98 protein-coding genes, 1 pseudogene and 1 riboswitch (1 of these 100 cut by a window edge) are annotated in these 112,783 nt (G+C 74.7%); of the genes and pseudogenes, 55 read left to right on the top strand and 44 right to left on the bottom strand.

Annotated elements, in window-relative coordinates; translation table 11 throughout:
- The 4 genes from K353_RS36815 to K353_RS08050 all read left to right on the top strand — a co-directional run.
- A protein-coding gene (locus tag K353_RS36815) for a M48 family metallopeptidase (RefSeq protein WP_111552890.1) crosses the window boundary here: on the top strand, positions 1 to 641 show its 3' portion. 520 nt of this gene lie to the left of the window's left edge; 641 of the gene's 1,161 nt are visible here — the last part of the coding sequence; its start codon lies beyond the left edge, outside the window; the stop codon is at positions 639 to 641.
- Positions 638 to 1,174 carry a hypothetical protein gene (locus K353_RS08060; RefSeq protein ID WP_111552889.1) on the top strand — a complete coding sequence of 179 codons (537 nt, stop codon included), beginning with the start codon at positions 638 to 640 and terminating at the stop codon, positions 1,172 to 1,174. Before K353_RS36815 ends, K353_RS08060 begins: the two co-directional genes overlap by 4 nt.
- The gene (locus K353_RS08055) at positions 1,171 to 1,947 is read left to right on the top strand and encodes an MOSC domain-containing protein (RefSeq protein ID WP_111552888.1); all 777 of its coding nucleotides are present in this window, start codon (positions 1,171 to 1,173) and stop codon (positions 1,945 to 1,947) included. Before K353_RS08060 ends, K353_RS08055 begins: the two co-directional genes overlap by 4 nt.
- Before the next feature lie 176 nt (positions 1,948 to 2,123).
- Positions 2,124 to 2,357: a hypothetical protein gene (locus K353_RS08050; RefSeq protein ID WP_100840202.1), complete on the top strand. Its 234-nt coding sequence runs from the start codon at positions 2,124 to 2,126 to the stop codon at positions 2,355 to 2,357.
- Here K353_RS08050 and cobC read toward each other — a convergent pair.
- Both cobC and K353_RS08040 read right to left on the bottom strand, forming a co-directional pair.
- A complete protein-coding gene (cobC, locus tag K353_RS08045) occupies positions 2,323 to 3,366 on the bottom strand; it encodes an Rv2231c family pyridoxal phosphate-dependent protein CobC (protein WP_111552887.1) in 1,044 nt (347 codons plus the stop codon). The genes K353_RS08050 and cobC overlap by 35 nt on opposite strands.
- A complete protein-coding gene (locus K353_RS08040) occupies positions 3,363 to 3,797 on the bottom strand; it encodes a cobalamin biosynthesis protein (RefSeq protein WP_111552886.1) in 435 nt (144 codons plus the stop codon). The genes cobC and K353_RS08040 overlap by 4 nt, the downstream gene beginning before the upstream one ends.
- 265 nt (positions 3,798 to 4,062) lie before the next feature.
- Between K353_RS08040 and K353_RS08035 the strand changes: the two genes are divergently transcribed.
- The 3 genes from K353_RS08035 (at position 4,063) to K353_RS08025 (ending at position 7,441) form a co-directional block, all read left to right on the top strand.
- On the top strand, positions 4,063 to 4,950 hold the full coding sequence (locus tag K353_RS08035) for an alkaline phosphatase family protein (RefSeq protein ID WP_111552885.1): 888 nt from the start codon (positions 4,063 to 4,065) through the stop codon (positions 4,948 to 4,950).
- Between the two features lie 6 nt (positions 4,951 to 4,956).
- A complete protein-coding gene (locus K353_RS08030) occupies positions 4,957 to 6,258 on the top strand; it encodes an MFS transporter (RefSeq protein WP_111552884.1) in 1,302 nt (433 codons plus the stop codon).
- Between the two features lie 79 nt (positions 6,259 to 6,337).
- Complete coding sequence (locus K353_RS08025; protein ID WP_233533442.1) at positions 6,338 to 7,441, top strand: TolB-like translocation protein; 1,104 nt, start codon at positions 6,338 to 6,340, stop codon at positions 7,439 to 7,441.
- A 21-nt stretch (positions 7,442 to 7,462) separates the two neighbouring features.
- Here K353_RS08025 and K353_RS08020 read toward each other — a convergent pair whose 3' ends face one another.
- The 5 genes from K353_RS08020 to K353_RS08000 all read right to left on the bottom strand — a co-directional run bounded on the left by K353_RS08020 (position 7,463) and on the right by K353_RS08000 (position 13,771).
- Positions 7,463 to 7,954 carry an SUKH-3 domain-containing protein gene (locus tag K353_RS08020; protein ID WP_111552883.1) on the bottom strand — a complete coding sequence of 164 codons (492 nt, stop codon included), beginning with the start codon at positions 7,952 to 7,954 and terminating at the stop codon, positions 7,463 to 7,465.
- Entirely contained in the window at positions 7,951 to 11,751 is a 3,801-nt protein-coding gene (locus K353_RS08015; protein WP_111552882.1) for an RHS repeat-associated core domain-containing protein, read from the bottom strand. Before K353_RS08015 ends, K353_RS08020 begins: the two co-directional genes overlap by 4 nt.
- Complete coding sequence (locus K353_RS08010; protein WP_111552881.1) at positions 11,748 to 12,473, bottom strand: WXG100 family type VII secretion target; 726 nt, start codon at positions 12,471 to 12,473, stop codon at positions 11,748 to 11,750. The genes K353_RS08015 and K353_RS08010 overlap by 4 nt, the downstream gene beginning before the upstream one ends.
- Positions 12,474 to 12,632: 159 nt before the next feature.
- The gene (locus tag K353_RS08005; protein WP_111552880.1) at positions 12,633 to 13,115 is read right to left on the bottom strand and encodes an OsmC family protein; all 483 of its coding nucleotides are present in this window, start codon (positions 13,113 to 13,115) and stop codon (positions 12,633 to 12,635) included.
- Positions 13,116 to 13,120: 5 nt separating this feature from the next.
- Complete coding sequence (locus K353_RS08000) at positions 13,121 to 13,771, bottom strand: GntR family transcriptional regulator (protein WP_111552879.1); 651 nt, start codon at positions 13,769 to 13,771, stop codon at positions 13,121 to 13,123.
- A gap of 147 nt (positions 13,772 to 13,918) precedes the next feature.
- Here K353_RS08000 and K353_RS07995 point away from each other — a divergent pair, with 147 nt between their 5' ends.
- Positions 13,919 to 15,589, top strand: coding sequence for a DUF4190 domain-containing protein (locus K353_RS07995; RefSeq protein WP_111552878.1), 1,671 nt, complete (start codon positions 13,919 to 13,921; stop codon positions 15,587 to 15,589).
- A 92-nt stretch (positions 15,590 to 15,681) separates the two neighbouring features.
- Here K353_RS07995 and K353_RS07990 read toward each other — a convergent pair whose 3' ends face one another.
- The 5 genes from K353_RS07990 to K353_RS07970 all read right to left on the bottom strand — a co-directional run bounded on the left by K353_RS07990 (position 15,682) and on the right by K353_RS07970 (position 22,386).
- Entirely contained in the window at positions 15,682 to 17,052 is a 1,371-nt protein-coding gene (locus K353_RS07990) for a cobyrinate a,c-diamide synthase (protein WP_370447572.1), read from the bottom strand.
- A gap of 13 nt (positions 17,053 to 17,065) precedes the next feature.
- Positions 17,066 to 17,662 (bottom strand): cob(I)yrinic acid a,c-diamide adenosyltransferase, encoded by a 597-nt coding sequence (cobO, locus tag K353_RS07985; protein ID WP_111552876.1) that lies wholly within the window; start codon positions 17,660 to 17,662, stop codon positions 17,066 to 17,068.
- 5 nt (positions 17,663 to 17,667) lie between these two features.
- The gene (locus K353_RS07980) at positions 17,668 to 19,704 is read right to left on the bottom strand and encodes a putative cobaltochelatase (protein ID WP_233533447.1); all 2,037 of its coding nucleotides are present in this window, start codon (positions 19,702 to 19,704) and stop codon (positions 17,668 to 17,670) included.
- A 35-nt stretch (positions 19,705 to 19,739) separates the two neighbouring features.
- Positions 19,740 to 21,287, bottom strand: coding sequence for a cobyric acid synthase (locus K353_RS07975; protein WP_111552874.1), 1,548 nt, complete (start codon positions 21,285 to 21,287; stop codon positions 19,740 to 19,742).
- A 160-nt stretch (positions 21,288 to 21,447) separates the two neighbouring features.
- Positions 21,448 to 22,386, bottom strand: coding sequence for a cobalamin biosynthesis protein (locus K353_RS07970; RefSeq protein WP_100840189.1), 939 nt, complete (start codon positions 22,384 to 22,386; stop codon positions 21,448 to 21,450).
- A 53-nt stretch (positions 22,387 to 22,439) separates the two neighbouring features.
- Positions 22,440 to 22,522: riboswitch (cobalamin riboswitch) on the bottom strand.
- Positions 22,523 to 22,821: 299 nt separating this feature from the next.
- On the opposite strand from K353_RS07970, the gene K353_RS07965 reads away from it, so the two are divergent.
- The 3 genes from K353_RS07965 to K353_RS07955 all read left to right on the top strand — a co-directional run bounded on the left by K353_RS07965 (position 22,822) and on the right by K353_RS07955 (position 26,428).
- Positions 22,822 to 23,130: an NIPSNAP family protein gene (locus tag K353_RS07965; protein ID WP_111552873.1), complete on the top strand. Its 309-nt coding sequence runs from the start codon at positions 22,822 to 22,824 to the stop codon at positions 23,128 to 23,130.
- 367 nt (positions 23,131 to 23,497) lie between these two features.
- Positions 23,498 to 24,625, top strand: a complete 1,128-nt coding sequence (locus K353_RS07960; RefSeq protein WP_111552872.1) for a S9 family peptidase — start codon at positions 23,498 to 23,500, stop codon at positions 24,623 to 24,625.
- Positions 24,626 to 24,988: 363 nt separating this feature from the next.
- Positions 24,989 to 26,428, top strand: coding sequence for a hypothetical protein (locus K353_RS07955; protein ID WP_233533441.1), 1,440 nt, complete (start codon positions 24,989 to 24,991; stop codon positions 26,426 to 26,428).
- Between the two features lie 90 nt (positions 26,429 to 26,518).
- On the opposite strand, the gene K353_RS07950 is transcribed toward K353_RS07955, so the two are convergent.
- The 11 genes from K353_RS07950 to K353_RS07900 all read right to left on the bottom strand — a co-directional run bounded on the left by K353_RS07950 (position 26,519) and on the right by K353_RS07900 (position 40,753).
- Positions 26,519 to 27,370 (bottom strand): phosphatidylcholine/phosphatidylserine synthase, encoded by an 852-nt coding sequence (locus K353_RS07950; RefSeq protein WP_100840185.1) that lies wholly within the window; start codon positions 27,368 to 27,370, stop codon positions 26,519 to 26,521.
- Positions 27,371 to 27,383: 13 nt separating this feature from the next.
- Complete coding sequence (locus K353_RS07945) at positions 27,384 to 28,061, bottom strand: phosphatidylserine decarboxylase (RefSeq protein WP_111552870.1); 678 nt, start codon at positions 28,059 to 28,061, stop codon at positions 27,384 to 27,386.
- Between the two features lie 430 nt (positions 28,062 to 28,491).
- Positions 28,492 to 29,694 (bottom strand): acyl-CoA dehydrogenase family protein, encoded by a 1,203-nt coding sequence (locus tag K353_RS07940; protein ID WP_111552869.1) that lies wholly within the window; start codon positions 29,692 to 29,694, stop codon positions 28,492 to 28,494.
- Positions 29,695 to 29,834: 140 nt separating this feature from the next.
- Entirely contained in the window at positions 29,835 to 30,332 is a 498-nt protein-coding gene (locus K353_RS07935; RefSeq protein WP_100840182.1) for a MaoC family dehydratase, read from the bottom strand.
- Positions 30,333 to 30,335: 3 nt separating this feature from the next.
- Positions 30,336 to 31,298 (bottom strand): CoA ester lyase, encoded by a 963-nt coding sequence (locus tag K353_RS07930; protein ID WP_111552868.1) that lies wholly within the window; start codon positions 31,296 to 31,298, stop codon positions 30,336 to 30,338.
- Between the two features lie 23 nt (positions 31,299 to 31,321).
- Positions 31,322 to 33,346, bottom strand: a complete 2,025-nt coding sequence (locus K353_RS07925; protein WP_111552867.1) for a protein meaA — start codon at positions 33,344 to 33,346, stop codon at positions 31,322 to 31,324.
- Positions 33,346 to 34,683, bottom strand: a complete 1,338-nt coding sequence (gene ccrA / locus K353_RS07920) for a crotonyl-CoA carboxylase/reductase (protein WP_111552866.1) — start codon at positions 34,681 to 34,683, stop codon at positions 33,346 to 33,348. Before ccrA ends, K353_RS07925 begins: the two co-directional genes overlap by 1 nt.
- Positions 34,684 to 35,061: 378 nt before the next feature.
- Positions 35,062 to 35,973: a TetR family transcriptional regulator gene (locus tag K353_RS07915; RefSeq protein WP_111552865.1), complete on the bottom strand. Its 912-nt coding sequence runs from the start codon at positions 35,971 to 35,973 to the stop codon at positions 35,062 to 35,064.
- 194 nt (positions 35,974 to 36,167) lie between these two features.
- Complete coding sequence (locus tag K353_RS07910; RefSeq protein ID WP_111552864.1) at positions 36,168 to 37,943, bottom strand: 3-hydroxyacyl-CoA dehydrogenase family protein; 1,776 nt, start codon at positions 37,941 to 37,943, stop codon at positions 36,168 to 36,170.
- Positions 37,944 to 38,500: 557 nt separating this feature from the next.
- Positions 38,501 to 39,988, bottom strand: coding sequence for an MFS transporter (locus tag K353_RS07905; RefSeq protein ID WP_111552863.1), 1,488 nt, complete (start codon positions 39,986 to 39,988; stop codon positions 38,501 to 38,503).
- Between the two features lie 129 nt (positions 39,989 to 40,117).
- The gene (locus tag K353_RS07900; protein WP_111552862.1) at positions 40,118 to 40,753 is read right to left on the bottom strand and encodes a TetR/AcrR family transcriptional regulator; all 636 of its coding nucleotides are present in this window, start codon (positions 40,751 to 40,753) and stop codon (positions 40,118 to 40,120) included.
- 237 nt (positions 40,754 to 40,990) lie between these two features.
- Here K353_RS07900 and K353_RS07895 point away from each other — a divergent pair, with 237 nt between their 5' ends.
- Complete coding sequence (locus K353_RS07895) at positions 40,991 to 42,301, top strand: glutamine synthetase (RefSeq protein WP_199528036.1); 1,311 nt, start codon at positions 40,991 to 40,993, stop codon at positions 42,299 to 42,301.
- A gap of 246 nt (positions 42,302 to 42,547) precedes the next feature.
- Here K353_RS07895 and K353_RS07890 read toward each other — a convergent pair whose 3' ends face one another.
- On the bottom strand, positions 42,548 to 44,110 hold the full coding sequence (locus K353_RS07890; protein ID WP_111552861.1) for a cellulase family glycosylhydrolase: 1,563 nt from the start codon (positions 44,108 to 44,110) through the stop codon (positions 42,548 to 42,550).
- 226 nt (positions 44,111 to 44,336) lie between these two features.
- Between K353_RS07890 and K353_RS07885 the strand changes: the two genes are divergently transcribed.
- The gene (locus tag K353_RS07885) at positions 44,337 to 47,255 is read left to right on the top strand and encodes a glycoside hydrolase family 48 protein (RefSeq protein ID WP_111552860.1); all 2,919 of its coding nucleotides are present in this window, start codon (positions 44,337 to 44,339) and stop codon (positions 47,253 to 47,255) included.
- Between the two features lie 213 nt (positions 47,256 to 47,468).
- Positions 47,469 to 48,950 (top strand): S8 family serine peptidase, encoded by a 1,482-nt coding sequence (locus tag K353_RS07880; protein WP_111552859.1) that lies wholly within the window; start codon positions 47,469 to 47,471, stop codon positions 48,948 to 48,950.
- Positions 48,951 to 48,984: 34 nt separating this feature from the next.
- Here K353_RS07880 and K353_RS07875 read toward each other — a convergent pair whose 3' ends face one another.
- Entirely contained in the window at positions 48,985 to 49,887 is a 903-nt protein-coding gene (locus K353_RS07875; RefSeq protein WP_111552858.1) for a HipA family kinase, read from the bottom strand.
- A 141-nt stretch (positions 49,888 to 50,028) separates the two neighbouring features.
- Here K353_RS07875 and K353_RS07870 point away from each other — a divergent pair, with 141 nt between their 5' ends.
- Both K353_RS07870 and K353_RS07865 read left to right on the top strand, forming a co-directional pair.
- A complete protein-coding gene (locus K353_RS07870; protein ID WP_233533440.1) occupies positions 50,029 to 51,243 on the top strand; it encodes a sensor histidine kinase in 1,215 nt (404 codons plus the stop codon).
- 52 nt (positions 51,244 to 51,295) lie between these two features.
- Positions 51,296 to 51,982: a response regulator transcription factor gene (locus K353_RS07865; protein ID WP_111552857.1), complete on the top strand. Its 687-nt coding sequence runs from the start codon at positions 51,296 to 51,298 to the stop codon at positions 51,980 to 51,982.
- A gap of 73 nt (positions 51,983 to 52,055) precedes the next feature.
- Here K353_RS07865 and K353_RS07860 read toward each other — a convergent pair whose 3' ends face one another.
- Both K353_RS07860 and K353_RS07855 read right to left on the bottom strand, forming a co-directional pair.
- Entirely contained in the window at positions 52,056 to 53,750 is a 1,695-nt protein-coding gene (locus K353_RS07860) for a serine/threonine-protein kinase (protein WP_233533439.1), read from the bottom strand.
- A 239-nt stretch (positions 53,751 to 53,989) separates the two neighbouring features.
- Positions 53,990 to 54,742: a 3-keto-5-aminohexanoate cleavage protein gene (locus K353_RS07855; protein WP_111552856.1), complete on the bottom strand. Its 753-nt coding sequence runs from the start codon at positions 54,740 to 54,742 to the stop codon at positions 53,990 to 53,992.
- Between the two features lie 132 nt (positions 54,743 to 54,874).
- Here K353_RS07855 and K353_RS07850 point away from each other — a divergent pair, with 132 nt between their 5' ends.
- The 9 genes from K353_RS07850 (at position 54,875) to K353_RS07810 (ending at position 65,499) form a co-directional block, all read left to right on the top strand.
- On the top strand, positions 54,875 to 55,315 hold the full coding sequence (locus K353_RS07850; protein WP_111552855.1) for an SRPBCC family protein: 441 nt from the start codon (positions 54,875 to 54,877) through the stop codon (positions 55,313 to 55,315).
- A 135-nt stretch (positions 55,316 to 55,450) separates the two neighbouring features.
- Positions 55,451 to 56,614: a glycosyltransferase gene (locus tag K353_RS07845; RefSeq protein ID WP_111552854.1), complete on the top strand. Its 1,164-nt coding sequence runs from the start codon at positions 55,451 to 55,453 to the stop codon at positions 56,612 to 56,614.
- A gap of 295 nt (positions 56,615 to 56,909) precedes the next feature.
- Positions 56,910 to 58,481, top strand: a complete 1,572-nt coding sequence (locus K353_RS07840; RefSeq protein ID WP_111552853.1) for a sugar transferase — start codon at positions 56,910 to 56,912, stop codon at positions 58,479 to 58,481.
- 4 nt (positions 58,482 to 58,485) lie between these two features.
- Positions 58,486 to 59,808: an O-antigen ligase gene (locus tag K353_RS07835; RefSeq protein WP_111552852.1), complete on the top strand. Its 1,323-nt coding sequence runs from the start codon at positions 58,486 to 58,488 to the stop codon at positions 59,806 to 59,808.
- On the top strand, positions 59,805 to 61,535 hold the full coding sequence (locus K353_RS07830; protein WP_111552851.1) for a lipid II flippase MurJ: 1,731 nt from the start codon (positions 59,805 to 59,807) through the stop codon (positions 61,533 to 61,535). Before K353_RS07835 ends, K353_RS07830 begins: the two co-directional genes overlap by 4 nt.
- Entirely contained in the window at positions 61,525 to 62,325 is an 801-nt protein-coding gene (locus K353_RS07825) for a polysaccharide deacetylase family protein (protein WP_111552850.1), read from the top strand. Before K353_RS07830 ends, K353_RS07825 begins: the two co-directional genes overlap by 11 nt.
- Positions 62,322 to 63,557, top strand: coding sequence for a glycosyltransferase (locus K353_RS07820; protein ID WP_111552849.1), 1,236 nt, complete (start codon positions 62,322 to 62,324; stop codon positions 63,555 to 63,557). The genes K353_RS07825 and K353_RS07820 overlap by 4 nt, the downstream gene beginning before the upstream one ends.
- Before the next feature lie 95 nt (positions 63,558 to 63,652).
- The gene (locus K353_RS07815; RefSeq protein ID WP_111552848.1) at positions 63,653 to 64,327 is read left to right on the top strand and encodes a Wzz/FepE/Etk N-terminal domain-containing protein; all 675 of its coding nucleotides are present in this window, start codon (positions 63,653 to 63,655) and stop codon (positions 64,325 to 64,327) included.
- The gene (locus K353_RS07810) at positions 64,324 to 65,499 is read left to right on the top strand and encodes a GNAT family N-acetyltransferase (RefSeq protein ID WP_111552847.1); all 1,176 of its coding nucleotides are present in this window, start codon (positions 64,324 to 64,326) and stop codon (positions 65,497 to 65,499) included. The genes K353_RS07815 and K353_RS07810 overlap by 4 nt, the downstream gene beginning before the upstream one ends.
- On the opposite strand, the gene K353_RS07805 is transcribed toward K353_RS07810, so the two are convergent.
- Complete coding sequence (locus tag K353_RS07805) at positions 65,476 to 66,558, bottom strand: glycoside hydrolase family 26 protein (protein ID WP_111552846.1); 1,083 nt, start codon at positions 66,556 to 66,558, stop codon at positions 65,476 to 65,478. The two genes, K353_RS07810 and K353_RS07805, sit on opposite strands and share 24 nt — an antisense overlap.
- Before the next feature lie 102 nt (positions 66,559 to 66,660).
- Positions 66,661 to 67,548: a neutral zinc metallopeptidase gene (locus tag K353_RS07800; RefSeq protein ID WP_111552845.1), complete on the bottom strand. Its 888-nt coding sequence runs from the start codon at positions 67,546 to 67,548 to the stop codon at positions 66,661 to 66,663.
- Positions 67,549 to 67,746: 198 nt separating this feature from the next.
- Between K353_RS07800 and K353_RS07795 the strand changes: the two genes are divergently transcribed.
- From K353_RS07795 to K353_RS07755, 9 genes are all read left to right on the top strand, one after another.
- The gene (locus tag K353_RS07795; protein ID WP_111552844.1) at positions 67,747 to 68,661 is read left to right on the top strand and encodes a PQQ-binding-like beta-propeller repeat protein; all 915 of its coding nucleotides are present in this window, start codon (positions 67,747 to 67,749) and stop codon (positions 68,659 to 68,661) included.
- Between the two features lie 132 nt (positions 68,662 to 68,793).
- Positions 68,794 to 70,392: an ABC-F family ATP-binding cassette domain-containing protein gene (locus tag K353_RS07790; protein WP_111552843.1), complete on the top strand. Its 1,599-nt coding sequence runs from the start codon at positions 68,794 to 68,796 to the stop codon at positions 70,390 to 70,392.
- A 397-nt stretch (positions 70,393 to 70,789) separates the two neighbouring features.
- A complete protein-coding gene (locus K353_RS07785) occupies positions 70,790 to 71,023 on the top strand; it encodes a helix-turn-helix domain-containing protein (RefSeq protein ID WP_030461122.1) in 234 nt (77 codons plus the stop codon).
- A gap of 240 nt (positions 71,024 to 71,263) precedes the next feature.
- Entirely contained in the window at positions 71,264 to 72,064 is an 801-nt protein-coding gene (locus K353_RS07780; protein WP_111552841.1) for an enoyl-CoA hydratase/isomerase family protein, read from the top strand.
- Positions 72,065 to 72,215: 151 nt separating this feature from the next.
- A complete protein-coding gene (locus K353_RS07775; protein WP_111552840.1) occupies positions 72,216 to 72,704 on the top strand; it encodes an Asp23/Gls24 family envelope stress response protein in 489 nt (162 codons plus the stop codon).
- Between the two features lie 46 nt (positions 72,705 to 72,750).
- Entirely contained in the window at positions 72,751 to 72,942 is a 192-nt protein-coding gene (locus tag K353_RS07770) for a hypothetical protein (RefSeq protein WP_199528035.1), read from the top strand.
- A complete protein-coding gene (locus K353_RS07765) occupies positions 72,942 to 73,274 on the top strand; it encodes a hypothetical protein (RefSeq protein WP_111552839.1) in 333 nt (110 codons plus the stop codon). Before K353_RS07770 ends, K353_RS07765 begins: the two co-directional genes overlap by 1 nt.
- Positions 73,271 to 73,912, top strand: coding sequence for a hypothetical protein (locus tag K353_RS07760; protein ID WP_111552838.1), 642 nt, complete (start codon positions 73,271 to 73,273; stop codon positions 73,910 to 73,912). Before K353_RS07765 ends, K353_RS07760 begins: the two co-directional genes overlap by 4 nt.
- Positions 73,909 to 74,544, top strand: a complete 636-nt coding sequence (locus tag K353_RS07755) for an alkaline shock response membrane anchor protein AmaP (protein WP_111552837.1) — start codon at positions 73,909 to 73,911, stop codon at positions 74,542 to 74,544. The genes K353_RS07760 and K353_RS07755 overlap by 4 nt, the downstream gene beginning before the upstream one ends.
- Before the next feature lie 171 nt (positions 74,545 to 74,715).
- Here K353_RS07755 and K353_RS07750 read toward each other — a convergent pair whose 3' ends face one another.
- The 3 genes and pseudogenes from K353_RS07750 to K353_RS35380 all read right to left on the bottom strand — a co-directional run.
- Positions 74,716 to 75,471 carry an SDR family oxidoreductase gene (locus K353_RS07750; RefSeq protein ID WP_111553019.1) on the bottom strand — a complete coding sequence of 252 codons (756 nt, stop codon included), beginning with the start codon at positions 75,469 to 75,471 and terminating at the stop codon, positions 74,716 to 74,718.
- A 42-nt stretch (positions 75,472 to 75,513) separates the two neighbouring features.
- Positions 75,514 to 76,551 carry a right-handed parallel beta-helix repeat-containing protein gene (locus K353_RS35385; RefSeq protein ID WP_370447571.1) on the bottom strand — a complete coding sequence of 346 codons (1,038 nt, stop codon included), beginning with the start codon at positions 76,549 to 76,551 and terminating at the stop codon, positions 75,514 to 75,516.
- Positions 76,552 to 76,599: 48 nt separating this feature from the next.
- Positions 76,600 to 77,025 (bottom strand): annotated as a pseudogene (locus tag K353_RS35380) (carbohydrate binding domain-containing protein); the annotation flags it as partial.
- A 169-nt stretch (positions 77,026 to 77,194) separates the two neighbouring features.
- Between K353_RS35380 and K353_RS07740 the strand changes: the two are divergent.
- Positions 77,195 to 79,501, top strand: coding sequence for a SpoIIE family protein phosphatase (locus K353_RS07740; protein ID WP_233533438.1), 2,307 nt, complete (start codon positions 77,195 to 77,197; stop codon positions 79,499 to 79,501).
- Positions 79,502 to 79,524: 23 nt separating this feature from the next.
- Here the strand turns inward: K353_RS07740 and K353_RS07735 are convergent, their stop codons facing one another.
- Positions 79,525 to 80,322 carry an SURF1 family protein gene (locus K353_RS07735; RefSeq protein WP_111552834.1) on the bottom strand — a complete coding sequence of 266 codons (798 nt, stop codon included), beginning with the start codon at positions 80,320 to 80,322 and terminating at the stop codon, positions 79,525 to 79,527.
- 31 nt (positions 80,323 to 80,353) lie between these two features.
- A complete protein-coding gene (locus tag K353_RS07730; RefSeq protein ID WP_111552833.1) occupies positions 80,354 to 81,349 on the bottom strand; it encodes a DEDDh family exonuclease in 996 nt (331 codons plus the stop codon).
- 122 nt (positions 81,350 to 81,471) lie between these two features.
- On the opposite strand from K353_RS07730, the gene K353_RS07725 reads away from it, so the two are divergent.
- The 4 genes from K353_RS07725 to moaA all read left to right on the top strand — a co-directional run bounded on the left by K353_RS07725 (position 81,472) and on the right by moaA (position 85,963).
- Positions 81,472 to 82,515, top strand: a complete 1,044-nt coding sequence (locus K353_RS07725; RefSeq protein WP_111552832.1) for a zinc-dependent alcohol dehydrogenase family protein — start codon at positions 81,472 to 81,474, stop codon at positions 82,513 to 82,515.
- Between the two features lie 213 nt (positions 82,516 to 82,728).
- Positions 82,729 to 83,106 (top strand): DUF485 domain-containing protein, encoded by a 378-nt coding sequence (locus K353_RS07720; protein WP_111552831.1) that lies wholly within the window; start codon positions 82,729 to 82,731, stop codon positions 83,104 to 83,106.
- Positions 83,103 to 84,713 (top strand): cation acetate symporter, encoded by a 1,611-nt coding sequence (locus tag K353_RS07715; RefSeq protein ID WP_111552830.1) that lies wholly within the window; start codon positions 83,103 to 83,105, stop codon positions 84,711 to 84,713. The genes K353_RS07720 and K353_RS07715 overlap by 4 nt, the downstream gene beginning before the upstream one ends.
- Positions 84,714 to 84,976: 263 nt before the next feature.
- Positions 84,977 to 85,963, top strand: coding sequence for a GTP 3',8-cyclase MoaA (gene moaA, locus K353_RS07710; protein WP_111552829.1), 987 nt, complete (start codon positions 84,977 to 84,979; stop codon positions 85,961 to 85,963).
- A gap of 16 nt (positions 85,964 to 85,979) precedes the next feature.
- On the opposite strand, the gene K353_RS07705 is transcribed toward moaA, so the two are convergent.
- The 6 genes from K353_RS07705 to K353_RS36810 form a co-directional block, all read right to left on the bottom strand.
- Positions 85,980 to 86,228 (bottom strand): hypothetical protein, encoded by a 249-nt coding sequence (locus tag K353_RS07705; RefSeq protein WP_111552828.1) that lies wholly within the window; start codon positions 86,226 to 86,228, stop codon positions 85,980 to 85,982.
- A 225-nt stretch (positions 86,229 to 86,453) separates the two neighbouring features.
- Positions 86,454 to 86,804, bottom strand: a complete 351-nt coding sequence (locus tag K353_RS07700) for a DUF3099 domain-containing protein (RefSeq protein WP_111552827.1) — start codon at positions 86,802 to 86,804, stop codon at positions 86,454 to 86,456.
- Between the two features lie 107 nt (positions 86,805 to 86,911).
- On the bottom strand, positions 86,912 to 87,460 hold the full coding sequence (locus K353_RS07695) for an RNA 2'-phosphotransferase (RefSeq protein WP_111552826.1): 549 nt from the start codon (positions 87,458 to 87,460) through the stop codon (positions 86,912 to 86,914).
- A 31-nt stretch (positions 87,461 to 87,491) separates the two neighbouring features.
- On the bottom strand, positions 87,492 to 88,886 hold the full coding sequence (locus K353_RS07690; RefSeq protein ID WP_111552825.1) for a metallopeptidase TldD-related protein: 1,395 nt from the start codon (positions 88,884 to 88,886) through the stop codon (positions 87,492 to 87,494).
- A complete protein-coding gene (locus tag K353_RS07685) occupies positions 88,886 to 90,412 on the bottom strand; it encodes a TldD/PmbA family protein (protein WP_111552824.1) in 1,527 nt (508 codons plus the stop codon). Before K353_RS07685 ends, K353_RS07690 begins: the two co-directional genes overlap by 1 nt.
- Positions 90,413 to 90,548: 136 nt before the next feature.
- Entirely contained in the window at positions 90,549 to 91,679 is a 1,131-nt protein-coding gene (locus K353_RS36810) for an MBL fold metallo-hydrolase (protein ID WP_111552823.1), read from the bottom strand.
- A gap of 253 nt (positions 91,680 to 91,932) precedes the next feature.
- Here K353_RS36810 and fabG point away from each other — a divergent pair, with 253 nt between their 5' ends.
- Complete coding sequence (fabG, locus tag K353_RS07675; protein WP_111552822.1) at positions 91,933 to 92,652, top strand: 3-oxoacyl-[acyl-carrier-protein] reductase; 720 nt, start codon at positions 91,933 to 91,935, stop codon at positions 92,650 to 92,652.
- Between the two features lie 2 nt (positions 92,653 to 92,654).
- Positions 92,655 to 93,422: an enoyl-ACP reductase FabI gene (fabI, locus tag K353_RS07670; RefSeq protein ID WP_111552821.1), complete on the top strand. Its 768-nt coding sequence runs from the start codon at positions 92,655 to 92,657 to the stop codon at positions 93,420 to 93,422.
- Positions 93,423 to 93,511: 89 nt separating this feature from the next.
- Here fabI and K353_RS07665 read toward each other — a convergent pair whose 3' ends face one another.
- The gene (locus tag K353_RS07665; RefSeq protein WP_100840133.1) at positions 93,512 to 94,183 is read right to left on the bottom strand and encodes a FadR/GntR family transcriptional regulator; all 672 of its coding nucleotides are present in this window, start codon (positions 94,181 to 94,183) and stop codon (positions 93,512 to 93,514) included.
- Between the two features lie 94 nt (positions 94,184 to 94,277).
- Between K353_RS07665 and K353_RS07660 the strand changes: the two genes are divergently transcribed.
- The 3 genes from K353_RS07660 (at position 94,278) to K353_RS07655 (ending at position 96,411) form a co-directional block, all read left to right on the top strand.
- Positions 94,278 to 95,630 carry an MFS transporter gene (locus K353_RS07660; protein WP_111552820.1) on the top strand — a complete coding sequence of 451 codons (1,353 nt, stop codon included), beginning with the start codon at positions 94,278 to 94,280 and terminating at the stop codon, positions 95,628 to 95,630.
- Positions 95,631 to 95,640: 10 nt separating this feature from the next.
- Positions 95,641 to 95,763, top strand: coding sequence for an SGM_5486 family transporter-associated protein (locus K353_RS36475; protein ID WP_255410667.1), 123 nt, complete (start codon positions 95,641 to 95,643; stop codon positions 95,761 to 95,763).
- Between the two features lie 120 nt (positions 95,764 to 95,883).
- On the top strand, positions 95,884 to 96,411 hold the full coding sequence (locus K353_RS07655) for a histidine phosphatase family protein (RefSeq protein WP_111552819.1): 528 nt from the start codon (positions 95,884 to 95,886) through the stop codon (positions 96,409 to 96,411).
- Between the two features lie 73 nt (positions 96,412 to 96,484).
- Here the strand turns inward: K353_RS07655 and serB are convergent, their stop codons facing one another.
- Complete coding sequence (serB, locus tag K353_RS07650) at positions 96,485 to 97,747, bottom strand: phosphoserine phosphatase SerB (RefSeq protein ID WP_199528034.1); 1,263 nt, start codon at positions 97,745 to 97,747, stop codon at positions 96,485 to 96,487.
- A 290-nt stretch (positions 97,748 to 98,037) separates the two neighbouring features.
- Between serB and K353_RS07645 the strand changes: the two genes are divergently transcribed.
- From K353_RS07645 to K353_RS07630, 4 genes are all read left to right on the top strand, one after another.
- Entirely contained in the window at positions 98,038 to 100,746 is a 2,709-nt protein-coding gene (locus tag K353_RS07645; RefSeq protein WP_233533437.1) for an FHA domain-containing protein, read from the top strand.
- A 331-nt stretch (positions 100,747 to 101,077) separates the two neighbouring features.
- On the top strand, positions 101,078 to 101,467 hold the full coding sequence (locus K353_RS07640; RefSeq protein ID WP_111552816.1) for a nuclear transport factor 2 family protein: 390 nt from the start codon (positions 101,078 to 101,080) through the stop codon (positions 101,465 to 101,467).
- 120 nt (positions 101,468 to 101,587) lie between these two features.
- Positions 101,588 to 102,727 (top strand): GAF domain-containing sensor histidine kinase, encoded by a 1,140-nt coding sequence (locus K353_RS07635; protein ID WP_111552815.1) that lies wholly within the window; start codon positions 101,588 to 101,590, stop codon positions 102,725 to 102,727.
- Positions 102,720 to 103,364: a response regulator transcription factor gene (locus K353_RS07630; RefSeq protein WP_111552814.1), complete on the top strand. Its 645-nt coding sequence runs from the start codon at positions 102,720 to 102,722 to the stop codon at positions 103,362 to 103,364. The genes K353_RS07635 and K353_RS07630 overlap by 8 nt, the downstream gene beginning before the upstream one ends.
- A 46-nt stretch (positions 103,365 to 103,410) precedes the next feature.
- Here the strand turns inward: K353_RS07630 and K353_RS07625 are convergent, their stop codons facing one another.
- The gene (locus K353_RS07625) at positions 103,411 to 104,208 is read right to left on the bottom strand and encodes a hypothetical protein (RefSeq protein WP_111552813.1); all 798 of its coding nucleotides are present in this window, start codon (positions 104,206 to 104,208) and stop codon (positions 103,411 to 103,413) included.
- 132 nt (positions 104,209 to 104,340) lie between these two features.
- Between K353_RS07625 and K353_RS07620 the strand changes: the two genes are divergently transcribed.
- The 6 genes from K353_RS07620 to K353_RS07595 all read left to right on the top strand — a co-directional run bounded on the left by K353_RS07620 (position 104,341) and on the right by K353_RS07595 (position 110,167).
- Positions 104,341 to 105,132, top strand: coding sequence for an ABC transporter ATP-binding protein (locus K353_RS07620; RefSeq protein ID WP_111552812.1), 792 nt, complete (start codon positions 104,341 to 104,343; stop codon positions 105,130 to 105,132).
- 156 nt (positions 105,133 to 105,288) lie between these two features.
- Entirely contained in the window at positions 105,289 to 105,723 is a 435-nt protein-coding gene (locus K353_RS07615; protein WP_111552811.1) for an NfeD family protein, read from the top strand.
- Between the two features lie 11 nt (positions 105,724 to 105,734).
- The gene (locus K353_RS07610) at positions 105,735 to 106,757 is read left to right on the top strand and encodes an SPFH domain-containing protein (protein ID WP_111552810.1); all 1,023 of its coding nucleotides are present in this window, start codon (positions 105,735 to 105,737) and stop codon (positions 106,755 to 106,757) included.
- 168 nt (positions 106,758 to 106,925) lie between these two features.
- Positions 106,926 to 107,693: a sulfite exporter TauE/SafE family protein gene (locus tag K353_RS07605; RefSeq protein WP_111552809.1), complete on the top strand. Its 768-nt coding sequence runs from the start codon at positions 106,926 to 106,928 to the stop codon at positions 107,691 to 107,693.
- 88 nt (positions 107,694 to 107,781) lie between these two features.
- Positions 107,782 to 108,078 carry a 4a-hydroxytetrahydrobiopterin dehydratase gene (locus tag K353_RS07600; RefSeq protein WP_111552808.1) on the top strand — a complete coding sequence of 99 codons (297 nt, stop codon included), beginning with the start codon at positions 107,782 to 107,784 and terminating at the stop codon, positions 108,076 to 108,078.
- Between the two features lie 145 nt (positions 108,079 to 108,223).
- On the top strand, positions 108,224 to 110,167 hold the full coding sequence (locus K353_RS07595) for a PQQ-binding-like beta-propeller repeat protein (protein ID WP_111552807.1): 1,944 nt from the start codon (positions 108,224 to 108,226) through the stop codon (positions 110,165 to 110,167).
- A gap of 80 nt (positions 110,168 to 110,247) precedes the next feature.
- Here the strand turns inward: K353_RS07595 and K353_RS07590 are convergent, their stop codons facing one another.
- The gene (locus K353_RS07590; protein WP_233533436.1) at positions 110,248 to 110,844 is read right to left on the bottom strand and encodes an HNH endonuclease; all 597 of its coding nucleotides are present in this window, start codon (positions 110,842 to 110,844) and stop codon (positions 110,248 to 110,250) included.
- Positions 110,845 to 111,061: 217 nt separating this feature from the next.
- On the opposite strand from K353_RS07590, the gene tyrS reads away from it, so the two are divergent.
- The gene (gene tyrS / locus K353_RS07585; RefSeq protein ID WP_111552806.1) at positions 111,062 to 112,327 is read left to right on the top strand and encodes a tyrosine--tRNA ligase; all 1,266 of its coding nucleotides are present in this window, start codon (positions 111,062 to 111,064) and stop codon (positions 112,325 to 112,327) included.
- Positions 112,328 to 112,783 lie beyond the last annotated feature (456 nt).

The following is a 112,783-nucleotide window of genomic DNA, read 5'->3' as shown; positions in this document are numbered from 1 at the left end:
TGCCCGAGGGTGAACTGCGCACCGCGCTGCTGGAGTTGGCCCGCCGGGACGGCGTCGCGGTGCGCGAGGTGCTGGTCGCCGACGCCTCCCGCCGCACCACCGCGCTGAACGCGTACGTCTCCGGGTTCGGCCCGACCCGGCGGATCGTGGTGTACGACACCCTGCTGTCCACCGCCGAACCGCGCGAGATCGAACTGGTCGCCGCCCACGAACTCGGCCACGTCAAGCACCGGGACGTCGCCACCGGCACCGCCCTGGGCGCGCTCGGCGCGGCCGTCGCGGTGCCCGTGCTGGCCGCCCTGCTGGCCTGGCGTCCGCTGCTGGACGCCGCCGGGGCCGACCGCGTCCAGGACCCGCGCTCCCTCCCGCTGCTGGCCGCCCTGGCGGCCCTGCTCGGTGCGCTCAGCATCCCCGCGCAGTGCGCCGCCAGCCGCCGGATCGAGGCCCGCGCCGACCGGCACGCCCTCGAACTCACGCGCGACGCCGAGCAGTTCATCGCCATGCAGCGCCGTCTCGCGGTCGCCAACATCGCCGACCCGTACCCGCCCCGGGCGGTCGAGCTGCTGCTCGCCACCCACCCCGCCACCGGCCGCCGGATCGCCGCCGCCCGGGCCTGGCTCGTCCGCGAGGAGGCCCGGTGACCCGTCCGCTGCTGCTGCTCGACGTCGACGGCCCGCTCGCCCCGTACGTCGGCTCCCCCTACCGCCGTCCCGAGGGCTACCTCACCCACCGCCTCCCGGTGCGCAGTTGGCGGGAACGGCAGCGCGCCGCGGGCATCCGCGCGCCCAAGCCGCTGCGGGTCTGGCTGCACCCCGGACACGGCCCGGCGCTGCGCGCCCTGCCCTACGAACTCGTCTGGGCCACCACCTGGAAGGAGGAGGCCAACGAGCACCTCGCCCCGCTCCTCGGCCTGCCCGAACTGCCGTACGTCGACTGGCCGTCCATGCACCACGGCGACCCCGACGGCCTGCACTGGAAGACCCGCCACCTGGTCGCCTGGGCGGCCGGCCGGCCCTTCGCCTGGGTGGACGACGAGATCGGGCCGCAGGACACCGCCTGGATCGCCGCCCACCACCCGGCTCCCGCGCTCACCCTGACCGTCGACCACCGCTGCGGGCTGCGCCCCGCCGACTTCGCCGCGCTCACCGACTGGGCGGAGGGGAACGGGGGTTGAGGGTCGCCGCACTGCACCGCCACCCGGTCAAGTCGCTGCTCGGCGAGGAGGTCGCCCGGGCCCGGATCGACGCGGGCGGCCTGGACGGCGACCGCCGCTACGCGCTGCTCGACCTCACCGACGGCCGGATCGCCAGCGCCAAGGAGCCCCGCACCTGGCGCCGCCTGCTCACGCTGCGGGCCGGGACGGCGGACGGCGGGGTGCGGATCACCGGCCCCGACGGCGCCGCGCTCGACGACGCGGCGATCTCCGCCCTGCTCGGCCGCCCCGTCCGGCTGATCGAGGAGCGCCCGCCCGGGGCGACGCTGCGCCGCTCCGTCCCCGAGCAGGTGCTCGCCGCCGGGATCGACGCCGAAGTCGATTACACCGTCCAGGAGTTCGGCGGAGCGGCGGCGCCCGGCAGCTTCGTCGACTTCGCCCCGCTGCACCTGGTCACCACCGCGAGCCTGGCCGGTGCCCCCGCCGCCCGCTACCGCCCCAACCTGGTGATCGACCACGACGGCGCACCGTACGCCGAGAACGCCTGGATCGGCCGCGAACTCGCCGTCGGCCCCCGCCTGCGCCTGCGGGTCATCGCCGCCACCCCGCGCTGCGCGATCCCCGCCCTGGCCCACGGCGGCCTCCCCGCCGACCCGGAGGGGCTGCGCCGCCCCGCCCGGGAGAACCGGATCCGGCCGCTGCCCGAACTGCCGCCGCTGCCCTGCCTGGGCGCCTACGCCCAGGTCGTCGTCCCGGGGACGGTGGAACCGGGGGACGCGGTCACGCTGCACTGAGGGGGCGGCGGGCGCCCGGGAGCCGACGGCCGCTCGGACGGACGGCATGAACCGCCCGGCCCCGGGCACCCGAACCGGTACCAGCCGCCCGGCACCCCCGCCGACGCCGATCGGAGCGCAGGGCGGGCGCGCCGGGTGCGGCGGCCGGGACGTTCCGCTTCGAAAGGACAGATCGGATGAGCAACCAGGTGATCTCCCCGCGCCGGGCGCTGCTGTGGCCCGTCTTCGTCTTCCTGGTGGTGTACGCCGTCTGGTTCGCCGTCTCGCTGGCCACCGGGCACTCGCTGGCCGCCGCGTTCTCGGCCCCGGTGCTGCTGCTCGGGCCGCTGATCGGCATCCTGGTGGCCCGCTACTACGGGGTGCGCCGGCGGGTGGCTAGCGCGCGCCGAGCGCGGCTCGCAGCGCGCTGAGGAAGGCGTCGGTGGTGGCCGGGTCGCGGACGGCCAGGCGCAGCCAGTCCGGGCCGAGGCCCGGGAAGGTGTCGCCGCGCCGCACGGCGTAGCCCGCTTCGCGCAGGCGGGCCCGGACGGCGTCGGCGCCCGCCAGCCGGACCAGCACGAAGGACGCGGCCGGGGTGCCGTGGACGCGGACGCCGGGGAGCGCGGCCAGCCCGGCCAGCAGGTGCGCGCGGTGGGCGGCGGTGGTGCGCGCGGCGCGGTCCGCCTCGGCCAGCGCGGCCGGGCCGGAGCAGAGTTCGGCGGCGGCCAGGGCGGGCGTGGAGACCGGCCAGAGCGGCTGCGCGGCGGCCAGCGCGGCCACCAGCGGGGCGGGGGCGAGCAGGTAGCCGATCCGCAGGCCGGCCAGGCCCCAGGTCTTGGTGAGGCTGCGCAGCACGACCACGTCGCCGGGCAGGTCGCGGACGGCGGCGAGGCTCTGCGGCTCGCCGGGGTCGGTGTCCATGAAGGCCTCGTCGACCACCAGGGTGCGGCCGGGCCGGGCCAGCGCGGCGAGGGCGGCGGCCGGGTGCAGGACGGAGGTGGGGTTGGTGGGGTTGCCGACCACCACCAGGTCGGCGTCCTCGGGCACCGCGCCGGGCGGCAGCCGGAAGCCCCGCTCGGGCGTCAGCAGGACCCGGTGGACGGGGTGCCCGGCGTCCCGCAGCGCCGCCTCCGGCTCGGTGAACTGGGGGTGCACGACCACCGCGCGGCGCGGCCGCAGGACCCGGGCGAGCAGCACGAAGCCCTCGGCGGCGCCCGCGGTGAGCAGCACCTCCGCGGCGGGGCGGCCGTGCCGGGCGGCGACGGCGGCGCGGGCGGCGGTGCCGTCGGGGTAGGCGGCCAGGTCGTCGAGGGTCGCGGCGAGGCGGGCGCGCAGCCAGGCCGGCGGGGTTCCGGTGCGGACGTTGACGGCGAGGTCGACCAGCCCGGCGGCGCGCACTTCGGCGTCGCCGTGATGGCGCAGATCGGGCTGCTGGTTCACCTGTTGTCCTCCTGGGGCGGTACGGCGAGTGCGGCGAGCGCGGCGGTGGCCGAGGCGGTGGCGGTGCGCGGGGCGAGCAGGCGGGCGCCGGGCCCGGCCGAGGCGAGCGCGGCGGCTTCGGCGACGCTGGGGGTGCCGACCGCGGCCGCGACCCGGGCGGAGCCGCCGGGCACCGGGACGGCGGCCAGCACGGCGGCCGGGTGGCCGGTCAGCGGGACGCCCAACTCCCGTACGGCAGCGCGCAGTCCGGGTTCGTCGAGCTTGCCGTCCAGGGTGGCGGCCCGGGCGAGGGCGGTGCGGTCCAGGCCGAGGGCGGCCAGCGCCGCGTCGACGGTGCGCAGCAGCTCGGCGGCGGGGGTGCCGCGCCGCAGTCCGAGGCCGAGCACCAGCCGGGGGGCGCGCGCCGGGGGGTCGGGTGCGCCGTCCGCCACGCCCGGCCTCCCGTCCGTTCCGCTCCGGGCCGGCCGTCCGCCGGGCCGCCTGGAATCCCACCATGTCGGTCCGAGCAGGGTCAATCGGGACAGGTGTGAGAAGCGTCGCCCGGTCGGCCGAAAAGCGTCGGCGGGGCGAAGCCGCTCAGCCAACCGTTCGCTTGTTCTTCATGTGTCAAAAGTCCCGGCGGCCATGGACTCCGCCCTAGCCTTTCGGGCGCTCCACACCCCTGTCCGGCACCTTCCCGCCCCGGAGGACCCCGAGATGTCCGCTCAGCTCAGCCGCCGCGCCAAGCGCCGCCTGACCGCGATCGGCAGCGCCGCCGCCCTCACCGCCGCCTCGTTCGGCCTGTGGGCCGCCACCGGCACCGCCGCCCAGGCCGCCGCGCTGCCCAGCCCCGACCACGTGATCGTCGTGGTGATGGAGAACCACGCCTACAGCCAGGTCGTCGGCAGCTCCAGCGCCCCGTACCTGAACAACACGATCAAGGCCGGCGGCGCCAGCCTGACCCAGTCCTACGGCCTGACCCACCCGTCGGAGCCCAACTACTACATGCTGTTCTCCGGCTCCAACCAGGGCCGCACGGACGACGGCTGCGTCGGCGTCGGCTCGAAGAGCGCGGCCAACCTGGCCTCCGAGCTGATCGCCGCGGGCAAGACCTGGGGCTCGTACAACGAGACCCTGCCCAGCCAGGGCTCCACGGTCTGCTCCAGCGGCAAGTACGCGCAGAAGCACAACCCGTGGTTCGGCTTCTCCAACGTGCCGACCAGCACCGCGTACACCTTCGCCCAGTTCCCCACCGACTACTCGACGCTGCCGAAGGTCTCCTTCGTGGTGCCGAACCTGTGCAGCGACATGCACGACTGCTCGGTCTCCACCGGCGACACCTGGATCAAGAACAACCTCGGCGGGTACGCCAGCTGGGCCAAGACCCACAACAGCCTGCTGATCGTCACCTTCGACGAGGACAACAGCCTCTCCGGCAACCGCATCCCGACCCTGGTCTACGGCCAGCACGTCATCGCCGGCTCCAGCACCTCCACCACCTACAACCACTACAACGTGCTGCGCACCCTGGAGGACCTGGCGGGCCTGAGCGCCCACGCCGGCAACGCCGCCTCCGCCACCGACATCACCGGCATCTGGAACTGACGCCCGATGTACCTCGCGGACGCCCGCTCCACCAAGAGTGACCGCGCCGCGGCCGTCGTCCCGGGCACCCGCCCGGGGCGGCGCGCCGCCGTCCCCGGCACCGTGCTCGCGCTCGGCGCGGTCAGCCTGGTCACCGACGTCTCCTCGGAGATGGTCAGCGCGGTCCTGCCGCTGTACGTGGTCACCGCGCTGGGCCTGTCCCCGCTCGGCTTCGGCCTGCTCGACGGCATCAACAACGGCGTCGGCGCGCTGGTCCGGCTGCTCGGCGGCCACTTCGCCGACCGCGGCGGACGCGGCCACAAGCTGGTCGCCGGGCTCGGCTACGGCCTGTCCGCGCTCTGCAAACCGCTGCTGCTGCTGGTCCACACCCTGCCGCTGATCGGCGCCGTGCTGGCGGTCGACCGCACCGGCAAGGGCCTGCGCACCGCCCCGCGCGACGCGATGATCTCGCTGGCCACCGCGCCCGAGCACCGCGGCCGGGCGTTCGGCGTGCACCGCGCGATGGACACCACCGGCGCGCTGATCGGCCCGCTGCTGGCCTTCGCGGTCCTGCGGATCGCCGACGACCGGACCGAACGGTCCTCCTACGGCGCGGTGTTCACGGTCTCCGGCTGCGTCGCGGTGCTCGGCGTGCTGCTGCTGGTGCTGTTCGTCCCGGCCCGGATCACCCGGGACGGCCGGCCCGCCTCCGCCCCCGCCGGGCCCCGGCCCACCCTGCGCGACGCGCTCGCCCTGCTGTCCCGGCCCGCGCTGCGCCGGCTCACCCTGGCCGCCGTCCTGCTCGGCCTCACCACCGTCAGCGACTCCTTCCTCTACCTGCTGCTCCAGCGCCAACTCGACCTGCCCGCGCACCTGTTCCCGCTGCTGCCGCTCGGCACCGCCGCGGTCTTCCTGCTGCTCGCCGTCCCGCTCGGCCTGGCCGCCGACCGGATCGGCCGCCGCACCCTGTTCCTGCTCGGCCACGCCGTCCTGCTCGGCGGCTACGCGGTGGTCCTCTCCCCGCTGCGCGGGCTGCCCGCCGCGGCGCTGGTCCTGCTGCTGCACGGCACCTTCTACGCCGCCACCGACGGCGTGCTGGCCGCCGCCACCGCCGCCACCGTCCCCGACGACCGGCAGGGTGCCGGCCAGGCCCTGGTCGGCACCGGCCAGGCGCTGGCCCGCTTCACCTGCTCACTGGCCTTCGGCGCCGCCTGGTCGGTCTGGGGCCCCCGCCCCGCCCTCGCCGTCACCGCGGCGGCCCTCGCCGCGACCGCCCTCGCCGCCACCCGGCTGCTGCGCCCCACCACCGGCCCGGCCGACACCGCCTGACCGGCCGCCACCCGTACCGATCCCCGTACCGCACCGACCCGCCCCGTACGCCCCGCACCCCCGCCCGGAGGGCACTGGCATGACCGCTCCTGCCGCCGTCGACCCCGACCCCGGTTCCGCCCCCGGCCCCGGCCCCGACGCGTCCGCCCCCGACGGCCCCGCGTCCGTCCGGCGCAAGCTGCTGGTGCTGCTGCTCGCCGTGCTGCTGCTGGCCACCGTCGGCACCGTCGCGGTGCGGTACGCCGCGCAGCGCTCCGACCGCCGCGACCAGGAGCAGGCGGGCGGGCCGCCGGTGCACGAGGGGAAGGTCGCGCTGGACGCGTCCGGCGAGCGGCAGCTGCTGATCCGCAACCTGGCCTGGGGCCCGCACCGCGACGAGGTCGCCGCGGTGCCCGCCGACGACCCGGACGGGCCGCGCACCGCGTCCGGGGTCACGTGCCTGCGCTTCCACGCCGCCGGCGGCACCGGCATCTGCCTGCAGGCCGAGCGCGGCGCGCTGGACGACACCTACCACGCCTCGGTGCTGGACTCCGCGCTGCACGAGGTCCGGCGCTTCCCCGCCCCGGGCATCCCGACCCGGGCCCGGGTCTCCCCGTCCGGGCACCTGGTCGGCTGGACGGTGTTCGTCAGCGGCGACTCGTACGCGGGCACCGACTTCTCCACCCGCACCGCGATCGTCGACACCCGCGACTGGACGTTCTACGACAACCTGGAGAACTTCCGGGTGATCCGGGACGGGCACCAGGTGCAGGCCGCCGACGTCAACGTCTGGGGCGTGACCTTCGCCGACGACAGCGGCTTCTACGCGACGGTCGCCACCGGCGGCCGGACCTACCTGGTCAGGGGCGACCTGGCGGCCCGCACGCTCACCACCCTGCACCAGAACGTCGAGTGCCCCTCGCTGTCGCCCGACGGCACCCGGATCGCCTACAAGAAGCGGGTCGCCGACGCGGACCCGGCCGCCCCCTGGCGGCTGTACGTGCTGGACCTGGCCACCATGACCGAGACCGCGACCGCCGAGCAGCGCAACATCGACGACCAGGCGCTCTGGTCCGACGACCGTACCCTGCTCTACTCGATGCCCGGCGACTACGGCTCCGACCTGTGGAGCGTCCCGGCCGACGGCACCGGCGCGCCCGCGCTGCTGGTCCGCTCCGCGGTCGCCCCGGCCTACCTGGGCTGACGGCGCCCACCCGGACCGGGCCTAACCGGCGGCGGGCGTCGGCGGGTCGGGCCAGAAGAACGTCCGGTCGTAGTCGGCGGCGACCAGGCGCCGGACCGCCTCCGCGAAGCCGCGGCCGACCCGCTGGAAGCCGGCGTCGCCGACCAGCAGCACGTCGCCGTCCTCGGCCAGCAGCAGCGCCTCCTCGGTCCCGAAGGCGGTGCCGACCAGGGCCACCTGCTGCCCCAGCCGCCGGGACCAGATCCCCACGCTGCGCGGGAAGGCGTGGGTGGACTCCAGGGTCGGCCCGGTCGCGGTGGTCAGGGCCGTCTCGGCGCCGCGGAACCGCCAGGTCACCGTCAGCCCGCCCCAGGCGGCCAGGAACTCCCGCAGCCGGTCGGTGACCTGGTAGCCCTCCTCGGCGTAGTCCGCGCACGCCCGCTCCGGGTCGAAGGGGTGGACCTCGACCTCCGCCGCGCCGCCCAGCGCCTCCCGCAGGGCCGGGACGCCCGTGCGCCCGTCGGTGCCGCTCATCCGGTCAGTACCTCTCCTCCGAAGTGGGGGACCCAACTTCCGCAGTTCTCGCACATCTTGAACTTCTTGCCCTTGGTGTTGACGGTGACCAGGTCGATGTTCTTCGGGTCCGCGCCGTCCTTGGCCGCGTTGGTGAACATCCGCGGCTCGCCGCACACCCCCGGCGGCCGGCCGTCGGCGCGCTGCGACTCGTCGGGCATCGCCTCGTTGACCTTCTGGTGGTGCCCGGTCTCCGGGCCGCTCTCACCGTAGTAGGTCCTGCCGGTGGTGCGGTCGCGGCCCACCGTGTAGGCGCCCGGCGGCGTCTCGTCCTCGCCGAGCCCGGCGGCGACCTGCTGGGCGCGCTTCTTGCCCAGCTCCATCAGTTCCTTCTTGAGGTCGCCGGACGCCTCCGGCATCAGGCCGAGCGGGTCGGCCCAGGTGTGCGGGTTGTGGACGTAGGCGTGCGGGTTGGGCGCGGGCGAGAGGCCGAGCGGGTCGGGGCTGGTGTAGCGGGCGGTCTCGGGGTCGTAGTAGCGGTTGAGGTTGTAGTGGAGCCGGGTCTCCGGGTCGAAGTACTGGCCGGGGAAGCGCAGCGGGGTGTACGTGGTGCTGTCGCCGGGCCAGGTGGTGTGGCCCCACACGGTGGGGGTGGCCCGCCAGGCGATGGTGTCGGTGGCCGGGTCGACGAGTTCGGTGGGGGTGCCGACCAGGTCGGTGACGATGGCGAAGAAGCGCCGGTCGACCTGCTCCCGGTCGGTGATGGTCTCGGTCTGGGCGAGCGGCTGGAGGCCCCTGTGGTCCCAGCTGAGGGTGTGCGGGCCGGGCAGGTAGGGCGCCGAGGTGGTCTGCTCGACCAGGACGGAGCCGTCCCAGGTGAATTCGGTGCGCTCCTCGACGGTCCCGTCGGCGGCCAGCCGGTGCTTGGCGGTCCGCCGCCCGAACGGGTCGTACAGGTAGCGCCAGCGGGTGCCGTCGGGGGTGGTGACGCCGGTGAGGCGGTCCTCGCCGTCCCAGCTGTAGTGCCAGGTGTCGGGCTTCCGCGACAGCCGGGTGACCTGCCGCAGGACGGTGCGCCCGGCGGCGTCGTGCTCGTAGCGGACCCGGCCGGCGGCGGTGAGCCGGGTGCCGGTGTGGACGCGGGTGCCGCGGGCGGCCTCGGTGGCGCCGGTGGCGGGCCAGTCGGCCTCGGTGAGGTTGCCGACCGGGTCGTAGGCGTAGCTCTCGGTCCAGCCCTCGGCCCGGACGGCGGTGACCCGGTCGGCGGCGTCGTGCTCGAAGGTGCGCAGGCCGTTCAGCCGGTCGTCGACGCCGGTCAGCAGGCCGTCGGCGCGGTAGGCGTAGTCGCGGCGCTGCAGGACGTCCCGCTCGGAGCGCAGGATCTGGCCGGTCAGCCGGTGCTCGGAGTCCCAGCTGCTGGCCAGGGTCAGCCGTTCGCCGAGGGAGCGTTCGAGTTCCCGGCCGACCTCGTCGTAGCGGAACTCCAGGGTGCCGGCGGCGGTGGTCAGCGCGGTCCGGCGGCCCTCCGGGTCGTAGGCCCAGTCGCTGGCGTGGCCGGTCGGGGTGGTGCGGCGCACGCTGCGGCCCAGCGGGTCGCGGGTGTGGGCGAGGGTGCGGCCGTCGACCGTCTCGGTGAGGACGCGGCCCAGCGCGTCGACGGTGCGCAGCACCTCGGCGTCCGGTCCGGTGGCGCGCAGCAGGTGCCCGGCCGGGTCGTAGGCGTAGCTGGTGGCGGCTCCGTCGACGTCCTTGGCGACCACCTGCCCCAGCAGGTCGTAGGCGTAGCGGACCAGGCTGCCGGTCGGGGTGGTGCGGGCGACCACCTGCCCGGCCGCGTCCAGCTGGTAGCCGACCGTCCGGCCGTCGAAGTCGCGCTCGCCGACCAGCCGCCCGGCGGCGTCGTACGCGTAGCTCCACCGGCGGCCCAGCGAGTCGGTGACGGCCACCAGGTTCATGTCGGCGTCGTAGTCGAAGACCAGCCGGGTGCCGTCGGGGCCGGTCCGGGCGGCGACCGTCTCGAACGGGGTGTACTCGTACCGGGTGGCCCGGCCCAGCCCGTCGGTGCGGACCAGCAGGTTGCCCTCGTCGTCGTACGTCCAGGTCTCGGTGGTGCCGTCGGGCGCGGTGCAGGCGCGCAGCCGGCCCTCGGGGGTCCACTCCAGCCGGGTGACGGCGCCCAGCGGGTCGGTGACGGCGGTGATCCGGCCGAAGGCGTCCCGCCGGTAGCGGGTGGTGGCGCCGTCCCGGTCGGTGATCTCGACCGGGAGGCCGGCCGGGTTGCAGCGCACCAGGGTGGAGTGGCCCAGCGGGTCGGTGACGGCGGCCAGGTGGCCGTCCTCGTCGTACCGGTAGCGGGTGGTGGCGCCGGTCGGCTCGGTGACCGAGGTGCGCCGGCCGGCCGCGTCGTAGGTCTGGCGCCAGGTCAGGCCGCCCGGCCGGGTGATCTCGGTGGGCAGGCTGGTGTCGCCGAAGTACGCCGCGGTGGACCGCTCGCCGTCCGGGCGGGTGACGGCGGTCAGGTCGCCGACGCCGTCGTGGGCGAAGTGCGTGGTGCGGCCGAGCGGGTCGGTGCGCGACAGCAGCCGGTCGTGCGCGTCGCGCTCGAAGCGGGTGGTGTTCCCGAGCGGGTCGGTGATCGCGGTGATCTGGTGGAGCTCGTTGACGGTGTAGGCGGTGGTGTGCCCGAGGGCGTTGGTCTCCGTGGTGGTCCGCAGGCCGGTGGCCGGGTCCGGCTCGCCGTACCCGAAGTGGAAGCGCAGGGTGCCGTCGGCGGCGCCCTCGTCGGTGACCCGGTCCCGGGCGTCGTAGCTGTAGCGGTACTCGGTGCCGTTGCGGTCGGTCCAGGCGGTGATCCGGCCGGCGGCGTCGTTGGTGAACCGCAGCGGCTTGCCGGAGGAGTCGTAGACCGAGCTGAGGTGCCCGTCGGTGTAGCCGTACCGGGCCAGCAGCAGGTCGCGGCCCTCCTCGCCCGCGCCGGCCAGCCGCAGCGCGGTGATCCGGCCGCCGTCGACGGTCACCAGCACCCGGTAGCCGCCGGAGTGGGTGAGCGAGAGCGGCACGCCGTCGGCGTCGTGGACCAGGTCCACCCGGTGGCCGGAGCGGTCCCGGACGGCGGTCAGCAGGGCGACGTCCCCGGCCGGGCGGCGGGTGAACTCCTTGACCAGGCCCCCGGCGCGGTCGGTCAGCGTGTAGCCGCCGCCGTCCGGGGCGAGCGCGAGGTCCAGCCGGGCGCCGGCCCCGGCCTGGGCGGGCTCGCCGGGCGCGGGGTGCGGGTACGCCTGGGCGGTGCGGTCGGGGGTGAGGTGGACGACCCCCTCGGCGTCGATCTCCAGCCGCTCGTCGAAGGTGCAGGCCCACGCCGGGCCCATCCACCAGCCGGCCCGGTGGTCGGACTCGTAGGAGCGCTTGAACAGCAGCGGCAGCGCGCCGGGCAGGGCGACGTCCTGCTGCTCGATGAACATCACGCCGGTCGCCACGTCGACCGGCTCGCCGCCCTGGCAGCGTGACTCGGGCGGCCGGCCCGGCCGGTGCGGGTCCGCCACCCGCTCGCGGCCCCGGCCCTCGTTGCGCGGGGCGGACCCGCGCCCGCCGCCGCCCGAACGGGGGTGCGGGACGCCGTCCCCGCCCTCGCCCTTGAGGATCTTCTCCAGGTCCTTGACGTGCTTCTGCTCGATCTCGCGGGTGTTCTTGGCGACGGTCTTCAGGTTGTCGCCGGCCTTGCGGTAGAAGGACTTCAACGCCTTGCCGGCGTCCTCGGCGAGGGTCTTGCCGAGCTTCTGCGCGCCGTGTTCGAGTGCTTTGACGATCTGGTTGCTCATTCGAAGCTCACCCCCGCGATCTTCGACTGGAAGACCTGGGCGTGGCCGGCGACGGTCTCGGCGTGGTCGTGCATGGTGCGGGCGTGTTCGTCCAGGGCGTCGGGGTCGATGCGGAAGCCGGTGCCGCCCGCGCCGCCGGCGGAGACGCCGAGCGCGCCTTCGGCGGCCTGGAAGACCATGCCCTGGACGGCGTGGGCGACGGTGTCCACCAGCGGGTTGATGGCGGCTTCCACCACCTGGCCGATGACGTACTGCTCCAACTGCTGTTCCAGGTAGTTGATCAGGCGTTTGGCGGCCTCCTCGATGAGGATCACCGCGGCTTCGGCCGCGCCGAGGGTGGCGATCGCGGCGGCCTGGTCGGCGACGAACGCGGCGGCCAGCGCGACCAGTTCGGCGATGGTCTCCACCTTCATCGCCACGATCACGTCCGCCGCCACGTCCAGCGCCTGCGCCACCACGTGGCAGGCCTGGACGAGTTCGTTCAGGTGCTGGTCGGAGACGGCCGCCCACTTGGCGAGCAGCGCCTCGTAGGAGGCGCCCTCGTAGGCCTGTCCCAGCTGCTGGATCGTCGCCGTGGACTGCTGGTGCGAGGCGTCCACGTTCTCCGCGAACTCCCGCACGTGGCCCGCGAACTCGCGGACCTTGTCCTCGTTCACCGTCGGCCAGTTGATGCCGATGATCGAGAGGAAGTCCACCACCTCGCCGGGCAGTTCGATCGCCATGGTGCCCCCGTTTTCCTGACCTGCACGTGTGCGTGGGTGTCAAAATACCCGGACGTACCGACCGGCGGAACGGTTGCCCGGCGGCGCGGGCACCGGTGCGGGCGGGCGGACGGTCCGGCCGACCGGTTGCTCGCCCGGTCCGGACAGCCGGTCAGTCGGTCAGTCGGCCGGGCGGACGGTCACCACCGGCTCGTGGCGGACCGGGAAGTTCACCGAGGAGGCGATGAAGCAGTCCCGGGACGCCGGGCCGTGCAGGGCCAGCGCCCGGGCGCGCATCGACTCCTCGGCGACCTCGATCCGCGGGCGGAGCACCACCTCGGTGAACCGGCCGCCGTTGCCCTCGGTGCGCATGGTGCCGGTGGAGTCGTCCGCGTAGGAGCGGACCACGACGCCGTCGACCGCGCAGTGGTGCAGGTAGGAGAGCAGGTGGCACTGGGCGAGCGCGGCCAGCAGCAGCTGCTCCGGGTTCCACCGGGAGCGGTCGCCGCGGAAGGTCGGGTCGGCGCTGCCCAGGACGTCCGGCAGGCCCTCGGCCGAGACCGTGTGGTCCCGGGCGTAGGAGCGGTAGTGGTCGGTGCCGGTGCCGAGGTCGCCGGTCCACTCGACCCGGACCGCGTAGTGGTGGTCGTGGGAGAAGGCCATGCGGGTCACTCCGTGTCGTCGGGCGCGGCCGGCCGGTCGGCCGCGCAGGTGTCCAGGACGTGCCGGCGGGCCGCCGCCGCGGCGGCGGCCCCGTCCCCGGCGGTGATCGCGGTGAGCAGGTCGCGGTGCTGGGCGTCGACCAGGGCGGTGCGTCCGGGCGGGCCGAGGGTGCGCCGGGTGGAGACCTGGATCTGGTCCCACAGCCGGTCCAGGCTGTGCAGCGCCACCGGGTTGGCCGCCAGCTCGGCGACCCGCCGGTGGAAGGCCCGGTTCAGCCGCACCGCCGCGGTCAACTCCCCGTCCACGGTGGCCCGGTGGGTGCGGTCGGCGAGCGCGGCCAGGTCGGCCAGCTCGGCCGGGGCCAGCCGCCCCGCCCGCTGCCGCTCGGCCGCCAGCTCGGCCGTCAGCGCCTCCAGCGCGGCCCGCACCCGGTAGACGTGCACCAGCTCCGCGCCGTCCAGCCGCACCACCCGCAGGCCCCGCCCGGCCGGGGCCAGCAGCCCGTCCGAGGCCAGCGCCCGGAACGCCTCCCGCACCGGCGTGCGGCTCACCCCCAGCGCCCCGGCGACCTCCACCTCGCCCAGCCGGGAGCCCGGCGGGTAGTGGCCGTCCAGGATCAGTTCCCGCAGTCGCACGCGGGTGCTCTCGGTCTGCACCGGTCCAGCGTAGAGCGCTGCATGCATTGCATGCAATGACCGGGTGCCTGGGCACAGCCGCAGGTGGGGAACTCGGTGGGGCGCCGACGGCCCGGTCCGCTATATTCGCGCAGCCTCGACCCGTTTCACTCGCAGGGGGGACCACTCATGCCGCTCGACCAGGAGGGCACCGGGAAGGACGGCCCGGCCGACGCCCGGGCCGACGCCCGGGACGGCACTCCGGCCGCCCCGCCCGCCCGCTCGCTGGAGAAGCCCGCCGCCGAGACCGCCGAGGCCGCCGAGGCCCGACGGACCGTCCCCGCCGTCTCCTTCGCGAAGCGCGACCCCGCCGAGTCCGTCGCCGACGCCGTACCCGCCGACGCCGAGCCCGCTGCGGATGCCGCCGCCGCGCCCGCCGCCCCGCAGCCGGTCAACCCGTGGGCGGCCCCCGCGCCCGGTGCCGCTCCCCAGGCAGCCGCCGCGGCTCCCGCTCCCGCGCCGCCCGCGCCCGTCGCCCCGCAGCCGGTCAACCCGTGGGCGGCCCCCGCGCCCGGCGCCACGCCCCCCGCGCCCCCCGCGGCCGGTACGGCGGAGACCGGGGCGGCCGGGTCCGCCGCCAACCCGTGGGCCCCAACCCCGGACGGCCGGCAGCCGTGGGGGAGCGGCGCCTTCCCGCCCCCGCAGGGCCCGTACCCCGGCCCGGGCCCGTACCCCGGCCCGGGCCCGTACCCCGGCCAGGTGCCCGGCCAGGTGCCGGGTCAGTTCGGGGCGCCCGGCTACCCGGCGTTCCCGCAGCAGCGGTCGCTGTACACCAACGGGCTGGCCATCGCCTCGCTGGTGGTGAGCTTCCTGTGCTTCTTCGGCACCGCCGCCGTCGTCATGGGCCCGATCGCGCTGCGCCAGATCAGGCGAACCGGCGAGCGCGGCCGGGGCCTGGCGGTCTCGGCCATCGTGATCGGCTCGATCTGGGCGGCGCTCCTCGTGGTCGGGCTGGTCGCCAACGTCCTCGACCCGGCCTCCGGGCAGGACGACGGCGACGGCCGCCCGACCTCCGCCCGCAACGGCTCCGCGGCGGTGCCGGCCGCCTCCGCGCTGCGGCTGGAGGTCGGCGAGTGCTTCGACCTGGTGGGGACGCTGGTGACCAGGCGGGTCGACTGCGCGCAGCCGCACAAGGGCGAGGTCTTCTGGACCGGCATCCCGGCCGAGACGGGCGACTACCCGGCCACGAGCGTGCTGGAGGACGAGGCGGAGCAGGGCTGCTCCGACCACGTCGACCAGTACGTGATGGACACCTGGACGCTCGGCGACTCGCTGGACTACCGCTACGTCTACCCGGACCGGAACAGCTGGGACGCGGTCGGCGGACGGCGGCTGGTCTGCTTCTTCACCGACAGCAAGCCGCTCACCGCCCCGCTGCGCAGGGACCAGACCACCCTGACATCCGACCAGCTGCACCTGCTGCTGGCCACCAACCAGTTCGACCGGGCCTGGGCCGAGGCCCCGAACGAGGACCTCGACGTCGCGGACGACCCGGCGGCGTTCCGCACCTGGGCCGACGGGCTGGCCGCCGCCGCCGACAAGCAGGCCGCGCTGCTCGCCGGGACGCAGTGGACCACCGCCGACCGGAAGACCGTCGACCGGCTGGTGGGCGAGTCCCGGGAGGCCGCCCGGCACTTCCGGGCCGCCGGGAAGCTGACCGGCGCCGAGGACGTCGAACGCGAGCTGACGGCCGGCTACCAGCACCTGGGCGACGACCTGATCCTCGACCTGCGTCGCGGGCTGGGCCTGGCCACCCACGACCAGGAGCCCGCCAAGCACCCCTCGAACCAGGCGGTCTGACCCCGCCGCGTCCCGCGCCGACCCACCGCACCGGGCCGGGTGACACCCCGTCACCCGGCCCCGGCCGCGTTCAGCCCCGCCCGTGTCCGGGTTCAGCCCCGCCCGGCCGCCCACGCGGCGGCGTGCCGGACCAGCCGGGCGGGCAGCGCGGGCGCGCCGGTCCAGTGCAGGTGCAGGTAGGAGGCGTGCACCGAGCCGTGCAGGTGGCCCTCGGTGTGCGGGCCGGCGGGGGTGCGCCAGCCCCAGGCGGGGGACGGGCCGGCCGCCGGGTCGGTGGCGGTGCGGTGGAACTCGTGGCCGCGCACCCGGGTGCCGGCCGCCGCCAGCGGCGAGTCGGCGAGCGCCACCGCCTCCCGGTAGCCGAGGGTCAGCCGGGGCGTCATCCGGGCCGTGGAGTCCAGCACCCCGCACATCGGCAGGCCGTCCAACTCCCGCCCCAGGTACAGCAGTCCGGCGCACTCGCCGACCACCGGCGCGCCGCTCGCGGCCAGGTCGGCGACCGCCCCGCGCAGCGCCGCGTTGGCGCTCAGCTCGGAGACGTACACCTCGGGGAAGCCGCCGCCGATCACCAGCGCGGCCGTCCGCTCGGGCAGCCGCTCGTCGTGCAGCGGGTCGAACGGCACCACCTCGGCCCCGGCGGCGGCCAGCAGTTCGGCGTTCTCCGCGTACGAGAAGGAGAACGCCGCGCCGCCCGCCAGCGCGACCCGGGGCCGGGGCCCGGTGAGCGGCTCGACCTCGGCCGCCGGGTCCCAGGGCGCGGCGGACAGCGGCGGGGCGGTGCGGGCCAGCGCCAGCACCGCGTCCAGGTCGACCGACCGGCCGACCAGTTCGCCCATCTCGCGCACCGCCCGCAGCGCCTCCGCCGAGCGCTCCACGGCCGGCACCAGGCCCAGGTGCCGGGACGGCGTGTCGACCGCCCCGGCCCGGCGCACCGCGCCCAGCACCGGCACGCCCGAGCCCTCCTCCAGGGCCTCGCGCAGCAGCGACTCGTGCCGGTCGGAGGCGACCTTGTTGAGGATCACCCCGGCCAGCCGGACCTCCGGGTCCCAGGACGCGAAGCCGTGCACCAGCGCCGCCACCGAGCGGGACTGCGAGGAGGCGTCCACCACCAGCACCACCGGCGCCCGCAGCAGCTTCGCCACCTGCGCGGTGGACGCCAGCTCGCCCCGCCCGGCGGCCCCGTCGTACAGGCCCATCACGCCCTCGACCACGGCGACGTCCGCCCCGGCCGCGCCGTGCGCGAACAGCGGGGCGATCCGCTCCGGGCCGCTCATCCAGGCGTCCAGGTTGCGGCCGGGGCGCCCGGCGGCCAGCGCGTGGTAGCCGGGGTCGATGTAGTCCGGGCCGACCTTGTGCGGGGAGACCGCCAGCCCGCGCGCGGCCAGCGCCGCGATCAGTCCGGTGGCCACCGTGGTCTTGCCCGCCCCCGAGGAGGGCGCGGCGACCACCAGGCGGGGTGTCACGTCGTTCAACTCGCTACCACTCGATACCGCGCTGGCCCTTGCGGCCCGCGTCCATCGGATGCTTCACCTTGGTCATCTCGGTGACCAGGTCGGCCAGTTCGAGCAGCGGCTCGGGCGCGTACCGGCCGGTCACCACCACGTGCTGGCTGCCCGGGCGGTCCCGCAGCACCCCGACCACCTCGGCCACGTCGATCCACCCCCAGTGCAGCGGGTAGGTGAACTCGTCCAGCACGTAGAACCGGTACGTCTCGGTCGCGAGGTCCCGCTTGACCTGCTCCCAGCCCTCCCGGGCCGCCTCCTCGGAGGACTCGATGTCGCGCTGCACCCAGGACCAGCCCGAGCCCATCTTGTGCCAGGCCACCGTGCCGCCCTGCCCGGACTCGCCGAGCACCCGCAGCGCGTTCTCCTCGCCGACCTTCCACTTCGCCGACTTCACGAACTGGAACACCCCGACCGGCCAGCCCTGGTTCCAGGCCCGCAGCGCCATCCCGAACGCCGCCGTGGACTTCCCCTTGCCCGGCCCGGTGTGCACCGCCGTGATCGGCTGGGTCCGGCGCTGACGCGTCGTCAGGCCGTCGTCCGGGACGTTCTCCGCCACTCCCTTGGGCATACCGCTCACGCCGCCTTTCGCGTCGTCGTCATGGTCGTCCGGGCCTCCCGCACCAGCGAGGCCACCCCTTCGGCCCGCAGCTCGTCCAGGCTCACCGCGTCACCGTTCAGGTGCGCCGCCAACTCCCTCGCCAGGCCCAGCCGGACGGGGCCGGACTCGCAGTCCAGCACCACCGCGGCCACGCCCTGCGCGGCCAGCAGCCCGGCCGCCCGGCGGGCCCGGGGCAGCGCGTCCTTCCCGCCGGTGGCCCGGCCGTCGGTGACCACCACCAGCAGCGGACGGCGGTCCGGGTCGCGCAGCCGCTCCACCCGCAGCACCTCGTGCGCCCGCAGCAGGCCCGCCTCCAGCGGTGTCCGGCCGCCGGTCGGCAGCTGCTCCAGCCGGGCCGCGCCCACCTCCACCGAGGAGGTCGGCGGCAGCGCCACCTCCGCGTCCGCGCCCCGGAACGTCACCAGCCCGATCTTGTCGCGCCGCTGGTAGGCGTCCATCAGCAGCGACAGCACCGCGCCCTTGACCGCCGTCATCCGCTGCCGGGCCGCCATCGACCCCGAGGCGTCCACCACGAACAGCACCAGGTTCGACTCCCGCCCCCGGCGCACCTGCTCGCGCAGGTCGTCCCGGCGCAGCACCAGCGCCCGGCCGCTGCGTCCGCGCGCCGCCTGGTGCGGCGCCGCCGCGCGCAGCGTCGCGCTCAGGTGCAGCCGGGACAGCCGACCCCGCGGGCGGCGGGCCCGGACGGTGTGCCCGGCCTCCGTCTCGGCGGGGGAGCGGCGTCCCTGGGCGCCCCGGCCGGTGCCGTCCACCTTGAACAGCCGGGTGCGGTACGGCTGGTCGGCCGCCACCGGCGCCGACTCCCGCCCGCCGCCCGGGCGCTGCCGCGGCGGGGCGGGCGCCTCGGCCGGGCCCTCCTGCGCGGGCCGGTCGTCGGGACCGGACGGCTCCGGCGCGCCGCCGCCGTCCGGACCGCCGTCGCCGCCGTCGCCGCCGTCAGGTCGGCCACCGCCGTCCGGGCCGCCGCCGTCCGGGCCGTCGTCCTCCGGCGGGCCCTGGGGCTCCTCCGGTTCCTCCGGCCGGTGCTCGGCCAGCGTCCGGTCCAACTGCTCCTCGTCCAGCCCGGGCGCGTCGAACGGGTTGCGCCGCCGCCGGTGCGGCAGCGCCAGCCGGGCGGCGGTGCGGACGTCCTCCTCCCGCACCTCGGTGCGGCCCGCCCAGGCGGCCAGCGCCACCGCCGTGCGCGCCATCACGATGTCCGCCCGCAGGCCGTCCACCTCGAACGCCGCGCAGACGGCGGTGATCTGGCGCAGCGCCAGGTCCGAGAGCTCCACCTGCGGCAGCAACTCCCGGGCGGCGGTGATCCGTTCGGCCAGCTCCCGCTCCCGGTCGGCCCAGCGGGCCGCGAAGCCGGTCGGGTCGGCGTCGTAGCCGAGCCGCCGGCGCACCACCTCGGCGCGCTCGTCCGCGTCCCGGGTCGCCGCGATCTCCACCGTCAGGCCGAACCGGTCCAGCAGCTGCGGGCGCAGCTCGCCCTCCTCCGGGTTCATCGTCCCGACCAGCAGGAACCGCGCCGCGTGCCGCACCGACACGCCCTCGCGCTCCACGTACGAGCGGCCCATCGCCGCCGCGTCCAGCAGCAGGTCCACCAGGTGGTCCTGGAGCAGGTTCACCTCGTCGATGTACAGCACCCCGCGGTGCGCCTTCGCCAGCAGCCCGGGCTCGTACGCCTTCACGCCCTCGGCCAGCGCCCGCTCCAGGTCCAGCGAGCCGACCACCCGGTCCTCGGAGACGCCCACCGGCAACTCCACCAGGAACGCCGGCCGTTCGTCCTCGCCCGCCCCCGCGTGCGGCCCGTCCGGGCACTGCGGGTCCACCGCCGCCGGGTCGCAGGCGAACCGGCAGCCCGCCACCACGCCGATCGACGGCAGCAGCCCCGCCAGGGCCCGCACCATCGTCGACTTCGCGGTCCCCTTCTCGCCGCGCACCAGCACCCCGCCCACGGCCGGCGAGACCGCGTTCAGCAGCAGCCCCAGCCGCAGGTCGTCCATGCCCACGATCGCCGTGAACGGATAACGGGCCTCGGTCACTTGGCACTCCCCATCTCCAGTGGGGCCGGAGCCCCGGGCGGCACGAACGGCAGACCCGCCGGTGCCCCGTCCTCGATCAGCTTCCACAGCGCGTCCGTGTCGGCGTGCTCCGCGACCAGGTCGCCCAGCGCGTCCAGCCGTCGCTCGCGGGCGGTGGCGAAGGAGGTGTCCGGCGCCGGGACGAAGGACCGCCCGGCGGCGCGGGCCGCCTCGGCCAGGAACGCCCGCCGGAACGCGTCGTTCTCCAGCACCCCGTGCCAGGTCGTCCCCCACACCGCGCCGGTGCGGCAGCCGTCCAGCGGCCGGCCGGCGGCGTCCGCGACGAACGGCTCGCCGCCCTCCACCGCCACCACGCCGTGGTGGATCTCGTACCCCTCCACCCGCTCGCCCAGCGCCACCCCCGACGGCCGGGCCAGCACCTTCTCGGCGCCGAACACCACCCGGGTCGGCAGTAGCCCCAGGCCGTCCACCGCCCCGGCCCCCGACTCCACCTCGTCGACGATCTCCCGCCCCAGCATCTGGTACCCGCCGCACACCCCCAGCACCGGCAGCCCCGCCGCGACCCGGTCCGCCAGCGGCTCCGCCAGCCCCTGCGCCCGCAGCCAGGCCAGGTCCGCGACGGTGGCCCGGGTGCCCGGCAGCACCACCAGGTCGGCGTCGGCCAGCTCCTCCGGGCGGGTCGCCCAGCGCACCAGCACGCCCGGCTCCTGCGCCAGCGCGTCCACGTCCGTGAAGTTCGACAGCCGCGGGAAGCGCACCACCGCGACCCGCAGCACCTGCGCCCCCACCGGGGCGCCCGCCGCCGGGCGCGCCGCGACCGAGGCCAGGTCCAGCGAGTCCTCCGCGTCCAGCCACAGCCCCTGGAGCATCGGGAACGTCCCCAGCACCGGGCGGCCGGTCAGCTGCCGCAGCATCTCCAGGCCCGGCGCCAGCAGCCGGGCGTCCCCGCGGAACTTGTTGACCAGCCACCCCGCGACCAGCGACTGGTCGTCCGGCGACAGCAGCGCCAGCGTCCCGAACATCGACGCGAACACCCCGCCGCGGTCGATGTCCCCGACCACCACCACCGGCAGCCGGGCCGCCGAGGCCAGCCCCATGTTGGCGATGTCCCGGTCCCGCAGGTTGATCTCCGCCGGGGAGCCCGCGCCCTCGCACACCACCACGTCGAACCGCGACCGCAGGTCCGCCAGGCACTCCAGCGCCCGCTCCAGCAGGACGGGCTTGCGCTCCCGGTAGTCCAGCGCCCCGACCTCCGCGACCGCCCGGCCCAGCAGCACCACCTGGCTGCGCCCGTCGGCCCCCGGCTTCAGCAGCACCGGGTTCATCGCCGCCTCCGGCGCCACCCCCGCCGCCTGCGCCTGCATCGCCTGCGCCCGCCCGATCTCCGCCCCGTCGACCGTCACGAACGAGTTCAGCGACATGTTCTGCGCCTTGAACGGCGCCACCCGCACCCCCTGCCGGGCCAGCCACCGGCAGATCCCCGCCGTCACCACGCTCTTTCCCGCATCCGAGGTCGTACCGGCCACCAGCAGCGCGCCGTTCACGGCAGGACTCCTTCACAACGGAGGGGACGGAGGGGGAGAGGGGCGGGCGCGGCGGCCCGGACGGGACGCGGGAGACCGCGGCCGGAGGCGGGCGGTCGGCCGCCGGAACGGGCCGGGGCCGGGGCCGGTCGGACCGCCCGCGCGCGCCGCGCGCCCGGGTTCACCCGCGCCGCCCGGCCAGGACGGCCCGCGCGGCGAGCGTCGTGGCGAGGGCGAGCGCGCCGACCCGGCGCGAGAGGCGGCAGGCCCGTTCGATGTCGGGGGCGCCGACCGGCGGCAGCTCCGCGCCCAGGACCGGCCGGTGCTCGACCCGCTCGCCGTAGCGCAGCGTCCCGCCCAGCCGGACGCCCAGCGCGCCCGCGAACGCGGCCTCCGCCTGGCCCGCGTTGGGGCTCGGGTGCGCGGAGCCGTCCCGTCGCCAGACCCGCCAGGTCCGCCCGGGCGCGCCGGACGCGGCGACGGTGAGCAGCGCGGTCAGCCGGGCGCCCGGCCAGCCCGCGACGTCGTCCAGCCGGGCCGCGGCCCAGCCGAAGCGCCGGTAGCGCGCCGACCGGTGCCCGACCATCGCGTCCAGCGTGTTGACGGCCCGGAAGGCCAGCAGCCCCGGCACGCCCGCGACGCCGCCCCACACCAGGGCGTTGACCACCGCGTCGGCGGTGTTCTCGGCGACCGACTCGACCACCGCCCGGGCCACCTGCCGCTCGTCCAGGCCGGACGGGTCGCGCCCGCACAGGTGCGGCAGCCGCTCCCGGGCCCCGGCCAGGTCGCCGTCCGCCAGCGAGCGCCCGATCGTCCGGGCCTCCCGGGTCAGCGACGTCCCGCCCAGCACCGTGAAGGCCGCCGCGGCGGCCAGCGCCCCCGCCGCGAGCGGCGAGCGCCGCACCGCCCGGACGGCCAGCCCCGCGCCGCCCGCGACCGCGCCGACCGCGAGCGCGGTGTGCAGCGCCCCGGCCCCGCGGTGGTCGCGCCACAGGCGGCGCTCCAGCCGGGCCGCGGCGGTGCCGAACAGGGCGACGGGGTGGCCGCGCCGGGGATCTCCGAACCGGGCGTCCGCGAGGTATCCCGCGGCCGCGCCCACCAGGTACGGGGCTGCCCCCATGGCGTTGTGTCCTCACTCAGGGTCCGCGCCCCGGATCGACGGAACGGGGGCCAGAGTCTCCTGACTTCCGGCCACCCCGGGCGGGGTGTTCCGGTCACAGTGGCGGGACCGCGCCGGACTCGCACCGGCTTCCTCTGCTTGCCTCCGTTTGGCCCGAAGATCCCACCACGCCCGCTTCGGGGCAGTCAACCGAGCCGGCGGAGGGTTTGGTCACACCCCGGACCGGGCCCCGCCGGACGGGTCCGCGGGGGCAAGCTGCCAGCTCAGGCGGGGTGCGCGGGAGGCGTCCCGCCCGGGCCGTCGCGCGGCGGGCGGACCGTGCTCCGCAGGCTCCGCAGCGCGTCCGACCGGCCGGCGGCCCGGCCTCCGCGTGCGAGCGGCCGGTCCCGGAGGAGCGGGGACGGCCCGCACGCGCCAACTCGCTAGCCTCGACGCATGATTACCTGCGTAGTGGAGTACGTGATCGATCCGGCGCGGATCGAGGCGTTCGAGAGGTTCGGACGCCGCTGGATGGAGCTGGTCGACCGTCACGGCGGCACGCACCACGGCTACTTCCTGCCGGCGGAGGGCGCCAGCGACAAGGCGCTCGCCCTCTTCAGCTTCCCCAGCCTCGCGGCCTACGAGCAGTACCGGACCCTGTTCGGCCAGGACCCCGATTTCATCGAGGCGGACCGCATCAGGGACGACAGCGGCTGCGTCCTGCGCTACGAACGCACCTTCATGCGCCCGCTCCTGCCCGACTGACCTGCCGGCCTGCCGGCCTGCCGACCTGCCGACCTGCCGGTCAGGCCGGCTCGAAGCCCGGCCGCACCGGGCCGATCTCCCCGGCTGCCGCCCCCAACTCGTCAACCGCTCCGGACACCCCGCGGATCGACGGCCGCTGTCCGTGCGACCGCGTCCGTGCGACCGCGTCCGTGCGACCGCCGGGTTCCCCGGCCGCTCGGACCGTCTACGGCGGCGGAGCGCCGGGCCTGAACGCCGTCCGCGCCCGGCCGGCCCCCGGGTGCGACGACCGCGCCGTCCCGTCACCCGCCGCGCCGCCCCGATTCGCCGTCCGTCCTGCGGGCAGGTGGACTGGGAGGACAGGACCGCCAGGACCCGGGAGACCGCCATGCGTTGGGGAACCGCCGCCGTCGTCGCAGCCGCCGCCGCAGGAACCGGAGCGGCGGCCTTCCTGCTGCTCGGCCGGAGAGTGTCGGACCGGGTGGTGCGCCCCGACCCGGCGCACGGGGCGTTCGGTCCCGCGCCGGTGAAGGTGAAGGTGCACGCGCTGGGGCCCGGGCGGGTGGTGCTGACCGCGACCCCGGACACCCTGCGCCCCGGCCGCTACGCGCTGGAGTGGGGCGAGGGCGGCCACGCCGTGGTCGGCGAGGTGCTGGACGCCGCCGGCGACCGGGTCGTCCGGCGGCTGGAGCGCGCCGACGGCGGCACCCTGGCGGTCGGCACCGAGGTCCGGGTCACCCCGCGGGTGCTGCTCGGCGACCCGCGCACCGCCCTCGGCCTGGACTACGCGGAGGTCGCGGTGGCCGGCGAACTCGGCGACCTCCCGGCCTGGCGCACCGCCGGCATCCGCGGCACCTGGGTGGTCCTGGTGCACGGCCCGGGCGCCGACCGGGAGCAGGCGCTGCCGGTGCTGCCGCTGCTGCACGCGCTGCGGCTGCCCACGCTGTCCGTCAGCTACCGCGGCGACGCGGGCACGCCCGCCCCGCCCGACGGCCTGGGCCACTTCGGCGAGACCGAGTGGCAGGACGTCGACGTCGCCGTCCGGTACGCGCTCGCCCAGGGCGCCACCAGGGTGGTGCTGTACGGCTGGTCGGTCGGCGCGACCATCGCCCTGCACACCGCGGCCCGCTCCACCTGGCGCGACCGGATCGCCGGACTGGTGCTGGACTCCCCGGTGCTGGACTGGTCCGAGACCGTCCGCCGGGGCACCGCCCGGAGCTGGTCGTCCCCCGCGCTCGGCGAACTCGGCACCCTCGCCGCCCGGGGCCGCACCGGCGTCGACCTCGCCGGATTCGCCCGGATCGCCTCCGGCGCCGACCTGGCCTCGCCCGCGCTGCTGCTGCACAGCCCCGACGACCCGGTCGCCCCGTGGAGCGCCGCCCGGCGCCTGGCCGAGGGCCGCGACGACCTGGTCAGCCTGCACCCGGTGCCGCACGCCGAGCACGCCGCGCTGTGGAACGCCGACCCGGACGGGTACGCCGAGGCGCTGCGCCGCTTCCTCACTCCGTTGCTGTGAGCCTCACTGCCGCGAGCCCCGCCGCCGCGAGCCCCGCCGCCGCAAGCCCCGGCGCCGTGCCCCGCCCCCGTCGCCCCCGCCCCCGCGCACCCCTCGCGCGGGCGGGAACCGGGGCGCCGCCCGCCGCGTCTCCGTCTCGGAGCGGTCACGATATCCGCCATGTCCACGTCGAAAAGTGGAGTGATTCCTCCCGTTTCGCGGCGACTCGTCCCCCCACCGTTCGAGCCGTTCGGACATCGGGCCGAGACAGCACGGCAGTCGATGTGACAGAAGGCCCGTACAAGGGGAAGACTGCACGGCGTGACGTCTCGGAACCCGCGCGACCGTGATGCCCCGCACCCGCCCCACCGCACCGGTGCGACGGTGACCCGTCTGCCCGGAACGGCGGCCGTCGGTCGTGCGGAGGGCACCCCACCCGCCGCCGCCACCCGCCGCCGGGTCCCCGCGAAGCCGGGGCGCGGCCGGGCTCCCGTGCCGGACGGCTTCCCCGCCCCCTCCGAACTCGCCCCGCTGGCCCGCCGGATGCTGGCCGACGCCGTCCGCGTCGCCCGCTGGGCCGGCGAGCTCTCCGAGGTCGACAAGCGCGGCGAACTGCTCCCCGACGACGCCCGCGCCGCCGGGCGCGCCCTGGCGATGACCGTGGGCGCCGCCGCCAACGCCTGGGGCCAGGCCCTGCTGGTCGGCCTGGTCGAACTCCGCGACGGCGGTGCCGGCCCCGGCTGGCGGCTGCACGCCTGGGAGCACGACGACGAGGCGGTGGTCCGCGGCTGGTCCGCGCTGTTCGACGCCTGGACGCTGCTCGCCCCCGTCCCGCCCGCCGCGCTGCGCGGCGTCTTCGCCCAGCTGGCCGGGCAGGCCGTCGACCAGGCCCCCCAGCTGCTGTCCTTCCTGCACCTGGTGGACGGCCCGGTCGCCGACAGCGAACTGCTCGAACTGCTCCGCCGCGGCCTCGACGAGCGCCGCCTCGGCCCCAGCTCCGGCACCTTCCCGCTGTCGCCCGTCCCGCACGCCGCGTTCGCGGTCTCCGCCGTCCGCGGCACCTGCCGCGAGCCGCAGATCGACACCCCGCACTCGCCCGCCGACGTCGCCGCCGTGCTCGACTGGATGCTCGACGGCCTGGCCGCCGTCGGCGCGCTCGGCCGCCGCGACGAGGCCGCCGAGCTCTCCCCGCTCGGCCACTGGGCGGTCCGGGCCAAGCTGGAGGAGATCTGCACCGTCGCGCAGACCGCCGCCGGCCACATCGAGCAGAGCGCCGCCGAGCTGCTCAGCGCCTGCGCCGACTACAGCCCCGGCCCGGCCCGCGCCGAGTTCCGGGCCTGGGTCGCCGCCCGTCCCGCCGACCGCGCCGTCGCCGAGCTGCTGGAAGCGGCCCGCGGCGAGGACGCGCTGGTCCGCGGCCTCGCCTTCGAGGCGCTGCGGGTGGTGGCCGGCTCCACCGCCGAGCAGGGCGTGCGGGGCGCGGTCGAGGAGGCCGTCCTGCGCCCCTACGCGCTGCTCTGGCTGGCCGAACAGCTGGACGAGGAGGGCGTGTCCCCGGCCGACGTGCTGGGCGCGGAGGACGCCGCCTGGCTGTGGGTGGACACCGCCGCCGCCGTGCTCGACCACGGCGAGACCGCGCTGCTGGTCGGCCACGTCGAGGGCGCGTCGGCCGGCGAGCCGGTCCGGCTGTTCCACCGGGCCCGCCAGTCCGGCCACCCGCGCGCCGCGAGCGTCCTGACGGCCGTCGCCTCGGTCCACCCCGACCCGGCGGTGGCCCGGGCCGCCCGCCGCAGCGCCTTCTCGGTCCACCACGGCGGCGCGTAGCACTCCCGGCCCCGCGGCGCGGGGACGACGAAAGAGCCGCCCTCCCGGAAGTCCTCCGGGAGGGCGGCTCTCTTCGCGCACCGCGGGGTGTCAGCCCCGGTTCTCGGCCCGGCGCGCCCGCACCACGCCGACCTTCTCGCCGACCTTGCGGCGGATGACCAGCAGCGGCGCCATCGCGGCCAGCGCGATCTGGGCGACCGCGCCGATGTGCATCAGGGTGTCGCCGCCGGGCAGGCCCGCCGCCCAGGAGGCGAGGCAGCCGATGGAGACCACGATCCAGGCCAGCGTCGCGGTGGCGAGCAGGCCCTGCGGCTTGGGGTACTCGATCCGGCTGACCATCAGGTAGGCCACGCCGAAGATCATCAGCAGGCCGGGGACGAACGGCGGGTCGAGCAGCACGATGGCCAGCACGGTCATCGCGCCCATCGGGCAGGGCATGCCCTGGAAGATCCCGGGCCGCATCTTGACCGCCGAGAAGCGGGCCAGCCGCAGCACCACGGCCAGCAGCACGGTCAGCGCGATGAACGCGGACAGCTGCTGGTTGGAGCCGGGGGAGACCAGGCCCCACACCGCGACGAAGTAGGCCGGCGCGATGCCGAAGCTGATCAGGTCGGCCAGGTTGTCGAGCTCGGCGCCGAGCGCGGAGGAGCGCAGCTTGCGCGCCACCAGGCCGTCGAAGAGGTCGCACATGGAGCCGATCAGCAGCAGGGTGACCGCGGTGGCGGCGCTGTGCTTGACCGGGGCGGTCGACTCGTCGGTGAGGTGCGGCATCAGGATGCCCGTGGTGATCGAGTAGATCGCCAGGAAGCCGCAGACGGCGTTGCCGAGGGTCAGGAAGTCGGCGGTGGACAGGTGCTGGGGGGAGCGGGGGGCGCGCAGTTCGCGGTCCCGGGCCCAGCGTCGACGGCGGAGTTCGGTCGACTCCTCGTCGTCGAGCTCCATGAGGATTTCCGGATCAGTCACGGTCAAGGCGAGTCACCCCGGCGGTGGTCTTCTGGCCGACCGTGACGCCGACCTCGACGCCCGCCGGCAGGTAGGTGTCGACGCGGGAGCCGAAGCGGATCAGACCGACCCGCTCGCCCTGCTCGACCTTGGTGCCGGCGTCCATGTAGGGGACGATGCGGCGGGCCACGGCACCCGCGATCTGCACCATCTCGATGTCGCCGAGCTCGGTGTCGAAGTGCCACACGACGCGCTCGTTGCGGTCGCTGTCCTTGTTGAACGCCGGGACGAACCCACCGGCGATGTGCTCGACGGACGTCACGGTGCCGGCCAGCGGCGCCCGGTTGACGTGGACGTTGAGCGGGCTCATGAAGATGGCGACGCGGGTGCGCCCGTCCGGCCACTCGTCGACGGACTGGACCACGCCGTCGGCCGGGGAGATGACCCGGCCGGCGCCGGTCTCGCGCTCCGGGTCGCGGAAGAACCACAGCATGCCAGCGCTCAGGGCGCAGGCGGGCACGGCCGCCAGGGCCCACTTGCCGGAACGCCGGGTGAGGGCGGTCGTCACGGCGGCGGTGGCCAGCGTGGGGACGAACCAGGGGGTGGCGCCGCGCGCGATGGTCACGCGGGGACGCCGACCCTCGGGTCCGGGACCCTGGGTGGAGGTGTGAGGGGACGGGCTGATGGGCATCGAGGACCTTTAGTCGCGGCCCGCGCGGGGACAGTGAATCGCCCCTGGACTGGGGGCCACCGCGGGGATCGAGTGGTGTGGACGGCTGCTGTCCGGGTGGATGCTATCGGGACCTGCCCGTATCTGGGCAAGCCGCCTGCTAGTCGAACTGCGCCTGCCTGCTCGGCCGAGCGCCTGCTATGCATACGACCGTAACCGGAGCGGAGCCGGTTCCCCAAGAGGTGGCGGGTCACGGGTGATTCACGTCTCAGTGACGGTGGTGTGACACGCGGTGTACGGGGGCGGTCGACCGGCGCGTACCTGCGCGGACGCGCCGGTCGACCGCCTCCAGCGCCGGTCCCGCCCCCGGGACGGCTGACCAGGCCGGGGCGGGCGCGGCGCGGCACGGACGGCGGGCCGCACGCCCACCGTCCGTACCGGGAGAGGGTCTTCAGTCGGCGAGCCGGTACTCCTCCAGCAGCCGGCGTCCCACGATCATCTTCTGGATCTCCGCCGTACCTTCACCGATCAGCAGCATCGGGGCCTCCCGGTACAGCCGCTCGATCTCGTACTCCTTGGAGAAGCCGTAGCCGCCGTGGATCCGGAAGGAGTCCTCGACGACCTCCTTGCAGTACTCGGAAGCCAGGTACTTCGCCATGCCGGCCTCCAGGTCGTTGCGCTGCCCGCTGTCCTTCTTGCGGGCGGCCATCACCATCATCTGGTGCGCGGCCTCGACCTTGGTGGCCATCTCGGCCAGCTTGAACTGGATCGCCTGGTGCTCGGCGATCCTCTTGCCGAAGGTGACCCGCTGCTGGGCGTAGGAGATGCCCAGCTCGAAGGCGCGGCGGGCCACCCCGCAGCCGCGCGCGGCCACGTTGACCCGGCCGACCTCGACGCCGTCCATCATCTGGTAGAAGCCCTTGCCGGGGACGCCGCCGAGGACCCGGTCGGCCGGGACCCGGACGTCCTGGAGCACCAACTCGGTGGTGTCGACGCCCTTGTAGCCCATCTTCTCGATCTTGCCGGGCACGGTCAGGCCGGGCACGGTCGGGTTGGCCCCGAAGCCGGGGGTCTTCTCGATCAGGAAGGTGGTCATGTTCTTGTAGGGGGTGCTGCCGCCCTCGTCGGTCCTGCAGAGCACCGCGACCAGCGAGGAGGTGCCGCCGTTGGTCAGCCACATCTTCTGGCCGTTCAGGACGTACGCGTCGCCGTCCCGGACGCCCTTGGTGGAGATCGCCGAGACGTCGGAGCCCAGGCCGGGCTCGGACATCGAGAAGGCGCCGCGCAGTTCGCCGGCCGCCATCCTCGGCAGGAAGTGCTCCTTCTGCTCCGGGGTGCCGTGCGCGTTGATCATGTGCGCCACGATGAAGTGGGTGTTGACGATGCCGGAGACCGACATCCAGCCGCGGGCGATCTCCTCCACCACCAGGGCGTAGGTGAGCAGCGACTCGCCCAGGCCGCCGTACTCCTCTGGGATGGTCAGCCCGAACAGGCCGAGCTGCTTCATGCCCTCGACGATGGCGGTCGGGTACTCGTCCCGGTGCTCCAGTTCGGTGGCGACCGGGATGATCTCCTTGTCGACGAACTCCCGCACGGTGGCGAGGATGTCCCGCTGGATCTCGGTGAGGCCGTCGGTCTGTGCGAGGCGTCCCATCGTGCGGCTCCGGAAGGGTGTGAGGGCGGAGGGGTGGGGTTGGGGGGCCCCGCGGCGCGTGGCTGCCGCGGAGCCCCCGGGAACCGGGTGGGGCGAAGGCCGATGACGGCGGCCCGCCCGTCCGGGGCTCTGGAGGGCGCTCAGGCGAGCGGCTCGGGGCGGCCGGGCTGTTCGCCGCCGCGCTCCGCCACGTACGTCGCGGTCGGCACCATCACCTTGCGGCGGAAGGTGCAGACGACGGTGCCGTCCTGGTTGTAGCCCTTGGTCTCGACGTACACGATGCCGCGATCCGGCTTCGATGTCATGCGCTTGTCGAGAACGGTGGTCTCGCCGTACAGCGTGTCGCCGTGGAAGGTCGGCGCGACGTGCCGCAGCGACTCGATCTCCAGGTTGGCGATCGCCTTGCCGGAGACGTCCGGCACCGACATGCCGAGCAGCAGCGAGTAGACGTAGTTGCCGACCACGACGTTCTTCCCCTGCACGGTGGTGGTCGCGTAGTTGGCGTCCAGGTGCAGCGGGTGGTGGTTCATGGTGAGCAGGCAGAACAGGTGGTCGTCGTACTCGGTGACGGTCTTGCCGGGCCAGTGCTTGTAGACCGCGCCGACCTCGAACTCCTCGTAGGTGCGTCCGAACTGCATGGCTCAGGCTCCGGGGATCTCGAACTTGGTGGTGCGCTCCAGGCCCGCGGCCCGGCCCTTGCCCGCGATGACCAGGGCCATCTTGCGGCTGGCCTCGTCGATCATCTCGTCGCCGAGCATCGCCGAGCCCTTGGCGCCGCCGGCCTCGGAGGTGCACCAGTCGTAGGCGTCCAGGATCAGCTCGGCGTGGTCGTAGTCCTCCTGGGAGGGCGAGTAGATCTCGTTCGCGGCGCCGACCTGGTCCGGGTGCAGCACCCACTTGCCGTCGAAGCCCAGCGCGGCCGAGCGGCGGGCCACCTCGCGGTAGCCCTCCTGGTTGCGGATCTGCAGGTAGGGGCCGTCGATCGCCTGGAGGTCGTTGGCGCGGGCGGCCATCAGGATCCGCATCAGGATGTAGTGGTAGGCGTCGGCGCCGTAGCCGGGCGGCTGCTCGCCGACCACCAGGGACTTCATGTTGATGGACGCCATGAAGTCGGCCGGGCCGAAGATGATCGTCTCCAGCCGGGGCGAGGCGGCGGCGATCGCGTCGACGTTGATCAGGCCCTTGGCGTTCTCGATCTGCGCCTCGATGCCGATCCTGCCGGCCTCCAGGCCGACGGTCTTCTCGATCTGGGTCAGCAGCAGGTCGAGCGCGACCACCTGCTGGGCGTCCTGCACCTTGGGCAGCATGATGCAGTCCAGGTTCTGGCCGGCGCCCTCGACCACCGTGATCACGTCGCGGTAGGTCCAGTGCGTGGTCCAGTCGTTGACCCGGACGACCCGGGTCTTGCCGCCCCAGTCGCCGTTGTTGAGGGCGTCCACGATGTGGTGCCGGGCGCTCTCCTTGACCAGCGGGGCGCAGGCGTCCTCCAGGTCCAGGAAGACCTGGTCGGCCGGCAGGCCCTGGGCCTTCTCCAGGAAGCGCGGGTTGCTGCCCGGTACGGCCAGGCAGGAACGGCGCGGACGGAGGCGGTTCACGGTCGTCATGAGGAGGGGTGTTCCTTCCGGGGTCAGCTGGTCGCGGCGGTGGTCGCGGCCCAGGGCTGGAGCCTGTTGGCCAGCCGGATCTCGTCCACGATCCGGCCGATGATGGTGGTGATGCCGAAGTCCTTGGGTGTGAACACGGCGGCCACGCCGGCGGTCCGCAGGACCTCCGCGTCGGCTGCCGGGATGATGCCACCCACGATCACCGGCACATCCTCCACCCCCGCGCGGCGCAGCCGGTGCAGGACGTCCGGCACCAGCTCGGGGTGCGCGCCGGACAGGATGGACAGGCCCACGCAGTGCACGTCCTCGGCGACGGCCGCCGAGACGATCTGCTCGGGCGTCAGCCGGATGCCCTGGTAGACCACCTCGAAGCCGGCGTCGCGGGCCCGGACGGCGATCTGCTCGGCGCCGTTGGAGTGCCCGTCCAGGCCGGGCTTGCCGACCAGCAGGCGCAGCTTGCCGGCGCCCAGCTCGGCGGCGGTGGCGGCCACCGCCTCGCGCACGGCGGCGAGTTCGCCGCCCGGCTCGGCCGCGACCGCGACCGGGGCGCCGCCCACGCCGGTGGGGGCGCGGTACTCGCCGAACACCTCGCGCAGCGCGAACGACCACTCGCCGGTGGTGGCACCGGCCCGGGCGCAGGCCAGGGTGGCCCCCATCAGGTTCTCCGCGGTGGCGGCCACCTCCTTGAGCCGGGCCAGCGCCTCCCGCACGGCGGCCTCGTCGCGCCCGGCCCGCCAGGTGTCCAGGTGGGCCAGCACCGAGCGCTCGGAAGCCGGGTCGACCACCATGATGGCGGTGTCCAGGTCCGCGGTGAGCGGGTTCTCCTCGGTGGTGTCGAAGCAGTTGACGCCGATGATCTTGTCCTGGCCGGCCTCGATCCGGGCCCGCCGCTCGGCGTGCGAGGCGACCAGCGCGGACTTCAGGTAGCCGGACTCGACGGCCGGGATCACCCCGCCCATCTCCAGCACCTTGGCGATCTCCGCCTCGGCGCCGGCCAGCAGTTCGGCGGTCTTCGCCTCCACCACGTGCGAGCCGTCGAACAGGTCGCCGTACTCCAGCAGGTCCGACTCGTACGCCAGCACCTGCTGGATGCGCAGCGACCACTGCTGGTCCCAGGGCCGGGGCAGGCCCAGCGCCTCGTTCCAGGCCGGGAGCTGGACGGCGCGGGCGCGGGCGTCCTTGGAGAGCGTGACGGCCAGCATCTCCAGCACGATCCGCTGGACGTTGTTCTCCGGCTGGGCCTCGGTCAGGCCCAGGGAGTTGACCTGCACGCCGTAGCGGAACCGGCGCTGCTTGGCGTCCTCGATGCCGTAGCGCTCCCGGGTGACCTTCTCCCAGAGCCGGTTGAAGGCCCGCATCTTGCACATCTCCTCGACGAAGCGGACGCCCGCGTTCACGAAGAAGGAGATCCGGCCGACCACCTCGCCCATCCGCTCGGCCGGGACCTGCCCGGAGTCGCGGACGGCGTCGAGGACGGCGATCGCGGTGCACATCGAGTAGGCGATCTCCTGGACGGGCGTCGCCCCGGCCTCCTGCAGGTGGTAGCTGCAGATGTTGATCGGGTTCCACTTGGGGATGTGCGCCACCGTGTAGGCGATCATGTCGGTGATCAGCCGCACCGAGGGGCCGGGCGGGAAGACGTGCGTCCCGCGCGACAGGTACTCCTTGACGATGTCGTTCTGGGTGGTGCCGGTGAGCTTCGCGATGTCCGCGCCCTGCTCCTCGGCGACCACCTGGTAGAGCGCCAGCAGCCACATGGCGGTGGCGTTGATGGTCATCGAGGTGTTGGTGCGCTCCAGCGGGATGCCGTCGAACAGGGTCCGCATGTCGCCCAGGTGCCCGACCGGCACGCCGACCCGGCCGACCTCGCCGCGGGCGAGGACGTGGTCGGAGTCGTAGCCGGTCTGGGTCGGCAGGTCGAACGCCACCGACAGACCGGTCTGCCCCTTCGCGAGGTTGCGCCGGTACAGCGCGTTGGAGTCGCTCGCGGTGGAGTGCCCGGCGTAGGTCCGCATCAGCCAGGGACGGTCGCGCTCCTGGGCGCCCATCAGACGTTCCGGAAGGCGTTGATCTTGCCGAGGTGCTGCTCGCGCAGCTCGGTGTTGCGCACGCCCAGGCCCTCCTGCGGGGCCAGGCAGAGCACGCCGACCTTGCCCTGGTGCTTGTTGTGGTGCACGTCCAGGGCGGCCTGGCCGGTCTCCTCCAGCGCGTAGACCTTGGACAGGGTCGGGTGGATCCTGCCCTTGGCGACCAGCCGGTTGGCCTCGAACGCCTCGCGGTAGTTGGCGAAGTGCGAGCCGACGATGCGCTTGAGCGACATCCACAGGTAGCGGTTGTCGTACTGGTGCATGTAGCCGGAGGTGGAGGCGCAGGTGACGATGGTGCCGCCCTTGCGGGTGACGTAGACCGAGGCGCCGAAGGTCTCCCGGCCCGGGTGCTCGAAGACGATGTCCACGTCCTCGCCGCCGGTGAACTCGCGGATCTTCGCGCCCAGGCGCTTCCACTCGCGCGGGTCCTGGTTGTGCTCGTCCTTCCAGAACTTGTAGCCCTCGGCGGAGCGGTCGATGATCGCCTCGGCGCCCATCGCCCGGCAGATGTCCGCCTTCTGCGGGCTGGAGACCACGCAGATCGGGGTGGCGCCGCCGGCCAGCGCGTACTGGGTGGCGTACGAGCCGAGGCCGCCGCTGGCGCCCCAGATCAGCACGTTGTCGCCCTGCTTCATGCCGGCGCCGTTGCGGGAGACCAGCTGCCGGTAGGCGGTGGAGTTGACCAGGCCCGGGGAGGCGGCCTCCTCCCAGGTCAGGTGCTTGGGCTTGGGCAGCAGCTGGTTGGTCTTGACCAGGGCGATCTCGGCCAGGCCGCCGAAGTTGGTCTCGAAGCCCCAGATCCGCTGCTCCGGGTCCATCATGGTGTCGTTGTGGCCGTCGGGGGACTCCAGCTCGACCGACAGGCAGTGCGCGACGACCTCGTCGCCCGGCTTCCAGGCGTTGACGCCGGCGCCGGTGCGCAGCACCACGCCCGCCAGGTCGGAGCCGAGCACGTGGTACGGCAGGTCGTGGCGCGCGGTCAGCGGCGAGAGGCGGCCGTAGCGCTCCAGGAAGCCGAAGGTGGAGACCGGCTCGAAGATCGAGCTCCACACGGTGTTGTAGTTGACCGAGCTGGCCATCACGGCCACCAGGGCTTCGCCCGGGCCGAGTTCGGGCAACGGGACGTCATCCAGGTGGAGCGACTTGCGCGGGTCCTTGTCCCGGCTGGCCAGCCCGGCGAACATCTGCTCCTCGTCCTTGTGGAGCGTCACCGCCCGGTAGGACTCGGGCAGCGCCAGGGCGGCGTAGTCGGCGGACGTGGCGTCGCCGCTGAGGATCGCGTCGAGAATTTCCTGCATGGCTGCCTCCGAAGGCGTACCTGTGCGAGGGACACAGGGCGTCTGGGGGAGCCGGGAGCGGACACCGGCTTCGCGTTGAGGGGTCTGGGGTGGTGCTTGGCTGGTGCGACGGGTGGGTGGTGTCGCGTGGGTGGTGCTGGTGCTCGTCCCCTCGGTGGGGGACGCCGGAAGACGGCGCGCCGAGGTGGGGAGCCGCGGCGCCGCAGCCGGTGGGAACACGGTAATGGCACCCTGTGCCACTCGTAAAGACACGCGGTGCCAAGTCGTGGCGTGAGCCAGGACACGCCGTGCCCGGCCGGTCGGAGAACGCCGAAGGCCCGTCCCCGAAACCGGGAACGGGCCTTCGAATGTGCCGGTGATCTGCGAAAACCGCCTGGATTACGCGGGAGTTCTCCCGGTCAGGGCGGCTCTGATCGAATCCACCACCACCTCCAGCGGTGCGTCCGTCCGGGCGACTGTGATCAGCACCTCACCACTCGGACTGGCACTCAGTGCGCTCACCGCCCCGGGCTCCTCCGGTGACGCTCCGTCACCAGTGGCACCGGGTGCCAGCGCGGTGCCGCGGCGGCGGGCGCCGCTCGGCGGGGTCGGCCAGAACGTCCCCCGGATCACCCCGAAGGAGTGGTCGAGCTGCGCCTCCACGTCGCCGTGGCCGCCGGCCCGCAGCCAGCGCCGCAGCACGTGGTTGTGCGCCGCGACCACCGCCGCCGCCGACACCTCGGCCAGCATCGAGTCGTCGTCCCCGCCGCGCTGCCAGCCCGGCGGGGTCTGCTCGGCCGCGTCGAACCGGCCCAGCAGGTAGCGGGTGAACAGCCGCTCGTAACGGGAGACCACCGCGATCTCCCGCTCGCGCAGCGCCGGGACCTGCCGGATCAGCTGGTAGCGGGCCACCGACATCTCCGGCGTGGAGGCGTACATCCGCAGCACCTCCTTGATGCCGCGGCACACCACGTCCAGCGGGTGCTCCTCGGCGTCGGCGCTGGCCAGCAGGTCCGCCACCCGCACCAGGGTGTCGTCGTGGTCCGGGAAGATCGCCTCCTCCTTCGACCGGAAGTACCGGAAGAAGGTCCGCCGGGCGACCCCGGCGGCGGCCGCGATCTGATCGACCGTCGTCTCCTCGTACCCCTGGGTGGCGAACAGCTCCATCGCCGCGGCGGTGAGGTCCTGGCGCATCTGCAGCCGCTGGGCGGCGGCCCGGCGGCTGCCCGGCCCGGACTCCGCGCCCGCCCGCGGCTGATCGGGCCCGGCGGCCGGCGGCTGCTGCTGGGGGGGCGAGGTCTGGCGATCCATGTTCGGAACGCTACACGCACCCGCCCCGGCCCCGGCCGGCCTGCCCCGGCGCACCGGGGCCGCGGGCGGCGCCACGGCGGGCCGCGGCCACCGCGAGGAGACCGCGCCGGGGCCCCAAGGAGGCTTCGCCGCAAGCGGGTTGACGCCCCCGCCGGGCACCGGGCGGCCCCCCGGAGCGGGCACCGGACGGCCGGTCATCGCCGTGCGTGGTCACGGAAACCACGCCCCGTCTTGCGCCCCAGGCAGCCCGCCGCCACCAGGTGCTCCAGCAGCGGCGCCGCCGCCAGCCCCGGCTCGCGGAACTCGTGGTGCAGCACCTGCTCGATGGTCAGCGACACGTCCAGGCCCACCACGTCCAGCAGTTCGAACGGACCCATCGGGTAGCCGCAGCCCAGCTTCATCGCGGTGTCGATGTCGTCCACCGTCGCGTAGTGCTCCTGGAGCATCCGCACCGCGTCGTTCAGGTACGGGAACAGCAGCGCGTTCACGATGAACCCGGCCCGGTCGCCGCACTCCACCGGGTGCTTGCGCACCTTCGCGCACAGCTCCAGCACGGTCGCCGTGACGTCCTCCGCGGTCAGCACCGTGGAGACCACCTCGACCAGCTTCATGGCCGGCGCCGGGTTGAAGAAGTGCATCCCGACCACGTCCCGCGGCCGGGAGGTCGCCGTCGCGCAGGAGATCACCGGCAGCGAGGAGGTGGTGGTGGCCAGCACCGCGCCCGGCTTGACGATCCCGTCCAGCACGGTGAACAGCTCGCGCTTGACCGCCAGGTCCTCGGCCACCGCCTCCACCACCAGGTCGGCGTCCGCCAGGTCCCGGTACGAGCCGGTCGGGACGACCAGCGCCAGCGCCGCGTCCCGCTGCTCCCCGGTCAGCCGGCCCTTGGCCACCGAACGCTCCAGCGACCGCGCCAGCTGCGCCTTCGCCAGCTCCGCCTTCTCCCGGCTGCGGGCCGCCAGCAGCACCGGGAAGCCCGCCTTGGCGAACACCTCCACGATGCCGGTCGCCATCGTCCCGCTGCCGCACACCGCGATGCTGCGCACCGCGCGCCCGGCCGGCCGGGCCTCCGCCGCCGCGCCCTCCTCGGCGACCACCCTGGACGAGCCCGGGGCCTCGTAGGTGTAGAAGCCGCGGCCCGACTTGCGGCCCAGCAGACCCGCCGCGACCAGCTGGCCCAGGATCGGCGCCGGGGCGTGCAGCCGGTCCTGGGACTGCGCGTACATCGCCTCCAGCACGGTGCGGGCGGTGTCCACGCCGATCAGGTCCAGCAGCGCCAGCGGGCCCATCGGCAGGCCGCAGCCCAGCCGCATCGCCGCGTCGATGTCCTCCCGGGTCGCGTACCGGGACTCGAACATCGCCGCCGCCTGGTTCAGGTACGCGAACAGCAGGCCGTTGGCGATGAACCCGGCCCGGTCGCCCGCCGCCACCGGCTCCTTGTCCAGGTCGCGGGCCAACTCGGCGACCTGCTCGGCCGCCCGGGGGGAGGTCAGCACGGTGCGGACCACCTCCACCAGGCGCATGCTGTGCACCGGGTTGAAGAAGTGCACGCCCAGCACCCGCTCCGGGCGGCCGGTGGCCGCCGCGATCCGGGTCACGCTCAGCGCGGTGGTGCCGGTCGCCAGCACCGTCTCCGGCGGGCAGATCCGGTCCAGCTCGGCGAAGAGCGCGCGCTTGAGCTCCAGGTCCTCCGGGACCTCCTCGACCACCAGGTCGGCCCCGGCCGCCGCGGCCAGGTCGTCGCCGACCTCGATCAGCTCCAGCAGCGCCGTCCGCTCCGCGGCGGTCAGCCGCTCGCGCTCCACCGCCCGCGCGGTGGACGCCTCGATCCGGTCCAGCGCCCGCAGCGCCTGCGTCGGACCGGCCTCCACGCCGATCACCCGGCGGCCGCTGCGGGCGAGGGCCACGGCCACCCCGGCACCCATGGTGCCCAGGCCGACGACGGCGACAGTGGGGAAAGGACGCTCCATTGTCCATACTCCTTGGTCGGGGCCCCGCGCCGCGGCCCCCGCCACCGCCCGGCCGCGACAGCGCGAACCCGGACGGAGGGTGTGACGGGGGAGGGTGTGCCGACGGCGCGGGAGAAACGGGAACGGAAGAAGAACAGCGGCGCCCCGCGGTACGGACCGGTCCGCTCCGGTTCCGTCGAGGGGTGGTGCCGTGGTGCTCAGGCGCTCCGCCAGATCATGAAGCGACGCCGACACGCACACGGTGCGGTGCGAAGGCGCCCTGCCGGTGCGGCTCCCGAAGCCCGGCGCTGACGCGTGCCGACACTGTAGCCCAGCTACCGGCGGGTAGGAAGAGGGGAAGCGGCACGCCGGCCCCGCGCACCGGCTCCGACCAGGTGCCGGACGACGGCGGCTACGGGAGCGTCACGGCGCCGGCCCACGGTCACGAGGTCGCGCTGCCGGACCCGATCGGCGTCCCCCCGGACACCGGGGAACTCGAGCGCCACGCGGGCCGGGACGCCGGACGGCCCGCCCGGAGGGTTCCGGGCGGGCCGTCGTGGTGGGTGCTGCGGGGAGGGTCAGTGCGCCATGACCGGGACGGCGTCCTCGGCCGGGGCGCCCTCGGTGTGGTGCTCGGGCTTGCCGGCGTTGATCAGGGCGAAGGCGGTGACGCCGGCCAGGACCAGGATGCCGAAGGCCCACCAGATGGCCACCGAGTACGAGTGCACCTGGGCCTGGAGCTGGAACAGCTGCTGGTCGGTGGCGGTGGCCGCGTGGGCCTTGGCCCAGGAGGTGCCGGCGCTGTGGGCGACGGTGCTCAGCAGGGCGGTGCCGATCGCGCCGCCGACCTGCTGGGAGGTGTTGACCATCGCGGAGGCGACACCGGCGTCCCGCGGCTGCACGCCGTAGGTGGCCAGGCTCATCGCGGGCATGAACGCGGTGCCCATGCCGAGGCCCATCAGGATCAGGCCGGGCAGGATCTGCCAGTACGAGGTGCCGACGTCGATCTGGGTGAGGATCAGCAGGCCGAGCGAGGCGACCAGGAAGCCGGGCGCCATCAGGTAGCGGGCCGGGACCCGGGTCATCAGGCGGGCGCCGATCTGGGTGGAGCCGGTGATCATGCCGGCCACCATCGGGAGGAAGGCGAAGCCGTTGACCAGCGGCTTGTAGCCGAGCACGCCCTGCATGTAGAGGGTGAGGAAGAGGAACAGGCCGAACATGCCGATCACGGCCATGCCGAGCGAGAGGTAGACACCGCCGCGGTTGCGGTCGGTGACCACGCGCAGCGGCAGCAGCGGGGCCTTGACCCGGCTCTCGACCACCGCGAACGCGGCGAGCAGCACGGCGGCGGCGACGAACAGGCCGATGGTGCTGCTGTCGCCCCAGCCCTCCTGCTCGGCCCGGGTGAAGCCGTAGACCAGGGAGACCAGGCCGGTGGTGACCAGCAGCACGCCCGGGATGTCGAGGCGGTTGCGGTTGTGGCCGACGGCCGGCTCGCTGATGACCAGCACCGCGCCCGCGATGGCGACCAGGGCGAACGGGATGTTGACGTAGAAGGTCCAGCGCCAGTTCAGGTACTCGGTGAGGGCGCCGCCCAGGATCAGGCCGATCGCGCCGCCACCGCCGGCCACCGCGCCGTAGATGCCGAACGCCTTGGCGCGCTCCTTGCCGTCGGTGAACATCACGGCCAGCAGCGACAGCGCGGCGGGCGCCAGCAGCGCGCCGAACACGCCCTGCAGGGCGCGGGCGCCGAGCAGCATGGTGGTGTTGGCGGCGGCGCCGCCGAGCGCGGAGGCCGCGGCGAAGCCGACCAGGCCGACCATGAAGGTCCGGCGGCGGCCCCACAGGTCGGCGACCCGGCCGCCGAACAGCAGCAGGCTGCCGAAGGCCAGCGCGTAGGCGGTGATCACCCACTGGGTGGTGCTGTCGGCGAAGCCGAGGTCTTCCTTCGCGTGCGGGAGCGCGATGTTCACCACGGTCGCGTCCAGCACGACCATCAGTTGCGCCAGGGCGATGAAGACGAGCGCCTTCCACCGGCGAGGGTCCGGCTGGAGGGTGTCAGACATGGAGGTACCCACTTGTGTGTGCGAGGACGTACGGAGGAGTGCAGGGGCGTCGCGCCGTCGAAGGGCGGTTCCTGCGGGAGGTTTCGGGGCGTGCGGGGCCGGTCGGGCCCGCGGGCGGGACCGAGGGGGTCAGACGCGGGGCGTGAGGTCCTCCAGGGTCGTGGCGCGGCCGGGCAGTACGGACGGCGCGGGAGCCCGCAGGCCGTCCAGCAGCAACTGCAGGTGACGCCGGACGTGGGGGTCCAGGTCGAGGCAGCCGAAGCCGGGGAGCGGTCGGGTGAGCTGGGCCATGGCGACGACGATGTCGCCGGCTCCGACGTCGGTGCGGAGCAGGCCGTCGGCCTGGGCCCGCGCGATGAGGTCCTCGGTGACCTGCTTCATCTCGGCGCGGGCTTCGGCGAGTTCGGGGTCGTTCAGGTCGATCGGGTCGGACAGCAGGGGGCAGAGCGCGCCGATCCGCTCCTCCGCCGCGGCGTGCACGAAGCGGCTGAACGCGGCGAAGGAGTCGGGCTCCTGCGCGGTGGCCGCGTGCGCGTGCGCCACGATCCGCTCCATCACGGCGATCGACACCTGGTGGATCAGGGCGCGGCGGTCGGCGAAGTTCCGGTACAGCGTGGCGTTGCCGACGCCCGCCCGGCGGGCGATCTCGTCCAGCGGGGCCATCGCCCCGTACTCGACGAACGCCTCCCGGGCCGCGGCGACGATCCGGGCCCGGTTGCGGGCCGCGTCCGCGCGGCGGACGGGAGCGGCGGCGACGACGGTCATGGTGCGCTCCCTTCGAGCGGCGGCGGGGCCGGGAACCGCCCCTCGGGCGGACTCCGGCGCGATCTCCGATGCGGGGATCATCTCCCCGTTTCGTTGCGGACAGATGTCTAAACGGGGAATCCGTCCCCGGAAATTTCATCATCCGATGTGGCCTGCGTCACACTGCGGCGGCCACGGACGGGTGACCTCCCGGCGCGTTCCCCCGATCGGCCGGAAAGCCCTGGTCAGGATAGGCCCATGAGGATCACCGCGCCGCCCGCCGACCACGCCGCCGAGGCCCGGACGGCCGCCACCCGGATCGAGGCCGAGGGCGTCGACGGGGTCGTCGTCGGCTGGGTCGACAACGCGGGCGTCACCCGGGTCAAGGCCGTCCCGGTCCGCGGGCTGGAGTCCGCCGCCCGCTGGGGCGTCGGCGCCGCACCCTGCTTCGACGCCTTCCTGGTCGACGACTCGCTCGCCCCCTCCGGCGGCCCCGTCGGCGACCTGCGCCTGGTCCCCGACCTCACCGCGCTGCACCGCCTCGCCGCCCAGCCCGGCTGGGCCTGGGCCCCCGGCGACCGGCGCACCCAGCAGGGCGAACCGCACCCCGGCTGCCAGCGGCAGTTCGCCCGCCGCGCCGCCGGGGCGCTCGCCGCACACGGCCTGACCGTCCGGGCCGGCATCGAGGTCGAGTGGATCGTCGACGGCGGCGAGCCCGGGCCCGCGTACGGCATGCGCCGCCTGATCGGCAACAGCGACTACCTGCGCGACCTGCTGCGCGCCCTGCGCGAACAGCGGATGACCGTCCTCCAGCTGCACCCCGAGTACACCGAGGGCCAGTACGAGCTGTCCGTCGCCCCGGAGGGCCCGGTCGAGGCCGCCGACACCGCCCTGCTGGTCCGGCACACCGTGCAGGCCGTCTCGCTCCGGCACGGCCTGCGCGCCAGCTTCGCCCCCGTCACCGCCCCCGACGGCGTCGGCAACGGCGGCCACCTGCACCTCAGCCTGTGGCGCGACGGCCGCAACCTCGGCCACGGCGGCACCGGCCCGCACGGGCTCACCCGGGAGGCCGAGGCGTTCCTGGCCGGGGTGCTCGCCGAACTGCCCGCCCTGCTCGCCCTCGGCGCCCCGTCCGTCGCCAGCTACCTGCGCCTGGTCCCCGGCCGCTGGTCCGGCCCGCACCGCTGCTGGGGCCTGGAGAACCGGGAGGCCGCGCTCCGCCTGATCACCGGCTCCGCCCCCGAGCAGGCCAACGCCGAGATCAAGTGCTTCGACGCCGCCGCCAACCCCTACCTCGCCGTCGGCGGCGTCCTGGCCGCCGGCCTGGCCGGCCTCGACGCCGCCCTCCGGCTGCCCCCCGAGACCACCGGCGACCCCGGCGGCACCGCCGAACGCCTCCCCGCCACACTCGGCCACGCCGTCGCCGCACTGCGTGCCTCGCCGGTGCTGCGGGCCGCCATGGGCGAGCAGCTCTGGCAGGCCGTCATCGACGTCCGGGAGGCCGAGATCGCCCGCTTCGCCGACCGCACCCCCGAGGAGATCGTCGAAGCCGTCCGCTACCGCTACTGATCCCCGCGAGGGAGGTCGAGCGTTCGAACCGCCGCCCCGCGCGGGAGGAGCGCCGGCCGGGCGGCGCCGCCGGTCCCGGGGCCGCGCCCCTCCTCGTGGTCCTGCCGCCGGCGGGCCCGAACCCGTCGACCGCCCCTTTCCGGCATCCCGGTCGTCCCGCCCCGGGGCCGACCCGCCGGGAGGCGCTTCCCCGGAACGGCACGGCCGCCCGGGGGAGCCGGGCGGCCGCGCGGGATCGGGTCGGGGTCAGTTCACGGCGGCCAGGTGGTTCTTGAGGCCCTGGCCGAACGCGGTCGGGGTGCCGTCGAAGCCGGAGATCAGCGACGGGCCCTGGCCGCAGTCCCAGGTGTTCCAGGTCCAGCCCAGGTAGGAGACCTTGGCGGCGTCGGCCCAGGACATCACCTGGTCGATGAAGGCGTGGGCGCAGTCGTTCTCGCCGATCTCGCCGATCACCACCGGGACCTGCGCGGCCAGCGGCGCCACGGTCGAGTTCCAGCAGGACTGGTTGGAGCAGGAGTTGAAGTTGTACACGTGCCAGGCCGCAGCCAGGTTGCCCGCCGGGTCGGTCGGCTTGTGGGCCAGCCACTGGCCGAGGTCGTTGGAGTAGGCCAGGCCGCCGAGCAGGATGACGTTGTTCGCGCCCGCGGTGCGGACCGCGTTCACCAGGGTCTGCATGCCGCTGACCGGGTAGCCGATGCCCGGGCAGGCGCTGCCGCCGTCCCGCCAGCAGTTCCACGCCTGGTCGAGGCCGGAGACGGCGCGGTCCGCGTAGGGCTCGTTGAACAGGTCGAAGACCACCGACGGGTCGTTCTTGAAGGCGGCGGCGACGGAGGACCAGAAGGTTGCCGCGCCCGCGCCCGGCATCGGCTTCTGGCAGGTCGAGTTGGTGTCCGAGCAGCCCGAGGAGTTGCCGGTGTAGAGGCCCTGGGTCCAGTGCAGGTCGATGATCGGGGTGAGTCCGGCGTCCCGCAGCGCGGAGACGAAGTTCTTCACCGCGGTGCGGTAGTTCTCACCCGCGTACTCCGGCTTGACGTTGGCGTAGCCGTTCCAGCAGTCCTCGTTGACCGGGACGCGGACGGCGTTGGCCTTCCAGCTCTTGATCGCGGCGATCGAGGCCGCGTCCACCGGGCCGTCGGCGAAGCCGTAGCCCTGGACGCACATGAACTCCATGCCGGAGCGGTTCACGCCGCGCAGCACCACCTGCGCGCCGTTGGCGTCCACCAGCCGGTTGCCGGAGACGCGCAGCGCCGGGGCCTTGCCGCCACCGGTGCCGGTGCTCCCCGACGGCGACGGCGACGACGAGGGCGACGACGAGGGGGACGGCGACGGCGAGGGGGAGGGGGACGCCGAAGCGGACGGCGACGGCGACGGCGACGGCGACGGGCTCGCCGCCCCGCCGCAGGCCACGCCGTTGACGGTGAACGAGGTCGGGGCCGCGTTGGTGCCGCTGTAGGAGAAGTTGGCGCCCGCGCTGATCGAGCCGCCGACCGCGAGGGTGGTCGCCCAGGCCGGGGCGGCGACGGTGACGTTCTTGCCGGACTGGCTCCAGGTGCCGTTCCAGCCGGAGCCGGAGAGGGTCTGGTTGCCGGTGTAGGAGTAGCCGACGCTCCAGTTGTCGATCGGGGCGGTGCCGGCGTTGGTAAGTTTCACGTTCGCGGTGAAGCCGCTGCCCCAGTCGTTCGTCGTGTAGTCGACGGAGCACCGGACGCCGGCGGCGGCCGCCGGGCCGGCGCCGGTGAGGGCGAGGGTGGCCGCAGCGGTCGCGGCCAGCGCCGCGACCAGCGCCGTGGTGGTGGTGCGGACGGTCATGTCCGACTCCTCGGAGGAGGGGAAAAATGGGCGCGCTCCCACAGGCCCGCCCCGAACCATAGCCAGGGGCAAGGGAGTTGCCAACACGTTCCGGCTGCGCTCACTCTCTTGACAGTGCGGATGGCCCTCCCGATATTTGGGAGCGCTCCCACAGAATGGCCCGGCGGATCCGCCCTGCGGACGACCGTCTTCGGACTCCCCCACCCACCCCCTCCGAGGAGCCGTCATGCCTCCACCCCGCACCCCCCGCAACCGGGTCCCGGCGCTCACCGCCGCCCTCACGCTGCTCGCCGCCGGCCTGTCGACCGCGGTCGCCGTCCCGGCCTCCGCCGCCGCCGTCCAGTGCTCCGTCGACTACACGACGAACGACTGGGGCAGCGGCTTCACCGCCAACGTGGCGATCAACAACAGGGGCGCCGCCGCGCTCAACGGCTGGACGCTCACCTACGCCTACACCGGCAACCAGACCCTCTCGGGCTCCGGCTGGAACGGCACCTGGAGCCAGTCCGGCAAGAACGTCACCGTCGCCGCCCCGGCCTGGGCGGCCACCATCCCGGCGGGCGGCTCGGCCACCGCGGGCGCCAACTTCTCCTACAGCGGCACCAACGCGGCCCCGACCGCCTTCGCGGTCAACGGCACCAGCTGCACCGGCGCCCACGCGGCCCCGACCACCACCCTGACCAGCCCCGCCCCCGGCGCCACCTACCAGGCGGGGGCGGCCGTCCCGCTCGCGGCGACGGCCTCGGCGGCGGACGGCGCGAGCATCAGCAAGGTCGAGTTCTACGACAACACCACGCTGGTCGGCACCGCCACCAGCGCCCCGTACACCTACAGCTGGACGGGCGCGGCGAGCGGCAGCCACTCGATCTACGCCAAGGCGTACGACAGCCTGGGCGCGAGCGGCGAGTCGACCCCGGCGGGCATCACGGTGGCGGCCGGCCCGGCGATCACCGCCACCCCGCTGACCCTCTCGGTCAACCAGGGCAAGACCGGCGGCTTCGCGGTCAAGCTCAGCAGCCGGCCGAGCGCCAACGTCACCGTCACCACCACCCGGACCTCGGGCAACACCGGACTGTCCGTCAGCTCCGGCGCGACGCTGACCTTCACCCCGGCCGACTGGTCGACGGCGCAGACCGTCACGCTCACCGCCGACGCCTCCTCCACCGGCTCGGCGACCTTCACCTCCACCGCGACCGGCTACACCTCCTCGGCGGTCACGGTGACCGAGCTGGCCGCCGCCTCGGGCGTGTACAACGACCGGTTCCTCCAGCTCTACAACAAGATCAAGGACCCGGCGAACGGCTACTTCTCGCCCGAGGGCATCCCCTACCACTCGGTGGAGACCCTGCTGGTCGAGGCCCCCGACCAGGGCCACGAGACCACCTCGGAGGCGTACTCGTACCTGCTCTGGCTGGAGGCCCAGTACGGGCGGGTCACCCAGGACTGGTCGAAGTTCAACGCGGCGTGGACGCTCATGGAGACGTACATGATCCCGGGCCACGCCGACCAGCCGACCAACGCGTTCTACAACGCGTCCAAGCCGGCCACGTACGCGCCCGAGCGCCCGCTGCCGAGCGACTACCCGGCCGCGCTGGACACCTCGGTCACCGCGGGCGCCGACCCGATCGCCGGCGAGTTGAAGAGCGCCTACGGCACCGACGACATCTACGGCATGCACTGGCTGCAGGACGTGGACAACGTCTACGGCTACGGCAACGCGCCCGGCAAGTGCGAGGCCGGTCCGAGCGACACCGGCCCGTCGTTCATCAACACCTACCAGCGCGGCGCGCAGGAGTCGGTGTGGGAGACGATCCCGCAGCCCACCTGCGACAACTTCAGGTACGGCGGCAAGAACGGGTACCTGGACCTGTTCGTCAAGGACAACTCCTACGCCAAGCAGTGGAAGTACACCGACGCGCCGGACGCCGACGCGCGCGCCGTCCAGGCTGCGTACTGGGCCGACACCTGGGCCAAGGCGCAGGGCAACGGCGCGAAGGTGGCCACCACGGTGGCCAAGGCCGGCAAGATGGGCGACTACCTGCGGTACTCGTTCTTCGACAAGTACTTCAAGCAGATCGGCAACTGCGTCGGCCCGAACAGCTGCGCGGCCGGCAGCGGCAAGAGCTCCGAGCACTACCTGCTCTCCTGGTACTACGCCTGGGGCGGTGCCACCGACACCTCGGCCGGCTGGTCCTGGCGGATCGGCGACAGCGCGGCGCACGGCGGCTACCAGAACCCGATGGCCGCGTACGCGCTGGTCAACGACCCGGCGATGGCCCCCAAGTCGGCCACCGGCAAGTCCGACTGGACCACCTCGATGGGCCGCCAGGTCGAGTTCACCCAGTGGCTGCAGTCCAGCGAGGGCGCGATCGCGGGCGGCGCGACCAACAGCTGGGAGGGCGACTACGGCACCCCGCCGGCCGGCACCCCGACCTTCTACGGGATGTTCTACGACGAGGCGCCGGTCTACCACGACCCGGCCTCCAACCAGTGGTTCGGCTTCCAGGCCTGGGGCCTGGAGCGGATGGCCGAGTACTACTACTCCAGCGGCGACCCGAAGGCCAAGGCGATCCTGGATAAGTGGGTGACCTGGGCGCTGTCCAAGACCACCTTCAAGGCGGACGGCAGCTACCAGATCCCGTCCACGCTGGCCTGGAGCGGCAAGCCGGACACCTGGAACGCCGCCTCCCCGGGCGCCAACACCGGCCTGCACGTGAGCGTGGTCGACTACACCAACGACGTCGGGGTGGCCGGCTCCTACGCCAAGCTGCTGGCCTACTACGCGGCCAAGTCCGGCAACGCGGCGGCCAAGGGCGCCGCGCAGAAGCTGCTCGACGGCATGTGGGCCAACAACCAGGACGCGCTGGGCGTCTCGGTGCCGGAGACCCGCACCGACTACAGCCGCTTCAACGAGCCGCTCTCGGTGCCGAGCGGCTGGACCGGCACCATGCCCAACGGGGACCCGGTCAACAGCGCCTCCACCTTCCTGTCGATCCGGTCCTTCTACCGGAACGACCCGTCGTTCGCCAAGGTCCAGACGTACCTGAACGGCGGCGCCGCGCCGACCTTCACGTACCACCGGTTCTGGGCGCAGGCCGACATCGCCACGGCGATGGCGACCTACGGCGAGCTGTTCGGCGGCTGACGGGCCGTCACCACGACGGCCCGCCGGCTGACGGGGCGTCACCCGAGCGCGAGTGCCCGGTCCGACCGACAGCGGACCGGGCACTCGCCCGTTCCGGGGAGATTGCTCGACCCCCTCTTGATTTACGTCATATGTGCTGAATAGTCTCCCGGCCATTCGGACGCCGTCGAACACCCACGACCGCGCCGCCGACACTCGGGAGGGTCAACCCCTATGAGCGTTCCCCGGATCCGCCGTTCCGCACGCACCGCGGCCTGTCTCGCCCTCGCCACGGCCGGAGCACTGGCCCTGCCCACCGCCGGCGCGGCCGCGGCGACCGCCGACGGACCCCTGCTCAGCTACGTCGTCAACACCAGGGCGAACCACGGCCAGACCCAGAAGGCCGAGCGCGAGATCAGGGCGGCCGGCGGCACCGTGGTCGCCTCCTACGAGCGGATAGGCGTGGTGATCGCCCGCTCCGCCGACCCCGGCTTCGCCGCCCGGCTGCGGACGTCGAAGACCGTCGACTCGGTCGGCGCCAGCCGCACCGCGGGCATCGAGGCCGCCGACGTGGAGGACGTCGTCCAGGAGACCGCCGTCCCCGCCACCGCGCCCGCCGACGGCAGCGAACCGCTCTGGGCCAACCAGTGGGACATGCGGCAGATCGGCGTCGACCGGGCGCACCGGCAGACCCTCGGCAGCCGCTCGGTGGTGGTCGGCGTGCTCGACTCCGGCATCGACGCCACCCACGAGGACCTCGCCGCCAACGTCGACCCGAAGCTCTCCGCGTCCTGCCTCGGCGGCAGCCCCGACACCAGCTGGCAGTCCTGGCAGCCCACCACCAGCGGCCACGGCACCCACGTGGCCGGCACCATCGCCGCCGCCAAGAACGGCAAGGGCGTCGAGGGCATCGCCCCCGGCGTCCGGCTGGCCGCCGTCAAGGTGGTCGACGACGGCGGGTTCATCTACCCCGAGTACGCGATCTGCGGCTTCGTCTGGGCCGCCGAGCACCACTTCCAGGTCACCAACAACAGCTACTACGTGGACCCGTGGATGTTCAACTGCGCCGGCGACCCCGACCAGGCCGCGGTCAGCGAGGCTGTCCGCCGGGCCGTCGACTACTCCCGCCGCAACGGCGTGCTCAACGTCGCCGCCGCGGGCAACGAGAACATCGACCTGGCGCACAAGACGGTCGACGCCTCCAGCCCCGACGACACCGTCCCGGCCACCCGGCCGATCGACGCCACCTGCCTGGACCTGCCCGCCGAACTGCCCGGCGTGGTCGCGGTCTCCGCGATCGGCGTCAAGGGCGACAAGTCGTACTACTCCAGCTACGGCCTGCACAAGGTCACCGTGGCGGCCCCCGGCGGCGACGGCCGCTACCAGGTGCCGGACACCCCGGACGCCAAGGGCGGGGTGCTCTCCACCCTCCCCGGCGGCGCGTACGGCTACATGTCGGGCACCTCGATGGCCTCCCCGCACGTGGCCGGGGTGGCCGCGCTGCTCGCCTCCACCCACCCGTGGGCCGGCCCCGAGCAGCTGCGCGCCCTGCTGGTCGACCAGGCCGACCCGCACGCCTGCCCGGCCGGCGGGGTCCTCGACCCGGGCGGCACCGGGCTCTACCGGGCCACCTGCGAGGGCTCCGGACCCGACAACGGCTTCTACGGCGCGGGCGTGGTCTCCGCGGCCAAGGCCGCCGACTGGTGGCGCCTCTGACGCCGCGCCGGGACACCGGCCGCCCGGCGGCGGGTCACCCGCCGTCGCCGACGTGCCGGGACCAGTCCGGCTCCACCGGGGCCAGACCGGCCCGGTTCGGCACCTGCTTGAGCCAGGCCGGACGGGCCGCCAGCCGCGCGGCGGCGGCCCGCTCCTCGGCGGCCCGGATCTGCTCGGGCGTCGCGAAGCCCTCCGGCAGCCAGGCCGCCGAGTGCGCCACCCGGGCGGCCAGGTGCGCCACGTACGCCTCCCGCACCGCGGCCGGCGAGTCGAAGCCCGGCTCGTCGGCCAGCCAGGCGTCCGGCACCAGCGCGGCGACCTCGCGCAGCAGTCCCGGCGTCACCAGCGGGGCGAGCGCGGCGTCGGCGGCGGCCAGGTCCGGGCCGTAGCCGCCCAGCGCGTGGCCGCTCAGGTCGTAGCGCCGGTGCACCGCGGCGGGCGCGGACGCCCAGCGGTGGTGGAAGACCAGGCCCGCGCCGTTGTCGATCAGCCACAGCCGCCCGTGCCACACCATCAGGTTGGGGTTGTGCACGCTGCGGTCGACGTTCCCGGTCAGCGCGTCCAGCCAGACCACCCGGCCCGCCTCGGCGGGGGACACCTCGACCATCCCCGGCCGGAAGTCCCGCGCGCCCGGCAGCAGGTCCATGCCCAGGTTCCGTCCGGCGCTGGCCCGCAGCAGGTCCTGGATCTCCTGGTCCGGCTCGTCGGCGGCGACCGCCGGGTCGAAGTCCACCAGCACCAGCGGCGGCACCCGCAGCCCCAGCCGCCGGGCCAGCTCGCCCACGATCACCTCGGCCACCAGGGCCTTCACGCCCTGCGCCGCCCCGGTGAACTTCACCACGTACGTCCCCAGGTCGTCGGCCTCCACCACCCCGGGCACCGACCCGCCCGCCCGCAGCGGGTCGACGTAGCGCAGCGCCTTCACCTCATCGAGCATCCGCCCAGCCTAGTACCGCGGCAGGCGGCCTCCGCCCCGTCGCGCCGCCCGGCACGCCCTCCCGCCGCACCGGCCGGCCCGGGCCCGAGGGTCAACCCTGGGACTGACGCCCGCGCGGGGCCGCGCCCCTACGCTGCCGGAATGCGGATCGGTGCGCGGGCGCGGCAACTCCGGGCGGACCCCGCGGTGGTGGACGGGCTGCTCGCCGTCGTGCTGGCCGCCGTCGCGGTCGCCTACTCCCTCCAGGCGTACGAGGCCCGGTACCGGGCGGACGGCCGACCCGCCTTCGACGGGTGGGCGATCGGGCTGAGCCTCGCCGCCAACCTGCCGCTGGCGCTGCGCCGCCGCCTGCCCCGGGCGGTGCTCGCCCTCTCCTGCGGCGCCCTGCTGACGTACACCCTGGCCGGGTACCAGCCGTCGGTGAACCTGTGGGCGCCGCTGCTGGCCTGCTACACGGTGGTGGCCCGCCGCCCGGCGGGGGAGGCCGCCGCGGCCAGTGTCCTGACCGGTGGCGCGTGGGTGGTCAGCGGACTGGCGGCCGAGCTGTCGCCGGTGCTGGCGGTGGCGCAGTCGGTGCTCGGCATCGGGGCGGTGTGGATCTTCGGGGCCGCCTTCCGCCGCCTGGGCGAGCACAACGCACGGCTGGCGGAGCTGACCGAACGGCTGCGCCGGGAGCAGGAGTTGCGGGCCCGGCACGCCGTGGTCGAGGAACGGGTGCGGATCGCCCGGGAGTTGCACGACGTGGTCGCCCACCACCTGTCGGCGCTGTCGGTGCAGGCGGGGCTGGCGCAGTACGTCTTCGCCTCCGACCCGGCGGCGGCGCGCGAGGCGCTCGCCTCGATCGGGACGACCAGCCGCGAGGCGCTGGAGGAGATGCGCGGGCTGCTGCGGGTCCTGCGGGTCGCCCCGGACGGTGAGGCCGAGGAGGAGGGCCTCTACCACTCGGCGCCCGGCCTGGACCGGCTCGACGACCTGGTGGCGCGGACCAGGAGCGCGGGGGTGGCGGTCGAGGTCGCCGTGACGGGCGAGGTGCGCCCGCTGCCGCCGGGGGCCGACCTGTGCGCCTTCCGGGTCGTCCAGGAGGCGCTCACCAACGTGATCAAGCACGCCGGACGGTCGGCCGCCGCGCGCGTCGTGCTGGAGTACGGCGCCGACCGGCTGACGGGCCGGGTGGTGGACGACGGCCGCGGGGCGGGGGCCCCGGCCGGGAGCGCGGTGCCCGGCAGCGGGCTCGGTTTGATCGGCGTGGGCGAGCGCGTCAGACTCTACGGCGGGTCGGTGCACACCGGCCCCCGGCCGCAGGGGGGTTTCGAGGTGGTCTTCTCGATACCGGTGCCCGCGTCGCGGACCCGCTAGGGCGGGCCGGCGGGCCGGTGGACCTGCGGCGGGGGCGGGTGGGACGGCGCGGATGACGAGCGTGCTGATCGTGGACGACCAGGTGCTGATCCGGGCCGGGCTGGCGGCGCTGGTCCGGGCCGCCCCGGGGCTGGAGGTGGCCGGCGAGGCCGCCACCGGCGAGGAGGCGGTCGAACTGGCCGCGCACCGTCGCCCGGACGTGGTGCTGATGGACATCCGGCTGCCCGGCATGAGCGGCATCGCCGCGCTGGAGCGGATCCTCGCCGAGGCCCGCGAGCCGAAGCCCAAGGTCGTCATGCTGACCGTCTTCGACCTGGACCAGTACGTGTACGCGGCGCTGCGGTCCGGTGCCAGCGGCTTCCTGCTCAAGGACACCCCGCCCGAACGGCTGCTGGCCGCCGTCGAGTCGATCGCCGACGGCGAGATGCTGTTCGCCCCGAGCGTGACCAGGCGGCTGGTGGAGGCGTACGCGCACCGGCCCGACCCCGTCGTGCGGGCGACGCCGGTGCGGCTGGCGTCCCTGACCGGCCGGGAGACCGACGTGCTGCACCTGGTGGGGCGCGGACTGACCAACACGGAGATCGCGGCCCGGCTGATGGTGAGCGTGGCGACGGTCAAGACCCACCTGAACCGGGTGATGGCGAAGCTGGGCCTGACCAGCCGGGCCCAGGCCGTCGTCCTGGCCTACGAGAGCGGGCTGGTCACCCCGGGCGACGGCCCGTCCCCGGAGCCCGCCTGAACCGGCCCGCCGCGCCGCGCGGTCCGCGCGCCCGCCTGGAGCGCCCCGCCGCCCGTCCGAGCCCCGCCCCGCCTCACAGGTCGCGCACCTGGTAGCCCGACCGGGCCTTGCGCAGCAGGTCGTCGGCGGTCTTCGCGGCGTTCTTGCCGTCCGGCACGTCCACCCAGAGGGTGAGCCGCTCCTGACGGGAGCCCACCAGGATCAGGCACTTGGACAGCCGGCGCGGCGCGCCCTTCCGGTCCTGGCTGTAGGACTCGGTGATCACCGCCGCGTCCCGGCCCTCCTCGGTGGTGGACTCCACCGTCGCGACGCTGGCGCTGCCGCCGCTCGGCGGGGTGGCGGACTCGTGCTCGCGCTTCCACCGCTCGGCGATCGCCCGCGCCGTCTCGGTGGTCCTCTCCTTGCGGTCCGCGCCGATCCAGCTGTCGCCCGCGGGCGAGGTGTACTGGGTGGCGCGGTAGGGGCCGGTGCTGTTGCCGAGGTCGTCCCGGGTCTCGATCCGCCAGTCGGCGGGGGCCGCGACGCTCAGCCGCATCCGGTACTCGTCGTACCGCTTCCAGCCGTCGGGCAGGCCGTCCCCGGCCAGCCGCACCACCAGGGCGCCGAGCACGGCGAGCGCGAGGACCCCGGCCCCGGTGGCGGCCAGGCCGGTCCGGGTGCGCAGCCCGCGTCGCAACCGGTCCAGCCGTGGCGGCGGGGCCGGGGCCGGCCCGGCGGCCGGGAGCCCGGAGTCGGTCACGGTGGGGACGGGCAGCGCGAGGGTCCGGGGCGGCGGGGCGGCCGCGGCGTGCAGCAGCGGCTCGGCGTCCGGCCCGGTCAGCCGCGCCTCCGGCTCCTTGCGCAGCAGCCCGGCCAGCAGGCCGGTCAGCTCCCCGGACTGCTGCGGCGGGGGCAGTTCGGCGAGCAGGACCGCCTGCAGCGTGGACGGGACGGTCTGGCGGCGGAACGGCGAGACGCCCTCGACGGCCTGGTAGAGCAGGACGCCCAGCGACCACAGGTCGGACGCCGGGCCGGGGCGCCGCCCCAGCACGCGTTCGGGGGCGAGGTATTCGGGCGAGCCGATGAACGCGCCGGTCTCGGTGAGCTTCTGCTCGCCCTCCACCTGGGCGATGCCGAAGTCGGTGAGCACCACCCGGCCGTGGCGGCCGAGCATCACGTTGCCGGGTTTGACGTCGCGGTGCAGCACCCCGGCCTCGTGGGCGGCGGCGAGCGCGCCGAGCACGGCCAGCCCGATCCGGGCCGCCTCCGACGGCGCGAGCGTGCCCTCCTCCAGCGTCTCGGCGAGCGAGTGGCCGCGCAGCAGCTCCATCACGATCCACGGACGGCCGTCCTCGGTGGCCACGTCGAAGATCGTCACCACGGACGGGTGGTCGATCCGGGCGGCGGCCCGCGCCTCGCGCTCCATCCGCAGGTGGGCGGTGCGGCGCTCGGCCGAGGTGAAGTGGTCCGGGACGCGCGGCTCCTTGAGCGCGACGTCCCGGTCCACCACCTCGTCATGGGCCCGCCACACCGTGCCCATGCCGCCTGCGCCCAGCCGCTCCAGCAGCCGGTACCGGCCGCCGACCAGCCGCCCGGCCCCCGACCCGGCCACGGCGACCACCGTTCCCGGCTCCGGCACCGGCGCGGGCACCGGCGCGGGCGCCGCCAGACCGTAGCTCGTCGGCTCGTCGGCCACGTTCTCCCCCTGCGGATCGGTACGGACGGAGGGGCGGGCGGCCGGGCCGGTCGGCGGCGCGCGGGTGCCCTCCCCCTCGAACGGCACCTGCACGGGCGGCGTCCGCCGCCACTCGGCGGACGCCCGCGGCCTCGCGCCGGCCGCGGCCGACCCGGCGGAGCCGCGCCACGGCCGGAACGCCGACCGGCCCGCCCTTCACGCTAGTGCGGCCGGGCCGGGCCGCCGTCCCCTCCCGGGTTGATCTTCCGCTGCAACCACCGCGGTAGTCCGCCGCCGCCCTGCCCTCCGGGTAGGAGACCGCGCGCCCCGGCCCGTCCCCCGCCCCCCGTCCCTCACTCCCGCCCCCGCCGCGCCTCCTCGATCAGTTCCCGGGCGGCCCGGACCAGTTCGGCGTTGCCGCCCGCGGGCGACCCGTCCGGCAGGTGGAGCACGTCCTCCAGGCCGATCCGGGTGTCCAGGCCCAGCGCGGCGGCCACCGCCAGCACCGGCCAGGCGCCGGCGTCCTCCCCGTGCAGCAGGACCGGCAGCCCCGTCCCGGCCCGCAGCCCCGTCCCGGCCCGCAGGGTCGCGGGCAGCGCGGCGGCGCTCTCCACGGCCGCCGCCGGGTCGGTCTCGGTGATCTCGGCCAGCACGCGCAGCACCCGGTGGGCCCGCGGCCAGCCGAGGAAGCGGTGGACGGCGTCGGTGCCGGAGAAGATCCCGGCCTCGATGCCGACGCCCCGGGCCAGCAGCGCGTCGGAGACCTCGTCCGCGCCGTCCTCGTGCCAGTTCACGGAGGCGTGGTCGGGCAGGACGGTCCAGGCGCGGACCAGCGCGGCCCGTCGGCCGGGGTCCGGCGCGGTCCAGGCGCCGGTGGTCACGCCGACCGGGACGCCGGGGACGGCCGCGCGCACCGCCGTCACGGCGGCGGCGACGTGCTCCGGCTCCAGCGTGTCCCGGCCGTCCGCGTCCTTGGGGTGGAGGTGGATGTCCGCGGCCCCGGCGCGCACCGCCGCGCGGGCCGCCGCCGCCAACTCCTCGGCGCTCGTGGGGAGGTGCGCGCACTCGGCGCGGGTCCTGGCACCGTTCAGGCATACCTGCAGCATGCGGCCGATCCTCGCAGACCCGTCCCGGGGGGCAGTTCCGCCCCCCGGGGGCGGCCCCGGGTTTGGCGGCCGGTCGCGGCGGTGGTTGGCTGGGCGCGACCGTCGAGCAGCCGACCGAGGAGATGTGAAGCGATGGGCAAGGTGCACGCCACCACCGAGCGGACGTACGGGGCCGACCCGGCGCGGGTGTACGAGGCGCTGGCCGACTACGCGGTGACCCGGCCGAAGCTGCTGCCCGCGCAGTACAGCGAGTACGAGGTGCGCTCCGGCGGCCGGGGCGCCGGGACGCAGGTGCACTGGAAGCTCCAGGCGACGGAGAAGCGGGTCCGGGACTGCCTGTTCACGGTCTCGGCGCCCGGCCCGGAGACGCTGGTGGAGACCGACGCCAACTCCTCGATGGTGATCACCTGGACGGTGTCGCCGGACGGCGGGAGCGGCAGCCGGGTCACCGTGGAGGCGAGCTGGACCGGCGCCACCGGGATCGGCGGTTTCTTCGAGCGCACCTTCGCGCCGAAGGGCCTGAACCGGATCCACGACCAGGTGCTCGCCAACCTGGCGGCCGAACTCGGCTGATTCCTCCCGGAATTCGGACACCCGCAATTCGGACACCCGTACGGCGCGTCAGCCGTACGGGTGTTCCGCTTCCCCGGGACGGGTGAAGCGGGCCCGGTCGGCGGTCGCCGTCAACTTAGGCTCCAGGCCGTGCAGATGACGATCCTTCATGTGTCCCAGCCGGTCGACGGCGGGGTGGCCCGGGTGGTGGTGGACCTGGTGCGCGGGCAGCGCGCGGCCGGGTGCCGGGTGCTGGTGGCCTGCCCGCCCGGCGGCCGGCTCACCCGCGAGGCCGCCGCGGCCGGCGCCCGGGTGCTGGACTGGCCCGCCGAACGCTCGCCCGGCCCGTCCACCGCCGGGGAGGTGTGGCGGCTGCGCCGGCTGGTCCGCCGGGTCGGGCCGGACGTGCTGCACCTGCACAGCGCGAAGGCCGGGCTGGCCGGGCGGCTGGCGGCCCGCGGCACCCCGGCCACCGTGTTCCAGCCGCACGCCTGGTCGTTCGCGGCGGTGGAGGGGGCGATGGCCGGGGCCAGCCTGCGCTGGGAGCGGCACGCCACCCGCTGGGCCCGCACCGTGCTGTGCGTCAGCGAGCGGGAGCGGGCGGACGGCGAGGCGGCCGGGCTGGTCGCCGACTGGCGGGTGGTGCCCAACGGCGTCGACCTGGAGCACTTCGCGCCCGCCGACCCGGCGTCCCGGCGGGCCGCCCGGATGACCCTGGGCCTGGACCGGGACGACCCGCTGGCGGTGTGCGTGGGGCGGCTGTGCCGGCAGAAGGGGCAGGACGTGCTGCTGGACGCCTGGACCGGGGTGCAGTTGGCCCGCCCGGCGGCCCGGCTGGTGCTGGTCGGCGGCGGCCCGGACGCCGAGGCGCTGGCCGAGCGGGTGCGCGGGCTGCCGGACCCGTCCCGGGTGCGGATGGTGGGCGACGTGGCCGACCCGCGGCTGTGGCTGGCGGCGGCCGACCTGGTGGTGCTGCCCTCGCGCTGGGAGGGGATGGCGCTGGCGCCGCTGGAGGCGATGGCCTGCGGGCGGCCGGTGCTGCTGACCGACGTGCCGGGGGCCCGGGAGTGCCTGCCGCCGGGGGAGCGGGAGCGGGCGGTGGTGCCGCCGGAGAATCCCGGTGCGATGGCCGAACGGCTGGTCGAATTCCTGGGCGATCGGATCGAGTGCGAACGGCGCGGGCTGCTGGCCCGGTCATACGTGGCAGATCATCACGATATCCGGGGAGTGGTTCAGCAGGTGGCGGCGGTGTACCGGACGATCGTTCGGACCGGGGTGGTCCCGGCGGGCCGCACCGCCCGTGTCCCGCAGCGGTTCTGATCGTTTGTCAGGCCGTGAAAGCCCGCCCGCGCAGGTGCGGCCTTCTTTCCTGAAAGTCTGATTATTGGGCGGGTGGAATGAACTGGCATGTCAGCTTCCTGCGCGCCGACCGGCGTTCGGTAATGTCTGATTTTGCCTGCTTCGTCTCCATTTTCGGTAGGGGAATGGCCGACCGCCTCTCACGGCAGCAGGTGCCTACCTGGACCGCGTCCACCGGGTCGAGGCGCCGAGCCGGCGCGCGTCCGGTCCGACTGCCCGGCCGCGGCGGGTACACAGCAGGGGAGTTCGTGCGCTGATGACCATTGACCACGAGAGCGTGCCGCGACCGGGCAGAACGCTGACGGGTCCCGGCCGCCCCGGCGGTCGGGCGGGCACCGCACCCGGTGCCGGGCCCGGCACCGCGCCCGGCACCGGCGTGCTCGACCGGCCGCGCCTCCGGACGAAGGGCCGGCCCAAGTCCCGGGCCGCCACGCCCCGGACCTCGGCCGGGGTCGGCCGGCACCGCGGCCGGCTGCACTCCCGGGTCGCCCTCCCGCTGGCCCTGGCCGCCGCCGACGCCCTGGCGGTCGGCCTGGCCGCGGCCGCGACCACCCCCGCCGGCACCCGCCCGGTCGCCACCGCCGCCCTGCTGCTGCCCGCGCTGCTCCCGCTCAACCTGGCCGGCGGCCTCTACCGCACCCGGCTCAGCCTCTCCGCCCTCGACGAACTCCCGGGCCTGGCCGCCCGCGCCGCCGTCGCCACCGCCTTCGCGATCACCGCCGACACCTGCCTGGCCGGCCGCTGGGCCGACCTCGGGCCGGTCAGTCCGCTGCGGCTGCTCGCCCTGCTGCTCCTGCTGCTCCCGCTCGCCGCCCTCGGCCGGGCCTTCGTCCACCACCTCACCCGCCGGGCCCGCCGCCGCCGCCCCAGCCCGGTGCTGATCCTCGGCGCGGGCGAACTCGGCCAGCGGATCGCCGCGGTGCTCACCGACCGCCCCGAGTACGGCCTGCGCCCGGTCGGCTACCTCGACCCCGACCCGGTGCTGCTGCCGCCCGGCGCCCCGCTGCCGGTGCTCGGCGGGCGCGAGGTGCTCGGCCGGGTGCTGCGCCGCTACCGCATCCACCACGTGCTGGCCACCGCCGGCGCCGCCGACGAGGCCGAGACGCTGGCCGCGCTGCGGCACGCCGCCCGGCTCGGCTGCCAGGTCTGGCTGGTGCCCGGCCTGCGCGAGTTCGACGCGGTCCGCGGCGCGGGCGACCACCTCTGGGGCTTCCCCTGCCTGCGCCTGGAGGCCCCCGCGATGCGGCGCGGCGGCTGGGCCGTCAAGCGCGGCTTCGACATCGCCTCGGCCGGCCTCGGCCTGCTGCTGATCTCCCCGCTGCTGGCCGCCTGCGCCCTCGCGGTGCGCTGGGACACCGGCCCGGGCGTGCTGTTCCGCCAGCAGCGCACCGGCCTGGACGGCCGGGTCTTCACCGTCCTCAAGTTCCGCACCCTGCGCCCCTCCGACGAGCACGAGTCGGCCACCCGCTGGAACATCGCCCAGGACCACCGGATGGGCGCCATCGGCAAGTTCCTGCGCAGGACCTCGCTGGACGAGCTGCCCCAGCTGTGGAACGTGCTGCGCGGCGACATGAGCCTGGTCGGCCCGCGCCCCGAACGCCCCTACTTCGTCATGCGGTTCGGCCAGGCGTACCCCGAGTACGCCGACCGGCACCGGGTCCCGGTCGGGCTGACCGGCCTGGCCCAGGTCAACGGGCTGCGCGGGGACACCTCGATCGAGGACCGGGCGCGCTTCGACAACCGCTACATCGAGGGCTGGAGCCTGTGGGGGGACGCCAAGATCCTGCTCCGCACCGCCGCCCTGGCAGTCCGCCCGGACGGGAGCTGAACCCATGGCCATCGCCCTCCGACCGCCCCGCCCGGCAGCGTGGCCGGCCCGGATAGTCCCGGCCCGGCCGAGCTGGCTCGCGGCGGCCACCGTGCTGCTGGTGTGCGTGCCGACCGGGGAGAAGGACGTCGCCGCGGCCGTCCACGTCACCCCCGCCGACCTCGCCTCGCTGGCCCTGGTCGGGCTGATCGCCCTCGACCTGCTGCGCGGCCGGCTGCCCCGCCTCGACCCGGCCGTCTGCGCGCTGCTGGGCGCCGTGGTGCTGGCCGCCGCCGTCGCCACCGCGCACTCCATCGACCCGGCCGCCAGCCTCACCGGCTTCGTCCGGCTGGTGCAGATCTTCGTGCTGGTCCCCGCCGCGGTGCTGCTCGCCGTCCGCGACACCCGGGACCGGCGCCTGGTGCTCGGCTCCTTCGTGCTGGCCGCCCTGATCGAGGGCGCGGTCGGCGCCGACCAGTACCTGACCCGCACCGGCGCCTCCTACACCGGCGAGCCGATCCGGGCCGTCGGCACCTTCGGCGCGCTGGACGTCATGGCGATGTCCACCGTCGTCTCGTACGGGCTGCTGGCCGCCCTTGGCCTGGCCCTCGCCGAGCGCCGCCCCGGCGGCAATCGCTGGCTGCGCCGCGCGATGTGGGGCAGCGCCGCGTTCCTGGCCTTCCCGCTGGCGGTCTCGTTCAGCCGGGGCAGCTGGATCGCCACCGCCGTCGCCGCGAGCGTGCTGCTGCTGCGCGCCGACGCCCGGCTCGCCGTCCGGGGCGTGCTGGTCGGCGCCGCCGCCGCGGTGGTGCTGGTCGGCGGGCTCGGCCTCGGCGCCTCCGGCGTCACCGAGCGGCTCAGCTCGATCGGCTCGGTCTCCGCCGCCCCCGACCAGTCGGTCTCCGACCGCTACGACCTGTGGGCCACCGCCGGCCGGATCTGGCAGGACCACCCGCTGACCGGCGCCGGCCCCAAGGCGTTCCAGCAGCTGCGCGACAGCCACGCCCCGCTGCGGCTCTCCTCCGGCAGCGACGCCGCCGACTCCACCATCGGCTTCCGGCGCGAACCGCTGCTCTCCCCGCACAACATGTACTTCCTGGTGCTCAGCGAGCAGGGCCTGCTCGGCGCGGTCGCCTACCTGGCGCTCTTCCTCGCCCTGCTGCTCGGCTGCCTGCGCCGCGCCACCGGCCCCGGCCTGGCCGCCCTCGCCCTGCTCTGCTGGGTGCTCTGGGACTTCCTCTACGCCGACATCGGCGGCACCACCACGGTGCTGACCTCCGTGGTCCTCGGCCTGGCCGCCCGCACCGCCTTCCCCGGACCCGACTCCCGTGAGGCGGCCGGCGCATGACGACCGAGCAGCCGGTGGCCGCGGCCCCCGCACCCGCCCCCACCGCCGTCCCCGCCCCGCGCCCCGGCCCGGCCGCCGAGCCCGCCCGGCGCGGCTTCCTGGCCAAGGCGTTCGGCGTCACCGCGCTGCTCAGCGCGGCCGGCTCCGGCCTCGGCCTGCTCCGCGACCTGCTGCTGGCCCGCTACTTCGGCGCCAACCAGGGCACCGACGCCTTCCTGGTCGCCTGGACGGTGCCGGAGACCGCCGCGCCGCTGCTGATCGAGGACGCGATGGCGTTCCTGATGGTGCCGGCCTTCAGCCTGGCCCTGGTGCTGCGCGAGGAGCGCCCCCACGGACCGGACCCGGTACGGCAGTTGACCCGCTCCACGCTGCCCTGGCTGCTGCTCGCGCTCTGCACCCTCTCCGGCGGGGTCGCGCTCGGCGCGCCGCAGCTGGTCGACCTGCTCGCCCCCGGCCTGGCCGACCCGCGGCTCGCCGTCACCTGCACCCGGATCACCGCGCTCACCATCCTGCCGTTCGGCGTCGCCGGGTACCTGGCCTCCGCGCTGCGCGCCCTGCACTCCTTCACCGCGCCCGCCGTCATCTACGTGATGTACAACCTGGGCATCCTGGCGCTGCTGCTCAGCGGCCACCGGCTGCTCGGGGTGCGCTCCGCGGCGATCGGCGTCGCGGTCGGCAGCGCGCTGATGGCCGGCGTGCTGCTGCTGCCGTTCGCCCGCCGGCTGCGCTCCGGCGGACGGCGGCGCGGGCTGCGCCGGGGCTCGGCCCGCCGGCTGGTGCTGATCCCGCTGGCGCTGCTGCCGGTGGCCGCGTTCACGCTGACCCGGCAGGCCCAGGTCTTCATCGAGCGCTACCTCGGCTCCGCCCTGCCGCCCGGCACCATCTCGCACCTCAACTACGCGGCGAAGGTCAGCCAGTTGGCGATGACCTCGGCGATCCTGATCGTCACCGTGACCTTCCCGGTGGTGGCCCGGGCGATGGCCGCCGGGGACTTCACGGCGGCCCGCGACCGGGTCGAGAAGGACCTCGGGCAGGCCGCCGCGCTGGTCCTGCTGGGCACCGCCTTCCTGATGGCCTGCGCCCCCGCGCTGGTCGCCCTGCTGTTCGAGCGCGGCGCGTTCGGCCCGGCCGACACCTCCGCCACCGCCGCCGTGATCCGGGTCTACTCCTTCGGGCTGCCCGCGCAGGCGATGATCGGCGTGATGGTCCGGCCGTACTTCTGCGTCCGCCCGGTGGTGCGCCGCGCCGACGTCCCGCGCGCCGAGGGCGACCGGATCACCTGGCTGGACTGGTACCCGGTCGGCGCGATGCTGCTCGGCCTGGCCGTCACCGTCGCGGTCGGCGTCGGCGCCACCCCGCACTTCGGGGCGCTCGGCCTGGCCGCGGGCAACGCCGCGGGCATCACCACCACCGCGGCGCTGCTGATGCGCGGCCTGATGCTGCGCGGCGTCGCGCTCCGGCTGCCCCTGGTGCTCGGCGGCCAGGCCCGGCTGCTGGCCGCCGCCGTCGCCGCCGCCGGGCTCGGCGCGCTGGCCGCCCGCACCGCCGCCGGACCGCTGCCCGCCGCGCTGCTCGGCGGCACCACCGTCCTGCTGTCCTTCGCCGCCCTCGGAGCGCTGTTCGGCGCCGCCGAGGTGCGCGGCCCGGTGCTCGGACTGCTGGCCCGGGCCCGCCGGCCGCAGCCCACCCCGTCCACCGCTGACGAAGGGAAGCCGCATGGCCGCTGATCCCCGCCTGCCGGCCCAGGCACTCGCGCCCGGGCTCGCGCCCTGGATCCTGATGTACCACTCGGTGGCAGAGGAGGACGAGGACCCGTACCTGCTCACCGTCTCCCCCGAGCGGTTCGCCGAACAGATGGACTGGCTGCACCGCACCGGCCGGCGCGGCGTCAGCGTCCGCGAACTGCTGGCCGCGCAGGCCCGCGGCCGGGAGGCCCGGCTGGTCGGCCTGACCTTCGACGACGGCTACGCCGACTTCGCCCGGCACGCCGTCCCGGTGCTGCGCGAGTACGGCTTCACCGCCACCGCGTACGTCGTCCCCGACCTGCTCGGCAGCGAGAACGGCTGGGACGCCGAGGGGCCGCGCAAGAAGCTGCTGACGGTCGAGCAGGTCGCCGAACTGGCCCGGGCCGGCTGGGAGATCGGCTCGCACGGGCTCGGCCACCAGGCGCTGCCCGGCCTGTCCCCGGCCGCCCTGGAGCGGCAGACCGCGGACAGCCGGCGCTCCCTGGAGGACCTGGTCGGCGGCCCGGTCACCGGCTTCTGCTACCCGTACGGCGCGGTCGACCTGCCCGCCACCCGGGCGGTCCGGGACGCCGGGTACGACTACGCCTGCGCCATCGACCACTCCTGGCTGACCGGCCGGCACGCCCTGCCGCGCTGCTACGTCGGCGACCGGGACGGGGCCTGGCGGCTGCGCGCCAAGCACAGCCGGCACCGCTGGCGGGACGCCGTCACCGGGCTGCGCTGGGCCCCGCCGAAGTCCGCGCCGAAGGCCGTCGCGGGGGAGCCCCGATGAGAGTCCTGCACGTGGTCACCGGCCTGCACGCGGGCGGCGCCGAACGCCAGCTCGCCCTGCTGCTGCGGCACCTGCCGGCCGACCAGGAGCACGAGGTGGCCGCGCTGACCGGCCCCGGCGCGGTCGCCCGGGAGCTGCGCGCCGACGGCTTCACCGTCCACCACCTCGACATGCGCGGCAACCGGGACCTCGCGGTGCTGCCCCGGCTCACCCGGCTGATCCGCTCCGGCCGCTACGACCTGGTGCACACCCACCTGTACCGGGCCATGCTGTACGGCCGTCTCGCCGCCCGGCTGGCCGGCGTCCGCGCGGTGATCGCCACCGAGCACTCGCTGCAGTCCGGCGTGATCGAGGGCCGGCCCACCTCGCGCGGCGTCAAGGCGCTCTACCTGGGCGCCGAACGGCTCGGCAGCACCACCCTGGCGGTCTCCGGCCAGGTCGCCGGGGTGCTCGGCGAGTGGGGCGTGCCGGCCGGGCGGGTCCGGCTGCTGCCCAACGGGGTGGACGCCGCCCGGTACCGCTTCACCCCCACCGCCCGGGCCGCCCACCGCGGCCGACTGCGGGCCCAACTCGGCCTGCCGATCGGCGCGTTCGTGATCGGCGCGGTGGGCCGGCTGGTGCCCGGCAAGCGCTTCCACGTCCCGCTGGAGGCGCTGGTCCGGCTGCCCGACGCCCGGCTGCTGCTGATCGGCGAGGGCCCCGAGCGCGCCGCGCTGCTCGACCGCGCGGCCCGGCTCGGCGTCCGCGACCGCCTGGTGCTCACCGGCGAGCGCGACGACGTGCCCGAACTGCTCACCGCCGTCGACGTCCTGGTCTCCCCGTCCCGCGAGGAGACCTTCGGGCTGGCCGCCCTGGAAGGGCTGGCCGCCGGGCTCCCGCTGCTGCACTCGGCCTGTCCGGCGCTGGCCGAACTGCCCGCCGCCGCGGCCCCGCACGCCCGCCTGCTGCCCTCCGAACCCGAGCCGTACGCCCGGGAGCTGGCCCTGCTGGCGACCACCCGGCCGGGCCCGTTCCCGGTCCCGCCCGCCGTCGCGCACTACGACATCGCCCGGATCGCGACCGACCTGGCCGCCCTCTACCGCGAGTCGGTCGGCGCCCCGCCGGCCGCCGCCCCCGCGGTGCCCGCCCCGGCCGCCCCCCGCACCGGGCGGGAGCCCGCCGCCCCCCTGCCCCGCGGCCGCTCCCGGCGGACGGCCGCGGCCCCCTCCGGCCGGCGGCGGCCCGGTGGCTGACCCCGGCGCCCGCGCCCGCACCCACGCCCGCTCCGCGGGGCGCCGTCCGGCCGCGCACTGAACCGTTCACCCCTTCGACCCTCCTGGAGTCACCGATGCCCGAACCACGCCGCGGCGCCCGTGCGCTGGCCCGCCGATGGTGGCCGCTGGCCCTCGCCGTCCCGCTCGGTGCGGCGGCCGGGGCCGGCTACGCCGTCGTCTCGCACCCCAGCTACTCGGCCAGCTCCTACGTGGTGGTCGTGCCGAACAACCCCGGCGAGAACGCCACCGCCGTCAACTTCGCCCAGGCGTACGGCCGGCTGACCGGCCAGCCGCAGGTGCTGATCGGGGCCGCCGCCGAGACCGGCCGCACGGTGACCACGCTGGCCGGGCTGGTCCGCGGCACCACCTCCCCGGACGCCCCGATGATCGAGATCACCGGGACCGGCGCCCGCGGCGAGGAGGCGGTGAAGAACGCCGACGCGGTCGCCAGGTCGCTCATCGCGTTCGGCAACACCAGCAGCAAGGAGACCGGCGTCCGGCTGGTCCCGCTGGCCCCCGCCGCCGAGCCCGACGTCCCGGCCTCCCCGTCCGCGAGCCTGGACACCGCGGTCGGCGCCGCCGCCGGCGTGCTGGTCGGCACCCTGGTGATGCTCGCCCGCCGCAAGCCGGGCCCCGCCGCAGCGACCGCCGGGGCCGACGCGACCGCCGGGGCCGACGCGGGCGCGCTGCCCGCCCAGGCCGAGGCCGGGCCGGCCGCGCAGACCCGCGCACCGGCGGCCGTCCGGTGAAGCTCCACCAGCGGCGCGGCCTCCGGGTGCCCGCCCAGCCGGCCCGCGACGCCGCCGACCGGGAGCGCTGGACGGCCGAGGTGCTGCGCGCCGACGACGCCCTGGACCGGCTCGCCGACGACTGGGACGACCTGCACCGCCGCTGCGCCACCGCCACCTCCTTCCAGGCCGCGCCCTGGCTGCGCTCCTGGTGGCGCCGGTACGGCCGCCCCGGCGCGCTGGTGCTGGTGCTGGTCCGCCGCGACGGCCGGCTGGTCGGGGCCGCCGCGCTGCGCCGCCGCGGCCCGTTCGGCGGGCTGACCAACCTGGGCGCGGGCCTGGTCGACTTCACCGACGTCCTGCTCGACGACGACTGCGCCGACCGGGCCGCCGCCGAACTGGCCGCCGCCCTGCCGCTGCGCCGCCCCTGGCACAGCCTGGAACTGCGCGAGGTGCACCCGTCGGCGGCCGTGCAGCGGGTGTACGCGCACTGGCGGGGCCGCCGGCACCGGTTCGCCGACTCGCTCTGCCAGTACCTGCCGGCCGTGCCGATGGACGAGCTGCTCAAGCGGCTGCCCGGCAAGACCGCCCAGCGCAGCCGGGTCAAGCTCCGCAAGATCGCCAACTCGGGGGTGCGGGTGCACTCCGCGACCGCCGAGGAAGTCCCGTACACGGTAGGCGAGTTGCTGCGCCTGCACATGCTCCAGTGGCAGGACCGCGGGGTCACCCCGGAGCACCGCACCGCCCGCTTCGCCGAGCACCTGACCGAGTCGACCACCGGCCTGGTGGCGACCGGCCGGGCCGCGATACACCGGTTCGAGCTGGACGGCGAGGTGGTGGCGGTGAACCTGGTGATCCTCGGCGCCCCGTTCGGCGGCCTCTACATGTACGGCGCGCACCCCGGGCTCCGGGAGAAGCTGGACATCGCCGGCCTGCTGTTCGGCGCCGCCCTGGACGAGGTCCGCGCGGCCGGCATCCCGCAGCTCAGCCTGCTGCGCGGCCAGGAGCCGTACAAGCAGCGCTGGCGCCCGGACCAGCTGTCCAACCAGCGCCTGGTGCTCGGCCCCGGCCGGCTCGCCCCCGCCGCCGCCGCCCGCGCCCTGCGGGTCCGGGCCCGGATCGCCGCCGTGCACCTGCTGCGCACCCGGATGCCGAAGCTGAAGGAGGCGCTAGCGCGGCGGCGCCTGCGGTGAGTCCTTCACCGGCCCGAGCGCCCCGGAGGAGCCCGACATCAGCTGCCGGTACACCGCCGCCGACTTCGGGTTGTCCTTGCACTGCCAGAAGCCGTGCGGGCAGTAGTCGGTGACGGTCTGGTAGGCGGTGTCGTGGGTGCGCATCCACTCCACCATCCGCCGGACGAACTCCGGGTTGTCGCCGTTGCGGAACAGCCCCCACTCCGGGTAGGACACCGGCTTGCCGCGCTTGGCGGCGAACTCCACCTGGTCCTGCAGCCCGTACGGCTCGGAGACGTACTCGTCGAAGGTCCCGCCCGCGGGCTGGTCGTAGCTGTCCATGCCGATGATGTCGACCACGTCGTCGCCCGGGTAGCAGCGCGTCCAGGGGATGGCGTCCAGCCCGCGGGTGGGGGTGAAGTCGAAGGAGAAGCGCTGGCCGGGCACCGAGCGCATCACGCCGACGATCCGCCGCCAGTACGCCTTCCAGGCCGTCGGGTCGGGCTTGCAGCGCGAGGTGTAGGTGACGCCGTTCATCTCCCAGCCCAGGGTGATGACGGTGTCGCCGCCGCCGAAGGCCACCAGCTTCCGGGCGAGGCGCAGGAAGTGCTGGTCGAACTCGCCCTGGTTGCCGCGGGCCAGCAGCCGGGACACCTCGGCGTCCGGCACGTTGCCCTCGTTGGGGACGAGCATCGGCACGCCGAGCACCAGCCGCCGCCCCGGGTCGGACTGCCGCCACTGCGACCAGAGGCCGAGCACCGGCGGCTCGCCCTCGATGTCCTGCCAGCCGTTGCCCGCCAGGTAGGTGTGGCCGACCTGGAGGTTGGCGTTGTTCAGCCAGGAGGACATCCGGGCGATGTTCGGGATGTAGCTGTCCCAGGAGCCGACGAAGGCGCCGAACGGCACCTCGTGCACCGCCCGCTGCACCACCGGACGGGGCGCCGCGCCGCGCGGCTGGATGGCGTCAGAGGAGAGCGCCGCGTGGCGCTCGGTCTGGCTCAGCGGCGTGCCCGAGGGCACGCTCGCGGTGGTCACCAGCAGCAGCGCGGCGGCGGCCAGGGTCAGGCGGCCGAGACGCATGGGATCTCCGTGGGTCCAGGGTCGGTTCCGGCCCCAGGAGCCTAGCCTGACGGACCGTCATAAATGCCCCATGTCACCCCAACGGGTCAGGCGGGGGGCCGGTCAGCCGAAGGTGTTGCAACTGGCCGGGTCGCCGCTGCGGTAGCCGGTCGTGAACCACTGCTGGCGCTGCGCCGAGGAGCCGTGCGTCCAGGTCTCCGGATTGGTGCGCCCGGTGGAGCGCTGCTGGATCCGGTCGTCGCCCACCGAGCCGGCGGCGTCCAGGGCCAGCGCGATGTCCTGGTCGGTCAGCTGGGTGATCAGCGGCCGCCCGGTGGAGGGCTGCGGGGTGGTGGTGGCGTGGTGCGTCCACACCCCCGCGTAGCAGTCGGCCTGGAGCTCCAGCTTGACCGAGCCGCTGTCGGCGCCCTGCCGGTCGTCGCCGACCTTGGCCGTGGTGCCCAGCAGGTCCTGCACGTGGTGCCCGTACTCGTGCGCCACCACGTACGCCTCGGCGAACGGCCCACCCTGGGCGCCCAGCTGCCGGGTCATGTCGTCGAAGAAGCCCAGGTCGAAGTAGGCCTTGCCGTCGCCGGGGCAGTAGAACGGCCCGACCGCGGAGGTCGCCGCGCCGCAGGCGGTGTCGACCCGCTCGGTGAACAGCACGGTGGACGCCTGGCGGTAGTCCCGGCCCTCGGCCGTGAACTCGGACTGCCAGTAGGTCTGGACGCTGTTGACCACGGCCAGGATCCGGCAGTCCTGCCGCTTGTTGGCGTCCGCGCCGGTCTTGCAGGCCGAGGCCAGCTGGGCGGAGCTGGTGGCCTGGCCGACCGGCGGCGCGGCCGGCTGGGATGAGCCGCCGAACATGCCCGGGTCCACCCCGAACAGCAGCGCCACGACGAGTCCGAGCAGGCCGACCACCCCGCCGCCGACCGCCAGTCCGCCGCCGGGGATGCCGCGTCGGTCCTGCACCTGTGAGCTGTCGAGCTGAGCATCGTCGTCAAACTGCATTCCGTCTCACCTCTGTAACAGTCCGTGGGGCCGCCGCACGCGTACCCTAACCGGCCGCAGGCATGCGCCCCTTCCTCTGCCCCGCAGGTCGGGCGGGGTCGTGTCGGGCCCGGATAAAGGTATGGACCAGTGACACGCCCGAGCGGGCGGCCGGTAAACCGCGGGCCCCCGTCGGCACCCGCCGGATAAACTCCGCGGGTGTCCTTCAACCCGCTGCGAAGCCTGTCGCCGAGATCGGTCCTGCCCGCCGCCGCCGCTCTGCTGGTCCTCGCGGCCGGGGCGGCGGCCCACGCCAACCGGCCCGAGCCGTTCGGCGACCGGGTGGTCCCCGGCGCGGCGGACGCCAGCCCGGTGAGCGCGCAGTCGACCGGCGCGGCGCAGGCCGACCTCCAGGTCGGCCCCGGCGTGGAGGCCTACTCGCCGACCACCGGCGAGCGGCTGTGGTCCTACCGCCGCGAGGGCGCCACCGCGCTGCACCTGGTCCGGGTCGGCCAGGACGCCGTGGTGGTCTGGGACGACGGCATGGTCACCGCGGTCGACACCACCGACCACTCGGTGCGCTGGCACCGCGGCTTCCCCGGCCTGGCCGACTGGCTGCGCGCCGACGGCGAGCCGGGCGCGGACACCCGCACCGAGGACGAGCGCGCGCAGCTCATGCTCCAGCGCGCCGCCGACGCCCTGCACCCGTCCGACGACAGGGTCAACGACGCGTTCGTGACGGTGGTCACCCCCGGCCTGCTGATGGGCTTCCGCGAGCGCGACGGCGACCTGCGCTTCAACTCCCGCCCCCCGGCGGGCTGCACCTTCGACCCGGTGCGCACCGCGCAGACCGACGACGCGGTGCTCGTGCCCCGGCTGTGCCCGGCCGCCACCGCCGCCGCGGCCCGCCAGCAGCCCGGCGGCGTCGTGGTGTTCTCGCTCACCGACCACAACAACTTCCTCAGCACCGGCCCCGACGTGGTGCTGCGCCGGCTGGACGGCCACCGGGTCTCGGTCGAGGACGGCCCGGTGATCGGCAGCTGGGTCTACGACACCGCCCTGGGCCTGCGCGAGGCCGCCTGCGGCACCGCCGGGGCCCCGTTCGCCGCGGCCCGCCCGTCCTGCGCGAAGTGACCCCCCGGGGGCCCGGCCGGCACCGCCCGCCGGCCGGGCGCGGAACCGGGCCCGGAAAAGGCCTTCCCGCCCTCCCGTAGACTTGGGACCAATGGCTGAGTGCCATAGCCACGTCGAGGAGAGACCCCAGCCATGATTTCCGCGAACGCCCTGGAGCTTCGTGCGGGTGCCCGCATCCTGATCGAGTCCGCCAGCTTCCGGATCGCCCCGGGCGACCGGATCGGCCTGGTCGGCCGCAACGGCGCGGGCAAGACCACCCTGACGAAGGTGCTGGCCGGCGAGGGCCTTCCGGCCGGCGGCACGGTCACCTCCTCCGGCGAGGTCGGCTACCTCCCGCAGGACCCGCGCACCGGAGACCTCGACGTCCTGGCCCGGGACCGCATCCTGTCCGCCCGCGGCCTCGACACCGTGCTGAAGAAGATGCGCGAGAACGAGGAGCGGATGGCCAACGGCAAGGGCGCCACCCGCGACAACGCGATGAAGAAGTACGCCCGGCTGGAGACCGAGTTCCTCACCAAGGGCGGCTACGCCGCCGAGGCCGAGGCCGCCACCATCGCCGCCGCGCTCGGCCTGCCGGACCGCATCCTGGGCCAGGAGCTGCACACCCTCTCCGGCGGCCAGCGCCGCCGGGTCGAGCTGGCCCGGATCCTCTTCTCGGACGCGGACATCCTGCTGCTCGACGAGCCCACCAACCACCTCGACGCGGACTCCATCGCCTGGCTGCGGGACTTCCTGAAGACCTACAAGGGCGGCTTCATCGTCATCTCGCACGACGTCGACCTGGTCGAGACGGTCGTCAACAAGGTCTTCTACCTGGACGCCAACCGCTCCGCGATCGACATCTACAACATGGGCTGGAAGCAGTACCAGCAGCAGCGCGAGGACGACGAGAAGCGCCGCAAGCGCGAGCGGGCCAACGCGGAGAAGAAGGCCGCGACGCTCAACTCGCAGGCCGACAAGATGCGCGCCAAGGCCACCAAGACGGTCGCCGCGCAGAACATGGCCCGCCGCGCCGAGAAGCTGCTCTCCGGCCTGGAGCAGGTCCGGGTCTCCGACAAGGTCGCCAAGCTGCGCTTCCCCGACCCGGCCCCGTGCGGCAAGACCCCGCTGACGGCCGAGGGCCTGTCGAAGTCCTACGGCTCGCTGGAGATCTTCACCGACGTGGGCCTGGCGATCGACCGCGGCTCCCGGGTCGTCATCCTCGGCCTCAACGGCGCGGGCAAGACCACCCTGCTGCGGATGCTGGCCGGCGTGGAGCAGCCGGACACCGGCGAGGTGATCCCGGGCCACGGCCTGAAGATCGGCTACTACGCGCAGGAGCACGAGACGCTCGACCCCGAGCGCAGCGTGCTGGAGAACATGCGCTCCGCCGCGCCGGACACCGACCTGGTGCAGATCCGCAAGATCCTCGGCTCCTTCCTGTTCTCCGGCGACGACGTGGACAAGCCGGCCGGCGTGCTCTCCGGCGGCGAGAAGACCCGGCTCGCGCTGGCCTCGCTGGTGGTCTCCAGCGCCAACGTGCTGCTGCTCGACGAGCCGACCAACAACCTTGACCCGGCCAGCCGCGAGGAGATCCTCGGCGCGCTGCGCACCTTCACCGGCGCGGTCGTCCTGGTCACCCACGACGAGGGCGCGGTGGAGGCGCTCCAGCCGGAGCGGATCATCCTGCTGCCGGACGGCGTCGAGGACCTGTGGAGCCCGGCCTACCACGACCTGGTCTCGCTGGCCTGACCCGCCCGTCGGCCCGCACCGCCGACCGGGCCCGGTCCGGCCCGCCCCGGGCGCCCCGTCCCCGGGCCCCGCACGGACCTCGCGCGTAGACGCGGGGTCCGTCGCCGGTACGAGGAGAACTCATCCCCCGTCCCGTCCGGGAACACCGGGAGGACCGCCGCCGTTTTCCGTGTCGGAGCGCGCGGTTTGCCCGCTGACGGTCCGGGCTGATCAGCGGATTCGCTCGGCAGAGCGAACGGCGCGGGGGCGTGCACACCCTCCGTGAGCGCCCTGGTGCGGAGCGCGCACCACCGCTCGACCCCGCTTTCCCGTGACGGACCTTGTCGAATGGGTGGCCAGGAACGGGGCAATGGGTGATCATGGGAATCTGACCGATCACCTCTACGAGGAGGCACGGGTGGCCGAGACTCTGAAAAAGGGCAGCCGGGTAACAGGTGCCGCGCGTGAGAAGCTCGCGGCCGATCTCAAGAAGAAGTACGACTCCGGGGCGAGCATCCGCGCCCTCGCGGAGGAGACGGGCCGGTCCTACGGCTTCGTCCACCGCATGCTCAGCGAGTCCGGGGTCAACCTCCGGGGCCGTGGCGGCGCCACCCGCGGCAAGGGCAAGGCCACTGCCGCTGCCGGTTCCTGACGACCCATCACCTCGGGCGGGCGACACCCGAGCAGCTCCGGCCGCCCACGGCTCACCATCACGCTGCTCGCCATGCACGACGCTCCACAACGGATCGGCGGCCGGGTCGTCCCGAGCCGCCGACCGCCGTTTCCGAGCCCTTCGCGACCGTTCCTGTACGGGGATCGACCGCTTTGTTACCCTCCAGTAGCCCGTCGGGGTCGGCGGGCGCCCCTGCCCTGCCGCTGGAAGGTAACCGCCATGAGCACCGACATCCCCGACGCCGACCGCACCGCGTGGGAGAAGGCGGGCGTCCGCCTCGACCTGGACGGCGAACTCGCCACCGTCACCCTCTGTGACCCCGCCCGCCGCAACGCCCAGACCCCCGCGATGTGGCGCGCCCTCGCGGGCGTCGGCCGTGCCCTGCCCGGGAACGTCCGGGCCGTGCTGCTCCGCGGCGAGGGCAGTTCCTTCTCGGCCGGCCTCGACCGCGCCATGTTCACCCCCGAGGGCATCCCCGGCGAGCCCTCCTTCCTCGGCCTCGCCGCCTCCTCCGACACCGAGCTGGACGCCACCATCGCCTTCTACCAGGAGGCCTTCACCTGGTGGCGCCGCACCGACCTGGTCACCGTCGCCGCCGTCCAGGGCCACGCGATCGGCGCGGGCTTCCAGCTCGCCCTCGCCTGCGACCTGCGGGTGGTCGCCGAGGACGTCCAGTTCGCCATGAAGGAGACCTCCCTCGGCTTGGTCCCCGACCTCACCGGCACCAAGCCGCTCACCGAACTCGTCGGCTACGCCCGCGCGTTGGAGATCTGCGTCACCGGCCGCCGGATCAGCGCGGACGAGGCGGTCGCCGTCGGTCTGGCCAACCTGGCCGTCCCGCTCGGCGACCTCGAGGCCGCCGCCGCCGACCTGATCGCCGCCCTGCTGGCCGCCCCGCGCAGCGCCGTGATCGAGACCAAGGCCCTGCTGCGCGGCGCCATCGACCGCAGCTACGACCAGCAGCGCGCCGCCGAGCGCGAGGCGCAGGCGCGCCGGCTCCGGGACCTGGCCGGGCTCTGACCCGGAGCGGACGGCCGGAACGGGGGCACGGGGAGCGACGCGGCTCCCCGTGCCCCCATCTGTAGGTACCTGCGGTGCGCGGCGCGCGGCGAAATGCCAGGGTTGAGGTGATGTGCGGTATAGCTGGTGTCGAAACGTCAGGAGACCCGAGATGACGCAGCCCCACACCCCCAGCCCTGCGGACCTGCAGAAGGACGCGCCGGAGAACCGCCCGAGCGGTGAGCGCGGCAGCACCTCCCTCGCCGTCGGCGTGGTGGAGAAGATCGCCGGCATGGCCGCCCGGGAGGTCGCCGGCATCCACGCGCTGGGGTCCGGGTTCTCCCGGACGTTCGGCGCGATGCGGGACCGGGTGCCGGGTTCCGGTTCGAAGTCCGGCGTGAGCCGCGGGATCAAGGCGGAGGTCGGCGAGAAGCAGGCCGCCATCGACATCGCGCTGGTGGTCGAGTACGGCGTGGTGATCCCCAAGCTGGCCGCCGAGGTCCGCCGGGACATCATCGAGGCGGTCGAGCGGATGACCGGCCTGGAGGTGGTCGAGGTGAATATCGCCGTGAACGACGTCCACCTGCCCGACGACCCCGACGACGACGAGGAGGACGAGGACGACTCGTCGTCCTCGGGCAAGCGCCCCCGCGTGCAGTGAGTGTCGACCGTTCCGAAGACCGAGCAGGATCGCGAAGGAGTAGCGGATGAACCTGGCGTTGATGGGCCTGCTCACAGGCATGGCCCTCGGCTTCGCCGGTTACTTCGGCGGGTTCGGCGCGTTCCTGCTGGTGGCGGTCCTCGGAGCCCTGGGCTTCGTGGTCGGGCGGCTGATCGAGGGGGACGTCGAGCTCGGTGACCTCGGCGACCTCCTGCGCGGCCGGGACCGGCGGCGCTGATGGCCCACCCGGGGGTGGTCGCGCAGCGCGGCGGAGAGCGGGTCGCGGACCGGGTGTACCGGCGGATCGCGGCCCGGGCCGCCGCCGACGCGCTCGCCCCGGCCTGGCGGGACCGGCCGGGTCCGGTCCCGCACCCGAAGGTCTCGGCCCTCCTCTCGCACGGACGGGTCCGGCTGACGCTCCACCTGGAGCTGCCGTTCCCGTCCGACGTCGGCACGCTGGCCCGGACGGCGCGGGACGCGGCCTGCCGCACCGTCGCCGAGCTGACCGGCACGCCGGTCACCGGGGCGGACGTGATCGTGGACCGGCTGCACCCGGCGGTGGCCGTATGACCGATCCGCAGACCGGGTCCCACCGCCAGCCGCAGCTGCAGCCGGAACCGCGGTCCGCGACGGCGCCGCCGCGCCGTCGGCGCCGGGCCGGACGGTGGCTGCGCTCCGAGCGCGGCGTGCCGACCGCGCTGGTGGTGGCGGTGCTGCTGGTGGCGGCCGGGGCGCTGCTGTACGACGTGATCGCGGTGCGGGCCGGCGGGCAGGCCAGGCCCTGGCGGCGGGAGCTGGCCGAGCAGCTGGCGACCCGGCACCTGGACGACCCGTGGGTGCTGGGCATCGCGGGCGGCGCGGTCGTGCTCGGACTGCTGCTGCTCCGGCTGGCGTTCGCCCGGGGCCTGCGCGGCTGGCTCGCGCTGGAGCCGCGCGGGTCCGCGATCCACCGCAGCACGGTCGGCGCGCTGATCGCCGGGCGCGCCCGGCAGCGTTCCGACGTGCACTCCTGGAAGGTCAAGGTCGGACGGCGGCGCACCAGGGTCACCCTGACCGGTGACACCGACCCGGCCGGGGCGGAGCGCGAACTGCGGGCCGAACTGGCCCGGATCCCGCTGGCCGCCCCGCACCGGCTGGACGTCCGCACCCGGCCGGTGCCCGAACGCCACCACCGCCGGGAACTCGCCGAGCTGGAGCCGCCCCGATGAGCCGACGCGCCGTCAACCGCACCCTGCTGGCCCTGGTCGGGCTGGTCCTGCTGGCCGGCGGGGCGCTGGTGCTGCTCGGCGGGCTCGACGCCTACCGGCACCTCGGGATCACCCCGCCCGGCTGGTGGCCGCTCACCTCGCCCGACCAGCCCGTGCTCAGCACGGCCAGCCGCACCCGCTGGACCGACCGCGGCTGGTGGTGGCCGGTGGCCATCGCCGTCCCCGCGCTGGTCGTCGTCGGCTGCCTGTGGTGGCTCTTCTCCCAGCTGCGCCGCGGTGGCCCGGCCGGGGTCGAGCTGCCCTCGCCCACCGCGTCCGGCGGGTCGCACTTCGCCCTGCGGGTGCGCAGCCGGGCCGTCGAGGAGGCGATCGAGACCGAGACGGTCGCCCTCCCGGACGTCGAACGGGTCACCACCAAGGTCACCGGCGCGGCCCGCCGCCCCCAGGTGCACACCGCGGTGCGGATCGCCCCCGGCGCGGACACCGCCGCCCTGGTCGCGGCCTACCGCACCGGCCCGGTCGAGCACGCCCGGCACTCGCTGGGCCTGGCGGAGCTGCCCGCCCAGCTGCGGCTGCGCGGGGGGAAGGCGCGCAAGGAGCGGAGCCGGAAGAAGGCCCCGCGGGTGCGCTAGCAAGGCGTGCGCCGCGACGGGGCGCGGGGAGCCGCGCGCGGCGGGAGTCGCCCGTTGGCGGGGGCGCGGGACGGTGCGGGTTCCCGTTCCGCGCCGCGGTCCGGCGGTGCGTGCGCGGTCGGCCGCGCAGGTCCCCGCGCCCCCGGTCGTGCCGTTCTCCCGCCGCCCCGGTCACAGGCCGCGGGTGGCGCCGCCGTCGACCGGGAGCATCAGGCCGGTGAGGTAGGAGGCGGCGGGGGAGAGCAGGAAGGCCGCGGTGCGGCCGAACTCCTCGGGGGTGCCGTAGCGGCGCAGCGGGATGCCGGCGGCGGCCGTCTCGCGGGCGGTGGCCGGGTCGGGGGCGAGGGCGTCGAGTTCGCGGACGCGGTCGGTGTCGATCCGGCCGGGCAGCAGGCCGAGGACCCGGATGCCGCGCGGGCCGAGTTCGTCGGCGAGCGTCTTGGCGGCCATGGCCAGGCCGGGGCGCAGGCCGTTGGAGATGCCGAGGCCGGCGATCGGCTGGCGGACCGAGGTGGACAGCACGAAGGCGATCACGCCCCCGGCGGGCAGGCGTTCGGCGGCGGTGCGGGCCAGCCGGAGGGCGCCGAGGAAGACCGAGTCGAACGCGGTGCGCCAGGCGTCGTCGGTGGCGGTGGCGACCGGCCCCGCGGCGGGCCCGCCGACGCTGATCAGGATGCCGTCGAAGCCGCCGAAGCGGTCCCGGGCGGCGTCGACCAGGCGCTGCGGGGTGTCCGGGTCGGCGTTGTCCGCGCCGACGCCGTGGGCGTTCTCGCCGAGGGCGCGCGCGGCGGCGGTGGCGGCCGCTTCGGTGCGGCCGGTGACGACCACCTTGGCGCCTTCGGCGACGAGTTGCCGGGCGGTGGCGTGGCCGAGTCCCCGGGTCGCGCCGGTGACCACGTACACCTTGTCCTTGAGTCCGAGATCCATGCCGACCATTCTGACCGGTCGGCACGGATTCCGGACGGAGGGTCAGCCCACCGGGACGCCGGGGTTGGTGAGGGCGGTGCCGCCGGTGACGGTGTTGTCGGCGGTGACGGTGACCGGGCAGGCGGCGGCGTCGTAGTTGGTGACGTCGATCGCGTACTTGGCGGGGTTGGAGCCGTTCGCGCCGGTCAGGTCGGACCTGTTGTTGCGGAAGACGGTGCCGCAGCCCCAGCCCGGCTGCTGGGTGTGGGTCTGGTAGCCGTCGTTCATGGTGCGCACGCCGGTGTTGTTCTCGATGACGTAGCCGTTGCCCTTCACGTCGACCCAGGAGTCGTCGTAGTTGACGTCGGTCAGCCCGTCGCCGTCGAAGCGGTTGCCGGAGACCAGGCCGCCGGTGGTGCCCTCCTTGAGGTCGATGTTCTCGCCGCCGATGCCCGGGCCGATGGTGTTGTTCAGGATCTGCACGTAGTCGCTCCGGTCGGAGAGCGTGTTGGCGGTGCCGACGTACACGCCCTCGCCCTTGCCGTCGTGCGAGGTGCCGGTGTCGTGGACGGTGGAGTCGCGCAGCACGCCGTGGCTGGAGGAGTTGCGGAAGTGCACGCCCTCCATGGTGGTGTGGTGGACCGTCACGCCGTCGAGCACCACGTAGTCCGAGGCGTCGACCACGATGCCCTTCTGGGCGCCGGTGACGGTGACGCCCTGGACGGTCCAGTAGGGGGCGCCGGTCAGCGAGAGGCCGTAGCCGCCGCCGGTGGTGGTGCTCAGGACGGCGTTCGGCGAGCCGGTCAGGGTGATCCGGGCGGCGGCGGTGCCCGCCGTGGTGATCTTGAAGTTGCCGGTGTAGCTGCCGTCGGCGAGCTGGATGGTGCGGCCGGGGACGGCGGCGTTCAGCGCGGCCTGGAGCTCCTTGGCGGTGGAGACCCGGACGGTGTTCGCGCCGGGCGGGGCGGAGGACGAGGGCGTGGCGGACGGCGAGGGGGAGGCAGAGGTGGAGGCGGACGGCGAGGGCGTGGGGGAGGGGGACGGGGAGGCCGGGGTGGACGGGGACGGCGAGGTGGACGGGGCGGCGCCGAGGGTGGTCAGGGAGACGTCGTCGGCCTGGTAGGGGCTGCCGTACCAGCCGCTGAGGGTGACGCTCACCCGGGTGGTGCCCGGGCCGGTGGTGAAGGTGCGGGTGAGCTGGGTCCAGCCGGGGGCGTTCGCCCAGGTGGAGGTGGACACACCGGTGCCGGCGGCGGCGAGGGTGACGTAGGAGCCCTTCACCCAGGCGGTCAGGCGGTAGCCGGTGTTCGGCTGGACGTCGACGCCCTGGGTGCACGGGGCGAGGTCGCCCGCGCCGGGGGCGGCGCTCAGCGCGGTGGTGCCGGAGTGCGGGACGGCGGTGGTGGGGGCGGCGGTGCCGGCGCAGCTCCAGGGGGAGAGCGTGCCGGCCTCGAAGCCGCCGTTGGCGAGGAGTTCGGTGGCCGCGCCGGCCCGGGCGGGCAGCAGGGCCAGGGCGGTGGCGCCCAGGGCGAGGGCGCCGGCCGCGGCGGCGCGGCGGTGCGGGCGGTACGTCATGGCGGTCGCTCCAGTGTGGGGGGAGAGAGCGTGCGGGGCGGGTGCACGGCCAATTTGGACTAGACCAATACGGGGCGTCAATGGGCGGGCACCCACCGGGCGTCGATGGCGCGCGGCCCGGAACCGTCCGAAGATGGGGGAACCGGACCACCCACCCGAGGTGCAGCGCATGGACAGTCGGCGGTTGCCGAACATCGACGGCGTCGCGGCGGCCCTGGTCGACGGCGACGGACGCGTCGTGGGCTGGACCGCCGCGGCCGAGCACCTGCTCGGCCTGCCCGCCGCCCAGGTCACCGGCCGTCCCGTCGCCGACCTGCTGGCCGACGGCGCGGCCGACGCCGCCGCGCTCGGCCGGCGGACCGGCGAGGTGCGGCTGCGCACCGGCGGCGGCGTGCCGCTGGAGGTCGCCTACCAGGTGCTGCCGCTGGCCGGCGAGCACGGCGAGGTCCGGGCCCTGGTGCTGGCCACCCCCGCCGACACCGTCACCCGGTGGCGCCAGGACGAGGCGTTCACCCGGGAGCTGTTCCTGCAGGACCGGATCGGCCTGGCCTTCTTCGACACCGACCTGCGGCTGCTGCGCACCAACACCCACCTGCTGCCCTACACCGGACTGCCCACCGACCTGGCCGGCCACCGGCTGGGCGACTTCCTCCAGCCGCAGGACGCGGAGGCCACCGAGGAGATCCTGCGGAACGTGCTCACCACCGGCGAGCCGCTGGTCCGGGCCACCCTGCCGATCCGCACCCTGGACGACCCCGGGCCCGGGGTGATGATGGAGATCCAGGCCTTCCGGCTCCAGGCACCCGACGGGTCGCTGATCGGCGTGACCGCGCTGTTCGGCGACGTTACCGAACTGCACCGCTACCGGCGGCGCGCCGACGTGCTGCACCGGGCCACCGCCGCCGTCGGCGGCTCGCTCTCGGTGGCCGGCACCGCCGAGGACCTGGCCGGCGTCCTGGTGCCCGGTCTCGGCACCCGCGCCGAGGTGGACATCGCCGAGGCCGTCTTCACCGGCGACGAACCGGTGGCCGGCGCCGACGGGCTGCTCCGCGTCCGCCGCACCGCCACCGCCGGGCCGCCCGGGCCGGACGACCGCCCGCTCGGCCCGCTCGGCCCGCTCGACCGCGCGGAACTCGGCCGCCCCGCCGCCGCGGCCGACGGACCGCCCGCGATGAGCGCCCCGCTGCACGCCCGCGGCGGCCCGCTCGGCCGGGTGACCGTCCGCCGCGACCCCGAGCAGGGGCCGTACGAGGCCGAGGACCTGGAACTGCTGCGGGAGATCGCCGCCCGGGCCGCGCTCGCCCTGGACAACGCCCGCCGCTACACCCGCGAGCACCGGGCCGCCGTCGGCCTCCAGCGCTCGCTGCTGCCGCCCGCCGAGACCGCGGTGCCCGCCGCCACCACCGCCAGCGTCTACCGGCCCACCGACACCGCCACCGGCGTCGGCGGCGACTGGTTCGACGTCATCCCGCTCTCCGGCGCCCGGGTCGCCCTGGTGGCCGGCGACGTGGTCGGCCACGGCCTCCAGGCCAGCGCCACCATGGGGCGGCTGCGCACCGCCGTGCGCACCCTGGCCGACCTCGACCTGGAGCCCGACGAACTGCTGGTGCACCTGGACGACCTGGTCTCCCAGCTGGTCGTCGAGGGCAGCGAGGAGGAGCGCGAGCGCGGCGTCGCCGACCCGTCCGGGGCGACCTGCGTGTACGCCGTCTACGACCCGGTCTCCGGCATCTGCCAGGCCGCCAGCGCCGGGCACCCGCCGCCCGCGCTGGTGCACCCCGACGGGCGGGTCGAGTACCTGCCGGTCAACCCCGGGCCGCCGCTCGGCGTCGGCGGGCTGCCGTTCGAGACGGTCGAGTGCGCGCTGCGCGCGGGCAGCGTGCTGGCGCTGTACACCGACGGGCTGATCGAGGGCGGCACCGGCGGCGACCTGGACGAGGGCATGGACCAGCTGGCCGCCCGGCTCGGCGAGGCCGACCTGGGCGGGGACCTGGCGGCGGCCGGGCGGGCGATCGTCGCGGAGATGTCCACCGCCGGGCTGAGCGACGACGTCACGCTGCTGCTCGCCCGGCTGCACCCGGTGCCGCCCTCGGACACCGCCGCGTGGACCATCGGGGCCGACCCGTCCGCGGTCGCCGGGGTGCGCGAGGCCGCCACCCGGACGCTGGAGGAGTGGGGGCTGGACGCGCTGGTGTTCACCACCGAGCTGGTGCTGAGCGAACTGGTCACCAACGCGATCCGCTACGCGGGCGGGCCGGTGATGGTCCGGCTGATCCGCTCCTCGGTGCTGACCTGCGAGGTCTCCGACCCGAGCGCCACCCAGCCGCGGATGCGCCGGGCCCGGCTCACCGACGAGGGCGGCCGCGGCCTGTACCTGGTCGCCCAGCTGACCGAGCGCTGGGGCAGCCGCTACACCCGCAGCGGCAAGACCATCTGGGCCGAGCAGCCGCTCGACCCGCCGCCGTTCGGCGGGTAGCGCCGTCCGGTCGGTGGCGCCGTTCAGCCGGCGGTGCCGACCAGCCCGTCGGCGGGCGCGGCCCGCCCGGCCGCGTCCTGCCCGGCCTCGCGCCGGGCCATCACCACCAGGCCGACCGGGATCAGCGCGGTGAACAGCCACCACTGGACGGCGTACGCCATGTGCGGGCCGATGTCGGAGTGGCCGGGCTCGGCGAGCGGTTCGGGGGAGGGGCCGGCCGCGGGCTGCGAGGAGGACAGCTCCAGGTAGCCGCCGAGCACGGTGGTGCCCGCGTACTTCGCCTGCTCAGCGGTGTTGATCACCTTGAACATCCGCTCCGGCAGGCCGCCGCGGTTCTTCACGCCCAGCGAGGCGTACGTCTCGTCGGCGCGCAGCCGTCCGGTGACGGTGACCTCGCCGGACGGCGGGGCGGGGACGTCCGGGAGGCTGGCGGCGTCCGCGGCGGACTCCACCCAGCCGCGGTTGACCAGCACCGAGCCCCTGCCGTCGGCGAGCACCAGCGGGGTGACCACGAAGTAGCCGATGGTGGAGCCGTCGGGCTCGGTGCGGCCCCGGATGACCACCTCGTGCCCGGTGTCGTAGTGGCCGCTCGCGGTCACGGTGCGCCACACCTGGCCGGTCGGGACGGACCAGCCGGGGGTGGAGAGCGAGTCGAAGGCGACCGGCTCGCTGCCCAGGTTCCGCGCCACCAGGTCGTTGCGGGCCACCCGGGCCTCGTGCCGGTGGTACTGCCAGAAGCCCAGCTTGATCATGGTGGGGACCAGCACCGCGGCCACCAGGACGACGACCGCCCAGCGCGGGGACAGCAGGAATCGGTACACACCCGGCACGCTAATCCCCCTTACCGCCGGGTCAGGCACCGGGGTGCGGCGCGACCTCGCGCAGCAGCTGCAGGAACGCGTCCTCGCCGACCACCGGGGTGCCGTACTCGCGGGCCTTGCGGGCCTTGCCGCTCCACGAGGCCGGCTCGTTGGTGACCAGCAGGCTGGTGAGCCGGCTCACCGAGGAGGCGACGTGCAGGCCGGCCTCGGTGGCCCGGTCCTCCAGCAGCTCGCGGTCGGTGGCGGTGTCGCCGGTGATCGCCACCCGCATGCCCTGCACCAGCGGGGAGCCGTCCGCCCAGCGGCCCGGGTTCGGGTACGGGCAGGGCGGGCGCTTGCGGCCGGGGCGGTAGGACGAGCCCCAGGAGCCGCGGGCCGGGCCGGCGGCCGTCGCGGACGCCGACGCGTCCTCGCCGAGGTCGGTGACCGCGACGCAGGCGGTCAGCGGCAGCGGGACGCCGCCGCTGCGGGCCAGCTCCAGCGAGGGGCGGAACACCTCGGCCAGCACCCGGGCGTCGTCCAGCGCGTGGTGGGCCTGGCGCTGGTGCACCCCGAAGTGGGCGGCCAGCGAGGAGAGCTTGCCGTTGGGCAGCGGCAGCCGCAGGTCGCGGGCCAGCACCATGGTGCACAGCCGCTGCTCGACCGGGGCGCGCAGGCCGGCCCGGGAGAACTCGCGGGAGATCATGTTCCAGTCGAACAGCGCGTTGTGGGCGACCAGCACCCGCTCGCGCAGCCGCTCGGCGAACTCCGCGGCGACCTCCGGGAAGGTCGGCGCACCGGCCAGGGTCTCGCTGGTCAGGCCGTGGATCCAGACCGGTCCCGGGTCCCGCTCGGGGTTGACCAGGGTGTACCAGTGGTCGGTGATCTCGCCGTCCGGGTCGAGCTGGTAGACGCCCGCCGAGATGACCCGGTCGGAGCGGCCGAGACCGGTGGTCTCCACGTCGACCACCGCGAAACCGCGCCCGGCGCCCCCGCCGGGGCCGGTGCGCGGTGCCGGGAACGGCGAGGTGGGGAATGGCGCGTACATGGGGCACCACTTTACGGGGAACGGCGGGCGGCACCGGACGGAATAGCCCGGGACGGCCCCGGCTTACAGTGGAAACGCGGGTGCAGACACCCGTGGCACCCGTACACCGAAGGACTTCCCCCATGCGCGCCACCGTGATCCACGGCCCCCAGGACATCCGGATCGAGGAGGTGCCCGACCCCCGGATCGAGCGGCCGGGGGACGCCGTGGTGCGGGTGCTGAACGCCTGCATCTGCGGCAGCGACCTGTGGGCCTACCGGGGCGTGGCCAAGCGGCAGCCCGGGCAGCGGATCGGGCACGAGTTCCTGGGCTTCGTCGAGGAGGTCGGCGCCGAGGTGCGCGGCTTCGCGGCCGGCGACCTGGTGGTGGCCCCGTTCGTCTGGTCGGACGGCGTGTGCGAGTACTGCCGCGAGGGCCTGCAGACCTCCTGCCCGCACGGCGGGTTCTGGGGCACCCCGGGGTCGGACGGCGGGCAGGGTGAGGCCGTCCGGGTGCCGTTCGCGGACGGCACGCTGGTGAAGCTGCCCAAGGAGGCGGCCGGGGACGAGAAGCTGCTGCCCGGGCTGCTGGCGCTGTCGGACGTGATGTCCACCGGGCACCACGCGGCGGTCTCGGCCGGCGTGCGGCCCGGGGCGACGGTCGCGGTGGTCGGCGACGGCGCGGTCGGGCTGTGCGGCGTGCTGGCCGCGCAGCGGCTCGGCGCCGGCCGGATCATCGCGCTCGGCCGGCACGAGGGCCGCACCGCTATCGCCCGCTCGTTCGGCGCCACCGACGTGGTGGCCGAGCGCGGCGAGGCGGCGGTGGAGGCGGTGCGCGAGCTGACCGGCGGGCAGGGCGCGCACGCGGTGCTGGAGGCGGTGGGCACCGAGGAGTCGATGCGCACCGCGCTCTCGATCGCCCGGGACGGCGGCGCGGTCGGCTACGTGGGCGTGCCGCACGGCGGCAGCGCGGGCGTGGACATCAGCCAGATGTTCAACCGGAACGTGCGGCTGGTCGGCGGGGTGGCCCCGGCCCGGGCGTACATCCCCGAGCTGCTGCCCGACGTGCTCTCCGGCGCGATCGACCCGGGCGCGGTGTTCGACCGCACGGTGGGCCTGGACGGGGTGCCCGAGGGGTACCGGGCGATGGACGAGCGGACGGCGCTGAAGGTCCGGATCGCGTTCTGAACCCGCCCCCGAACAGGGGTAATTGAACGATCATCACACCGGGGTGGCCGCAAAACGGCCGCCCCGGTGGCGTGTTCCGGTCAGTTTTCGGCCACATCGCGTGGGGAAGCTTCTCGCCACCCGCTCCTGGATCTAGCATGCAGCGCACTCAATGTGACGTCACTCACGTCCATCTGATCGTCCGTCGCACCGAAGACGTCAGGAGACCCCCGCGTGGCACCCCCGCCCGATTCCCTCCCCGAGTCGTTCCAACGTATCGAGGAGTCACCGGAGTTCCGGCAACTGCGGAGCTCCTTCCGGAACTTCGCATTCCCGGTCACGGCCGGATTCGTCCTCTGGTACCTGCTGTACGTCCTGCTCAGCTGCTACGCCCCCGGCTTCATGAGCACCAAGGTCGCCGGCAACGTCAACCTCGCGCTGGTGCTCGGCATCCTGCAGTTCGTCAGCACCTTCGCCATCGCCGCCTGGTACGCCCGGTTCGCCGACCGGCAACTGGACCCGCGGGCCGCGGTGATCCGCGGCCGCGCCGACGCCACGCTGCCCGCCCAGTCCGCCGACCACACCGCCGTGGCCGAGGAGGCCGCCGAATGACGCAGCTGGCCACCTCCGCGAGCGACCACCGCACCCTGATCATGTCCCTGTTCGGGCTGTTCGTCCTCACCACCCTCGGCATCACCCTGTGGGCCGGCCGCAGCACCCGGGACGCCTCCGACTTCTACGCCGGCGGCCGCGGCTTCACCGGCTTCCAGAACGGCCTGGCGATCTCCGGCGACTACATGTCCGCCGCGTCCTTCCTCGGCATCACCGGCTCCATCGCGCTGGCCGGCTACGACGGCTTCCTCTACTCGATCGGCTTCCTGGTCGCCTGGCTGGTCGCCCTGCTGCTGGTCGCCGAACCGCTGCGCAACTCCGGCCGCTACACCATGGCCGACGTACTGGCCTTCCGGATGCGCCAGCGGCCGGTGCGCACCGCCGCCGGCATCTCCACCATCGTGGTGTCGATCTTCTACCTGCTGGCCCAGATGGTCGGCGCCGGCTCGCTGGTCGCGCTGCTGCTCGGCGCCCAGAGCGACGCCGCCAAGCGCTGGACCATCGTCGCGGTCGGCGCCCTGATGGTGCTGTACGTCGTCATCGGCGGCATGAAGGGCACCACCTGGGTGCAGATCATCAAGGCCGTGCTGCTGATCCTCGGCGCCGGGCTGATGACCGTCCTGGTGCTCGCCAAGTTCCACTTCAACCTGTCCGAACTGCTCGGCTCGGCCGCCAAGGCCAGCGGCAGCGGCGACAAGTTCCTGCAACCCGGCCTGCGCTACGGCGCCAACGGCACCACCAAGCTCAACTTCCTCAGCCTCGGCATCGCCCTGGTGCTCGGCACCGCCGCGCTGCCGCACATCCTGGTCCGCTTCTACACCGTCCCGACCGCGCGCACCGCCCGGAAGTCGGTGCTCTGGTCGATCGGCATCATCGGCGTCTTCTACCTGATGACGCTCGCCCTCGGCTTCGGCGCCGCCGCGCTGGTCGGCCGCACGGCGCTGGCCGCCGACAAGTCCGGCAACACCGCCGCCCCGCTGCTCGCCGAGCACCTCGGCGGCGGCGCCGGCACCACCGGCGGCGCGGTGCTGCTCGCGGTGATCTCCGCGGTCGCCTTCGCCACCATCCTGGCCGTGGTCGCCGGACTCACCCTGGCCTCCTCGTCCTCCTTCGCCCACGACCTCTACGCCAACGTGATCCGGCGCGGCAGGGCCACCGAGAAGGAGGAGGTGGCCAGCGCCAAGTTCGCCGCGGTGGCGATCGGCGCGGTCGCCATCCTGCTGTCGATCTTCGCCGACAAGCTGAACGCCGCCGCGCTGGTCGCGCTGGCCTTCGCGGTCGCCGCCTCCGCCAACCTGCCCACCCTGCTGTACTCGCTGTTCTGGAAGCGGTTCAACACCACCGGCGCGGTCGCCTCCACCTACGCGGGCCTGGTCACCTCGGTCGCCCTGGTGGTCTTCTCCCCGGTGGTCTCCGGCAACCCCAAGACCTCGCTCTTCCCGCACAGCGACTTCTCCTGGTTCCCGCTGGAGAACCCCGGCCTGGTCTCCATCCCGGTCGGCTTCCTGGCCGGCGTGATCGGCACCTACCTGGCCCGGGAGAAGGCCGACCCGGCGAAGTACGCCGAACTGGAGGTCCGTTCGCTCACCGGCCTGGGCGCGCACTGAGCCGACTTCTCCCGGGCGGCGCCCGGAAGCCCGGCTGGCCCTGTCCGGCCGGTCTTGCCGGGCGTGCGACGCCGGATCATCCCGGCTGGAAGCACCGGCGAAACACCCGAGTACACCCAGTACGAGGGCGTTCCGCCGGCACTCCCAGCCGGGCGCCCGACGCCGCACGCTGATCCGACAAGATCAACCGGACAGGGCCTAAGCTGGCCCGACCGCCGAACGGCGGTCGGGCCAGTGGGCTCTTCGCAGAGAGGCGGGCCGGGATGCTGCTCGACACCTACGGCCGGCGGGCCGTCGACCTGCGGGTCTCGCTCACCGACCGGTGCAACCTGCGCTGCACCTACTGCATGCCGGAGGAGGGGCTCAGCTGGCTCGGCAAGCCCGACCTGCTGACGGACGAGGAGATCGTCCGGCTGGTCGCCCTCGCGGTCGGCTCGCTGGGCGTCCGGGAGGTCCGCTTCACCGGCGGGGAACCGCTGCTGCGGCCCGGGCTGGTGCCGATCGTTGCGGCCTGCGCCGCGCTCGAACCCCGGCCGGACCTCTCGCTCACCACCAACGGCATCGGCCTGGCCCGGGTGGCCGGCGCGCTGCGGGACGCCGGGATCGACCGGGTCAACGTCTCGCTCGACACCCTCGACCCCGGGACCTTCGCCCGGCTCACCCGCCGCAGGCGCCACCAGGACGTCCTGGACGGCCTCGCCGCCGCGGAGGCCGCCGGGCTGCGGCCGGTCAAGCTCAACACCGTCCTGATGCGCGGCGTCAACGACCACGAGGCCGCCGACCTGCTCGCCTGGGCGGTCGAGCACGGCTACCAGCTGCGCTTCATCGAACAGATGCCGCTGGACGCCCAGCACGGCTGGGACCGGACCCGGATGGTCACCGCCGAGGAGATCCTCGACCTGCTCCGGGCCCGCTTCGCGCTCACCCCCGAGCCCGCCGCCCGCGGCGCGGCCCCCGCCGAGCGCTGGCTGGTCGACGGCGGGCCCGCGACGGTCGGCGTCATCGCCTCGGTGACCCGCCCGTTCTGCCGGGCCTGCGACCGCACCCGGCTCACCGCCGACGGCCAGGTCCGCAACTGCCTCTTCGCGACCGGGGAGACCGACCTGCGCGGCGCGATGCGCGACGGCGCGGACGACGCGGAGCTGGCGGAGCTGTGGCGGGCGGCGATGTGGGGCAAGAAGGCGGGCGCGGGCATCGACCAGCCGGAGTTCCACCAGCCGGAGCGGCCGATGTCGGCGATCGGCGGCTGAGCGGGTTCCCGACCGCTCAGCCGGAGAAGGGCTCGGTGTCCTTGAGGAAGCCGCGGACGGCCAGGAACTGGCTGAGCGGGTCGCGGTGGGTGTCGCAGGCGAGCCAGGTCTTGCGGCGGTCGGGGGTGTGGAGCTTGGGGTTGTTCCACCGGAGGGACCAGGTGGCGAGGTCGCGGCAGCCCTTGGCGGAGCACTTCGGGGGGCCCGCCGGGGTCTCGGGGCCGCCGGGGGGAGTGCCGAAGAGGGGGTGCGCGGGGGTGTCCATGGGGTCGATCCTATGTCCGGGCATGACGACGCCGGGCAGCCACGGGGGGAGCTGCCCGGCGTCGGTCTGTCGCTCCGACGGGGGATGCGGAGCGCTAAGGAAGTATGGCACGGCGGGAGGGGCGTGGGTGTCCCTGTCCGGTGATTAATTTGAGGATCGTCTGAGCTTTCCGACGGTCATAGCGGCACATGAACGGCGATACCGGACAGTGGGATTGAGGGATTCTCAGTCCTGTGGCCGATTCTCGGCGCTCGCGCCGCCGCCGCCCGTCCCGCCGGGGCCGAGCATCAGCGGGGTGTCGGGGGAGAAGGCGAAGGTCGAGGGCAGGCCGGGGGCGCGCTCGCGGCCCGCGTTGGCGATCAGGACGGCGAAGTAGGGCAGCAGGATGCCGCCGGCCAGCGCGCCGAAGGCGAGCCAGCGCTGGACGTCCCAGAGGATGACCGCGAGCAGGACGCACGCGGTGCGGATCAGCATCGAGATGACGTAGCGGCGCTGGCGCCCCCGGACGTCCTCGCTCAGGCTGCTGCGGGCCCCGGTGATCCGGAAGACCTGGCCGTCGTCCGCGCTCTTGGGCATGGTCCCATCCATTCTCGGGTCGGTTCGGCCACCCCTACGGTCCTCCACGGTAACCCCGCTGACGCCGGCCGGACCCACCCGGGTCCGGCGCGGCGGGCGGCGCGGGCTCAGGGCGTGCGGCGCAGGTACGCGACGGGGACCGCGTCGGTGAGCCAGACGCCGTTCGCCGACACCCGGAACGCGTGGCCGTCCCGGGCCATCGCCGCCGCGTCGACCTCCAGGACGACGGGGCGGCCGTGCCGGGAGCCGACCCGGACGGCCGTCCCGGCGTCGGCGGAGAGGTGGACGTCCCGCCGGGACATCGGGCGCAGGCCCTCGGCCAGGACGAACCGCAGGGTGCGCTCGGCGGTGCCGTGGAAGAGCACGTCCGGCGGGACGGCGGCGGGCAGGCCGAGGTCGACCTCGACGGTGTGGCCCTGGCTGGCCCGGATCGAGCGGCCGTCCGCGGAGTAGGCGAAGCGGCGCTTGTCGTTGGTGGCGACGACGTGGTCCAGCTCGGCGCGGCTCAGCGGGCGGCCGTGCCGGCCGAGCGCGGCGAGCAGGGCGTCGACCTCGACCCAGCCCGCCGGGTCCAGGGCGACCCCGACGGAGCCCGGGTCGTGGCGCAGGATGCGGGAGAGCGTCCTCGACGCCTTCACGGTGCGTTTCTCGTCCATCGGGGTCCCCCCGGGGTGCGGGTCGGCAGGCTCAGGACGCCTGGCTGACCGAGCTCATGTGGAAGTCGCGCACCCGGACCGGCGGCATCGCGGCCCGGGTGAACCAGTCGCCCCACTCGCGGGGCAGGCAGCGTTCGGTGCGGCCCACTTCGGTGATCCGGCCGAGCAGGTCGACCGGGGACTCGTTGAAGCGGAAGTTGTTCACGGCGCCGACCACCTCGCCGTGCTCGACCAGGTAGACGCCGTCCCGGGTGAGGCCGGTGAGCAGCAGGGTGGCCGGGTCGACCTCGCGGATGTACCAGAGGCAGGTGAGCAGCAGGCCGCGCTCGGTGCGGGCGACCATCTCGTCCAGGGTCGGCGCGCCGGGGGCGGCGGTCTCCAGGACCAGGTTGTCGACCGGCGGGGTGAGCGGCAGGCCGGCCAGGGCGGCGGAGTGCCGGGTGGACAGCAGGTTGGCGAGGCGGCCCTCGCGCAGCCAGTCGGTGGCGGCCAGCGGGAAGCCGTTGTCGAAGACCGACTCGTTCTCGCCGGAGGAGTGCGCGAGCACGAACGGCGCTGCCTGGAGGCCGGGCTCCGCCGGGTCGGAGCGCAGGGTGAGCGGCAGTTGGCTGAGCCGCTCGCCGATCCTGGTGCCCCCGCCGGGCCGGGAGAAGACCGAGCGGCCCTCGGCCGCGTCCCGCGCGCCGGAGGACCAGGAGAGGTAGACCATCAGGTCGGCGACGGCCGAGGGCGGCAGCAGCGTCTCGTACCGGCCGGCGGGCAGGTCGATCCGCTTGCGGCCCCAGCCGAGGCGGCGGGTCAGGTCGGTGTGCAGGGCGGTGACGTCGACGTCGGTGAAGTCCCGCGTCGCGGCGCCGGCCCAGGCGGAGCCGGACAGGTCGGCGGTCTTGGCGTTCAGCTCGACGCTGCCGGTGGGCTGGTCGTGGCGCAGCCGCAGGCCGGTGGAGCTGCCCAGGTAGGAGGTGGTGCGCTCGTGCCGGGCGAAGCCGTACAGCAGCTCGCCGCCCGCGCGGGCCCGGGCGAACGCCTCGCCGAGGGCCGGGGCGAAGTCGGCGAAGACGCCGATGTCGGTGGTCTCCGGGGCCTCGGTGAAGCGCGGGTCGGCCGCGCGGCCCTCGATCAGCGGCTGGGCGTCCTCGGCGGGCCCGGCGGCCCGGGCGGCGGCCTCGGCGGCGCGCACCAGCCGCTCGACCTCGTCGAGCGTGACGGCCTCCTGGGCGACCACGCCGGAGGCGGTGCCGGTGGCGCCGGCCGCGGTGGAGACCACGGTGAGACGGCGGCCGCGGGTGACGCCGTTGGTGGTCAGGCCGTTGCCGGCCCAGCGCAGGTTGGCGGTGGACTCCTCGTCGGCGATCACCACGCAGCCGTCCGCGCGGGAGAGTTCGAGGGCGCGTTCCACCAGCTCGTGGGGGTGCGTGAGGGACATCAGTGACCCGCCTCCTGCTGGGTGTTGAGCACGTTGACCTGGCGGAACAGCGCGGACGGGCAGCCGTGGCTGACCGCGGCGACCTGGCCCGGCTGGGCCTTGCCGCAGTTGAAGGCCCCGCCGAGCACGTACGTCTGCGGGCCGCCGACGGCGCTCATCGAGCCCCAGAAGTCGGTGGTGGTGGCCTGGTAGGCGAAGTCCTTGACCTGGCCGGCGAGTTCGCCGCCGCGGATGGCGTAGGCGCGCTGGCCGGTGAACTGGAAGTTGTACCGCTGCATGTCGATCGACCACGAGCGGTCCCCGACGATGTACAGCCCGTTCTCCACCTGGGAGACCAGGCCCGCGGTGTCCGGCCCGCCGGCGGCCGGCTGGAGCGAGACGTTGGCCATCCGCTGCACCGGCACGTGCGCCGGGGAGTCGGCGTAGGCGCAGCCGTTGGAGCGCGCGAAGCCCTTGAGGTGCGCCATCGGGCGGTCGAGCTGGTAGCCGACCAGGACGCCGTCGCGGATCAGGTCCCAGGACTGGGTGGCGACGCCCTCGTCGTCGTAGCCGACGGTGGCCAGGCCGTGCTCGGCCGTCCGGTCGCCCGTGACGTGCATCAGCTCGGAGCCGTACTCCAGGCTGCCGAGCCGGTCGAAGGTGGCGAAGGAGGTGCCCGCGTAGGCGGCCTCGTAGCCCAGCGCGCGGTCCAGCTCGGTGGCGTGGCCGATCGACTCGTGGATGGTCAGCCACAGGTTGGACGGGTCGATCACCAGGTCGTAGCGGCCGGCGGCGACGCTCGGCGCGCGCATCTTCTCGGCCAGCAGCCCGGGCAGCTCGGCCAGTTCGGCGTCCCAGTCCCAGCCGGTGCCGCGCAGGTACTCCCAGCCGCGCCCGGCCGGCGGGGCGATGGTGCGCATCGAGTCGAACGCGCCGGTCCGCTCGTCCACGCTGGTGGCCTCCAGCCAGGGGTGCAGGCGCACCCGCTGCTGGGTCGTCACGGTGCCCGCGGTGTCCGCGTAGAACTTGTTCTCCTGCACGGTCAGCACCGCGGCCGACACGTGCGACACGCCGTCGGCGGCCAGCAGCCGGGACGACCACTCGGCCAGCAGGCCGGTCTTCTCCGCGTCCGGCACCTCGAACGGGTTCACCTCGTACGCGGAGACCCACTCGACGTCCGGGTAGACCGGCTCCGGGGCCAGCTCCACCCGCTCGCCGGAGCCCGCCGCGCGGCTGATCCCGCCCGACAGCCGGGCCACCGCCACCGCCTGCTCGGCCACCGCCGCGGCCGCCTCCGGCGTCAGGTCGACGCCCGCCGCGAAGCCCCAGGCGCCGTCCAGCAGGACGCGGACGGCGAAGCCCAGCTGCACCGTGTCCGACGAGCCGGCCGGGCGGGCGTCCCGCAGCCGCCAGGACGCCGAACGCACCCGCTCCAGGCGGAAGTCGGCGTGCGCCACCCCCAGCCGCCGGGCCCGGGACAGGGCCGCGTCCGCCAGCGGGCGCAACGGGTAGGAGAGGAACTGAGGATCGAGCGCGGAGGGCGGCATCGGGCTCCCTGGGTCGAGGGTCGGGCGCGGCGGGCCGCCCCCGGCCGAGGGCGCACCCGCTCGCATCATCCCCGGCCGCAGGGCGTACGGCCAGCAAATATCCGCCGCGCCACCCTGATGCCCCGTCAGGCCGGGGCTACGCCAGGGCCTCCCACCAGCCGTCCAGCTCCGGCGGGTTGGCCACCTCCACCCGCTGCCCCGGGCGCGGCACCGCCAGCGGGACGCCGTGCGCCTTGGCCTCCGCCAGCAGCCGCTCCACCGGCTCCGCCCAGGGGTGCGGCGCCAGGTTGAAGGTGCACCAGTGGATCGGCAGCAGCAGCCCGCCGCGCAGCTCCAGGTGCGCCCGCACCGCCTCCTCCGGGTTCAGGTGGATGTCCGCCCAGGCCGGGTCGTAGGCGCCGACCGCCATCAGCGCTGCGTCGAACGGGCCGTGCTGCTCGCCGATCCGGGCGAAGCCCTCGAAGTAGCCGGAGTCCCCGGTGAAGAACACCTTGTGCCGCGGGCCGGCCGCCACCCAGGAGCCCCACAGCGTGGTGTTCCGGGCCAGGCTGCGGCCGGAGAAGTGGTGCGCGGCCGTCAGCGTCAGCGTCAACTCGCCGAGCGTGCAGGTCTCGTCCCAGTCCAGCTCGATGATCCGGTGCTCCGGCACGCCCCAGCGGCGCAGGTGGCCGCCGATGCCCAGCGGCACCGCGAACGGCGCCGACTGCAGCTCCACCAGGCGGCGCACCGTCGCCATGTCCAGGTGGTCGTAGTGGTCGTGCGAGATCAGCACCGCGTCCACCTGCGGCAGTTCGGCCAGCTCCACCGGCACCGGGTGCAGCCGCTTCGGGCCGGTCAGCTGCGAGGGCGAGCAGCGGTCCGACCAGATCGGGTCCACCAGCACCCGGCAGCCGTCCAGCTCCAGCAGCGCCGAGGCGTGCCCGAACCACGTCACCGCGACGCCCCCGGCCGACCCGTCGGAGACCTCCGGCACCGCCAGCGGCACCGGGGCGGCCGGCACCCGGCCCTCCTTCTCGAACAGCATCCGGCGCAGCGTCGCCGCGTCCGGCCGGCCCGGCGCCCCGGCCGACACCTCGGAGGGAGCGTTGTGGAACACCCCGTCGCGGTACTGCGGGGAGGCCCGCAGCCGCTGGTCCGCCCTGCTCGGCCGGCGCCCGAACTGGGCCGGGACCTCGCGCAGCGCCCACGCCGCCGCACCCGCCAGGGCCAGCGCCGCCAGCGCCGCCAGCCTGCGGCGGCCCGTCCGGCCAGGGTGTGCACCACTCATCTCGCGTCCGCTCCGTTCGGCTCGCCCGGAATCGGCGCCCCGGACTCTCCGGAACACCTTCGGGGCAACGCCCGCCGCCCGTGCGGCGTTCCCGGCGACCCCCGCCGCCCCGTTGTGGGGATACGACAGTTCTCGCCGGACGCCCCTGTCGGAGGCGGCTTCGCCCGGGATCGCACCCTACCGATAGCGTCGCTGGTGAACTGCGCGCGGTCGCGCGTGCACTGCCGACGCACATCGAGAGAGAGGTGGACCCTTGAGCCGCTCGGTACTGGTCACCGGAGGCAACCGGGGCATCGGTCTGGCGATCGCCCGGAGCTTCGCCGAGGCGGGCGACAAGGTCGCCATCACCAGCCGGGGCGGCGAGGTCCCGGCGGAGCTCGCCAAGTACGACGTCCTCGCCGTCCGCGCCGACATCACCGACGCCGAGCAGGTCGACGCCGCCTTCACCGAGATCGAGGCCGCGCACGGCCCGGTCGAGGTCCTGGTCGCCAACGCCGGCATCACCAAGGACACCCTGCTGCTGCGCATGTCCGAGGAGGACTTCACCTCCGTCCTGGACACCAACCTCACCGGCACCTTCCGGGTGGTCAAGCGCGCGGCCGCCAAGATGCTGCGCGCCCGCAAGGGCCGGGTCGTGCTGATCTCCTCGGTGGTCGGCCTCAGCGGCTCCGCGGGGCAGGTCAACTACGCCGCCTCCAAGGCCGGCCTGGTCGGCTTCGCCCGCTCCCTCGCCCGCGAGCTCGGCTCCCGCGGCATCACCGTCAACGTGGTGGCGCCCGGCTTCGTCGACACCGACATGACCGCCGTGCTCAGCGAGGAGCGCCGCAAGGAGATCGTCTCCGACGTCCCCCTGGGCCGCTACGCCGCCCCCGCCGAGATCGCCTCGGCCGTGCGGTTCCTGGCCTCCGACGAGGCCGCGTACATCACCGGAGCCGTCGTTCCCGTCGACGGCGGATTGGGCATGGGCCACTGACCATGACTGGAATTCTCGAAGGCAAGCGCATCCTGATCACCGGCGTGCTGATGGAGTCCTCCATCGCCTTCCACACCGCGCGGCTCGCCCAGGAGCAGGGCGCCGAGATCATCCTCACCGCCTTCCCCCGGCCCAGCCTCACCGAGCGCATCGCCAAGAAGCTGCCCCGGCCGGTCAAGGTCCTGGAGCTCGACGTCTCCAGCGCGGAGCAGCTGGCCGGCATCGCCGACCAGGTCCGCGAGCACCTGCCCACCCTCGACGGCGTCGTCCACTCGATCGGCTTCGCGCCGCAGGACGCCCTCGGCGGCAACTTCCTCGACACCCCGTGGGAGTCGGTCGCCACCGCGATGCAGGTCTCCGCGTACTCGCTCAAGTCGCTCACCACGGCGCTGCTCCCGCTCATGCAGGACGGCGGCTCGGTGGTCGGCCTGACCTTCGACGCGCAGTTCGCCTGGCCGCAGTACGACTGGATGGGCCCGGCGAAGGCCGCCCTGGAGTCCACCAACCGGTACCTCGCCCGCTACCTGGGCTCGCGCGACATCCGCTGCAACCTGATCTCGGCCGGCCCGATCGGGTCGATGGCCGCGAAGTCGATCCCCGGCTTCCCGGACCTCGCCGCGACCTGGGACACCCGCTCCCCGCTCAAGTGGGACCTCTCCGACCCGGAGCCGGCCGGCCGCGGCGTCGTCGCCCTGCTCAGCGACTGGTTCCCGAAGACCACCGGCGAGATCATCCACGTCGACGGCGGGCTGCACGCGATCGGCGCCTGAGCACCCCGTTCCGAGCTGCTCCACGCGCGGGCGCGGCCGTTCCCCCCGGGGACGCGGCCGCGCCCGTCCGCGTTCCCGGGGGCCCCGGGCTAGGGGTTCTCCTTGCAGAAGCCGATGGCGCGGCCCGCCTCGTCGGCGGCCCGCTCGGGGTCGCCGGCCCGGATGGCGTCGAGGATCGCGGTGTGCGGGACCCAGCGGTGCGGGAGCAGGTCGGGGCCGACGTCGTGGCGGAGGTGGGCGCGCAGGACCTCGCCGAGGTCGGCGTAGACGGCGGCCAGCACGTCGTTGTGGGCGGCGGCGACCACGGCCTGGTGGAAGGCGGCGTCGGTCTGGATGAAGTCCTCGGGGACGCCGGAGTTCCAGGCGGCGTCGCGGCGGGCCAGCGCGGCGTCGAGGAGTTCGAGGTCGCGCGGGGTGCGGCGGAGGGCCGCGAAGCCGGCGGCGGAGGTCTCCAGGGTGGCGCGCAGCTCGGCGACCTGGTCCTGGTCGGCGTCGGCGAAGCGGCGGTGCAGCACGCCCGCGAGCTCGCTGGTGGCCAGGACGTAGGTGCCGGAGCCCTGGCGGATGTCGAGCAGCCCGTTGTGGGCGAGGGCGCGGACGGCCTCGCGGACGGTGTTGCGGGCGACGCCGAGCTGGTCGACGAGCTCCGCCTCGGTGGGGATGCGGGAGCCGACCGGCCACTCGCCGGAGGTGATCTGGGCCCGGAGCTGGGCGATCACCTGGTCGGAGAGCGGGGTGCGACGGGTGGTCGACAGCGCCAAGGTCGTGCTCCTTCTGTGGGCCAGGTCATCCGGCGGGCCAGGTCTTCAGGATACCGGGATGCGCTAAGTCATCCCATGATTCTATGATTGCGCCATGTCTACCGCAGCAGACCCCTCCACCACCGAGGCCGGGAGCCGTCCGCCCGCCGCTCCACCGGCGGGTACGCCCACCGCTCAGCCCGCCGCCCCGTCCGCCGCTCAGCCCGCTGCCCCGTCCGTCGCTCCGCCCGCCCGGACGGCCGCGCGCGACGCCGCCGCCGTCCTGCTCGCCGTCGCGGTGGCCGCCGCCGCGGTGAACCTGCGCCCCGTGGTGACCAGCCTCGGCGCGCTGCTCGACCCGGTCCGCGACGGCCTGGGGATGAGCGCCACGACGGCCGGGCTGCTGGCCGCCGTGCCGCCGCTGTGCTTCGCGGTGCTGGGCGTCTGCGCGCCCGGCCTGGCCCGCCGGATGGGCCCGGTCGCCGTGGTGACGGCCGCCATGGCCGCGATCGCGGCGGGCGTGCTGGCCCGCTCGTTCACCGGCTCCGCCGTGGTCTTCCTGCTGCTGACCGCGCTGGCGCTGGCCGGGGTGGCGCTGGCCAACGTGCTGATCCCGGTGGTGATCAAGCGGTACTTCCCGGACCGGGTGGCGCCGATGATCGGCCTGTACTCGATGGCGCTGTCGGTGGGCACCTCGCTCGCCGCGGCCACCACCGTCCCGCTGACCGACGCGATGGGCGGCAGCTGGCGGCTCGGCCTCGGCGTGTGGGGCCTGCTCGCGGTGGCCGCGCTGGCGGTCTGGCTGGTGGTGCTGTTCCTGCGCCGGGAGAAGGCCGGCCCGGCGGCGGCCCCGGCAACGGCCGCCCCGGCGGCGCACGTCAAGCTGCCGATCCTGCGCAGCCGCACCGCGTGGGCGCTGGCCGCGTTCTTCGGCCTGCAGTCGACCAGCGCGTACAGCGCGATGGGCTGGCTGCCGAAGATCTACCACGACGCCGGGGTGTCGGAGTCGGCGTCCGGCGTGCTGCTGGCCCTGGTGATGGCGGTCAGCGTGCCGGTCTCCTTCCTGCTGCCGAACCTGGCCGCCCGGCGCGGCGACCAGCGGCTGTACGTGGTGGTGCTCGGGCTGTGCGGGATCGCCGGCTTCCTCGGGCTGATGCTCGCGGCCGGCACGGTGCCGTGGCTGTGGGCGGTCCTGGTCGGCCTGTCGATGTGCGCGTTCCCGCTGGCGCTGACCATGCTCGGCCTGCGCGCCCGCACCCCGGGCGGGGTGACCCAGCTGTCGGCGTTCGCGCAGAGCCTGGGCTACCTGATCTCCATCCCGGGCCCGATCCTGATGGGCGCGCTCTACCAGGGCACCGGCCGCTGGTACCTGCCGCTGGGCCTGCTCGCCCTGCTGCTGGTGCCGCAGATGCTGGTCGGCCTGCGCGCGGCCCGGGCCCGGCACATCGAGGACGAGGCCGTCGGCTAGGCTCGGCGCCATGCCGGTACTCGACCCGAACCCGCAGGGCGGGCAGAAGAAGCTGCTGCAGATGCTCGGCCTGATCGCCGGCATCGTGGTGGTGATCGCGATCGTGGCGACGGTGGCCAACGCGATGGGCTGAACCGCCCGCCCGCCCGGCGACGGTCCGCCCGGCGGCGGCCCCGGGCCGCCGCCACCCGCAGGGGTGGCAGCTTCCCGGACGGCGCGACCGGAGGCCGGTTTTCTGCGAAGCTCTAGGGGTATGAGCGCAGACACCCCTCGTAGGATCATCGTCCTCCGCCATGCCCGGGCCGACTGGCCCAACCAGGTCAACGACCACGACCGCCCGCTCGCCGACCGCGGCCGCGGCCAGGCCACCGCGGCCGGCCGCTGGCTGGCCGACTCCGGGGTCAACCCCGACCACGTGCTGTGCTCCACCGCGCTGCGGACCAGGGAGACCTGGAAGCTGGTCGCCCACGAGCTGCCCAAGCGGGCCCGGAAGACGGCCTACGAGGACCGGGTGTACGAGGCCCAGCCGGGCCGGCTGATCGAGGTCATCCAGGAGACCCCCGACGAGCACGCCGACCTGCTGCTGGTCGGCCACAACCCCGGCGTGCTCGGCCTCACCCAGGTGCTGGCCGGCGACGAGGGCGACGCCGAGGCGCTCAACCGGCTGCGCCTGAACGGCTTCCCGCCCGCCGCGGTGGCCGTGCTCGGCTTCGGCGGGCCGTGGAAGCTGGTCGAGCCCGGGGTGGCCCGGCTCGACTCGTACTTCATGCCGCAGGACTGAGCGGCGGAGACCGCCTCCGTGCCGCAGGGGCGGCACCCGTACGCGGGTGCCGCCCCTCGCCGTCGGCGCCCGGTCAGTCCCCGGTGGGCGTGCCGTCCAGCTCGTCGGCCGCCTCGACCTCCTCGCGGGTCACCCCGAGCAGGTACAGCACGGTGTCCAGGAACGGCACGTTCACGGCGGTGTCGGCCTGCTCGCGGACCACCGGCTTGGCGTTGAACGCGACGCCCAGCCCGGCCGCGTTCAGCATGTCCAGGTCGTTGGCGCCGTCGCCGATCGCCACCGTCTGCTCCAGCGGCACCCCGGCCCGCTCGGCAAACCGGGCCAGCCAGCGGGCCTTGCCCGCCCGGTCGACGATCTCGCCGGTCACCCGGCCGGTGAACTTCCCGTCCGCGATCTCCAGGGTGTTGGCGGCGGCGAAGTCCAGGCCCAGCCGCTCCACCAGGTGGTCGGTGACCTGGGTGAACCCGCCGGAGACGATCGCCACCTGGTAGCCGAGCCGCTTGAGGGTGCGGATCAGCGTCCGGGCGCCCGGGGTCAGCCGGACCTCGGCGCGGACCTTCTCGGTGACCGCGGCGTCCAGCCCGGCCAGCAGCGCCACCCGGGCGCGCAGCGACTCGGCGAAGTCCAGCTCGCCGCGCATCGCCTGCGCGGTCACCTCGGCGACCTGCTCCTCGCAGCCCGCGTGGGCCGCGAACAGCTCGATCACCTCGTCCTGGATCAGCGTGGAGTCCACGTCCATCACCACCAGGCGCTTGGCCCGCCGGTGCAGGCCCGTCCGGACCACCGCGATGTCCACCCGCTGGGCCGCGGCCTCCGCCGCCAGCACCGCGCGCAGCTCCTCGGTGGGCACCCCCGAGATGGTCAACTCCACCGCCGTCACCGGGTACTTGGCGAGGCGGAAGACCCGGTCGATGTTGCCGCCGGTCTCCGACACCCGGGCCGACAGCGCCGCCACCGCCGCCGCCGTCAGCGGATTGCCGAGCACCGTCACATGCGAGCGGCCCTCGCCGCGCGAACGGTTGTCGCCGGTGCCGGAGATGACCTCGGCCTGGAGCTTGTGCTCCTCCGCCCAGCGGTGCACGGTCACCCGCAGCGTGCCCTCCGCGCCCGGCGCGGCCGGGGGAGTGACCAGGGCGCACAGCGTTATCCGGCCACGGGTCACCACCTGCTCGATGTCGATCACCTCGACGCCGAAACCGGCGAGCCGGTCGAACAGGCCCGCGGTGAGCCCGGGGCGGTCCTTGCCGAACACCTTGACCAGCAGCGTGCGCTCGGCGTCGGTGCTCACGGGCGGCGCGGCGGAAAGGGCCTGAGCGGCCGGATCAGTTGCGTTCATGGTGCCCCCCACGCTACCCGGACCGCCCGCGCCCCGACCGCAGGCGTCCGGTGCGTGGGACGCCCGCCGGACCCGCCGCCCGGCACCCGTCCGGGTGCTCCTCCCGCGCCCGTCCCCGGTCGTCCCGGGCCCGTCCCCGGTCGTCCCGGGCCGTCCCGGCGGCCCTCCCGGGCCCGACCCGGCGGCCCGCCGGATGCCCCGGAACCGCCCCGACCTGGTTGCCGAGCGGTCACAGAAGCCCGTCCCGACTTCCGAGTACGCCCGCCGGGCTGGAATGATTCCCCCGTCAGATGCAGCATCCTGGGGGACCGGAGAGCAGGGCGGGCGGAGAGTTGCCGCAACTCGTACTTGAAATCGACGGCCGGCAGCGGGTACTGGAACCCGGCCGCGCCTACACCATCGGCCGCGATCCGGCCTCGGACTTCCCGTTCGACGACGCCCGGGTCTCCTGGCGGCACGCCGCCCTGAGCTTCGACGGCGCCACCTGGCAGCTCGCCGACCACGGCTCCACCAACGGGACCTTCGTCGCCGGGGCCCGGGTCGCCCGGACCGCGGTCCACCCCGGCACCGTCGTGCACCTCGGCAACGGCCAGAACGGACCCCGGCTCGCCTTCACCGCGCCGGTCGCCGCCCCCGGCCCGCAGGGCGGCGGCATCCACGAGGCCGCCACCAGCCGCGCCGCCGGCCCGCAGCCGGGCCAGGCCCCGTACCAGCAGCCGCAGTTCGGCCCCGGCCCGGCCGCCGGGCCGGGCCACCGGCCGCCGCCGGTCGAGCAGCCGATCCCGCAGGGCTGGGACGCCCCCACCCCGCGCCCCGGCTTCCCCCAGCAGCAGGCCCCCGCGCCCGTCCCGCCGCAGGCCCAGCCGCCGCAGCCGCCGGCCCGGCAGCCGTTCCCGGTGCAGCAGCAGTTCCCCGAGCCGCCGCCCGCGCAGCCGCACGTCCCGGCCGGGCCGCCGCAGCCGGGCGCCCCGGCCGGCGGGCTCGGCCACCCGACGATGATCCGCAGCCTGGCCGGCGGCCGCACCATCCGGATCGGCCGCGCGCTCGACAACGACATCGTGGTCTCCGACCTCCAGGTCTCCCGCCACCACGCCGAACTGCGCCAACTCCCGGACGGCCGCTGGGAGATCGTCGACCTCGGCAGCCACAACGGGATCTTCCTCAACGGCCAGCCCACCCGCCGCCAGCTGATGGGCCCGCAGGACCGGCTCACCGTCGGCCACTCCTCCTTCGTGCTGGTCGGCGACCAGCTCCAGGAGTTCGTCGACAACGGCGCCGTCTCCTTCTCCGCCCACCACCTGACCGTCGAGGTCGACTTCAAGGGCGGCAAGAAGGTCCTGCTCGACGACGTCAGCTTCTCCGTCCCGGAGAAGTCCCTGGTCGCGGTGATCGGCCCGTCCGGCTCCGGAAAGTCCACCCTGCTGCGCGCCCTCACCGGCTACCGCCCCGCCGACCGCGGCGACGTGCTCTACGACGGCCGCAACCTGTACCGCCAGTTCGCCGAACTGCGCTCCCGGATCGGCCTCGTCCCGCAGTCCGAGATCCTGCACAAGGAACTCACCGTCCGCACCGCCCTCAAGTACGCGGCCCAGCTGCGCTTCCCCGGCGACACCGAGGCCGCCGAGCGCGCGCGCCGGATCGACGAGGTGCTGTACGAACTGCGCCTGGACAAGCGCGCCGACAACCGGATCACCGCGCTCTCCGGCGGCCAGCAGAAGCGCGTCTCGGTCGCCCTGGAGCTGCTCACCAAGCCCTCGCTGATCTTCCTGGACGAGCCCACCTCCGGCCTCGACCCGGGCATGGACCGCGAGGTCATGCAGACCCTGCGCGGCCTGGCCGACGACGGCCGCACCGTCCTCGTCGTCACCCACTCGGTCGCCGAACTCGCGCTCTGCGACCGGCTGCTGGTGATGGCCCCCGGCGGCTCGGTGGCCTACTTCGGCCCGCCCGGCGAGGCGCTGCACTTCTTCGGCTACGAGACCTGGGCCGACGTCTTCCAGGCGTTCGAGAACTACCCCGACCACGACTGGGCCGGCCGCTACCGCAACTCCGTCCACCACCAGCAGTACTCGGCCAACGTGGACGCCGCCGTCTCCCAGGTGCAGCAGCCCAACGCCGTCAACCAGCTCCGCCCGCCCAAGCCGCAGAGCTGGGGCTCCCAGCTGTGGACGCTGATCCGCCGCTACCTGGCGGTGATCGCCTCCGACAAGGGCTTCATCGCGCTGTCCCTGCTGCTGCCGCTGGTCCTCGGCGCGGTCTCCGCCGTCATCCCCGACAAGTGCGGCCTGGCCCCGTGCGGCAACGGCCGCAACGACGTCGCCCGGCTGATCCTGATGGTCGTCGCGTTCTCCGCCTGCCTGTCCGGCTCGGCGAACTCGGTCCGCGAACTCATCAAGGAACGCGCGATCTACGAGCGGGAGCGCGCCACCGGCCTGTCCCGCTCCGCCTACCTGGCCTCGAAGTTCATCGTGCTCGGCGCGATCAGCTTCCTCCAGGGCGGCATCATCTCCGCGATCGCCTTCAAGGTCCGCACCCTCCCCGCCGAGGGCCTGATCCTCAAGCACCTGCCCGCGGTCGAGATGTCCGTCGGCGTGATCCTGCTCAGCTTCACCTCCATGATGGTCGGCCTGGCGATCTCCTCGCTGGTCAAGACCGCCGAGAAGACCATGCCGCTGCTGGTCATGTTCGCCATCGTCCAGATGGTCTTCACCGGCGCGATCTTCCAGCTCTTCGACAAGCCCGGCCTGGAGCAGCTCGGCTGGCTGATGCCCGCCCGCTGGGGCGTCGCCGCCAGCGGCAACACGCTCGACCTCGCCCACATCTCCCCGGTGGTCGTGGCCAAGCCCCCGGAGACCGCCCCGCTGGACTCCCTCTGGGACCACTCGGCGGGCATCATGTTCCTCAACTGGTTCGTCCTGGTCCTGATCGCGGCGGGCCTGGGCTTCGCCATCCAGCGCTTCCAGAAGCGCCACGAACCCGAGGTCATGCAGAACGGCTGACCGCACGTCCGAAGGGCCCCCGCGGGGGCCCTTCGCCGTTCCCGGGTCCTCCGTCCCGTGGCCCCGGGACCTTCGCGCCCCACGCGGTCGGCGCCCGGCCGGTACCGTGGGGGGTGCGACAGGAGATCGCCGCCGTACGGCGGTCGATCCTGCCGTACGCCCGGTATTCCGGGCGGCAAGGGAAAGTGGTACCAGCGTCGGCGCGCCCGCCCAGGCGGCCACCACGACGCGAGGGCAGACCAGTCGAGAAATCCTGGTTCCCCGGTGCCGCGCAACCCCTTGCTTCCGCGACGGTCGTCCCCGGGGAGCCCCCCTGGAGAGGAAGTACGTCATGTCGCAGCTCGAAGAGAACAAGCGGGTCGTCGTCGACTACTACACGACCGCGTTCGGCGGAGACCCGGAGAAGGCCGTCGCCGACCACTTCGGACCCGTCTACGTCCAGCACAACCCCGACGCCCAGGACGGCCCGGAGGCGTTCGTCGGCTTCGTGCGCTGGCTCCGCGGCGAGTACCCCGACCTGCGCCTGCACATCAAGCGCGTCATCGCCGAGGGCGACCTGGTCGCCACCCACGCCCACCTCGACCTCGAACCCGGGAACCCGGACAACCCCGGCCGCGCGCTCGCCGACTACTTCCGCCTGGAGGGCGGCAAGGTCGTCGAGCACTGGGACGTCATCCAGGACGTCCCCACCGGGTCCGCCAACGGCAACGGCATGTTCTGACGCCGACCCGCCGACCCGCCGATCCGCCGCGCCGTCCGCGGTCACCGCCCCGCTCCGGGCCCTCCGTCCTAGGTCCGGGGCCCGAGGTGGGGGCGTGATCGCGGCGGTAGCGTGGGCGGCATGGACAGTCCCCGGTGCGACCCGTCGTTGCAGGCGATCGAGGCGGTCAGCACGGCGGTGCTGGCGATGTCCCGGCCGCTGGAGGTCCGGGAGGTGCTGCGCCGGATCACCGCCTCCGCGCGCACCCTGCTCGGGGCCGAGTACGCGGCGCTCGGGCTGCCGGACGACCACGGCGGGTTCGCCCAGTTCGTGGTGGACGGGGTGAGCGACGAGCAGTGGCGGGCGATCGGCCCGCTGCCGCGCCAGCACGGCGTGCTGGCCTCGATGCTGCACGACCGCGCACCCACCCGGCTGGAGGACGTCCGCACCGCGCCCGCGTTCGGCGGCTGGCCGGACGCCCACCCGGACATGACCGACTTCCTCGGGATGCCGATCATGGACGAGGGCGAGATCGCCGGCGCCCTGTTCCTGGCCAACAAGCCCGGCGGCTTCACCGACCACGACGAGGAACTGCTGCGCATCCTGGTCGCGCACGCCGCGCTCGCCCTCGGCAACGCCCGGCTCTACGAGCGCAGCCGCGAACTGACCCTGTCCGGCGAGCGGGCCCGGATCGCCCACGACCTGCACGACGCCGTCTCGCAGAAGCTGTTCTCGCTGCGGCTGACCGCCCGCGCCGCCGCCAAGCTGGTCGACCGGGACCCGGCCCGGGCCCGCGACCACCTGGCCGAGGTGGCCCGGCTCGCCGCCGAGGCCGCCGACGAACTGCGCGCCGTGGTCGTCGAACTGCGCCCCGCCGCGCTGGAGGAGGACGGCCTGGTGGCCACCCTCGCCTCGCAGGTCCAGGTGCTGGACCGGGCGCACAGCGCCGCCGTCGCCTTCACCGCCACCGGCGTCCGCGCGCTGCCCGCCGCCCAGGAGGCGGCCGTCCTGCGGGTCGCCCAGGAGGCGCTGCACAACGCGCTGCGGCACGCCCGGGCCGGCACCGTCACGGTCACCCTCACCGGCACCCCGAGCCGCGGCGTCAAGCTGACCGTCCGCGACGACGGCCGCGGCTTCGACCCCGAGTCGGTGCGCCGGGCCGGCCGGCACCTCGGGCTGGTGTCGATGCGCGACCGGGCCGCCGCGGTCGGCGGCCGGCTGTCCCTGGAGTCCGCCCCGGGCCGGGGCACCCTGGTCGAACTGGAGGTCCCCGGTGCCTGACACCGCGTCACCGATCCGCGTGCTGCTGGTGGACGACCACCAGGTGGTCCGGCGCGGCCTGCGCACCTTCCTGGAGGTGCAGGACGACATCGAGGTGGTCGGCGAGGCCGCCGACGGCGCCGAGGCCGTCGAGCGGGCCGCCGAACTCGCCCCCGACGTGGTCCTGATGGACCTCAAGATGCCCAAGGTCGACGGCATCGAGGCGCTGCGCCTGCTGCGCGAGCGCGGCAGCGCGGCCCGGGTGCTGATCGTCACCAGCTTCACCGAGCACCGCACCGTCGTCCCGGCGCTGCGCGCGGGCGCCGCGGGCTACGTGTACAAGGACGTCGACCCGGAGGCGCTGGCCGGGGCGATCCGCTCGGTGCACGCCGGACACGTCCTGCTCCAGCCCGAACTGGCCGCCGCGCTGCTCGCCGAGGACCTCCCGGCCGTGCCGCAGGGCCGCGGCGGCACCCTCACCGACCGGGAGCGCGAGGTGCTCTCGCACATCGCCGACGGCCGCTCCAACCGGGAGATCGCCCGCGCCCTGCACCTGTCGGAGAAGACGGTCAAGACGCACGTGTCGAACATCCTGATGAAGCTGGACGTCGCCGACCGCACCCAGGCCGCCCTGTGGGCCGTCCGCCACCAGGGCTGACGCCCGCGGGCGGGGCCGACGCCCGTGAGCGGGGGCGGGGAACCGGTCAGCGCCGCTCGTCCACCGCCGCGTTGTGCGCCGCGACCTGGGCCCGCCGGGCGGTGCGGTCCAGCGGGGCGAGGGTCTCCCGCCGGGCGGCCATCTCGGAGGCGGAGACCGCCGCCCCGTGCCCGCCCGCCGCGATGTGCAGCAGCGCGGACACCTGCCGGGCCGACTGCAGCACCCGCACCGCGCGCGGCGGGTAGCCGGGCGCCAGCAGCTCGCGGTGGCCCTGTCGGCGGAAGGACTCCAGGGCGCGCAGCGTCTCCGGCCCGGCCCCCGCCACGTCCAGCCGGGTCAGCGCGGCGGTGGCCTCCCGCAGCCCGTCGGCCAGTTCGCGCTCGGCCTCGTCCAGCGAGGGCACGTCGGCGGGCGGCGCGTCCTCGACCGGCAGGCACTGCCACAGCACCCGCACGCCCTGGTCGCCGGCCGGCCCGTACACCTCGACCTCCGGCACCAGCCCGTACGGGACGCCGACCGCCAGGACGGCCTCGCCGGCGCCCAGCGCCAGCGCGTTGAACGCGGGCGGGCCGGTCAGCCCGAGCGGGTGCCCGGCCACCGGGAGGGCCAGCCGCAGGCCCCGCGCGCCCAGCGCGCGCAGCCGCCCCAGCGCCCAGGTCAGGCCGTGCAGCGAGTCCGGGGCCTCGCCGGGCAGGCCGGTCACCCGGTGGGCGTCGTCCGCGCCCTGGACGGCGGCGACCGCGTCGTCGGGGGAGGAGGCGCCGGTCAGCAGCGCGTTGCCCCAGGCGGTGAGCCGCCCCGAACGGGGTTCTTGGTACGGATTGTCGGCAGGAGTCGCGAGCATCCGACCAGCCTACGGACAAGCGCGCCGGGCGGGTGGCGTAGGTTTGGCCTGACACAGGTGGACCGCACCCCGAGGACCTCACGCCCAGGTCCCGCGGACGGCCGGATTCTTGCATTTGGGGAAGGCGTAGGCATGAGCGACGTGCTGGAGCTGGTGGACGTTTCCGTGGTCCGGGAGGGGCGCGCGCTCGTCGATCACGTGTCCTGGTCGGTCCGGGAGGGCGAGCGCTGGGTGGTGCTCGGCCCGAACGGCGCGGGCAAGACCACGCTGCTCCAGATCGCCGGCGCCTACCTGTTCCCCAGCTCCGGCGAGGCCGTGGTGCTCGGCGAGAAGCTCGACCAGGTCGACGTGTTCGAGCAGCGGGCCCGGATCGGCCTGGCCAGTGCCGCGATGTACGAGAAGCTGCCGGTCGGCCAGACCGTGCTGGAGACGGTGCTGACCGCCGCTTACGGGCAGACCGTGCACGGCAAGGAGACCTACGAGGACTCCGACGAGCAGCGCGCCCTGCTGCTGCTCGACCGGCTCGGCATGGCCGGCTTCGTCGGCCGCAAGTTCGGCAGCCTCTCCGAGGGCGAGCGCAAGCGCACCCTGATCGCCCGCGCCCTGATGACCGACCCCGAGCTGCTGCTGCTCGACGAGCCCGCCGCCGGCCTCGACCTCGGCGGCCGGGAGGACCTGATCCGCCGCCTCGCCGCGCTCGCCGGGGACGAGTACGCGCCGTCCATGGTGATGGTCACCCACCACGTCGAGGAGATCGTCCCCGGCATGACCCACGTGCTGATGATCCGTCAGGGCAAGGTGATGACGGCCGGTCCGATCGAGACCACCCTCACCGCCCGCAACCTCTCGCACTGCTTCGGCCTGCCGCTGACCCTGGAGCAGCGCGGCGACCGGTGGACCGCGCAGGGCCTGCCGCTCGGCTGAACCGCGCGGGGCCTGTCGTTCCGCTGAACCGCGCCGCCGGGACGCGCGGCGGCGACCGGCGGGCGGGACCGGTGGACGGGGCCGGTCGTACACACGGCCGGTTTCCGCTGCCCCACCTGCGGGAAGCTACGCGGGGAGAGACCCGACTTCCCTAGGATGGAGCCCGTGGACAGCTGGATCTGGTGGCTGCTGCTCGCCGTCGCCCTGGGCATTCCGCTGGTGGTCACCGCGATGCCCGAGTTCGCGATGTTCGCGGTCGGCGCCGGCGCCGCCGCGCTGACGGCCGGTCTGGGCGGCGGTGCGGTCCCGCAGTTCCTGGTGTTCGTCGCGGTCTCGGCCGCGCTGCTGGTGTTCGTCCGCCCGATCGCGTACCGCCAGCTCAAGAAGGGCCCGGCCTACCGCACGGGCGTGGAGGCGCTGACCGGCGCCACCGCAGTGGTACAGCAAACAGTCGACGGGGGAGAGGGCGGACGGATCAAGCTCAACGGCGAGATCTGGTCGGCCCGCGCGCTCCACCCGGGCTCGGTGTTCGAGCCGGGGCAGCAGGTCGACGTCGTCGAAATCCAGGGCGCCACCGCCCTGGTCGTCTAGGGGAGAAGCGCTTGGAACCCGTCCTCATCGTCCTGATCGTCCTGGTCGTGGTGGCCTTCATCGCCCTGATCAAGACGATCCAGGTGATCCCGCAGGCCAGCGCGGCGATCGTGGAGCGCTTCGGCCGCTACACCCGTACCCTCAGCGCCGGCCTGAACATCGTCGTCCCGTTCATCGACACCATCCGCAACCGGATCGACCTGCGCGAGCAGGTCGTCCCGTTCCCCCCGCAGCCCGTCATCACCTCGGACAACCTGGTCGTCAACATCGACACCGTCATCTACTACCAGGTGACCGACCCGCGGGCCGCGACCTACGAGGTGGCCAGCTACATCCAGGCGATCGAGCAGCTCACCGTCACCACCCTGCGCAACATCATCGGCTCGATGGACCTGGAGTCCACCCTGACCTCCCGCGAGGTCATCAACGCCGGCCTGCGCGGCGTGCTGGACGAGGCCACCGGCCGCTGGGGCATCCGGGTCAACCGGGTCGAGCTGAAGGCGATCGAGCCGCCGACCTCCATCCAGGACTCGATGGAGAAGCAGATGCGCGCCGACCGCGACAAGCGCGCCGCGATCCTCACCGCCGAAGGCGCCCGGCAGGCCCAGATCCTGCGCGCCGAGGGCGAGAAGCAGGCCGCCGTGCTCCAGGCCGAGGGCGAGGCGCAGGCCGCCGTCCTCAAGGCCGACGGCGAGGCCGCCGCGATCCGCACCGTCTTCGAGGCCATCCACGAGGGCGACGCCGACCAGAAGCTGCTCGCCTACCAGTACCTCCAGACCCTGCCCGAGCTCGCCAAGGGCGACGCCAACAAGCTCTGGATCATCCCCAGCGAGGTCGGCGACGCGCTCAAGGGCCTCGGCGGCGCCTTCCAGGGCGTCACCGGCGGCGGCGCCCCCGCGGCGGCGGCCGTCCCGCCGCCCGCCGCCCGCGTCCCGGTCGACCCGGCCACCGGCCCGCGCCCGGTGGACACCGAGAACAAGACCGCCCGCCCCCGGGTCGAGCCCACCCGCGAGTACCCCAAGATCGACGAGTAACCGGCACCCCGCCCCGCCCGGGCCCCGTCCGACGTCCGCGTCGGCCGGGGCCCGGGTCCGTTCCGGGCGCGTTCCGGGCCCGTTCCGGATGGCGGACCGCCCTGGCCAAGCCGCGCGCCGCTCCGGCATGATCGACCGGCGCGACAGCAGCCAACGAGGGGGAAGCCGATGACGCTGTGGGAGATGACCGCCGTCCTGCTGGCCGGTGTCGCCGCCGGGACCATCAACACCATCGTCGGCTCCGGCACCCTGATCACCTTCCCCGTCCTGCTTGCCGTCGGCCTGCCCCCCGTCACCGCCAACGTCTCCAACTCCCTCGGCCTGGTGCCCGGTTCACTGGCCGGCGCGATCGGCTACCGCGCCGAACTCGCCGGCCAGCGCCACCGCCTGCTCCGCTTCGGCACCGCCTCGCTGCTCGGCGGACTCACCGGCGCCGCCCTGCTGATCACCCTTCCCGGCAGCGCCTTCGAGGCCGTCGTCCCGGTCCTCATCCTCACTGCCCTGGTCCTGGTCGTCCTGCAACCCCGGGTGGCCCGCGCGATGGCCGCCCGCCGCGCCGCCGCCGGCAGCGCCGCGACCGCCGACGGCGGCTGGCCGCTGCTGTTCTGCATCGGCCTCACCGGCGTCTACGGCGGCTACTTCGGCGCCGCCCAGGGCGTCCTGCTGCTCGCCCTGATGGGCATGCTGCTCCCCGACGACCTCCAGACCGTCAACGGCATCAAGAACGTCCTCGCGATGCTCGTCAACGGCGTCGCCGCAGTCTTCTTCCTCTTCGCCTCCAGCATCGACTGGACCGCCGCCCTGCTGGTCGCCGTCGGCGCCACCCTCGGCGGCGCGATCGGCGCCAGGGTCGGCCGCCGCCTGCCGCCGATCGCGCTGCGCGCCCTGATCGTCCTGGTCGGCCTCGCCGCCGTCACCAAACTGCTCTTCTTCTGAACCTCCCCCGCTGCCCCCTCTCCCGGGCGACGTAGGCTCGGCGGTGAGTCACGGCCGCCCCGCGGCCGCAGCCCGGACGGAGACCGCCATGAGCCGCACCCGCCTCAGCGAGGAGCAGATCGCCCACGCCCTCGCCGACCTCCCGCAGTGGACCCGCACCGGCGAGGCCCTCACCCGCACCGCCGAGACCGCGAGCTTCCCCACCGCGATCAGGGTCGTCGGCGCCGTCGCCGAACAGGCCGAGGCACTCGACCACCACCCCGACATCGACATCCGCTGGCGCACCCTCACCTTCCTGCTCACCACCCACAGCGCCGGCGGCCTGACCAGCCTCGACATCACACTCGCCCACCTGATCGACCGCGCCCTCGACGCCGCCGCCTGACCCCGCCCGCCCCCGCCGCCCCCGTCCCCCGTCCGTCCGGCCCCGCCCGGACCCCGTCGGCCCCCGCGGCAGCCCGGGCAAGTCCCGCCCCCGCGCCGTGAGATGCTGGCCCCTTGCCAGACCGCAGTCGGGACGGACGGAACGCATGGCTCAGGAACCATCCACGACCCCCGGGTACGACCAGCAACCGTGGTACCCCCAGCAGCAGGGCCACCAGGAACAGCAGGCGTACGGGCAGCAGCCCCACGGCGAGCAGCCGCAGCCCTACGGCCACCCGGAGCAGCAGGCGTCCTACGCCGACCCGCAGCAGCAGGGCTACGGCTACCCGGACCAGCAGTCCGCCTACGGGCAGCACCCCTACCCGGACCGGCAGCAGGCGTACGGCTACCAGGAGCAGCCCTACCAGGACCAGCCGCAGCACGGCTACGGCTACCCGGAGCAGCAGGCGCCCTACGCCGGGCAGCCGACCGGCTACCAGGACCCGTCGGCCCAGCAGCTCTACGCGCCCGCCGAGCCCGGCCCGAGCCCGTTCGACCCGCCGCAGGCCGCACCGTACGGGCAGCGGCCCGCCGCCGGGGCCGCCTCCGCGTCCGGCCCGGCCCCCGCCTCCGACTACCCGCAGACCAGCGCCGAGGACCCGTTCGCCCCCGGCGGCGACGGCGTCCCCGCCGGCACCGGCCCGTCCGGCGCGCCGGCCCCCGGCCGGGAGCGGCCCGCCGCCACCGGCCTCGCCGCCCGGGCCCGGGCCGCGGTGCTCTCCGGCGAGGGCGCGCCCACCCGCCGCGGCCTGGCGATCCGGGTCGGCGCGGGCGTCGCCGCCCTGGCCGTGCTGATCACCGCGGGCGTGCTCGCGACCTCCGACGACGACGCCGGGACGCCCGCCGCCAAGACCGCCCAGGGCGCCTCGCAGAACATCGCCGTCGCCCACACCAAGGCCTGGACGGTGGCCGCCCAGCCCGCCGCCGACACCCAGGGCGCCGACGACACCCTGGCCGGCAGCTGGCTGCTGGCCGACACCGTGGTCCGCGCCGACGGGACGGGCGTGCATGCCTACGCCCTCGCCGACGGCAAGCCCGCCTGGGAGCTCAAGGCCCCCGCCGACGGCGCCGTCCCCTGCGGCCTCTCCCCGGCCGTCAACGGCTCCGGCCTCGGCGCGGTCGTCTACCGCCCCGCCGCCGACCCGAAGAGCCCGTGCAGCACCGTCGCCGCCGTCGACACCAAGTCCGGCCAGGCGGTCTGGACGAAGACGCTCTCCGACGCCAAGGACGGCTACACCACCCACGTCGCCGTCACCGACGACAAGGTGATCGCGGTCGGCGAGGACAAGGCCGCCGCCTGGGCCGCCGCCGACGGCGCCGAAGCCTGGCAGTACACCGGCCAGGGCAAGTTCTGCACGCTCTCCGGCAACGCCGGCGCCTCCGTCGTGGTGCTGCACAGCCGCTGCGCCGACTCCACGCCCGCCGACCAGGCCGTCGCGCTCAACGTCTCCGACGGCAAGGTCAGGTTCTGGCGCGGCCTGAACAACCAGCCCACCACCGTCACCGTGCTCTCCGCCGAACCCGCCGTGGTGCTCACCACCGGCGAGAAGCCCGAGGACGAGCGGGTGTTCGCCTGGGGCGCCGAGGGCGACCCGGCCGCCGAGATCCCGCTCGCCGTCGAGGGCGGTGGCCGGCTGGACGTCGGCCGCGGCGGCTTCGACCCCGTCCCCGGCGTGTACTTCCAGGGCAGCACGATGTTCGCCGCGGTCGTCCCCGAGAGCGGCGGCAACCCCACCGCGATCACCGCCTACGACCTCAGCACCGGCAAGCCGCAGTGGCGCACCCCCGTCGCCGAGAAGAGCAAGGCCCGCCCGATCGGGGTCGACGCCGGCGGCCTGGTGGTCGCCGCCGACGAGCACGGCGACCAGCCCGCCCACCTCAGCCGCTTCGCGCTCTCCGGCGGCCAGGAGACCCAGGGCGGCGCCTTCCCGCAGGGCACCGGCTCGCTGCTCACGGCCGGCCGGGTGCGCACCTCTACCGGGCACCTGGTGGCCGTCCCCGAGCACGCCTCCAACTACAGCGCGGTCACGGCCTTCACCAGCAAGGGCTGATCCCGCCCCCGCCCAGCTGCGGCCCGCAGCACGACGACGGGCCCGACCTGTCCCCTGATCAGGTCGGGCCCGTCGGCCTCTCACGCGCTCGCCGTCACCGGCACGGTCACCGCCGGTACGGCCACCGCTGCGACCGTCGGTACGGTCGCCGCTACGGTCGCCGCCGGGCTCCGGCCCCCCGGCAGCCAGGCGGCCAGCTCCCCCAGCTCACCCGCCCGCAACCCGAGCGCGAGCATCAACGTCGCCTCCGGCGTCGGCTCGAACGGCCGCCGCAGCAGCCGCATCCCCGCCTGCTCCGGCGTCCGGTCCGCCTTGCGCTGGTTGCACTCCGCGCAGGCCGCCACCGTGTTCAGCCAACTGTCCGCCCCACCGCGCGACTTGGGCACCAGGTGGTCCACCGTGCTGCCCCGCCGCCCGCAGTACGCGCACAGGAACTGGTCCCGCGCCAGCACCCCCCGCCGCGACCACGGAGCCCGTTGTCGGAACGGCACCCGCACGTACCTGGTCAGCCTGATCACCCGCGGCACCGGCAGCTGCACCCCCGAGCCGCGCACCACCCGCAGCGGATGCGCCTGCTCGACCACCGCCTTGTCCTGGAGGACCAGCACCACGGCACGGCGCAGCGGCACCGTGCTCAACGGTTCGTAGCTCGCGTTCAGGACAAGGGTGTTGCGCATAACGGGCCACCTCCGGTGCTCGCCCCCGCCGCACGGCGGTGGCACCACTGTGAACGCCCGCCTCCCCCCGAACAACGGAATTTCCGCCCCCGCCCACCGACCTGCGCCGAAACCCCCGGACCCCGAGCGCGTAGGCTCTACCCCGCTGGAACCGTCCAGGCGCGCCGCCCACCGGGCCCCACCGCGCCGGGCACCCGACCGAAGGAGACGCGGGACCGTGACCGACATCGTCGACGAGCTGCAGTGGCGCGGGCTGATCGCCCTGTCCACTGACGAGGACGCACTGCGCAAGGCGTTCGCGGACGGCCCGGTCACGTTCTATTGCGGCTTCGACCCGACCGCCCCCAGCCTGCACCTCGGCAACCTGGTCCAGATCCTCACCATGCGCCGCATCCAGCAGGCCGGGAACCTCCCGCTCGGCCTGGTCGGCGGCGCGACCGGCCTGATCGGCGACCCCAAGCCCACCGCCGAGCGCGTCCTCAACGACCCCGAGACGGTGGCCGGCTGGGTCGAGCGCCTGCGCGGCCAGGTGGCCCGCTTCCTCGACTTCGAGGGCGAGTACGCCGCCCGCATGGTCAACAACCTGGACTGGACGTCCGGCATGTCGGCCATCTCCCTGCTGCGCGACGTCGGCAAGTACTTCCGCGTCAACCACATGATCGCCAAGGAGGCGGTGGCCCGCAGACTCAACTCCGACGCGGGCATCAGCTACACCGAGTTCAGCTACCAGATCCTCCAGGGCATGGACTTCCTGGAGCTGAACCGCCGCTACGACTGCACCCTGCAGACCGGCGGCAGCGACCAGTGGGGCAACCTCACCGCCGGCAGCGACCTGATCCGCAAGGCCGAGGGCCGCTCCGTGCACGCCCTCGCCACCCCGCTGATCACCAAGGCCGACGGCACCAAGTTCGGCAAGACCGAGTCCGGCACCGTCTGGCTCGACCCCGAACTCACCACCCCCTACGCCTTCTACCAGTTCTGGCTGAACGCCGACGACCGCGACATCCCCAAGTTCCTGCGGATCTTCTCCTTCCGCAGCCACGAGGAGATCGAGCAGCTCGAACGCGACACCGTCGAACGCCCCGCCGCCCGCCTCGCCCAGCGCGCCCTCGCCGAGGAACTCACCACCCTCGTCCACGGCGCCGAGCAGTACGAGCGCGCCGTCGCCGCCTCCAAGGCCCTCTTCGGCCAGGGCGACCTCGCCGACCTCGAACCCGCCACCCTCGCCGCGGCCCTCGCCGAGGTCCCGAAGGCGACGGTCACCGAACTCGGCCAGCTCGTCGACCTGCTGGTCGAATCCGGCCTGGCCCCCAGCCGCTCCGGCGCCCGCCGCACCATCAAGGAGGGCGGCGCCTACCTCAACAACGCCAAGGTCACCGACGAGGAAGCCGCCGCCACCACCGACGACCTCCTGCACGGCCGCTGGCTCGTCCTGCGCCGCGGCAAGCGCAACCTCGCCGCCGTCGAACTCGCCGACGCGTGAGTCGTCCGCCCGCCAGTTGTCGGCAGACGGCTTGAACCAGACTGCAGTTGACCTGCGGAGACCGCGAACAGGGGCCGGATCCAGCCAGATCCGGCCCCGTCGTGTTTGACTCGCCCGTCCCGGTGACCTAACGTAGTCCGAGTCGCCTGAACCGGCTGGGTCCGGGAGGCGGAACCCCCCAAACCCTGATGAGCGATTCGTCGCGCGTCCATTCGAATTCCGGATGGAAAAGCGGACCGAATCACTCTGGTAGAGTTCGGGAACGCCGAAAGGCGAAAGCGAATCGGATCGAATGAAACTCCGGAAAACGGAGCGGAAAACCTCTGATAAGCTGGGAACACGGAAGAACGAAGCGCCCGGAGATGCGGTCGGAAGGCCGGTCGAAGGAAGCGTCCGTTCCTTGAGAACTCAACAGCGTGCCAAAAGTCAACGCCAGATATGTTGACATCCCCGGCC

The organism is Kitasatospora sp. SolWspMP-SS2h (assembly GCF_003259315.1).
In the GTDB taxonomy this organism is placed as follows: Bacteria; Actinomycetota; Actinomycetes; order Streptomycetales; family Streptomycetaceae; genus Kitasatospora; species Kitasatospora fiedleri.
This window is presented reverse-complemented; position numbering and strand designations above follow the sequence as displayed.

Excerpts from the sequence above, each read along its gene's own strand:
- K353_RS07615 (WP_111552811.1), top strand. The coding sequence starts at position 105,289 with ATGGAGCCCGTGGACAGCTGGATCTGGTGGCTGCTGCTCGCCGTCGCC.
- K353_RS08005 (WP_111552880.1), bottom strand. The coding sequence starts at position 13,115 with ATGGCCTTCTCCCACGACCACCACTACGCGGTCCGGGTCGAGTGGACC.
- K353_RS07845 (WP_111552854.1), top strand. The coding sequence starts at position 55,451 with ATGACGATCCTTCATGTGTCCCAGCCGGTCGACGGCGGGGTGGCCCGG.
- K353_RS07655 (WP_111552819.1), top strand. The coding sequence starts at position 95,884 with ATGAGCGCAGACACCCCTCGTAGGATCATCGTCCTCCGCCATGCCCGG.
- K353_RS07705 (WP_111552828.1), bottom strand. The coding sequence starts at position 86,228 with ATGGACACCCCCGCGCACCCCCTCTTCGGCACTCCCCCCGGCGGCCCC.
- K353_RS07620 (WP_111552812.1), top strand. The coding sequence starts at position 104,341 with ATGAGCGACGTGCTGGAGCTGGTGGACGTTTCCGTGGTCCGGGAGGGG.
- ccrA (WP_111552866.1), bottom strand. The coding sequence starts at position 34,683 with ATGCAGGAAATTCTCGACGCGATCCTCAGCGGCGACGCCACGTCCGCC.
- K353_RS07700 (WP_111552827.1), bottom strand. The coding sequence starts at position 86,804 with ATGCCCAAGAGCGCGGACGACGGCCAGGTCTTCCGGATCACCGGGGCC.
- K353_RS07870 (WP_233533440.1), top strand. The coding sequence starts at position 50,029 with ATGCGGATCGGTGCGCGGGCGCGGCAACTCCGGGCGGACCCCGCGGTG.
- K353_RS07905 (WP_111552863.1), bottom strand. The coding sequence starts at position 39,988 with ATGTCTGACACCCTCCAGCCGGACCCTCGCCGGTGGAAGGCGCTCGTC.
- K353_RS07950 (WP_100840185.1), bottom strand. The coding sequence starts at position 27,370 with ATGGAGCTCGACGACGAGGAGTCGACCGAACTCCGCCGTCGACGCTGG.
- K353_RS07805 (WP_111552846.1), bottom strand. The coding sequence starts at position 66,558 with ATGCGTCTCGGCCGCCTGACCCTGGCCGCCGCCGCGCTGCTGCTGGTG.
- K353_RS07890 (WP_111552861.1), bottom strand. The coding sequence starts at position 44,110 with ATGACCGTCCGCACCACCACCACGGCGCTGGTCGCGGCGCTGGCCGCG.
- K353_RS07660 (WP_111552820.1), top strand. The coding sequence starts at position 94,278 with ATGTCTACCGCAGCAGACCCCTCCACCACCGAGGCCGGGAGCCGTCCG.
- K353_RS07850 (WP_111552855.1), top strand. The coding sequence starts at position 54,875 with ATGGGCAAGGTGCACGCCACCACCGAGCGGACGTACGGGGCCGACCCG.
- K353_RS07820 (WP_111552849.1), top strand. The coding sequence starts at position 62,322 with ATGAGAGTCCTGCACGTGGTCACCGGCCTGCACGCGGGCGGCGCCGAA.
- K353_RS08020 (WP_111552883.1), bottom strand. The coding sequence starts at position 7,954 with ATGAGCGGCACCGACGGGCGCACGGGCGTCCCGGCCCTGCGGGAGGCG.
- K353_RS07770 (WP_199528035.1), top strand. The coding sequence starts at position 72,751 with ATGAACCTGGCGTTGATGGGCCTGCTCACAGGCATGGCCCTCGGCTTC.
- K353_RS07865 (WP_111552857.1), top strand. The coding sequence starts at position 51,296 with ATGACGAGCGTGCTGATCGTGGACGACCAGGTGCTGATCCGGGCCGGG.
- K353_RS07765 (WP_111552839.1), top strand. The coding sequence starts at position 72,942 with ATGGCCCACCCGGGGGTGGTCGCGCAGCGCGGCGGAGAGCGGGTCGCG.
- K353_RS07875 (WP_111552858.1), bottom strand. The coding sequence starts at position 49,887 with ATGCTCGATGAGGTGAAGGCGCTGCGCTACGTCGACCCGCTGCGGGCG.
- K353_RS08025 (WP_233533442.1), top strand. The coding sequence starts at position 6,338 with ATGACCGCTCCTGCCGCCGTCGACCCCGACCCCGGTTCCGCCCCCGGC.
- K353_RS07940 (WP_111552869.1), bottom strand. The coding sequence starts at position 29,694 with ATGGGACGCCTCGCACAGACCGACGGCCTCACCGAGATCCAGCGGGAC.
- K353_RS36475 (WP_255410667.1), top strand. The coding sequence starts at position 95,641 with ATGCCGGTACTCGACCCGAACCCGCAGGGCGGGCAGAAGAAGCTGCTG.
- K353_RS07960 (WP_111552872.1), top strand. The coding sequence starts at position 23,498 with ATGCGTTGGGGAACCGCCGCCGTCGTCGCAGCCGCCGCCGCAGGAACC.
- K353_RS07970 (WP_100840189.1), bottom strand. The coding sequence starts at position 22,386 with ATGGGGGCAGCCCCGTACCTGGTGGGCGCGGCCGCGGGATACCTCGCG.
- K353_RS07780 (WP_111552841.1), top strand. The coding sequence starts at position 71,264 with ATGAGCACCGACATCCCCGACGCCGACCGCACCGCGTGGGAGAAGGCG.
- serB (WP_199528034.1), bottom strand. The coding sequence starts at position 97,747 with ATGAACGCAACTGATCCGGCCGCTCAGGCCCTTTCCGCCGCGCCGCCC.
- K353_RS07965 (WP_111552873.1), top strand. The coding sequence starts at position 22,822 with ATGATTACCTGCGTAGTGGAGTACGTGATCGATCCGGCGCGGATCGAG.
- K353_RS08035 (WP_111552885.1), top strand. The coding sequence starts at position 4,063 with ATGTCCGCTCAGCTCAGCCGCCGCGCCAAGCGCCGCCTGACCGCGATC.
- K353_RS07935 (WP_100840182.1), bottom strand. The coding sequence starts at position 30,332 with ATGCAGTTCGGACGCACCTACGAGGAGTTCGAGGTCGGCGCGGTCTAC.
- K353_RS07885 (WP_111552860.1), top strand. The coding sequence starts at position 44,337 with ATGCCTCCACCCCGCACCCCCCGCAACCGGGTCCCGGCGCTCACCGCC.
- K353_RS08030 (WP_111552884.1), top strand. The coding sequence starts at position 4,957 with ATGTACCTCGCGGACGCCCGCTCCACCAAGAGTGACCGCGCCGCGGCC.
- cobO (WP_111552876.1), bottom strand. The coding sequence starts at position 17,662 with ATGCCCAAGGGAGTGGCGGAGAACGTCCCGGACGACGGCCTGACGACG.
- K353_RS08015 (WP_111552882.1), bottom strand. The coding sequence starts at position 11,751 with ATGAGCAACCAGATCGTCAAAGCACTCGAACACGGCGCGCAGAAGCTC.
- K353_RS07945 (WP_111552870.1), bottom strand. The coding sequence starts at position 28,061 with ATGCCCATCAGCCCGTCCCCTCACACCTCCACCCAGGGTCCCGGACCC.
- K353_RS07595 (WP_111552807.1), top strand. The coding sequence starts at position 108,224 with ATGGCTCAGGAACCATCCACGACCCCCGGGTACGACCAGCAACCGTGG.
- K353_RS07925 (WP_111552867.1), bottom strand. The coding sequence starts at position 33,346 with ATGGGCGCCCAGGAGCGCGACCGTCCCTGGCTGATGCGGACCTACGCC.
- K353_RS07815 (WP_111552848.1), top strand. The coding sequence starts at position 63,653 with ATGCCCGAACCACGCCGCGGCGCCCGTGCGCTGGCCCGCCGATGGTGG.
- fabI (WP_111552821.1), top strand. The coding sequence starts at position 92,655 with ATGACTGGAATTCTCGAAGGCAAGCGCATCCTGATCACCGGCGTGCTG.
- K353_RS07695 (WP_111552826.1), bottom strand. The coding sequence starts at position 87,460 with ATGGACGAGAAACGCACCGTGAAGGCGTCGAGGACGCTCTCCCGCATC.
- K353_RS07790 (WP_111552843.1), top strand. The coding sequence starts at position 68,794 with ATGATTTCCGCGAACGCCCTGGAGCTTCGTGCGGGTGCCCGCATCCTG.
- K353_RS07840 (WP_111552853.1), top strand. The coding sequence starts at position 56,910 with ATGACCATTGACCACGAGAGCGTGCCGCGACCGGGCAGAACGCTGACG.
- K353_RS07895 (WP_199528036.1), top strand. The coding sequence starts at position 40,991 with ATGAGGATCACCGCGCCGCCCGCCGACCACGCCGCCGAGGCCCGGACG.
- moaA (WP_111552829.1), top strand. The coding sequence starts at position 84,977 with ATGCTGCTCGACACCTACGGCCGGCGGGCCGTCGACCTGCGGGTCTCG.
- K353_RS07645 (WP_233533437.1), top strand. The coding sequence starts at position 98,038 with ATGCAGCATCCTGGGGGACCGGAGAGCAGGGCGGGCGGAGAGTTGCCG.
- K353_RS07755 (WP_111552837.1), top strand. The coding sequence starts at position 73,909 with ATGAGCCGACGCGCCGTCAACCGCACCCTGCTGGCCCTGGTCGGGCTG.
- K353_RS07980 (WP_233533447.1), bottom strand. The coding sequence starts at position 19,704 with ATGGACGACCTGCGGCTGGGGCTGCTGCTGAACGCGGTCTCGCCGGCC.
- K353_RS07915 (WP_111552865.1), bottom strand. The coding sequence starts at position 35,973 with ATGGATCGCCAGACCTCGCCCCCCCAGCAGCAGCCGCCGGCCGCCGGG.
- K353_RS08050 (WP_100840202.1), top strand. The coding sequence starts at position 2,124 with ATGAGCAACCAGGTGATCTCCCCGCGCCGGGCGCTGCTGTGGCCCGTC.
- K353_RS07750 (WP_111553019.1), bottom strand. The coding sequence starts at position 75,471 with ATGGATCTCGGACTCAAGGACAAGGTGTACGTGGTCACCGGCGCGACC.
- K353_RS07635 (WP_111552815.1), top strand. The coding sequence starts at position 101,588 with ATGGACAGTCCCCGGTGCGACCCGTCGTTGCAGGCGATCGAGGCGGTC.
- K353_RS07775 (WP_111552840.1), top strand. The coding sequence starts at position 72,216 with ATGACGCAGCCCCACACCCCCAGCCCTGCGGACCTGCAGAAGGACGCG.
- K353_RS07880 (WP_111552859.1), top strand. The coding sequence starts at position 47,469 with ATGAGCGTTCCCCGGATCCGCCGTTCCGCACGCACCGCGGCCTGTCTC.
- K353_RS07995 (WP_111552878.1), top strand. The coding sequence starts at position 13,919 with ATGCCGCTCGACCAGGAGGGCACCGGGAAGGACGGCCCGGCCGACGCC.
- K353_RS08010 (WP_111552881.1), bottom strand. The coding sequence starts at position 12,473 with ATGGCGATCGAACTGCCCGGCGAGGTGGTGGACTTCCTCTCGATCATC.
- K353_RS07835 (WP_111552852.1), top strand. The coding sequence starts at position 58,486 with ATGGCCATCGCCCTCCGACCGCCCCGCCCGGCAGCGTGGCCGGCCCGG.
- K353_RS07900 (WP_111552862.1), bottom strand. The coding sequence starts at position 40,753 with ATGACCGTCGTCGCCGCCGCTCCCGTCCGCCGCGCGGACGCGGCCCGC.
- K353_RS07590 (WP_233533436.1), bottom strand. The coding sequence starts at position 110,844 with ATGCGCAACACCCTTGTCCTGAACGCGAGCTACGAACCGTTGAGCACG.
- K353_RS07825 (WP_111552850.1), top strand. The coding sequence starts at position 61,525 with ATGGCCGCTGATCCCCGCCTGCCGGCCCAGGCACTCGCGCCCGGGCTC.
- K353_RS07605 (WP_111552809.1), top strand. The coding sequence starts at position 106,926 with ATGACGCTGTGGGAGATGACCGCCGTCCTGCTGGCCGGTGTCGCCGCC.
- K353_RS07685 (WP_111552824.1), bottom strand. The coding sequence starts at position 90,412 with ATGCCGCCCTCCGCGCTCGATCCTCAGTTCCTCTCCTACCCGTTGCGC.
- K353_RS07600 (WP_111552808.1), top strand. The coding sequence starts at position 107,782 with ATGAGCCGCACCCGCCTCAGCGAGGAGCAGATCGCCCACGCCCTCGCC.
- K353_RS07800 (WP_111552845.1), bottom strand. The coding sequence starts at position 67,548 with ATGCAGTTTGACGACGATGCTCAGCTCGACAGCTCACAGGTGCAGGAC.
- K353_RS07625 (WP_111552813.1), bottom strand. The coding sequence starts at position 104,208 with ATGCTCGCGACTCCTGCCGACAATCCGTACCAAGAACCCCGTTCGGGG.
- K353_RS07640 (WP_111552816.1), top strand. The coding sequence starts at position 101,078 with ATGTCGCAGCTCGAAGAGAACAAGCGGGTCGTCGTCGACTACTACACG.
- K353_RS07740 (WP_233533438.1), top strand. The coding sequence starts at position 77,195 with ATGGACAGTCGGCGGTTGCCGAACATCGACGGCGTCGCGGCGGCCCTG.
- K353_RS07910 (WP_111552864.1), bottom strand. The coding sequence starts at position 37,943 with ATGGAGCGTCCTTTCCCCACTGTCGCCGTCGTCGGCCTGGGCACCATG.
- K353_RS07715 (WP_111552830.1), top strand. The coding sequence starts at position 83,103 with ATGACGCAGCTGGCCACCTCCGCGAGCGACCACCGCACCCTGATCATG.
- K353_RS07760 (WP_111552838.1), top strand. The coding sequence starts at position 73,271 with ATGACCGATCCGCAGACCGGGTCCCACCGCCAGCCGCAGCTGCAGCCG.
- K353_RS07930 (WP_111552868.1), bottom strand. The coding sequence starts at position 31,298 with ATGACGACCGTGAACCGCCTCCGTCCGCGCCGTTCCTGCCTGGCCGTA.
- K353_RS07730 (WP_111552833.1), bottom strand. The coding sequence starts at position 81,349 with ATGTACGCGCCATTCCCCACCTCGCCGTTCCCGGCACCGCGCACCGGC.
- K353_RS07690 (WP_111552825.1), bottom strand. The coding sequence starts at position 88,886 with ATGTCCCTCACGCACCCCCACGAGCTGGTGGAACGCGCCCTCGAACTC.
- K353_RS07830 (WP_111552851.1), top strand. The coding sequence starts at position 59,805 with ATGACGACCGAGCAGCCGGTGGCCGCGGCCCCCGCACCCGCCCCCACC.
- K353_RS07725 (WP_111552832.1), top strand. The coding sequence starts at position 81,472 with ATGCGCGCCACCGTGATCCACGGCCCCCAGGACATCCGGATCGAGGAG.
- K353_RS07855 (WP_111552856.1), bottom strand. The coding sequence starts at position 54,742 with ATGCTGCAGGTATGCCTGAACGGTGCCAGGACCCGCGCCGAGTGCGCG.
- K353_RS36810 (WP_111552823.1), bottom strand. The coding sequence starts at position 91,679 with ATGAGTGGTGCACACCCTGGCCGGACGGGCCGCCGCAGGCTGGCGGCG.